Source organism: Pinibacter aurantiacus, assembly GCF_019130065.1.
Lineage (GTDB): Bacteria > Bacteroidota > Bacteroidia > Chitinophagales > Chitinophagaceae > Pinibacter > Pinibacter aurantiacus.
The window spans coordinates 1-115343 of sequence record NZ_JAHSPG010000003.1 but is presented as its reverse complement, the minus strand read 5'-3'; the positions used below and the strand labels follow the sequence as shown (position 1 = coordinate 115343).

The window sequence follows — 115343 nt, the reverse complement described above, 5'->3', positions numbered from 1 at the left end:
TTAAATCTAAAACTGTTTGAATAATATGCTTCTGGTTCTTCTACCAGAATGTCTTTTTGTGTTTTAGCTTCTTCATTAAAAAACTGTTGAACCACTTCATGTTTCTCACTCATCAATGCAATTGCTTTTTCCAAATCTAAAGTTGGTTCGCCTTTTCCACCTGCATCTGAATAGAAAGACAGTGCTTTTTTTAAATCGGTTGCTATACCCAGGTAGTCTACCACTAAGCCGCCTGGTTTGTCTTTGAAAACGCGGTTTACTCTTGCGATTGCCTGCATGAGGTTATGCCCTCTCATAGGTTTGTCAATATAGAGTGTATGCAAACAAGGCGCATCAAAACCAGTCAGCCACATATCGCGAACAATTACCAGTCGCAAAGGATCTGCAGGGTCTTTCATCCTTTCTGCTAACGCCTTGCGTTGTTTTTTTGTGGTGTTGTGACGTAGCATTTCGGGACCGTCCGCACTTGAAGAAGTCATTACCACTTTAATGGTTCCCTTACTTAAATCATCATCGTGCCATTCGGGCCTTAGAGCAACAATTTCTTTGTACAAATCAGCTGCAATTCTCCGGCTCATTGCCACAATCATTCCTTTACCGTCAAATACTTTTTGGCGCTGTTCGAAATGGTTTACAATGTCCTTTGCCAAATTTTTAATGCGTTCTTCGTTACCTACAATCGCCTCCAGTTTTGTGAATTTGGCTTTGGCTTTTTGTTGGTCTGTTATTTCTTCGTCTTGTTCCAGTTCTGCATCAAATTCTTCTATGAGGCGTTTTCCCTCTTCATCTAAATTCACTTTGGCCAAACGGCTTTCATAATAAATACGAACTGTTGCACCATCCGCAACTGCCTGTGATATATCATATACATCTACATACTGCCCAAAAACTTGTGGTGTGTTTACGTCAGTGCCTTCAATGGGAGTGCCTGTGAAGCCTATGTAAGTCGCATTTGGCAAGGCATCCCGTAGATACTTAGCGAATCCATACGCAATGCGATTGCCAATTTTTTCTTTAGTTTCCTTGTCTTTTATTTCTTTTATGGAGGCTTCAAAACCGTATTGTGTTCTGTGTGCCTCATCTGCTATTACAACAATGTTTCTACGCTCGGATAATTGGTCGTAAACAGATTTTTGGCCCTGCGGTAAAAATTTTTGAATGGTGGTAAATACAATTCCGCCGCTGGCTACTTGTAGCAATGTTTTTAAATGTTCTCTGTCGTTTGCCTGCACAGGCTCTTGTCTTAATAATTGTTTGGAGCTGGCGAAAGTATCAAACAACTGATCGTCGAGATCATTACGGTCGGTAATAACTAAAACGGTAGGGTTTTGCATTTCGGGTGCTGTAATCAGTTTACCCGAATAAAAAACCATACTCAAGCTTTTTCCCGACCCTTGCGTATGCCAAACAACACCGCCCTTTTTGTCTCCTTTGGAACCAGAAGCGATAATAGTAGATTGTACCGCCCGGTTTACTGCAAAGTACTGATGATAAGCTGCTAATTTTTTAACAGTTTCTATTTGAGTGATGCCTGTTTTAGGGTCTTCCTTTTTCGTCTTTTCAAAAACAATGAAATTGCGAACCAAATCTAAAAGGGTAGAAGGGTTCAGCATTCCTTTTAGTAATATTTCCAGCTGTGGGCTAAATCTTGAAGCCTGTCTTCTGCCATCTGTGGTTTTCCAGTTCATGAAACGGCTGAAGCCCGCAGAAACGCTTCCAGCTTTGCATTCCATTCCATCTGATATAACACAAATGGCATTGTAAGTAAACAGGCTTGGAATGGTTGCCTTGTATGTTTGCAGCTGCTCGTATGCTTTGCGCATAGTGGCGTTTTCATCTGCCGCATTTTTTAGTTCAATTACTACTAATGGTAACCCATTTACAAACAGCAATACATCGGGACGTTTGTTTTGATTTTTTTCTACAATAGTGTATTGATTAACACATAAAAATTCATTGTTCAGCGTGTTTTCAAAATCAATCAATGCCACTTCGTAACTCCGTTCAAAACCATCTTGCTGATAAGGTATTTTTACTTTCTCTACTAAAAGCTCATGAAATCTTTCGTTGTTATAATGCAAATCAGGCGAATAGATTCGTAAAACCTCTTGAATAGCTTGTTCCTGTGCATGGTGTGGAATACCTGGGTTTAAAACCGACACCGATTTGCGCAACCGTTCCACCAAAACGATTTGCTCAAAGCTTTCTCTTTCAGCTTGCTCTGCTCCCGGAGCAATAGCCAAGCCGGGAACATACTCCCAACCCATACCTTGGAGTACTTCAATTGCAAAGGCTTCTATTTTATCTTCGGTTATTGGTTTCATTGGGTTGAAACTGTATTTAATTCGGAAACTCTTATTTCGCCTGACATTAGTTTAGGAAGTAATGTGTCTCGGGTTTGATTTAATGTGCGGATTTGGGCTTGGTTGGAATTTATTTTGTTCCAAAAGCCAGATGCCAATTTATCAAATTCGAGCAATTTTTTTTCTGGTGGTTTTTGAAATTCGATTTTTTCAATATCTGATGGCTTTAGTGAAGGATAAGTAGATGTTGAACCTTCAGCGATTGCATGTAGATATTCTGTCATATCATTTCCGGTTAATAACAAATAGATGAAATATGGACTTATGTGCGCACAAGTGATAACGCAAAATCCAGTAGATACAACTAAATTTTCTTTTGGATTGTTTATGATTCCGTAATGGTGTTGATCCGGTCTTACTGTTGAAATTAGAATGTCATTGTTTAGTACAAGTCTCTTTGCTCTGCTTGGCGCGTCCTTTAAAAAAAGTTTTTGAGTTTCGTTGATTATTCCGTTAGTAATTGAGCTAGTATCAAGGTATTCGATAACCTCAAATTGATATTCTTTAGAAATGCTTCTTTGGTTTGTTTCCACAAATCGCCTAAGAGTAAACTTCTCCCAACTATCCTCTGCTTCCTCTACAAACCATTGCCTAAACAGCGTTTCTGCCAATTGTTCTAAGGTTTTGTTTTGGCGGTGCAACAGGTCTATTTTGTCATCGAGGCTGCTAAGTATAGAGGCAATGGCGGTTTGTTCTGGGAGAGGGGGTAAACGCAATTTTAGATTGTCGAAACAATTTTTAGGAACCCTTTGTCTTCCTGAAGTTCCTTCAAAATTATTTTCTGCAAAATCCCTTACTTCGTCCCATCTTGATAAATAGAAAACGAATTCATTATCAGAAACATTCTCTTTACCTCTGAAAACGAGAAATTCAGTTGAGCCAAAACCAATTCCATTTTCCAACCCCCTCACTTGACAAATTTTGCCATTTTCTAAACATGGAGTAATTCTGGCAAACAAAGTATCTCTTTCTTGAAATCTCGCCCCACTAGAAGTTCTTCGTTTAGCAGACGGGGAACAAATTTTATTTCCATCTTCTAAGTCCTTCATTTCAACAAATGAATATTCCGCATTGCCTTTCAAACTAACTGTTGGATTAATTAAGACAAAGTCAGAAAAGCGATGTTCCAGCCAGCTACTATACAATTCGAGCCCCACTCGGTCAATGTGGTCTTTAAGGTCTGGTTCTTGTATGGTGTGGTAATTAATCAAATCAATTTTATGGGTAATGCCTTTTTCCTCAAGAGCCACACTCATCGCAATAATATCATCGGTATGTAAATCTTGTCCTTTTAGGGCAATGTCGATATCGCTATCGGGCCGGTAATTACCTTTGGCTCTGCTGCCAAATATAAGTGCCTTGTCTACTTTTGAATGCTGTTCAAAAATGGTAATAAGATCATCAATGGTATGTTGTGTTAATCCAAATTTCATGCAGTGTCGTCTTGATTAGAAAGGTTCTTTTCTTCTTTTATTTTCTCTAATTGTAAACGGGTTTCTAGTTGAATGAACAAATCATAGTAACTATCCAAAATGTTTTCTGCAATATCGTCTGTGGTTTCGCTATCATAAGTGTGAGAAGTTAAGTCACGAGATTTTTTCATTTCTTTCCATGCTTCCTTGTTTTTAATGATTCCATCTTCCAATGCCTGTTTAATTATTACATTCGGGCCACCATTGTCGTTTGGTCGATTGTGGTGTCGTAAGTAATCTTGTAAAGTTTTCCAGGCCAGATCAAATGTAAATTCAAAACCTTGTATCAAGCCTTGCTGCTCCAAATCTGACAAGTCCCTTTTTTCTGTTATAGCTACCGCTTTTCCAAGTCTAGCCAGTGCTTTACGATAATTGTTAAACCGTTGTATCCAGCGTATATCCTCGTTAGCCATTTCCAGGTAGTTTTATCTTAGCCAAATTTTCAATAATCTTTTTATTCAGGTGGGCTTCTTCAGCAATTTGTTTTTCCAACTCTGATTTCAAGGCAGTAAAGCGTTCTACAAAATTAAAATCATCTTCTTCGTCAGCTAATCCAACATATCTTCCCGGTGTCAATACATAGTTGAGCTTTTCTACTTCTTCAATAGTTGCCGCTTTGCAAAAGCCTGCCACATCTTCATAATTTCCCTGAGGGTTTCGCCAGTTGTGATAGGTGCCTGCAATCAGGTTTATGTCGTCATCGCTTAAGTCTCTGTTTTTGCGGTTTATCAGGAAGCCCATGTTTCTTGCATCAATAAACAAGATCTCATTTTTACGGTTTCTAAAATCGCCATTGGTTCTGTTACGAGATAGAAACCACAAACAGGCTGGTATTTGAGTATTCAAGAATAATTTGGTGGGCAGGTTTACAACGCAGTCTACCAAACCTTGATCCACCAGCTCTTTTCTAATATCTCCTTCACCTCCTGTGTTGCTGGTAAGTGATCCTTTAGACAATACAAAACCCGCTTGTCCTGTCGGAGCCAAATGATATAAGAAATGTTGTATCCAGGCATAGTTTGCGTTCCCTGCCGGGGGAATTAGGGTTTTGCCTAATACTTTCCATCTTGCGTCATCTCGCAAAAGTTCGCCACTCCAGTCGCTGTCGTTAAACGGTGGGTTGGCAATAATGTAATCGGCTTTCAAGTCTTTGTGAGCATCATTTAAAAACGAACCTTCGTTGTTCCATTTTACGTTGCTGCTGTCAATGCCACGAATCGATAAATTCATTTTTGCCAAACGCCAGGTGGTTTGGTTGCTCTCTTGTCCGTAGATAGAAATACGATCGGCAGGGTTTAGTGCCAAACCGGCTTTCCCTTTCGTTTTGTAATGGTCCTGGTGTTGATTGATGAACTTTTCGCTTTGTACAAACATTCCGCCGCTTCCACAACAAGGGTCAAATACCCGTCCTTCGTAAGGTTCAAGCATTTCAACCAATAATTTAACAACACTTTGCGGCGTATAAAACTGGCCACCTTTTTTCCCTTCTGCCAATGCGAATTCACCCAGGAAGTATTCAAATACTTGTCCTAATAAATCTTTGCTTTGGGCCTCCTTTGTTCCCAATGTGGCAGAACCTACAAGATTCACGAGTCCGCCCAAACTGCTTTTGTCCAGCTTTTCCTGCGCAAATACTTTTGGTAAAACACCACGCAAAGATGGGTTGTCTTTTTCAATAGCATCCATTGCATCGTCAATGTCTTTGCCAATCGTTGGTTGAGTGGCTCTGCCTTGTATGTAATTCCAACGAGCCATTGCAGGAACAAAAAATATTTTCTCTGCCACATATTCGTTTTTGTCCTCGGGATCTGCACCTTCGCTTTTTTGTGCAACCAATTTTTGGTATTGTTCTTCAAAAGCATCAGATATGTATTTCAAGAAAATCAAACCCAAAGCAACATGTTTATATTCGGCAGCATCCATATTTTTACGGAGCTTGTCGGCAGCTTTCCAGAGTTTTTTCTCTAATGGTTCTTCCTGTTCTGTCTTTGCTGTTTTAGCCATTATAGTTTAATAAGTTTTCGATCTGGCAAGATACTTTTAAAAGTTTATTGTTTCCACGACATCCGTCTGAATACGGGCTTAATTTATTGATTTTGGTTATTTTGCAAATAAAGCGTCTATATATAGTCTAACCAATTTTACCGTTGTACTTTTAATTGAAGCTTTTGAAAAATTCTTGATCAATCTCAAAAACTGTCACTGGCTTAAGTCCTAAGTGATATTTCTCAAAGAGTTCAACTAATCTGGCGCCGTCAATTAGTTCGATTGGCGTAACGCCATCGCGATTAGCCTCATTTTTTGCTTCTTTAGTGAAACGTCCGGTTGTTATTATAAGGCCTTTTTCCCCGCGACCCTGCATAGCGCCACGAAAGTCACGTACATGATGTGGAGAAACTGTTTCTTTATATCGTTTGCATTGGAAAACAATATTCAAACTAACAACGTCGTTCAACTTTACAATTCCTTTTCCGTCTATCCCTTGGTCACCCGAGCCGCCAGTTATTATGATCTCATTTATGCCTATCTCGGTTAGAAGCCGTTTGCATAGTTTTTCAAAGCCAGAGGGCGAAAGATTTTGGATTATATTAATTAAACCAACAGAGTGTTCTTCATCTTCTGTTGCTATATTTTCAAATTTCGGTTCTGTTTTTTGAACTTTTGAAGTTGAGGTTTTCTTTACGCTATCGTGAACACTTTTAAAGAGGGTGTAAACATCATGGTCATTTAACTTTTTATCTAGCCCCTCATTTGTAAGACGCCAAATGCCGCGTTGAGTATTGTCAATCAGTCCTGCCTTGAACAAGTAAAATCTTGCCCATTGAATTTGATTTCTAATTCGGGACTGTCCATTGGCGGTTGTTTCCTCTAGTTCATCTTCTCCTATACCTAACTTGTCTATAACCTGATCAATAATATCGGATGAATCGCCTGCTCCACCATTTAGTTGTAGAGCTGTTAATACGGGATTTATATATTTTAAGAATTCCGGTCCTTTCATATTTAATTAATTTCATTCCTGCGCATTTCAGCGAGATTTAACCAAAGTGAACTTACTAATTCTTCAGGAAAATAAAAAAGCAAAGCAACTGGCATTAAGAACACATGGGAGATTTTTTTGACATGGTGTAACGGAGGATAAACAAAAAATCCCGTAGGCCAAAACCTACAGGATTTCAAATTTTGTGGAGCTGAGGGGAGTCGAACCCCTGTCCAAACATATTCTCCAAAAGCTTTCTACATGCTTATTTCTTTATTATTTGTCGGCGGCGTACAGGAAAAGAACCAACCAATACACTACTTAGCTGAATGGTCTTAAGTTGTAGTCACAGCCTTCTACAACAGCATTCTGTGTTTGTTTTTGAGTCGGCGGCGGCGCATGGTAACAGAACAACCGGCGCGGCGGCCCTAATGACTATCTAATCACTGATTAGGCAGCCATGGCATACTGAGTATTGCCATTTGAATTTTGTGCATTCCAGATTAAAGTGCAGATTACACAACGCACTGCATGCTTACACTCTCAAAGATCTACGCTGTCAAAACCAATACAGCCCCGGAAAGATGTACGGGGATTTACCTTGCGTACAGTTTTCGCGAACAGCAAATTTACGTAAATAATTAAGAATTAGGAATTAAGAATTAAGAATTGTGGCGTGGCATGTTTTGTATGATTTTTAGCGGATTACTGTGGCAGGAAATGAAAAGCGCCGGATGCGGTTCCTCATTTGAGGGGCTTCGACAAGCTCAGTCTGACACTCCGATTTCGCTGTCAGACTGAGCTTGTCGAAGCCTTCTGACATCACAAGGAAAACAGCCGTTCATCACGAAAGCCGAATTAAAACAATTCCTAATTCTTAATTTTTAATTCCTAATTGAATAAAACCCTAGTTTCACAAGATGGAGAATATCACGGCATACACCAAAAGAATCACCAGGCTGGAAGAAGATTTAGCACTTCTCAAAAGAAGAAAGAATGCCATAAGCTGGGTACGCTTTATCATCACCATTGTCGCGGCCGTGGTGACCTGGCGATTGAAAGACAATGGCTGGCTGTACATTGCTTTGCCACTTGTTATTTGGCTCGCTGTTTTTCTGCGCCTCGTTGTGCTGGCGGTGAAAAACAATGCGGCTATTGCGCATCATCAGCGGCTTGTGGCGATCAATCAACAGGAAATTGAAATAGCGAAAGGACATTATACCGATCTGCCGGATGGCAGTCAATTCAAGTTGCATGTGCACGACTATGCGAACGATCTCGACATCTTTGGGAGGGCTTCCATTTATCAGTATATCAATCGCACAACTTCCGAACAGGGAAATAAATTTTTCGCCGGTAAGCTGCTGCATCCGTCTGAGGTAAACGAAATTCTCCAGGTACAGGAAGCTGCAAAAGAATTGGCTCCCGCATATGAGTGGCGACAGGAGTTACAGGCACACGGTATGGAATCTCCGATTACAATTGCTACCCAGGAAAAAATTGCAACCTGGCTCCGCGAACCCTTTGCATTTTCAGGCAGCAAGGGGTGGCAACTAATGCGCATTATTTTTCCATTGATCAGTTTGTCCACGCTGCTATTGCATATCGTAGGCATTATTTCATCGCCTATTTTTTATGCGCTGGTTATTTTGTATTTGCTCATTTCGGGGGGCATCACAAAAACAGTTACGGCGCAATACCTTTCTCTTAATAAAATAGTAGGGCAGGTGACTACTCTTTCCAATAGTCTTGTAACCATTGAAAAACTTGCTCCTAAAACGTCTTTGCTGCAAGCCATTAAAGCGAATTTTGTCGGCGCAACATCTCAATCGTCCACAGAAGTAAAGCGTTTGAAAAGCATTCTCGACAGTTTTGATATCCGTCTTAATCCACTGGTTTTTCTTCCGCTCAATGCCTTTTTGCTGTGGGATCTGCAATTGATTTTTCAGTTGGAAAAGTGGAAGCAAAAAAATCAGTCAAACGTCAACAATTGGTTTGACAAACTAGGCGAAATTGAGTTTCTAAATACCGTTGCCAATCTGCATTTTAACCAGCCGCAATGGGCCTTTGCATCATTTGTTGAAAAGCATGGATACCTTGCAGCAACAGATATCGGCCATCCTTTGATTGAAAAAAAGAAAAGGGTTGACAGCAATTTTGAAATCCACGGAACCCCGCAACTGGCTCTGATTACGGGTTCCAACATGGCAGGCAAGAGTACGTTTTTGCGAAGCGTGGGAACAAACATCGTACTCGCCATGATGGGTGCGCCAGTGTGTGCGTCTTCGTTCGTGCTTTCACCCATGCGTGTGATAAGCACAATGCGCATCGCAGATAACCTGGAAGAAAGCACTTCCACTTTTTACGCAGAACTTAAAAAACTGCAATACATTATCGAGGCGGTGAACAAAAAAGAGAAAGTCTTTTTACTCTTCGATGAAATTCTCCGCGGCACTAACTCTGCCGATCGTCACCTTGGCTCGGCTGCTTTGATCAGGCAATTGATGCATCACGATGCTATTGGTATTTTAGCAACGCACGATCTCGAACTCACTAAACTCACCAGCGAGTTTCCGCAATCCATCCGCAATTATCATTTCGATATGCAACTCAAAAACGGCAGCGAATTGTTTTTCGATTACAAACTAAAAGATGGCATTTGCGAGAGCATGAATGCCGCGATATTGATGAAGATGATTGGTATTGAGTTTAATTGAAAATTGAAAGTTGAAAGTTGAAAATGGGAGAGAGTATGGCACACGGATGACACGGATTTGACGGATTTTCACGGATCAAGGATTGAGTAACTGAATGACCGGAGTGACATCGTCCAAAGAAGTTTTTTGAATATAAACATTCAGTTATTCAGTTACTAAATTATTCAGCTATTTGAACAATAATTCGTGTAAATCCGTCAAATCCGTGTCATCCGTGTGCTAAAAAAAGCCACCGCGCAATGCGATGGCTCTGTTTTTAGTTGTATCTGAAATCGTTTATTTGAATAGTCTGAAGATGTCTAACCCCAAAGCATAGGCCATAATTCCCAGCAACAACACCATGCCTGCCATTTGCGCATACTCCATGAATTTATCGCTTGGTTTGCGGCCGCTGATCATTTCATATAAAGTAAATAAAGCGTGACCGCCATCGAGTCCCGGAATTGGAAGAATATTCATCAATGCCAATACGAGAGAAAAGAAGGCTGTCAGACCCCAGAAACTCTGCCAATCCCAAACCGGTGCAAACATTTTACCAATTGAAACAACACTTCCCAAAGACTCATTCGCATTTACTTTGCCGCTAAAGATCAGTTTCAATTGCAGCCAGTACGATTGTAATGTTTCTTTGCTTTTTTTCACACCTGCAGGAATTGCTTGTGCGAAACTGTAGTGGATCTCTTTTGTTTCGAAAAATGGCTTGATATCTCCGTTGTAAACGCCTATGATGCCAGTTTCTGGAATGGTAAGCGCGATGTGGTTTGTGTCTTTGCCACGTAATATGGTTAGGTCAACTTGCTTCCCTTTGTTTTTCCAAACCTGCTTTCTGAAGTCCTGGAAAAATTCAGTGTTGGTGCCATTTATCGCAATGATCTTGTCGTTCTTTTTTATCCCGGCTTTTGCTGCCGCGCTGGTGTCGCTGGCAAGGCTATCTACTTTTGTGAAAGGCACACGCATCTCAATAAAGTTGACCGCTTTATATTTGATCAGTTTGCCTGCAAAATCATCCGGAATATTAACGGTTTGCTTTTGACCGTCTCTTTCAACTTCCACTGTTTTTGATCCGCTCAAAATGATCTTCATCGGTATTTTGTTGAAGCGATCGATGTATTCGCCATCAACACTCAATACTCTATCGCCATCCTTAAATCCGATACTCTGTGCCAATGAATCGGCAGCAATACCATAAGTGAATTTATTGGTTGGTACATATTCTTCACCCCAATGCCAAAGCATGCAAGCGTAGATAAGGAAGCCCAAAATAAGGTTTACCAAAACGCCGCCGACCATGATGATCAATCGTTGCCAGGCCGGTTTGCTGCGAAACTCCCATTCTTTTGGAGGAAGCTTCATCTGCTCCTTGTCCATGCTTTCGTCGATCATGCCGGCAATTTTTACATAGCCGCCAAATGGAACCCAGCCGAGACCGTATTCAGTTTCGCCAATTTTCTTTTTAAACAGGGAAAACCATGGATTGAAGAAGAGGTAGAATTTTTCAACGCGGCATTTGAACCATTTGGCCGGAAGGAAGTGGCCAAGCTCGTGCAATACAACGATGATGGAAAAGGATAAAATAAACTGTCCTGCTTTTACTGCAAATTCTGTCCAGTCGATTGCTAATAAGGTCGTCATACAGGTATTATAATCACCGTATCCCGGTACTTTTTGAATTTTGAATAGTGGCAAATATAGGGAAAAGTTTGCGGCGCAGGAATGAGGAAAAACGCTCAATGCTTAATGCCTAACGCTTAACGCCGGAAACACCCGAAAATGCCGCCAATATAGAGAATATATTTTTGTTAATCTTTCCCCGGAAGTGGTTAACGCAGAACGCTTAGCGATTAACGCACGGTAAAATAGTCCGAATATTTCGCCAATATCCTAGTGACGCACCTCCAACAGCGTCCAGCGTTAGGCGTTAAGCGTTCAGCCCATTACAGGCTCAACAACGACGCTGCAAATTCCCTCGCTTCCGCATCACTATTGAAATAATCTTCCAGCGTTGGTTTCTCAATGAAAGGCACTTTTTCCATGGTGCGTTCAATGAGGTCGGTCATGTCGAGAAAGCCCAGGCGATTGCGCAGGAACGCGTATACACCCATTTCGTTGGCCGCATTCATTACGCAAGGCAGGTTACCACCTTTGAACAACGCAGCTGTTGCAAGGCCAAGGTTGCGGAAAGTTTTAAGATCCGGTTCTTCAAAAGTCAGGGCGTTTGGTTTGCGGAAATCATATCGTGGAAAATTGTTCGGCAAGCGCTGAGGAAAACCAAGTGCATACTGAATCGGCAATTTCATGTCAGGAAGGCCCATTTGCGCCTTCAGGCTACCATCTTCAAATTGCACCAGGCTATGAATGATGCTTTGAGGGTGAATGACCACCTGCAATTGATCAGGCTTCAGGTTAAACAGCCATCTTGCCTCGATCATCTCGAGACCTTTATTCATTAAAGTCGCAGAGTCAACGCTTATTTTAGCACCCATACTCCAGTTGGGATGTTGCAAAGCGTGATCGCGTTTTACGTTTACGAGGTAGTTGGGTTTTTTGCCCAGAAATGGTCCGCCGGAAGCAGTAAGGATCACCTTTTCGATCTTGTTGCGCGTTTCGCCTACAAGGCATTGAAAAATGGCGGAATGCTCGCTATCCACCGGAATGATCGGCACACGGTATTGCACTGCTTTTTGCATTACGATATCGCCGGCAACCACCAGTGTTTCTTTGTTGGCCAGTGCTATCGGTTTTCCGTTTTCAATGGCTTTAAGGGTAGGTTTTAGCCCTGCAAAGCCAACAATTGCCGCCAGCATCATATCATAATTATCCATGGCTGCTACTTCTTCCAAAGCATCTTCCCCGGCAAAAACTTTTACGTCGGTGCCCGAAAGGTCTGCTTTCACTTTCGCGTACTGGGATTCGTCCCCTATAACAACAATATTCGGCTTGAATTGTCTTGCCTGTTCTACAAGCAAAGTCGCGTTAGAATGTGCGGTCAGAATTTCGGCTTCAAAAAGGTTCTCATTTGCTGCAATTACTTCCAGCGCCTGTTTGCCAATGGAACCAGTCGAACCAAATATAGCAATACGTTTTTTTGTAATGTCCGGCATTAGCAATGATATTTTGATGGCAGGTTATAAAACTGTGCCATTATTATTAAAATTTTAAAGAATCTGGCCGGTGGCAGTATCAATAATCGGTCTTTCAAATCTGAAGCACTTTGTCTTCAAAACACAATACCAGGATCAATGGAAAATTTTCAACTAAACCGGGGGGCTAAATTAAGGCAATAATCGGACTGAAATGGGTTTTCGCGATTAAAGTTGTGGCAAGCTGTGAACAAATTGTGTATTTAATGAATTGAGATGGAGCAATATAGCAGGGAATAACTGAATAACTGATTAACTGAATAACAGAAGGTTGGTATTCAATCATTCATTACAAAGGTGAAACACTCAGTTATTCAGTTAATCAGTTATTCAGTTACTAGAAAGACGGCAGCTTTTTTCACATATTTCGCAAATAAATATCCCCGGCTATTTTTTAATTGTCAATTTTACATTAATTTAGTTCTAACGACGATTGACTGCTATGCCATTTAATATTCCGGACGATACTGCATTACTGAGTCTGCTTGCTCAAGATGATGAAACGGCGTTTCAAATCTTGTTTGACAAGTACAGAGGAAAGATCTTCAGCGTTGCCTATGTCTACGTTAAAAGCTCCTCCGTGGCTGAAGAAATTGTACAGGATGTCTTTCTCAAAGTTTGGTTCCAGCGAAAAGATTTGCAAAACATAAAGAACTTCAAATCCTGGCTATACACGGTTAGCAAAAACTATATTATTAATTACCTGGAAAAACTTGCCAACGAACAAAAAGCAAGACGCCACTATAGCCAAATGCATGTGGTATCCGAGGATAATTGTGATTTCAAAATACGCGATAATCAATACACGCAATTGCTCACAGACGCCATTCAGCAGTTGCCTGCGCAGCAGCAGAAGATCTACACCATGGCGAAGCAGGGCGAATTATCTTACGACTCTATCGCCAGCAAACTCAATATTTCACGACTTACCGTTAAAACGCACATGGCCCGCGCTCTTGAATCCATACGCAGCTACATAAAGGCGCATGGAGGAGCGTTGATGGTGGCCTGCATTATGAGCAACTTTCTTTAATAACTGAATAACTGAGTAACTGAATAACTGAACTTGAAGGTCGACCTTTCATCAATTATTCAATTATTCAATAATTCAACCACTCAGTTATTCAGTTAATCAGTTATTCAGTTATTCGTCCTTCCAGCTGCCAAAAAAATATTTTTTCACTCTCTGTACTCCGCCGCTCCCCGCCACCTGTCTTATTTAAATGAACCTTGGGAAATAACCGTATATGGTCAATAAAGAGAGAATACAGTACTTACTGGATAAATATGTTGCAGATAAAATTTCTGCTGCGGAAGAAGAGGAATTATTCGATGCTATAGGCTCTGGCATGTATAATGATCTTTTGGCAAACCACATTATGGTAAGGTTCCACCATCCTCAGATGGAAGAAATGAACATTGATGAAAAAAGAGCTGAAGAGATTATCGCTAAAATCAAGCACGCCGAGAAAGAAACAGCGAGCGTTATACCTATTCAAAAGAAACACAATTACAGAAAAGTTTGGTTTGCCGCAGCATCCATTCTGGTGATTAGCTTAAGCACCGCAGTTTTCTTTTTATCAAAGAAAAAACCTGCTGCAGAACTGGTTTCTGTTAAAGAAGAAGTGAAAGGCGCGATGTTCATTAATAAAGAAAACGGTGGTACAAAGGCTGAACGTTTTCAATTGGAAGATGGCAGTTTTATAACACTTAAGCCCGGCTCTTCAGTAAAATATCCTGAACATTTTTCTGCTGACAAACGTGATGTGTATTTATCCGGTGAAGCTTTTTTTGAGATCACAAAAAATGCCGGCAAGCCATTTTTTGTCTACAACAGAAATCTTGTAACGCATGTGTTGGGGACATCTTTCAATATTAAAACAGACGAGAATAATAAGAGGATCGAAGTGTCTGTCGTAACCGGAAAAGTAGAAGTTTACGAACGTGAAGAGAATGCAGACGAGATCAAAAACAGAAAGAATAAAGGCCTTATAATCACACCAAATCAAAAAGTAATTTACGGGGAAGAAAGTAAAACTTTCGATGCAACACTTGTTGATGTTCCATTGCCTATAGTTGTTAATAAGGATAGTGTACAAGTCGCTCCTGTAAAGGAACGCGCAGCATTTATTTATGAATCAGAAAGGTTTGAAAGCATTCTGAAAGCTTTGCAGGTAACCTATGGAGTAAATATAGAAGTGGAGGATGAAACCCTTAACAACTGTCTCTTTACAGGTGATATTACAGATCAGAACCTTTACAAAAAACTAGATATTCTTTGCCAGTCGCTCAATAATACTTACGAAGTAAAAGGCACATCAATACTCATACGTGGCAGGGGATGTAAATAAATCTTCTCCCTCTCCAATGGAGAGGGTTGGGGTGAGGTAATTATTCAATCACTAAACCATAATTATTGCTTTATGAAAAACAACAACTGCGAAACCTAATACAAACAACCTCTCTTGATTATACTGCAAAAGAATGCCGGTATGTGGGGCATACCGGCAAGGAAACCTATGCGGTTTAATTATGTCCGAAACAGTTTACTTAACGAACAAAATCATATGAAATTATGAAAAAAAAGCAATTTATTGCTTCAATACTGCTTGCAATGAAGATTATTGTAGTACAATTTACTATCGCCGTCACTTTTGCGTTTTCGGTATACGCAAAGAAAACAGAAGCGCAGGGCATCCTGGATAAGCCTGTCACGCTTTCTGTAGACAAAATAACGGTGTTCAGGTTCATCACGTTAATGCAACAACAAACCGGCGTAAAATTCCTCTACAGCCCATCTGCAATAGATGGAAATAAAAAAATAAGCTACTCCGGCGATAATAAAAAAATTTCAGAAGCGCTTTGCGAAGTAATGAAGCCGCTCGAAATTCGCTATAAAGTCGTAGACGACCAGATCTTGCTTTATCCGGAAGAAACAAGCCTAAACCCTTTGCCAGACAATAAGACCGTAAACATTTTAGCAGACCACTACGTTGGCGGAACTGTTGTGAATGAAAAAGGTGAACCCCAGGCTGGTGTCAGCATTACGATAAAAGGCTCTAACCTTGGCGTTTCTACAAATGACAAAGGTTATTTCCGCATCAGTGTAAAAGATGAAAATGCTGTACTTGTGATAAGCTATGTCGGATACAAGTCGCAGGAATTTAAAGTAGGCAGTAAAACAGATTTTGTTTTAAAACTGGAGCCTTCTACAGATCAACTGAATGATGTGGTGGTAGTAGGATATGGTACGCAGAAAAGAAAAGATCTTACAGGCTCTGTAGCAACCGTGAATGTTACCGACGCGAAAAAGAACCCTACCTATGACGTTGCCAAAATGTTGCAGGGACAGGTTGCCGGCGTTTCAGTTCATGGTTCGGGAGAGCCCGGCGGTTATGTGCAGATCAAAATAAGAGGTATCAGTAACTTTGGTGATAACAGTCCTTTGTTCGTTATCGACGGAGTACCTATCGACGCTCCATTTGATTTTTCACCTGAGGATATTGAGTCCATCTCTGTTTTGAAAGATGCCTCTGCAGGTGCCATTTATGGTTCGCGTGCAGCAACAGGCGTGGTGATCATCACTACTAAAAAAGGAAGAGCAGGCTTACCAAAAATAACATTCAATGGTTATGCCGGTATACAGCAGGTGCCAAAGAAAATATCAGTATTAGATAGAGTTGGTTACCAAAAAGTAGTAAACGCTGCCACAACAAATGCAGGCCTTTCACTGGTTCCTGCAAATGATCCTTCCAACCCAAATTTTGTTTCCAATATCAATACAGACTGGCAGGATGCTGCCTTGAAAAGAGGTTCTATTCAAAATTACAACGTAGGTATTTCAGGAGGAAGTGATGCGCTTAATTACAATGTTTCTCTTGGTTACTTTGATCAAACGGGCTACCAGGTTGGGCCACAGGCCTACAAACGTTATTCCCTCAACACAAGTTTGCAGGGAAAGAAAGGTAAATTCAGCTATGGTGCCAAAGTAGCTTACATGTATTCCAAGAAAGGTAACTATGCCGGAACTGCTAACCACGCTGTATTCGGAGGAACCGTTACCAGCATGCTTACAGCGATACCTACAATGCCGGTGTATGATTCTACAAAAGAAGGTGGTTACGGCGGTACCGATCAAACTATTCACCGCGCCATCTCTGCAAACGTTGTTGGTTTGAACTCAATCGTGGACGACTGGAGCGAACGCAACAGGATATTGTTAAACGGTTGGGCAGAATTTGAAATCGTTAAAAATTTAAAATACAAGATCAACGCAAGCTTTGACAGAACAGACTATAAAAACTACCATTATGAGCCAAGCTTCAACATGGGTTTTTATTACATCAATACCCAGTACTATTATATGGAGGGCTTTGGTCAGCCAAATAAGCAACTCGTAGAAAACACCCTGACGTATAACTTCACTAAAGGAAAGCACCAGGCAGATTTCCTTGCAGGTTATACGTTTGAAAAAATGAACAATTCATCGCAAACCGGTACATCTCGTGATAACGGAAGCATGGAATTCCCTTCATTCAGCAACGCCGCTGCTTCTGCTAATACCATCACCGAGTGGAGAGGTACTTATGTTACCACTGGGCTTCTTGGCAGAATTAACTACAACTACGATAGCCGCTATCTCCTTACTGTAAACTTTAGGAGAGATGGGTCTTCCAAATTTGCCCCTGCAAAAAGATACGGTAACTATGTGGGTATTGCAGGCGCATGGAACATAACAAACGAAAAATTCATTAAGCTTCCTGCCGCAATCAGCAGCATGAAACTGCGTGGTGGATGGGGAACATTAGGTAACCAGCTTAATCTGAGTGAGTATCAATGGCAGCCATTTATCAACACCGCTTCTAACTACAACTTCAGCAATATCTATGCACATGGCGCCACTACCGTTTCCGTTGCAGATCCTAACCTGCATTGGGAGAGCTCTACCACAAGTGACGTAGCGTTGGATATGGGTTTCATGAAAGAGAAACTAAACCTGACTGTTGAGTATTTTGATAAAAAAGCTTCAGACATTCTTACAGATTTACCTTTACCGTACTCTGTTGGTTCAGTGCCAAATACAATCAGGACCAATGCCGCAACTGTTAAGAATACAGGCGTTGAGGTGACATTGGGTTATAGAAAAACGGAAGGCAGATTTACCTATAATGTAAGTGCAAACTTCTCTACTTTGAAAAATAAAGTGTTGAAACTGGGTGGTACCAATAATCCAATATATCGCTCGGGCAGTAAAACAGAAGTGGGCAGATCAGTGGGCGAACTGTACGGTTATCAAACGGAAGGCATTTTCCAAAGTACTGATCAGATTGCAGGTCACGCATTCCAGTCTGTATTAACGGCCCCTGGTGATGTGATCTTCAAAGCGCAGAACGGAAAAAATAACGATCATACAGATACACTTACAGATGCTAATGACAGAACATATCTAGGTAGTGCAATTCCTAAATACAACTATGGCTTTACCTTTAATGCTGCCTATGCTGATTTTGATCTTTCTCTGTTCATCCAGGGAAGTGGTGGTAACAAAGTGTTTAACGCTGTTTACCAGGCGCTCATGACAGGACAGTATGGCAACCAACACACAGATGAGTTGAACTTCTGGTCACCAACCAATACAAACACAAATGTTCCAAGACCCATCATCAACGATCCTAACGGCAACAACCGTTTCTCGGATCTGTTTGTTGAAAGCGGTTCTTATGTAAGATTGCAAAACGTACAAATAGGATACAATATTCCGGCTTCATCAGTTCTAATGAGAAAACACGTTGTCAGCAAGCTGCGTTTTTACATAGCTGGGGAGAACGTACTCACCCTGAGCAAATACAAAGGATATGATCCTGATTTCATCAGCGACGGTTTGTTTAACCGCGGATTTGATTACGGTTCTTTCCCTAATCCAAAAACGTTCATGTTCGGTATTCAGGCAGCGTTCTAATTTTTTATCGTTAAACTAACTAAGAATGAAAAAGACTTTTTTGAAATACGGAATAGCCATTTGTTCGATCATTACTTTAGCGAGTTGTGACAAGCAACTTAACCAAACCAATCCCAATTCTCAAACATCAGCATCCTTTTGGAAAACGCAAAACGATGCGCTGGCAGGAACAAATGCATGCTATCAAACTTTTATTGAAGATGGCGGCTACATGCGCTTTGCGCCCATTTTGCTCAACGTACAGGGCGACGATATAAAAAGCAACAGCCCATGGACAGCTATCTCCAACGTTGGAAGGTTCCAGTTGGGAACCGCCGATAATTCAGGCTACGGCTGGACATTTGATGAATTTTACCAGGGCATTTCACGATGCAACCAGGTAATTGCAAATGTGCCGGGAATATCTATGGACAATACATTGAAGAACCGGCTTGTAGGTGAAGCATATTTCTTACGCGGGCTCTATTATTTTCATTTGGTAGACATGTTTGGTAGTGTTCCATTACCAACTACAACGGCTAAAATATTGCCACAATCAACTGTTACCGAAGGATGGGCGCAGGTAAAAGCAGATTTTAAAGCAGCTATTCCTTTGTTGCCAATAACTTACGCAAACCCTGATAAAGGCCGCGCCACTAAAGGTGCCGCAATGGCTTATCTTGGAAAAGCATATCTATTTAATGGTAATTTTGATAGCGCTTCCGTACAATTTAAATCTGTGATCGACCTCAATGTTTATAGCCTGATGCCGAACTATGCTGACAACTTTGGCGAAAACAATGAGAACAATGCAGAGTCTGTTTTTGAAATTCAATTCTCCCTGACAGCGGGTGGTACAGACTTGCAGTGGCAAGGTGTGCCGTCCTCTACATGGGGCTTTTATTCTGCACGTGCCATCACATTTGGGGCGCCAAATTTTGGTTGGACAGACGTACAGCCAACAGCAACAGCATTGGCTGAGTATCGCCAGGAAAAAACAAAGGATGGCAAGATAGATCCTCGTTGCCTTGCAACTATTTTCTACAACGATACGGTAGATACACATTTGGCCAATACGCCAATGTACCAGACAACGTTCCAGGCTGCTTACGCTTCAAGCCCTGCATACATGGGCGATACTTACTGCAAAAAGTATGAAAACTGGCAGGGTTCAAAGCCAAATGAGTACGACTGGAAATCCGGCATCAACGAAAGACTCATGCGTTATTCTGATGTAATGTTGATGTATGCAGAATGCCAGAACGAACTGGGCAATGCAGCAGAGTGTGCAAAGTACATTCAACTGGTGCGCAACAGGGCAAACCTGCCTGATCGTCAAGCAGAATTTGCCGGCTACAGCAAAACACAAATACGTGACCAGATTGGTCACGAAAGGCTACTTGAATTCTGCCTGGAAGGCCACCGCTTTGACGATATCCGCAGATGGGGCTGGTTAAACGACGCCACCAAACTTGCGTGGTTGAAATCAAGAGATCCGGAGTTCGGCAGCTATCTCCCTGGCAGAGAATTGTTGCCAATTCCACAAACAGAGATTGACAACAATCCTGGTTACAAACAAAACGGGACTTATTAACCCTTAGATTAAATAAGCAAGCAAAAAGGAGCCGATTCTTCGGTTCCTTTCTTTTCCAAAGACGTAACAGCATAGAGCGCCAAGGTTACGCAAAGGAAACGAAGGTTTTTAAAAAAAGAGTTGAAGGGAAAGCGGGTTTAATGTCTTTTTAAATATTCTTCTTTCCCTTTGCGTTTTTGAGAGTTGCATAAAATTATTCAAAGTTTTTCCTTTACTTCCTTTGCGTTTAATTGTCAGCCCGCAGGTATATAAAAATTTTATAATTGTAAAAAATACACTTATTTTAGAGCTCTAATATTTACTCGAAAAAACAACGACATGAAATTCTTGCGATTGCTATTGGGAACTTGTTTCCTATTCACATCGGGATTGCTATTTGCCCAAACAAATATCTCCGTCAACACAAGTAATTCTTCTACTGTTATCAGCAAACACATTTATGGTCATTTTGCAGAGCACCTGGGTCATTGTATCTACGGTGGATTTTATGTAGGAGATACTAGTAAAACAATTCCCAACACGAATGGCGTTCGCAACGATATCATTGATGCACTTAGAAAATTAAAGATTCCCAACCTTCGCTGGCCGGGTGGTTGCTTCGCAGATACCTATCACTGGAAAGACGGCGTGGGGCCAAAAAACAAACGTCCCGAAATGGTGAACAAATGGTGGGGCGGCGTTACAGAAGACAATAGTTTTGGCACACACGACTTTTTAAATATGTGTGAACTGCTTGGCGCAGAACCATACCTTGCCGGTAATGTAGGAAGCGGAACCGTACAGGAACTGGCTGATTGGGTGCAGTATGTAAACTTCGACGGGAAAAGCCCCATGAGCGATTGGCGCAAACAAAACGGAAGAGAAAAACCATGGAACGTAAAGTTCTGGGGCGTGGGTAACGAAGCGTGGGGTTGTGGTGGAAATATGCGTCCGGAATATTATGCAGATATATACCGCAAATATGCAACTTTCATGGGCGGCGGTTTAATGCAAATTGCATCCGGTGCAAACAGTGCAGATTATCATTGGACAGAAACATTGATGAGCCAGATTCCTCTGCACATGCTGGGCGGCGTAGCACTTCACCACTATTCAGTTATTGATTGGAACCATAAAGGACCTGCCACTGATTTTTCTGAACAACAATATTTCGCCACAATGAAAAGCGCATGCTTCATGGACTCTTTAGTCATCAAGCATTCCGCTATCATGGATAAATACGATCCTAAAAAGAAAGTAGCGCTGGTGGTGGACGAGTGGGGCGGATGGTACGATGTTGAAGCTGGTACTAATCCCGGATTTTTGTATCAGCAAAACACTATGCGCGATGCGATGATTGCAGGTGTTACACTGAACATCTTCAACAATCACGCAGACCGTGTACGCGTTGCAAACCTTGCGCAATGCATCAACGTATTGCAGGCCGTGATTCTTACCGATAAAGAAAAAATGATCCTGACACCTACATATCATGTGTTGGAAATGTACAACGTGCACCAGAATGCAAAACTGTTGCCTGTCACCATCAAGACGAATGACTATGTTCTTGGTAATGATAAGCTGCAGGCAGTTTGGGCATCGGCTTCAAAAGATTCATTGGGTGCAACACATATTTCACTCGTAAATATCGACTCTAAAAAATCGCAGGATATCACCGTGAATTTTGACGGAGCGCAATTTAAAACTGTAAGCGGCAGAATTCTTACTTCTGCTAAACTGACTGATCACAACACCTTTGAACAACCAGACAAATTGAAACCTATTGCCTTCAATGGAGCCAATGTAAAAGGTTCTACGGTGAATGTAAAATTGCCTCCATTCTCAGTAGTGGTACTGGAATTAAAATAAGACTCTATGAACAAGCGAATACTTGGCGGCATTATTTGTGGCATCTGTTCATTGCAGATGAATGCACAGGAAAAAAAGGATTCGACGTTTATCGCGAATGGAAATCCTATCATTCAGCACGAATACACTGCTGATCCTGGGGCAATGGTGTATCACGATACGGTTTATTTGTACACCGGTCACGATGAAGCCAAGCCACCGCATGAAGGATATGTGATGCATGAATGGCTTTGCTTTTCAACAACTGACATGGTGCATTGGACAGAGCATCCATCGCCCATGAACACCAAAGATTTTGCCTGGGCAAAAGATGACGCATGGGCCTCACAGGTGATAGAACGAAACGGCAAGTTTTATTGGTACGTAGCAGTGGAGCATGGCACAATACATGGCAAGGCAATCGGCGTAGGAGTGAGTGATAAGCCAACAGGTCCTTTTAAAGATGCACGCGGCTCGGCGCTTATTACAAACGACATGACGAAAGCCACAAATATTTCCTGGGATGATATTGATCCGACAGTGATCATCGACGACGATGGACAGGCATATCTTATTTGGGGGAATACGAAATGCTACTACGCAAAGTTGAAGGAGAATATGACAGAGCTTGATGGGCCCATTCAAATCATTGATCTGCCAACGTACACCGAGGCACCATGGATACACAAACGCAACGGATGGTATTATTTATCTTATGCAACACAGTTCCCCGAAAAGATTGCCTACGCGATGAGCCGCAGCATAAACGGACCGTGGCAGTACAAAGGAATATTAAACGAGATAGCAGGCAATAGCAATACGAATCACCAGGCGATAATTGATTTCAAAGGAAAATCATACTTCATCTATCATAACGGAGGAATTAATACCAACGGCGGAAGTTTCAGAAGATCAGTTTGTATTGATTATCTCTTCTACAACAAAGACGGTACAATGAAACGTGTAGTAATGACAACGGAAGGCGTGCAACCAAAAAAGTAGAAAACAATGAGACTGTTTAGTAAATACAGTATTTGCGTAAAAGCTATGATGTTCGTTGCGGCATTGCTTCCCCTCGCTTGTTCGAAAAGCGGCGGTGGAACCAACAATAGTGGCACAGACACTGTGATTGTCACTCCTCCAAAAGCCTTTGACATCAACTCAATCAACGATACTTATGCGGATGTCTCACCATTTGCTAATTATTTGCAATGGGGAAGTTATAATGTACACGATCCGTCAATAAAGAAATTTGGCGATTACTACTATTGCTACAGCACAGATGCCGGATACGGCATAGATGTACGTTTGGGCCTGCAGATACGAAAATCAAAGGACCTTGTACAATGGCAGTTTGTAGGCTGGGTATTCAACACACTCCCTCCTAAAGGCTCCGATTACATAAAACAACAAGGCGGTACTCCTAATAACTCTTTGTGGGCGCCGTATGTAATGAAAGTGGGCAGTGAATACAGATTGTATTACTCATTGTCATCCGCAACAGCGAGACTAAGTGTAATAGGGTTAGCCACTGCAACAACTCCCGAAGGTCCATGGACAGAAAAAGGCACAGTCGTTGTTTCTACTAACAATGCTGTTCGCCAAACAAATGCCATCGACCCAACGGTTATTGTAACTCCTGCCGGCGAACATTGGATGTACTATGGTTCTGCATGGGATGGTATCTATGTTTTGAAACTGGACCCCACAACAGGACTTGCGGGTAATAATGGCGACATTGGCGTACGTGTTGCCAATCGCGGATTTACAGGTGGCAAATACAACGGCAATATCGAAGGCGCAGAGATCATTTACAATCCCGATCAGAAAAAATATTATCTCTTCATAGCCTACGATTGGCTGGAAACAAAATACAATGTGCGTGTTGGAAAAGGCGATAGTCCGCAAGGCCCGTTCTACGATTTCAATGGCGTAGATATCAACACCGATGTTGACCACACACCAATGATCGTGGCTCCATATCAATTCAGCGGCCACGGCGGGTGGCAGGGAACTTCGCACTGCACAGTGTTTGATGATGGTTCAGGAAATTATTACATTGGCCACCAGGGCAGACCAGGCATAGCCAAGTACTACATGGACCTGCATGTACGAAAACTTTTCTGGACAAAAGATGGCTGGCCAATTGCATCACCGGAAAGATATGCATGGGAAGATAACAGCATCGTTGCAAAAGATAGCCTTGCAGGAAATTGGGAACAGATCATTTTAGGATATCGTGTAGTGCCCGGTTATGCCGATGAACAAACATCACCTGATTTTCAGGTATCACAAAGCTTAACCATCGGAACAAACGGAACTTTAAATGGAGATGCAGCCAGCACCTGGACCTACACCGCCCCGTGGCTGGAAATGCATTGGAGCAATGGTTACACAGATAAAGTATTTGTACAAAAAGGGCGCGACTGGGAAAACAAAAAATCAACAATAATATTTTCCGGCCTCAACAATGCAGGCACGGCAATATGGGGAAAGAAAAAATAACGTGAATGATGAACATGAATCAGGAATCTTCGAACATCACAATTCTTAATTCCTAATTCGTAATTGACAACATATACTATGCGAAAAATAAGTTTATTAATGATTGCTCTCGCTGCACTTGGTATACCCAACGCACGGTCGCAGAAGCAATTGACGGTAAAAGTAAATCAGACGAAAGCCGACATCCAGCCAACGATGTGGGGCGTATTTTTTGAAGACATCAACCTTGGTGCAGATGGTGGAATCTATGCGGAAATGGTAAAGAACCGCTCGTTTGAATTTTTCAGACCATTGATGGGCTGGGATGTGAAACGCAAAACTGAAGGCGATGTGCTCGTTGTAAACAGAAAAGAAGTAAACACTGCAAACCCACGTTATTTAAGGGTTACAGCAAACAACGCTGCTAAGGGCGATGTTGTACTGGTGAATGAAGGCTTTCGTGGCATGGGCATTAAGAAGGACCTGCGTTATGATTTTTCTATCATGTATCATCAGCAACAACCAGCCGTAAGGCTGACTGTAGAATTGATCGATGCAAACGGAAAAAGCATTGGTGGCACAACCATCACTCCGCAAGAATCCGGAGATGCATGGCACAAAGCAATCGCAAGCTTCAATGCTACAGCAACAGAGCTGAAAGGAAAACTAAAAATAACAATAGAAGGAAATGGTGTTATAGACCTAGATATGATCTCGCTGTTCCCAGGCGACACATGGAAAAACAGGCCGGGCGGTATGCGTGCCGACATGGTGCAATTGCTTGCTGATATGAAGCCGGGCTTCATCCGTTTTCCCGGTGGTTGTATTGTAGAAGGCTTTGATTTGTCTCAACGTTACCAGTGGAAAAAAACACTTGGTCCGATTGAAGAAAGACAATTGCTGATCAACCGCTGGAACTTTGAGTTTGCACATCGCCCAACACCAGATTACTTTCAAACATTCGGTTTAGGATTCTTCGAATACTTTCAACTGGCAGAAGATATAGGCGCAGAACCCTTGCCAATATTGAATTGTGGCATGGCTTGTCAATTTAATTCTGCCGAAGTAGCCACGCTCGACGAACTCGATCCTTATGTACAAGATGCTCTCGATCTCATCGAATTTGCCAACGGTGATGCTTCTACGAAATGGGGCAAAGTGCGTGCAGACATGGGACATTCTACTCCGTTCAATTTAAAAATGATGGGCGTGGGAAATGAAAACTGGGGGCCGCAATACGTTGAGCGCTTGAAGATTTTTACCAAAGCGATCAAATCAAAATATCCCGATTTCAAACTGGTAAACAGCTCTGGTACTGATCCTAACGGCGAACGTTTTGATTATCTCAACAATGAGCTGCGCAAAATGAACGCAGACATCATCGACGAGCATTATTATCGCAAACCTGAATGGTTCTTTGAAAATGCGAGACGCTACGATAACTATCCACGCAATGGTTCCAAAATATTTGGTGGCGAATATGCAGCTCAAAGCGACAAAACAGTGAGCGTAGATAACAAGAATTGCTGGTTGACCGCATTGTCTGAAGCCGCCTTCATGACTGGCCTAGAGCGTAACGCAGATGTTGTAAACATGGCTTCTTATGCGCCCCTGTTTGCGCATGCAGATGGCTGGCAATGGACACCCGATCTTATTTGGGTGAATAACCTGAAATCTTATGGTACCCCTGATTACTATGTGCAGCAATTGTTCTCTTTAAACAAAGGAAACAAAGTGGTGCCGATTACCTTGAATAACGATGTAGTAGCAGGTCAGGATAGTTTGTTTGCCGCTGCTGCTATTGACACGAAGACAAATGAGTTGATCATCAAATTGGTAAATGCGTCAAACAGATCACAAGAGACATCTTTATCACTTGATGGTGTTAAGAAATTGGCATCACAAGGAACGCTAACTGTCTTGCAAAACGATGATTTGATGGCTGTGAATTCGTTCACCGAGCCAACTAAAGTTTCACCAAAGCAGTCAACGGTTAAATTAAGCGGAAAGAAAATAAATCTCTCTGCAGCACCTTATTCATTTAGTGTGCTACGAGTGAAAATATAAGTTCTCAGTTGTTGTTAAAACGGGTTTGAGGTGAGATGAGAATCTTATACCTTGAACCCTATTTTTTTGAGAGAAAGCACACAGATGACACAGATTGGACTGATTTACACTGATTTTTTGATCAAATAAAAATCATAAAATGAGATTTACCTCATTCATAAATTATCTGCTTCATCTTAACCTATCATCAGAATGTTAAAAATCTGCGTTCTTACTATGAAAAAGATTTTACTACTTAGTTTGCTCGCCATCTCAACGTTGGCACAGGCGCAAAAGTTAGAAACAAACATTTCTGTGCATGACCCTGTCATCATCAAACAGGATAGTGTCTATTATATTTTTTGCACCGGCATGGGCATTTCTGTTTGGTCGTCGACGAACATGAAAGAATGGAAAAAGGAAAAACCCGTTTTCGATAAAGCCCCACAATGGGCCGTGGATGCTGTTCCTGGATTTAAGGGACATGTTTGGGCGCCTGATATCAGCTTTCACAATGGCATGTATTATTTGTACTATGCAGCTTCTGCATTTGGAAAAAATACTTCTTGTATTGGCCTTGCCGTTAATAAAACATTAGATCCCCGCTCTACAAATTATAAATGGACAGATCTTGGAAAAGTGATTCAATCCGTGCCCAACAGAGACATGTGGAACGCCATTGATCCAAATTTGATCGTGGATGAAAATAAAACAGCGTGGCTGGATTTCGGTTCGTTTTGGGATGGTATAAAACTCGTAAAGCTCGACAGTAGTCTGCAAAAAGTGGCCCAACCGGAAGAGTGGCATTCACTTGCCTCTCGGCCAAGAAGTTCTGCTGCAGATTCATCTGCGGGTGATGGTGCCATTGAAGCTCCATTTATTTTCAAAAAAGGAAATTACTATTACCTCTTTGTTTCGTTTGACTATTGTTGTCGCGGTCCAAAGAGCACTTACAAAATGATGGTTGGCAGAAGCGAAAAAATAACCGGACCGTATCTCGACAAAGACAATAAAGACATGGCACTTGGCGGTGGCTCATTGCTTTTGCAAGGCGACAGCAATTGGTACGGCGTTGGTCATAATGCCGTTGCAACGTTTGATAACAAAGACTATCTCATCTTCCATGGCTATGATGCCCACGACAATGGAAAGCCGAAACTACGCATCGAAGAACTGCAATGGATAAGCGACTGGCCGGCGGTAAAATAGTTTTTTTACACTAAGGCACTAAGGACACAAAGCTCCACTAAGGAGTCGCGGAAATTAAAACCATTCTTAGTGAAACTCAGTGCCCTCAGTGCCTTAGTGGTAAATCTGTGTCTTACACAGAAACTAATTCCTGCATTATCGACAAAATCATTTCATCGCACAACTCCTGCATTCTATCTCTCATTTCCCCATATCTCGCGATTTATAGAAATTAAGGGTTTGCCGCAGAATAACTTTACACGACAAAGCAACACTGACCTTAATTTTTAAAAATGATTTGTTATGAAAAAGATGCTCCTCATCCTGGCGATCGTTATTACTGCCACTAGCTTCAAAGCCAAAGCTCAAGAAGAAAGCGCCGCGAAAACTCCCAAATGGATATCCGACAAAGGCTACTGGGTTCTTGAAGACAACAAAAAGGGAAATTCATTTTCCGTTATCAATTTTTATAACAATGACAATCAACTCGTTTACAGGGAAAAGTTGATTGGCAGCACTTTAAATATCAAAAAGAAGAAAACACTAATGAAGCTGAAAGATGCGCTTGAAACAGCAATAGTTGCCTGGGAAGGAAATCATACGCTGAGGGAAAACGAAGCCATCGTAGCCAAAGTAATGCAGTAGAGACAAGGCATTGCCTTGTCTCCGCATAAGCGGAATTTCAACAGAGACAAGGCAATGCCTTGTCTGTACGGATTCAATGTTTTTCCGTATACGAAAAACGAATGTTCGTCGCTAATCAGATTTTGCGAGTTTTTAAACGCTGAACAATTTTGTAACTTAGTAAACAAGGCTTAAATCCTTGTCGTCATGGAAAAATATCCGCTCATATTTTCTGACAAATACAAGTATACGCGGCATTTGTTGTGGTGGCTAAGTTGGTGGATCTTCAGTGGGGTTTTGTATTCATTTGGCTGCGCCCCGGCCACGATTCCATATACACAGAGATTATCCTGTGCAATGATTGAATCGCTTTTGTTTCTGCCCGCACACATTTTTATGGCTTATACTTTGATGTACTTTGTTGTACCGAAGTTTATCCTGAAAGCAAAGTATCCTTTGGCTGCAGCAATGGTGATTGTGGTAGTTGTTTTAACCGGAATCATTTCTGCGTTGATTTCAAACTACGTGGTAATGCCTTTCCGGAAAACGTTCTTTCCTGGTTTTTACACAATTGTCGCGAGTTCTGTTTATGCGGCATTCTTTTTATCATTTCTGGCGGGACTTCGCGGCGGTATAACCATAGGCGGAATGGCTGCTGCCATCAAGCTTATGAAATATTGGTATGTAAAAGAACAACGCAACCTACAATTGCAAAAGGAAAATGTGGAGACTCAACTTCAACTATTGAAGGCGCAAGTGCATCCGCATTTTTTATTCAATACGCTAAATAACGTATATGCACATACGCAAGATGCCTCGCCCGTAGCATCCGGTTTAGTACTGGGTCTCTCCGATATGTTGCGTTATATCTTGTATGAGTGCAACCAGCCATTGGTGCCGCTTAGCAAGGAAATAAAAATGATCAGGGACTACGTAAAACTTGAAACTGTGCGCTATGGCAACAAGCCAGACATCAATATTGATGTAGAAGGAGATGTAGATGAATATCAGATAGCACCATTGTTGCTTTTGCCGCTTGTGGAAAATAGTTTTAAACATGGTGCCAGTGAGATGCTTGAAAACCCATGGATCAATGTGCATATTTATTTTGAAAAGAATATTATGCATTTGAAGATCATGAACGGTAAAGCTCCTTCAAAAGCAATTTCAAAAGTAGGCGGCATTGGCTTGCAGAATTTGACAAAACGCCTTCAGCTTTTATATGAAGGAAAACACCAGTTTGCCGTCATTGAAGATGAAGATGTGTTTGTTGTAAACCTTGACATTGAATTGCAAAGACAAAAAGTAAACATGCCTGCAGTGGCCCTAAAATACGCATGATTATGAGTGAATCAAATGTGATCAAATGCCTGGTGATAGACGACGAACCGCCCGCCCGCAGCATACTTAAAAGCTACATTGAAGCTATGCCGGCATTGAAGTGGGTGGGAGAATGTGGCAATGCCATTCAGGCACTCTCATATCTGCAGCAACATGAAGTTCAATTGATCTTTCTCGACATAAGAATGCCGCAACTAAGTGGCATTGATTTTCTTAAGACGCTTAAAAACCCTCCCGCAGTAATTTTTACAACTGCTTATTCCGACTACGCCATTCAGAGTTATGATCTTGATGCACTTGATTATTTATTGAAGCCCATACAGTTTGAGAGATTCATAAAGGCGATCAATAAAGTGCTGTACGCAAAAGGAAACAAGCAATTGCCTGAAGCTCCTGCAAATACTGATACTCCTGCTGTTAAGGAAAGTTTTGTTTACTTCCGTGCCGATAGAAAGATGGTCAAGGTTATGCTACGGGATATCCATTATATCGAAAGCATGAAAGATTATGTAAAAGTCTTTACCGGCAGCGGCACTATTGTAACACGTCAATCCATCATCTCATTGGAAGCCATGTTGCCCGGCAATATGTTTCTACGCACGCACCGCTCATTCATTGTCTCCCTTGAAAAGATCCGCTCTTTCACTAACGAAGTAATCGAAATTGAAAAATCAGAAATACCGGTGGGGAAGTTGTATAGGAATAATGTGATGAAGACATTAGAAATTAGGAATTAGGAGTTAGGAATTAGAGTTATGGTCTTCATAAGGTTCTTGCAAGAATTCTAATTTCTAACTTCTAATTCCTAATTCCTCCCATAGCTCACTCTCCAAATCTTATTACTCGTATCATCCGTAATCAACATCGAGCCATCTTGAAGTACAACAATGCCAACAGGGCGGCCGCGCACTTTTCCATGATCAAGATCTTCAATAAAGCCGGTTAGGAATTCTTCAGGATCGCCGGAAGGTTTGCCATTTTTGAATGGAACAAACAGCACCCTGTAACCGGCAATAGGCTTGCGGTTCCAGGAGCCATGCTGTGTAATAAACGCCCCATTGTGATATTTTTCAGGAAACATCTTTTTGTCATAAAATGCAAGTCCGAGAGATGCCGTGTGCGAGCCAAGAGGCACATCTGGCACTATCGCCCGCTGAACAAGGTCTGGCTGTACCTGCTCCACACGAGGGTCAATATGCTGACCCCAATAACAATATGGCCAGCCATAAAAACCGTTTTCTTTAACACTCGTTACGTAATCAGGAACGAGATTGTCTCCCAATTCGTCGCGCTCATTTACAGATGTCCAAAGTGTCTCAGTGCCTGGCGCCCAGCCCATGCCGACAGGGTTGCGAAGGCCCGCCGCATACACACGCATCCCTGTTCCATCAGGATTGACCTCGAGAATATCGCCTCTTAATTTTTCATTTTCTAAACCCTTCTCCCCATGGTCCGTGCCGGAGCCAATGCCAATATAGATTTTTGAATTGTCTTTGTTAGTAATGATATTTCTTGTCCAGTGACGATTGATTTTTCCATCAGGTAGATCAAGCAATTTTTCTCCGTTCGAAGTAATTTTAGTTGCTCCGCTTTCATAGATATAACGCACAAGTGCATCTGTATTTCCTACATAAAAATGATTGCCAATCAATAGCATTCCGAAAGGTTGTTTAAGCCCACTTAAAAAAGTTTCTTTCACCTCTGGCTTGCCATCGTGATCGGCATCTCGCAACAGTGTGATTCTGTTGGCACTTTTCTTCATGCTGTTGGATTTGTTGGCGCCTACAAATGCTGCTCCTATCTTTTCGAAGAAGCCATGATGCGTGTTCGATTCCGCTACCAGTACATCTCCATTTGGTAAGACATAGAGCCAACGAGGATTTTGCAAGCCATCATAATAAAGGTCAACTGTAAATCCTTCGGGCGCGATTGGTTTTGTGCCGTCCTTCCAGCCTTTTACGTTGCTGAAGTTCATGTGCGATTTGGTAGCGTTTGGAGGCGGCAAAGTATCTTTTTGCTGCCCGAAAGACAGCAACGGAGCAATCGTCATAATCAATAAAATGTATCCTGTTTTCATGGTCATTTTATTTGAGGTTGAATAATAGTTGAGGAAGAAAATGATACAGATATAGAGGTATATTCAAAAGACATGCCCTTGCCGCTGAACTTTGATTTTGCTTTAAAAATGAGTAGTTTATGGGGTAAAACACTGTTTATGAAATATAAGCTTCTACGGTCATTGGTTTTGGTTATCGTTATCTCTGTTGTTTCATTTAATACAGATGCACAGCAAAAAAGCAATTCAAGTGAATATTTTACAATCGAAAATTATTACAAAGTAAAATGGGGATCTGCCGGAGAGTTCATCGATCTGTGGAAGAAAAATCACTATCCTCTATTAAAGAAAGCAATCGAAAAAGGTGATATCATCAGCGTGACGGCACAAGCGCCAATGCTGCATTCAGGTGAAGATACAAGATGGGATTTTCGTGTAACGATTGTGTTTAAAAATGCTGCGCTGGCTTTCGCAGCGGATCTTCTCGATCCGTACAAAAAGCAGTTATATCCAGACCAGGAGAAACTAAAGAAAGATGAGCAACACAGGTTTGAACTGCTTATTTCACATTGGGACGTGATGATTGAACAGTTAATAATTAATAATTAATAATTAAAAATTAATAGGGGCGACAGCCGCTATTAATTGCAACTTCAAAACTCGCAAATTACCATGAGGTCAACATTTTTAGCAGAATGCAACACCTATTAATTGTTAATTATTAATTATTAGTTGCTACGATTGAATAAGTCTCGCAATACCAAACGCACAGCCAGCAGCAATAGCGCCAATAACGGTTACACGCAATGCGCCGCCCCACGGATTTACTCCGGTGATTTTGCTTTTAAAGAAACCGAATGCAAACAAACAGATAAGCGTAATAACTGCGGAAATTTTTAGCGCCTGCAATGGCGTATCAATAAAGAAGTAAGGCAACAACGGAACAATGCCGCCTGCGACGTAAGACAAGCCAATATTGAAAGCGCTGTTCCTTGCCCTTTTAGGATCTGGCTTGTCGAGGCCAAGCTCGTATTTCATCATAAAGTCAACCCACTTTTCTTTGTCTTTCGTCATCTCTTCAACAGCTTGCTCTTGCACATCTTCACTAAGACCAAGATTGGCAAAGAATTCTTTTACTTCTGCCTTTTCTTTATGGGGAACCGTTTCCACTTCGTCATGCTCACGTTTCAACTCGGAGTTATAATGATCAATTTCTGTTTTGCCTGCAAGATAACCGCCAAGTCCCATCGCAATAGAACCCGCCGCAATCTCCGCCAAGCCGGCAATCACAATTAAATGTGTAGAAGATACCGCGCCACTCAAACCAGCTGCCAATGCGAAAGGAACAGTAAGCCCATCGCTCATGCCAATAACAATGTCTGTAAGTATATCCGAACTCTGAAGATGTAGTTCTTTGTGTTGCTGGTCGTGCTGCATTGGGTAAAAGTAAAATGAATAATTGAATAGCTGAATAGACTGAATGAACTGAATAACTGAGTAACTGAATAACTGAACTTGAAAATTGACCTTTCATCAATAATTCGATTATTCAATAATTCAACGCCTCAGTTATTCAGTTACTCAGTTATTCAATTAGTCCAGCACCTTCAAGCTCTCCGCAATAATGCCCACGCATTCATCAATCTGATCTTTCGTTATTACCAGCGGAGGAGCGAATCGTATTTTGTCGCCGTGAGTTGGTTTAGCAAGCAAACCGTTTTCTTTTAGTTGCAAACACAGATCCCATGCTGCTTCGCGGTTTGCATGATCCACAACAATGGCATTCAGCAAGCCTTTACCGCGAATCAATTTGATGTGAGGAGAGTTCAATGCTTCAATTTTTTCTCTGAAATACTGACCCAGTGTTTCTGCATTCTCGGCCATCTTTTCGTCTATCAAAACATTTAATGAAGCCATCGCTACCTTGCAAGCCAATGGGTTTCCACCGTAGGTAGAACCATGTTCGCCTGGTTTAATGGTGAGCATAATTTCATCGTTCGCCAGCACAGCACTCACCGGCAAGGTGCCACCACTCAATGCTTTACCGAGTATCAAAATATCTGGATGTACGTTTTCATGATCGCAGGCCAGCATCTTGCCTGTTCTTGCCAATCCTGTTTGAATTTCATCTGCAATGAAAAGCACATTGTGCGCTTCACACAATTGTTTTGCTTTATTCAAATAGCCTTCTTGTGGAACCACAACACCTGCTTCACCTTGAATTGGTTCTACTAAAAAGCCTGCAACATTTTTATCCTGCAATGCATTTGCCAACGCATCAATATTGTTATAAGGAATGATCTCAAAGCCCGGCGTGTAAGGGCCGAATTTGCTGTAAGAAGACGGATCGCTGCTGAAAGAGATCACCGTGCTGGTGCGGCCATGGAAGTTTTCAGAACACACGACGATCTTTGCTTTATTGTCTTCAATGCCTTTCACCATGTAACCCCAGCGACGACAAAGTTTGATAGCTGTTTCCACTGCCTCAACGCCTGTGTTCATTGGCAATACTTTATCGAAACCGAAAATGCCGGTAATCATTTTCTCAAACTCACCCAGCAAGTTATTATAGAATGCACGAGATGTAAGCGTGAGTTGTTGCGCCTGTTCAATGAGCGCAGCGATAATTTTGGGGTGGCAATGTCCCTGGTTTACAGCCGAATAACCGCTCAGAAAATCGTAATAACGTTTGCCGTCCACATCATATACAAAAACGCCTTCTCCCTTGTTCAAAACAACAGGAAGCGGATGGTAATTGTGTGCTCCATACTTTTCTTCCAGCGACAAATAATAGTTGGTCTGTTCACTTACAGAAAGGGTTTGTTCCATGATAACAGTCTTTAAAAGTTGAAATAATAGTGCAGCACGCAGTTAGTGTCAACACAGTATTGCTAAAAAAATAAACGATAGGTGAAATTGCCCGCTAGACATAGCGGGTAGCACATAACCTAACCTCGATGATTGAGGAAATCAAGATTGAAAGAAAGAAATTGCGGTATGTGAATTAGTGTTCTGATATGTGCAAGTTAACGAATTAGTTGATACAGAGGAAGTGTGCTTTAATTAATAATTAATAATGAATAATTAATAGGTGTAGCAGTGAACGCGATTGTTGCCTTTCTGAATGTGCATATCTTAAAGCGTAATCAGAGTGAAACGTACAGTGGGATGGGTATTGGACCTCGGTTGCCTCATCGGTATTCTGATAGGAAGGAAAATTGGAACTTGTACCGTAGTAATCCTAATCAACGCATTAAGCAATGATCAACAATTATCTCGGTGCGGCCCTATTAATTTTTAATTATTAATTATTAATTGATTTACTCGCCAGAGTAAATCACCCCTGTCGTCGGCGTTTCGTATAATTCGATTCTGCTGAGTTTTGGTAAAACAGGTTTTAATGTGTTCCAGATCCAGATGGTAATATTTTCTGCAGTAGGGTTTTGCAGACCAGGTACGTCGTTGATCAGTTTATGATCAAGCGTATCGATGATAGGAGAGATGGCGTCTTTCAATTCTTTGAAATCCATGATCCAGCCATAATGTTCATCCGGTTTGCCCTGGATAAAAACTTTCAGTTTGTACGTGTGGCCGTGCATATTTTTGCACTTGTGACCTTCCGGTACATTCGGTAAAAAATGCGCTGAATCAAATGAGAATTCCTTATAAATTTCCATACTACCCAAATTTCAGGCTGCAAAAGTACAAAATTTGAAAATGTGGTAATTTGAAAATTTGAAAATTGAGCGCTTGATGCTCGATTTCCCTCATAGAAATGCACAGAAAGAATTTTCAAATTAGCACATTTTCAAATTTTCAAATTATTGCGCCAGGCGCAATAAAGCCTGCCAGGCCTCGCTCACCTTGCCCTCGTTTAGCAGTTCTGCGGCATGTTGAGCAATTTGTCTTGTTTTTTCTTCGCCTTTTGACTGAAGGCATACCGTTAGCTTTTCGTTGAACGAGGCTTCTGCGGTCGGTAAAATGTCCACATTGGCCAATTGTCCCAAGTGATTGCCTGTCAGTGTTTTATGCTCTTTTATAAAAGTAGGAAGTTTATCTACACCAATCCCAAGCTTTGTGTTTGGCTTTTCCACCTCAAACAAATTATCCGGTGTAATTCGGGCATACCAGTTGCTTCCCAACCTTGCGACATGGTGTATTTTACGCTGATCGATCATGCCTTTGTTGTCCAAAATAGTTTCGTCGATATGCATGCAGAGGACCTCGCAGATAACAAGATTTCCGGCGCCGCCATTGGTTCCCAACGGTTTAACTTCAATAACCTTGCACTCCAGTTTTATTTTGGATTCCTTTACCATTGGCGGTTTTACCAGTGTCGCAGGTTCTTGCGTAAAGCCCGCCTTTAGAAATTCGTTTACACCTTTCTCATATTCGCAGGAGGCAAGACTGGTCTGTTGAACCATATCTTCATCCACAATATTGATCACCACTTCAGGCACTTCCTGCACATTCAGCAAGGAATGTTTTACGGTATTATCTCTCACCCTACGGCTCGGAGAAAAGATTACAATAGCCGGGTCCGACGAAAACAAATTGAAAAAACTGAACGGGCTCAAATTCACATTGCCTTCCGCGTCGATCGTGCTTGCAAACGCAATCGGTCTTGGTGCGATGGCGTGTTGCAAATATTGCTGCCTTTGTACCGTCGTTATTTTACTAAGATTAATGAGCATGTTTTTTCAATTGTAAAATGGAGTAATCAGTGTCTTCTTTTACAATAGTATTGGAGAGTTTGCCCAGGGCATCAATTTCCATGTCGACTACGTCGCCATCCTGTAACCATTGCTCTTTATAGTCCGGGTTTTCCAATTTGCCCGTACCGTTTAATTCAAGGAAACATCCTGTGCCAACAGTACCGCTGCCAATAACATCACCCGGATAAAGCGTTACGCCATAACTCGCACGTTCAATTATTTCAGCAAACGTCCAATCCATGTCTGCAAGGTTTCCCGTGCTCACCTGTTTGCCATTGACAAAACATTTCATGGCAAGATTCCAGCTTTTGCCTTCGTGGTTTGGTTTCGCAGGCACTTCGTAGTTTGTTAGCTCATCTTTTGTAACCAAATATGGCCCAAGCGTTGTAGAGAAATCTTTTCCTTTCGCAGGTCCGAGGTTTAGCAACATTTCTTCCATTTGCAAAGTGCGGGCACTCATGTCATTCATGATCATAAGGCCGCCAATATAGTCATCTGCGTCTTTCGCTTTGATGTTTCTGCCTTCCTTGCAAATAACGATCGCACATTCCAGTTCGAAATCAAGTTTGTGAAAATGATCTGGCATGCAAGAAATTTTTCCTGGTCCTTCCACTGCCTGGTGATTGGTAAAGTAAAAGATCGGATATTGGTCAAACTCAGGAATCATGGGCACTTTACGGTTACGACGCGCAGCAGCTACGTGCTGACGGAACGCATAGCCATCTCGCATAGATGTGGGACGCGGAACCGGAGAAAGCAACTGCAGCTGATCAAACGGTGTACTGGTTACAACCAATTTTCCACTAATAATTTGTTCCAATGCCTGTGATGCCAGTCGAATCTGCGTATCCCAATCACCAAGGAACAACGCCATTTTTGAAAGCAACTGCGGATGCAGCGTTTGCATATCATACACATTGCCTTCATGCAGCAAACCCAATTGCTCACTGCCTTTTTCGATATAAGAAAGAAGTTTCATTTATTTTAGGAATTAGGAATTAGAAATTAGGAACTAGAAAAGTGAACTAAGAATTAGGAATTAAGAATTAAGAATTCTTCAAAGTGTGATCACTCAAACAACTCTAATTCCTAATTTCTAACTCCTAATTGCTCGTTACTCCGCCCAACTCATAATATACCCCTCATTCTCTATCTCCAGTGCTTCCTGGGTAAGCATGAGCGGGTGGAACGTATCTACCATTACGGCGAGTTCCTTTGTTTCTTTTGCACCAATGCTTTTTTCCACCATTCCCGGATGTGGGCCGTGTGGAATGCCAGCAGGGTGCAATGTGATCATGCCGCGGGTTACATTTTTACGGCTCATAAAATCGCCGTCAACGTAGTAAAGCAATTCATCGCTGTCAATGTTGGAGTGATTGTATGGTGCAGGAATGGCTTGCGGATGATAATCAAACAATCTCGGTACGAAAGAGCAAACTACAAAGTTGTTGGCTTCAAAGGTTTGATGCACTGGTGGCGGCTGGTGCACACGACCTGTGATCGGTTCAAAATCGTGAATGCTGAATGCAAAAGGATAGCAGCATCCATCCCAACCTACAACATCAAACGGATGCGTTCCGTAATGCAGGTCGTACATGATGCCCTTCTTTTTTGCCTTGATAAAAAAGTCGCCTTTCTCGTCAATGGTTTGCAGGTCCTGAGGTGTGCGAATGTCTCGTTCGCAATATGGAGAATGCTCCAGCAATTGTCCATATTTGCTTTGATACCTTTTCGGAAAACGGATCGGACTGAATGATTCAACAATAAACAGCCTGTTATTTTCAGTAGCAAATTCTATTTGATAGATAGTGCCTCTTGGCAACACCAAATAGTCTCCGTAAGAAAAAGGCAACTGGCCGTAAACTGTTTTCAGCACACCACTTCCTTCATGCACAAAGATCATTTCATCAGCGTCGGTATTCTTGTAGAAATAGTCTTTCATGCTATGCTGAGGCGCGGCCAATACGATGTGGCAATCATTATTTACCAAAACAGCTTTGCGACTATCGAGGAAATCCTTCTCAGGTTTTACTTTAAAACCGTCGAAGCTATGATGTGCCAATGTATGCTGCTGTGCGATCTTCGGCGAAACGTCTTTGCCAGTCACAGCTTTTATAATCTGTGTTGGCGGATGTACGTGATACAACAAAGAATAATCATTGGAAAATCCTTCCGTTGAAAAAAGCTGCTCCGAGTAAAGCGTACCATCCTTCTTGCGGAACTGCGTATGTCGTTTATGAGGGATTTCCCCAAGTTTGAAATAGTGTGGCATGGCTAAGCAAGTTGTGTGTTATGAGTTTTAATTAAGTAAAAATTAAAAAATCAAAAGTAAAAATGATGCTAACATTATTTTGAGTCTTCATTTCTTTTAAAAAACACTCAGTGCGACTGCATTACAAGCTTTTGATTTTTTACTTTTTACTTTTGAATTATCACGAAACTTTCTTATAAATTTCCTCTTAATGCCTGTTCTCTTTCGATGGCTTCAAACAATGCTTTAAAGTTGCCTGCACCAAAGCTTTTAGCACCTTTACGCTGAATGATTTCAAAGAAAAGAGTAGGTCTATCTTCCACAGGCTTTGTAAAGATCTGCAATAAATAGCCTTCTTCATCACGATCAACTAAAATGCCCAATTCTCTTAGTGGAGCAATGTCTTCGTCGATTTTGCCTACACGAGCAGAAAGCTCATCGTAGTAAGCACCCGGAGGAGCCGGTAAAAATTCAACCCCACGGGCTTTCATTGCTCTTACAGTTGTCACGATATCTTTTGTTGCAACCGCAATGTGCTGAACGCCTTCGCCTTCGTAGAATTCAAGGTATTCTTCAACCTGAGATTTCTTTTTGCCTTCTGCCGGTTCGTTAATCGGAAATTTTACATATCCATTACCGTTACTCATTACTTTACTCATCAAAGCAGAGTATTCGGTATTGATTTGTTTGTCGTCAAATGACAAAATATTAGTGAAACCCATGATTTTTTCATACCACTCCACCACCGGTATCATGCGGTTCCAGTCAACGTTACCCACGCAATGGTCGATATATTGTAAACCTGTTGGCTCCGGATGATAATTTGTTTTGTACTCAACAAACCCTGGCATGAAAACGCCTTTGTAATCTTTTCTTTCTACAAACAGGTGAACGGTTTCGCCGTATGTGTAGATGCCACACATTTTCACTTCGCCATTGTCATCCATTAATGTAGTTGGTTCCATATAAACTTTGGCACCGCGTGAAGTAGTTTCTTCAAAGGCACCATAAGCATCATCCACAGACAGCGCAAGGACTTTTACGCCATCGCCGTGTTTTTTAACATGTTCTGCGACCGGGCCTTCAGAGCGCAATGCAGTAGTGAATATCAATCTGATTTTTCCTTGTTGTAAAACATAAGAAGCTCTGTCGCGAACACCTGTTTCTGGGCCAGCATATGCCAGATCCTGGAAGCCAAAAGCTGTTTTATAAAAGTGTGCGGCTTGTTTAGCATTACCTACGTAAAACTCAACGTGGTCAGTACCGTTAAGTTGTAAAAAGTCGTGTGCGGCAACCACCTCAGGTGCGCCTGAATTTGAAGCAATCATGTTTAATTTAGTATTAAGTGAAAAATAAATAGTATCGGTGTATAGCAACAAACGCAGCTGCATAAAGCATACTGGCATTGCATAAGAACTATGTAACGGAGATTAAATGGCCGAGTCGGTTGCGAGCGTCACCATGAGGAAAATGTAGTGTCCACGCTCGTCAGAAAATATTTTATGAGAATAATCTGGTCTCAAGCTGTTTCGTGTTAGTACAAAGTAAGTGTTTTTTACAGGTATCAGCAAAAGGAGTTTGTTAAAAGGTAAGGGGTATATTTGTGAGTATGGAGGAAAAAAATCTCTACATTATTGCTGGATGCAACGGTGCGGGTAACACTACTGCATCGTTTACAATATTACCGGAGATGTTGAATATTAAGGAGTTTGTGAATGCTGATGAAATTGCAAAGGGATTGTCTCCCTTTCAACCGGAAGGCGTTGCTCTTGAAGCGGGAAGAATAGTGCTGCATCGGATTAATGAATTATTGACCGAGAACAAAAGTTTTGCTTTCGAAACCACTTTGTCTACCAAAAGCTACAAGAACAAGATCAGGGAAGCAAAAGAAAAAGGCTATAACACGATCCTATTATTTTTCTTTTTGAAGGATACTGAAATAGCAAAAGATAGGGTAAAAATAAGGGTTTCAGAAGGTGGCCACAATATAGAGCCTGAGGTAATTGAAAGACGATACTTCGGCGGAGTAAGAAATTTGTTCGATATTTACCTTGAAATTGTGGATGAGGTTCTCGTTTTTGATAATTCGGACGTTGAGCCAGATTTGATAGCTTTAAAAATGCCTCCGCATGACATTCAAATCGTTGATCAGAAAATGTTTGATAATATAAAGTTGGTTTATGGACAACATAAATAAAGCGCTGGAACGCAAAGAAAAGATTCTACTGGGACTTAAAGAGTCCAGCAGAAGACTTATTGAATTTAAAAAAAGCAAGAAAACGGATTTAGTTGTTTATCGAGACGGCAAGATTGTAAGAATTAATCCAAACGATATTAAACTTTAATAAGTACTAAGTCTACAAATCAGACTTGTGTACAAAGTAATGTTCCGGGAAGTTCAATTCCGGGACATTTTTTTTATCAAAAATGCCATATACAGATGCGCCGCTTCCGCTCATAGAAGCATACAAAGCGCCTTGGGCATAAAGCTCGTCTTTGATATTTTTAATGGCAGGATGCGCGCCAAAAACGGCATCTTCAAAATCATTTTTTAGTGAGTCTTTCCAGGTTGATATTGGCTGCGCAATGATTTCTGACAAAGAATGACTAGCCGGCGTTGGTGTTATTTGAGAAAACGCCCAGCCTGTGTTTACGTGTATGCCTGGATTTACAATTATGATTTTGTGCCCCTTCAAAACAGGAATGTCAACCGGTTGCATTATTTCTCCTCTGCCTGTAGCAATGCAAGGTTTATTAATGATGAAAAAAGGGCAATCGCTTCCTAGTTGAAGTGCGAGATCTATTAACTCGCCAGGCGATAATTTCAGTTGAAATTTTTGATTGAGTAATAGAAGTGTTGCGGCGCCATCAGAAGAGCCTCCTCCCAAGCCAGCTCCAAGTGGAATGGCCTTGTGCAAATGCATGTATACAGGCGGTAGATCAAATTTTTGCTTTAGCAAATCATAAGCTTTCACGCAAAGATTTTTTGATGGGTCGCCATCAACCGCAATGCCTGTTGCTTTAAATGAGAATGTATCTGCCTGAATGATCTCCAATGCATCTTTCAATGCTATTGGATAGAAAATGGTTTCCAAATCATGGTAACCATCGTTACGTTTCCCAACAATATGAAGGCCAAGATTGATTTTGCAAATGGGAAATGAAATCATTAGAGCTGCTTGTAGAGACAAGGCACCGCCTTGTCTTGAAAAAAATGCAAATTTATCAATACAAGACAAGGCGGTGCCTTGTCTCTACGATTATCAGAATAGTTATCGTTTTCTGTTGTTTATTTCGTCGCGGATGGCAATGGCGCGAATGTAATCTTCCTGCTCTAACACCTCGTTGAGCAAGGTGTTCAATTCTTCCAGTGTTAGTGCTTTCAGATCTTCATTGTGCGACATTTCTTCTTTTTGGGAAACGGTGGCGGTAGAGGATGATTTCTTTTTTTTGCCGGTGTCTTCCATTAAAATGCCAGCGCTTTCCAGAATATGTTCGTAAGTATAGATCGGGCAACCGAAACGAACGGCCAAAGCCAATGCGTCTGAAGTGCGGGAATCAATTTCAACTGTATCGCGTTCGCTTACGCATAAAAGTTTGGAGTAGAAAATACCTTCCTGCAAATCGCTGATAACGATTTCTGTAAGGTCAACATTAAAAGCGCTCATGAAGTTTTTCATGAGGTCGTGTGTCAGAGGGCGGCTCGGATGCATTTTTTCCAGCGCTACAGCAATTGCCTGCGCTTCAAAGCCTCCGATGACAATCGGTAAACGGCGAAGTCCGTTCACCTCACCTAAAACCACTGCATAGGAATGTGTTTGCGTAATGCTGTGCGATAGGGCCACAATTTCTAATTCTATTTTCCTCATATAATTAAACACATCCGCTTTTTACAAACGGACTTTTATGGTTGAAAGGCAAATATAAGAATTTGATATCTGAAAAAAGGAGGAGAATTTGGGGGAATTGAAAATTGAAAATTGAAAGTTGAAAATGAGCTTGAGTGGGGAAAGTATCAATACTCAAGATCGAATTATTAATGAAAAAAGTGGAAAACAGGAATTTTTCAGTCCCATTTTCCACTTTCAATTTTCAATTTTCAATTATTTCAGTTTCTTAACTGCGTCAATGATTTTTGGAAGCACTTCAAATGCGTCTCCTACGATACCATAGTCCGCGGCTTTGAAGAAAGGAGCTTCCGGATCTTTATTGATCACAACAATTACTTTACTTCTGTTTACGCCAGCCAAATGCTGGATGGCACCGGAAATACCCACTGCGATATAAAGATTTGGTGCAATTGCCAGACCCGTTTGGCCCACGTGCTCGTGGTGAGGGCGCCAGTGTGCATCTGCTACCGGACGGCTACACGCAAGCGCAGCACCGAGCAAGTGTGCAAGCTCTTCCAGCATACCCCAGTTTTCGGGTCCTTTCATGCCACGGCCACCACTTACTACTACTTCAGCTTCACTCAATGGCACTTCGCCTGTTACTTTATTGGTAGCGGTAACTTTTACTTTTGGAGCATCAACTGCTGCATCAAAAGCCACCACTTCTGCTGTACCTGCTCCTTCGGTAACCTGGAACGCATTTGGGTTCAAAGCAATGATCTTAACATCGCTGTTGATTGCCACATTTGCGAAAGCTTTACCGGAGAAAACGGTTTTCTTAACGGAGAAGCCATTGCTTGTATCTGGGAGTGCCATTGCACCTGTAACGAGTCCTGCCTTCAATTTTGCTGAAAGGCGGGGAGCAATCGCTTTCCCGTCAACGTTATTGGAAAATACAATTACTTTGGCGCCGGTTTTTTCGGCCACCTGGGCAATTACTTTTGCATATACCTGGCCATCAAGATGAGCAAGGTTGTCGTTTGTAACCTGGTGGATCTTTTTTACACCATATTTACCAAGACCAGCTAAATCATCCTGCACTTTTCCCAATACCACACCTTCTGCTGTTGTACCTAGTTGTTCAGCAATTTTTGCACCATAAGAAAGCACTTCGTAAGAAGCCTTTTTAATGTGACCATCCGCCTGATCGATATATATTAAAACTGACATGAGGTTAATTTGAAAATTTGAAAATTTGATAATTTGAAAATGGGAGAGCCGATGAAAATTTGAAAATTTGAGAATTTGAAGATTTGAAAATTGTTTATGATCGATCGGTTTATTAGAACTTCGGAGACCCTCATTTTCAAATTTTCAAATTGCCACATTTTCAAATTAAATGGCTTTTGCTTCGTCGTGAAGCAGTCTTACCAATTCTTCTGCCTGATCGGCGGGAATTAGTTTAACACCTGATTTTGCAGGAGGTAGTTCAAAACCTACAACACTTGTAAGATTGTCCACCGCAACGGGTTCTACCACTTTCAAAGGTTTTGTACGTGCAGCCATGATACCGCGCATGTTTGGAATGCGGGCTTCAGCCATACCTTTTTGGCAACTAACTACCAAAGGCAATTGTACCTCGTTGATTTCTTCACCGCCTTCAATTTCGCGTGTGATGGTGGCAGTTGTACCGTTCAAATCAAATTTTGTAGCAAGGGCAACATATGGAAGATCGAGCAATTCTGCTACCAATCCTCCGATAGAAGACCCGTTATAATCGATTGTTTCTTTACCTGTAAACACAAGGTCGTAAGCGCCTTGTTTGGCAACTTCTGCAATTTGCGATGCGATGTAAAAACTGTCGTGATTATCGGCATTTACACGAATGGCCTCATCGCCACCCAATGCCAGTGCCTTGCGGATAATGGGTTCAGCATCTGCACCTCCTACTGTTACAAGGTGAAGCGTAATGGAACTGTCTTTTTCTTTTAGTTCAAGGGCGCGAACCAAAGCATACCATTCATCATAGGGATTGATGATCCATTGCACACCGTCCTGTGCAAATTTCGTGTTGTTATCGCTGAAGGCTATTTTTGCCGTAGTATCCGGCGTCTTACTAACGCAAACTAAAATCTTCATATCGCAAATTTAAGTTGACTAAAAAGGTTGTTTATGCAACCAAAACAAAGATAAGCGCTGTAAAGATAGGGCAAGAACATTTTTTGAATTAAATTTTGTCTACTGATTTTATGGACCGTATAGTCAAACTGAAGGAGTTTTTACTGCAAAATCCAAATGATAATTTCCTGGAACATGCGCTGGCATTGGAATACATTAAAGCCGGAGATGAGGAGAAAGCCCGCAATTTATTTGAAACAATTTTGCAACGTGATCCTTCTTACATCGGATCCTATTATCACCTGGCACAGCTGCTGGAAAGAAATGGCCTCACAAGTGAAGCCATTTCGTGGTATGAGAAAGGTATGGTGGCTGCTAAAAATGCGAATGATAATCACGCTTTTAACGAGTTAAGAATGGCTTGGGAAGAACTGACGCTGTAATGCCAGCTGCGTTCTTTTGTAAGAAATGTCTGAAAGAAAATCTGCCGCTGCCAGCAAAAGAATTACGCGTGTAAAAAAGTAGGCGCCGAGATTCAGCAAGCCTATTTGTGGTACCAGCATTTTTTGTTCTTCGAAAGGTTTTGCGAAAAAATAGTACGGCATCAAAGCTTCAATTATAAAATAGGTAAAATTGTAGATCATAAACCCGGCAACGATTAGAAAGCGGGTAAACACAAAACTTTGCTTTTCCGGTTTTTGGTACAACAGCGCCAAAGCCACGGCGGTAATGATGATTGACCACATGGAAGGCGGTATCAGTGCCGTTAAATGAATGTGATCAATAGGCTCGAACCACAATTCTCTTACCCACAGTGCCATAACCGGGATGATGGAAATAACGAGAAACTTTCTGAACAGAGGCTTGTCCCACAAAACATACAATATGAGTAAGGCTGTGATAATATCCACTGGGCGTGTAAGGTTAAAGCCTATTGCATAAGCCGGATTTTCGTGTCCCAGGAACAAACGAAGCAGGGTGATAACGAGATTATATCCTGCATTTATCGCCAGTAATTTTAAGAATGTAAATTGCATTCCCTTTTTCAGGAGGATAAACAATATGGTGCAAATGAGGATGAGTGCCGATAAAACGTCAGCTGTAGTGATAAGGCCATTAATTATCTCCATGTGTAGGGGTTGTTACTTATATAGGCTAATTTAGTGGACGTGCATAGTTTTTACAAGAGCAAAAACCCTTTAGTAAACTTGCGATTTTTTCGAGTATTTGCTACGGTGTCCCGGTTGCAAAAAATAACCATAGATCACGTTTTAATCAGATGAAATGAGCAGGCCAACGAATTTGCAACGCTAAGACGTGACCGTTTCATGCGAATTCCCTGCCCGACCAAAGGCCATGCAGGCGGGCATCTGGCCAAAAAAAATAAGATGAGCAGATGAAAAGACTGGAAGAATTATTTAAAGATTTTATAGAACAGGAAAAGCTTTTTTCTGCGAAAGACAAGCTGCTGGTGGCTGTGAGCGGGGGTGTGGATTCTGTTGTCGTGTGCGAATTGTTGCATCGCAGCGGATTTTCTTTTGCTATTGCCCATTGCAATTTTCAGTTGCGTGGCGAGGAAAGTGAGCGTGATGAACGCTTTGTGCGAAATCTTGCAGACAAATACAAGGTGCAATTGTATGTACAAAGATTTGATACCGAAAAAGAAGCAGAAGAAAATAAAACCTCGATACAAGTAACAGCTCGAAAGCTGCGTTACGACTGGTTTAAAGAGATTCTGGAAAGTGAAAAGTGGAATCAGGCAACGAGCGCAAAAAATTATTTGGTGACGGCTCATCACCGCGATGATAACGTAGAAACGGTTTTGATGAATTTTTTCAAAGGCACTGGTATAGCGGGTCTTCACGGTATTTTGCCAAAAAAAGAACATATTGTAAGGCCGCTGCTGTTTGCAGGTAAGGAGGATATAAGGCAGTTTGCACTAGTGGAAAACCTTGAGTGGGTGGAGGATAGCTCAAATAGTTCGGATAAATATTCCCGCAATTATTTCAGGCATCAGGTTATTCCGCTGGTGGAGAATATTTACTCAGAAGCTGCGCAAAATCTCGCTGATAATATTGAGCGGTTCCGTGATATCGAGATTTTGTACAGCAGCGCATTGGCCAAACAAAAGAAAAAACTGTTGGTGCAAAACGGAAAGGAGTGGCAAATTCCTGTGCTAAAATTGGCGCAAACGCCTGCCGGAAGAACCATTCTTTTTGAAATATTGCAGCCATTTAATTTTTCTCCTGCTCAAACGCCGGAAGTATGGAATTTGCTGCAAAGTGAAAGTGGTAAATACATTGATTCATCTACCCATAGGGTTCTAAAGAACAGAAACTGGCTGGTGATTTCGCCATTGGCAACTGAGCAGGCACAGATCATTGTTATAGAAACAAACGATGAAGAGATAACATTTGCCGAAGGCAAATTAGGTTTCAAAAAGACCGCGAATAAAGATATCAACACGTCTCCGGATATAGCCAAATTAGATGCATCACGGCTTACATTTCCTTTGTTGCTTCGCAAATGGAAGCAGGGCGATTATTTCTACCCGTTAGGCATGCAAAAAAAGAAAAAGGTCAGCCGTTTTTTGATCGATCAAAAAGTATCTCTCACCAGTAAAGAAAAAGTTTGGGTGCTCGAAATGAATAAAAAGATCGTGTGGGTGGTGGGAATGAGAATAGATGACAGGTTTAAGATGGGGGATAAGACGAAGGAAGTTTTGGAGATTTCTTTTCATCGTTAAACGCTCAATTTTACTAAGAGCTTTTTAACCACGGAGGCAACAGAGGTTTTTTCCACAGAGAAAAGGAGGTTTGTGAAACTCTCTTTTCTTTTCCATACTTTCTATAGTCTGCATATTTCAAAGAAACTTCTCCTTCACTCTGTGAAAAAAACTCCTTAACTCCGTGGTAAAAAAAAGACGCCTTAGGCGTCTTAAAAAATTGTGAGTGCTATTGTACAAACTAGAACTTAATCCCGAACGTCAGTACAGCATTTCCATTGCTGCCCATTACAGTAGCAAAAGTATTGTCGCCGGAGCTGATGCGGTAAGGGAAATTCACATCTTTTGTAAGCGTTTGAACATAGGCCAGATCAACGAATATTCCTTTGTTTCTATAGCCAAGACCGCCACTTACATTCATCAGATTAGCTTTCAAATTACTTTTGTCTTTATACGGATTGCCATAATAGGCAAAACCTGCACGAACCATATATTTTTCAAGTTTTATCTCTCCGCCTAATTTAAAATTGAACGCACCGCGATAATAGCCTTTCACCGTATTGTTTACTCCTTTAAAATATGCGTCATCATCGGCGTAACCTTCATTTGCTGACGAAAACCTTGACCAGCGGTGGTTCAGGTATTCGATGTCGGCAGTGATAAACCCTTTTTGATTCTTCACATTTTCCTGGCCGCCACCAAACATATATGTTCCGCTTAACATAAAGCGGGTGGGCGTTTGCAGGTCGTATTTATAAGAATTTGGAAGGTTGTTCATGTAGTTCAGATTGTCCGTCGTTTCCGTAAACTTTCCATACACAGTACCTATATCGCTGGTCATGGTTGCGTGATAAGTGTCTGTAAGCGCGAAAATGCTCGGCGTGTGGATTACCAATCCCATTCTGAAAGCCTCGGAAAACTTATAGATCGCACCGATTTTAAAGTTGAAACCTACGCCGGATGATTTGTAGTCTTCCGTATAGGTCATGCTGTTGAATACGCTGTCATTTGGCAATACGGTATTGCTTTCCGTGTAAACACGATGGCTGCGGAAGTTAACAATAGGCACTCCAATGCTGCCGCCAATAGAAAGTTTGTCTTGATTTGAGGAAGCAAACCCAATGGCAATCTCTGTAATGCCGCCCTTATTGGTTATGGTGTTTTCCTGGAACAGAGGATGGTTGTCGAGGAAAATGACATCTTCCGGACGTGAATAGACTTCATCGTTGCTTGGGTCCACGCTTACCAGGTTGGTGGAAAGACTCATTCTTGTATTATAAGATAGCGATGGGTCCTGAATTGCCTGATCTATGATTTGATCGATGGTGCCAGAATTTTTATTTTGCTGGTAATAGCCATAGAACTCATTTGCCGGCTCGGTTGTAAATGAGCTGTAATCATTTTGACCTTTATAATGAACAGTTGAGTTGAAATTTGCCGTGCGGTTTACGCCAATACTAAAGGCAGAATTGTTCCATTTTTTGTAAGGATTTGGCATTCCCCAAACAATGCCGCTTGTTCCAATTACAAAGCGGGTCATGTTATTGGCTTTGGTGCCATCCGTTCCTCTGTAATCGCTTTTGCCTCCATAAAAAGAAAGGCCAGGGCTAAAAGTAATTTCACTTGTTTTATATAAGCCAAGACCGGCAGGGTTGTAAAAGAGAGACGTGATATCTCCACCTAAGGAAACACTGGCGCCACCAATAGCCTGGTTACGGGCAGTGCCGGAAGGAGTAGCCCAGGAATGACGCAAAGCATCTTCGGGTACCTGGGAATAACCATAAACGTAAGTAACTAAAAAGCCAATCGCTGCGAGAGTTTTTTTCATGTCCAGATTAATTCTTAGTAATTAGGAATACTAGACCTGACAGGTTTAAAGCCTCATTCAACAGAATTAAAAACGTTGGGAAAACCTGTCAGGTCTTAATAAAAAAGGAAACACGTTTCTAAGCATGTTTCCTTCCAAGTATCGTGTCTTTGTGGGTATTACATTAATGACCTCTGCTTGGTCTGCTGTAGCCGCCGCCACCTCCGCCGCCGGAAGTACCACCGCCACCGCCGCCTCTATAGCTGCCACCAGATGATGATGGAGCAGGAGTGTAAGATGGAGGAGGAGAATAGGTTCTTTGCGGTCTACTGCTACTGTTGTCGTACGTATTGTTGTTATTATAAGTCCTGGTAGAAGTACTGTTAGTGCTTCTGTTGCTATTGTTATAGTTGTTAGGAGTATAATAACTGCTTCCACGGCTAGCACTTGGTCTTACCGCATTCGTGTTATTGTAACCATTGTTCAAATAAGAGCTGCTTGACCTTGGGTTCAAATACCTGTTAGTATTGCTATAGCTGCTACCCAGGTAGCTGCTTGTGCTAAATGCCGGACGAGTATAAGTAGTTCCGGTAACAGGATATTTTCCCGGATAATAACCGCCTACAGGGTAGTAGCTGCAGTAAGGGCTATAATATGGCATCGCATATGGATTGTAAAAACTATTCCAATAGTAATAACTGTTCCACGGATTGTAAATGCCTGCACCCATTCCGAAACCATAACTATAGCTCATGCTGTTCCAGTAGTAATCGCTATATGCGGAATAATACATTGGATTGCCGATGCTTAAACGAAGAAAACGATCATTGTAGTAATCGGAATTGTTGTAGCTGTTATAATTACTGTTGTTGCCGCTGTAATAATCGCGATAATTGTCGTTATTGCCATTATTACCGGCATGTGCCGTAGTATATGCTTCGCCGCCTTGTTGAGCTGGGGGTGCCGGAGAATAGTAGGTGTCGTCAGGAGTTTGTCCTTGCTTGTACACAGAACAACTGCTTAGAACCACCAATCCCAAAACAACGCTCAAAAATTTGTTATTCATTGCTGAGGGTTTATATTATTAAATATATTTTTGCGCTTTCGCAAGTATAAAGTTACAACAATTAGTCCATGGATAACTACAAAAGTTTCGGATGAAAACTAACTTTTATATGAACGGGAACGATCGTGAATGGTGAAACGTGAATCGTGAATTGGGATTCACCATTTGAAAACCATTCCGGCCTTTTAGGGACAATTTTATTCACGATTGATGATTCACGTTTCACGCTTAAAACACTACAAGACTTCAAAAAATGAGCAAAGAAATTACAAGCAGGCTGCAGGATTATTCGCAATGGTACAATGACCTGGTTCTAAAAGGAGAGTTGGCAGACTATTCCGCCGTTAGAGGATGTATGGTAATAAAACCATATGGATTCGCTCTTTGGGAAAACATGAGGGATGTGCTGGACAGAAAATTTAAAGATACCGGTCACGTAAATGCGTATTTCCCCTTGCTTGTGCCCAAAAGCCTTTTTGAAGCGGAGGAAAAAAATGCAGAAGGCTTTGCAAAAGAATGCGCGGTGGTTACACACTACCGACTGAAAACCGATCCGGAAAAGCATGGTAAGCTGATGGTAGATCCTGAAGCCAGGCTGGAAGAAGAGCTTATCATCCGCCCAACCAGTGAAGCAATCATTTGGAACACTTATAAAGGCTGGATACAATCTTACCGCGATTTGCCTTTGCTGATCAACCAGTGGGCAAACGTAATGCGCTGGGAAATGCGTACGCGCCTTTTCCTGAGAACCGCGGAATTTTTGTGGCAGGAAGGCCACACAGCACATGCTACTTCTGAAGAAGCGGTTGCTGAAACAGTTCAAATGCTGGATGTATATGCTGATTTCGTTGAAAAATACATGGCGTTGCCAGTGATCAAAGGAGTGAAAACGGAAAGCGAGCGTTTCGCCGGTGCCGTGGATACGTATTGTATCGAGGCGTTGATGCAGGATGGAAAGGCATTGCAGGCAGGAACTTCGCACTTTTTGGGACAAAATTTCGCGAAAGCATTCGATGTGAAATTCTCTGATAAAAATAACAAGCTGGATTATGTGTGGGCAACCAGCTGGGGTGTAAGTACAAGATTAATTGGCGCATTGGTAATGGCCCACAGTGATGATGACGGACTGATATTGCCTCCAAAAATCGCTCCTCTGCAGGTGGTAATTGTACCTATTTACAAAGGCGACGAGCAAAGAGGCATGATCAAAGAGGTAATGGCTCCTGTGGTAAAAATGTTGAAGGAGCTTGGCATTTCCGTGAAATACGATGACAGCGACAACTCAAGACCAGGATGGAAATTTGCAGAATACGAGAAAAAAGGTGTTCCTGTTCGTATTGCCGTTGGTGCAAGAGATCTTGAAAATAATGTGGTAGAGGTTGCAAGACGCGATACGAAGGAAAAAATGAGCGTAAGCATGGACGGTATTGCTTTCTACGTTAAAACTTTGCTGGATGAAATTCAGTTGCACATGTTTGAAAAAGCAAGAATCTATCGCGACGAGCATATCACCAAAGTGAATACGTGGGATGAGTTTGTAAATACTTTGGAAACAAAAGCGGGATTCGTTTCAGCGCACTGGGATGGTACTGCAGAAACAGAAGCGACGATCAAAGAAAAAACAAAAGCTACCATTCGCTGTATTCCTCTGAACAATGAACAGGAAAGCGGCAAATGTATTTTAACCGGCAAACCAAGCACGCAGAGAGTGTTGTTTGCGCAAGCTTATTAATAATTTGAAAATGTGGTGATTTGAAAATTTGAAAATTGGGTAGCCAATTGTGTGCTTTTTACTTGGAGAATTGCACAGAAAGAATTTTCAAATTACCACATTTTCAAATTTTCAAATTATTTCTATTTTTTAAAACCTCTAAATACTTAATCATGAAAAAAAATCAGATTGGGTTGATTAAAATTGTTTTTTCCATTCTATTAATTACGGTTTTTCAAATCAGTTGTACCAAAAGCAGTGAACCAACTCAAAGCAATAGTGAATTGCCAATTGATCAGGCGCTTGTGCAAAAAACATGGATGGTTGATCAATTGCACCATGTTATAGCGGGCAAATATTCAGCATATCAAAGAAATGGTGCTAATACGACAGGGACAAGTTACGATAACCTGAGATTTACCTTTAAGTCCGATGGCACAGGAGTTCACATCGATGAGAATAATAAAAGCGTCAATTTTACATGGAAATTTACATCAGAAGATATGCATAGCCTGGCGTTCACTGAATATACCCGCACCAACAATTGGTTGATGTTTGAAATTAAGGGCAACTATCTCTATGCTTCAACTAATTTGATCCTCAGCGGAGATCCTAATAATATTGAAACATTCAGATTGGTGAAAGTACCATAGGCTAATTTGAAAATGTGGTGATTTGAAAATTTTAAAATCGGGTAGCCGATTGTGTGCTTTTACTTGGAGAATTGCACAGAAAGAATTTTCAAATTACCACATTTTCAAATTTTCAAATTGATCCATCTTAGAAACTGCACAATGAAACTCCAACTCTGGTCAATAGGCAAAGCACACGAGGCTTACGTAAAAATGGGTATTGAGGATTTTACGAAGCGTATCAACAATTATTTTCCTTCCGACTGGACGATCATTCCTCCTCTAAAAAACGCAGCCACACTTTCTGAAACTGATTTGAAAAGGAAAGAAGGCGAAGTGATCTTGAATATGCTGCAAAAAGATGATTACCTCGTATTGCTTGACGAAAGAGGCAAATCATTTACTTCAGAAAAACTTGCTGAGTTTGTTCAACAACGGGCAAACGAAAGCACCAAAAATGTGATCTTTTTAATAGGCGGCGCATTTGGCGTAGACGAGGCTGTTTCCAAGCGAGCCAATTATAAATGGTCGCTTTCGCAACTTGTATTCCCCCACCAACTGGTAAGATTGATTTTAGCAGAGCAAGTCTACAGAGCATGCACCATTTTAAGAAATGAAAAGTATCACCATGTATAAAGTCAAAATTAGAAAGTAAAAAAGGCTGAACGCTGCTTGGGTTTGTTTTTCCTGCCCGTCCGGTCAGGCGGGGAATTTTTACTTTTTACTTCTTACTTTTTTAAATAGTTTTAGTGAAAATGTATCGTGGTGCATCTTTATTTGGAAAGCCATTTTTACATTTGAATTTTTACTTTTTACTTTCAACCCATGTTAACAACAACATTTAGCATAACAACCATCATTATTGTCGTTACCTGCATCGTGTCGTTCATAGCTTTTGGCAACGAACGATTAAAAAATGATCTGCTCTTCTGGCCCGCGGAAGTAGACGACAGACGACAATACTATCGTTTTCTCACATACGGATTTGTTCATGGAGATTTTATCCACCTGGGGTTCAACATGCTTTCGCTGTACTCATTTGGTACCTATGTAGAGAAATATCTTTTTACACAAAGTCATTTATTTGGACATTCCGCTGCTACCATGTACATATTGCTATATGTGCTGGGGCTTATCGTTTCTGCGATTCCCGATTATTTCTATTACAAAAATTATTCAAGCTATCGTGCATTGGGTGCTTCCGGAGCCGTGTGTGCGGTGATATTTGCAGGAATCATGCTGGAGCCCAAGCTGCCGATATCAATGCTCTTTATACCTGTTCGTATACCGGGTTATATATTTGGCGTTATTTTCATTGCCATCTCAATTTGGCTTGGTAAAAGGGGCGGAGATAATATTGGCCACCGCGCTCACATAAGCGGTGCCATTTTCGGCATCTTGTTTACCATCATAGCAGCCAGGGCATTTTCAAATTTCGACGTTGTGAAATCCTTTTTAGATGAGGTGCTGAATAGGTATTAAGAAGTTGTTAGTTGTTGGTTGATAGTTTTTAGAAAAGGTTCTTCAATTGGATACAGCTAACAGCTAACAACTAACAACTAACAACGCTACTGCGTAAGCAAATCCCTGAACCAATACCCCGAATCTTTTATTGTGCGCAACTGCGTTTTGAAATCTACGTGTATCAAGCCGAATCTTGGATTGTAGCCTTCGGACCATTCAAAATTGTCCATTAAGGTCCATGCCATATAGCCTTTAACATTGATGCCTTCTTTCTTTGCTTTCAGCACGGCTTGCAAATGGCTTTGGAAATAGTCAATACGTTGTTGATCGGCAATTGCACCGTCTTTAACAACATCGTTGAATGCGGCACCATTTTCCGAAATAATGATTTCCTTGATGGCACCATATTTCCAAAACTGTTTAATGATGTTATAAAAACCATTTGCATTTATTTCCCAACCCATTGCTGTGTGTGGAACTTTGCGTGTAACGGCTTTTACTTCAGAAGCATTTACAATTGGAATAAATGGATTATGTTTTACAACAACGGGAAAATAATTTTGCAGTCCAATGAAATCCATGTCAAATCTAAGCTTGTCGGTGTATTTCCATGCAGTATTGGCCAGTTCTAATTTTTCCAGCAATGCAAAATCATCTTTCGGATAACCTTTGCCGAGCAATGGTTCAATGAATAACCTGTTGAGTAAAATGTCTGTTTTAAGTGCAGCCGCTTTGTCTTCTTTTGAGTCACTTAACGGAATGACTTGCGAGCAGGAGAAGGTAGTGCCAATATATGCTTTGGAAACTTCGCTGCGCAGAATGCGGCCGCCATCTGCCTGCGCCATTGCAGCGTGGTGAACAGCTTTAAGAAAATTGTTAACGCCCGTTTTACCCGGCGCATGTTTGCCGATCATATAGCCCAGCATGGTAAAGCCAAACGGCTCATTCAGTACGATCCATTTTTTTACTTTATCGCCATATTCCGTTGCGCAAAAAGTAGCATAACGATTGAACCATTTGTTCATATGGTGACTTGTCCATCCGCCTTCCTTTTCCAAAGCAGCGGGAAGGTCCCAGTGGTACAACGTTACAAACGGATCCATGTCCAGCTTAAGACATTCATCAATTACTTTATGATAAAATGCAACGCCTTCTTTATTAGGTTTGCCTGTGCCTTCGGGAAATATTCTGGACCATGAAATGGAAAATCGAAAAGCTTTGAAGCCAAGCGCTTTTGCCAGCAATAGGTCGTCTTTATAACGGTGGTAAAAATCGCAGGCTACGTAAGGTTTTGCAGCGCCTTTGATCTTTCCCTGCCTGCGGGCAAAATTATCCCAGATAGAAGGGCCGCGGCCATCCTCATTATAAGCGCCTTCATTTTGAGTCGCAGCCATTGCCACACCCCAAATAAAGTTTTCTCCAAAATCTTTTAAGCGGAAAGGTATTTTGTTTGTAGTCACGTCTTCACTAAGGTTTTGATTTTACGTTAGCATAAAATCGTAAAGAACAATGTACGAAAGATGTATGAACATATTGTTATGTTTTCCGGAGGGAGAACGCTGATTTTCATGATTGTCATGATTTTCATGATTTGAAATTTGATATAAGTTTCAATACAGCGGCTCATCGATCTGAATTTCAAATCTCAAATTTCAAATCAATAATCATAACAAATCATGACAATCATGAAAATCTGCGTTCTTTCTCAATAATCTTTTTCGAACATCAATTTGCCTCGTCTATTGTAAATGCTAAGTCTCACCAGGCTTCCATTTGCATCATACCATTTCCATTCTCTTGTTTTAACGCCGTTATCATAATTGCCAACAGATGTCATTCTTCTTCCATTTTCTTCAATGGTTAGCAACCACACGCCATTGCGCATGCCGTTGGTGTAATAGCCCGAATCCTGCACGGTGCCATCTTCAAAATAGTTCATGTACAAGCCGTGTTGAAGGCATGAAAAGAATGGAGGTTTGTATGAAGGAGAGCTAATATTCTGCTGCACCAATGCCGGAAGAAAAATTCTTTCTGAAGGATTGCCGGATATATTGAATGAGTAGTAAGAAGTAAGTTGTCTGAATGCAGCCGGCATATCCTTCTTCGCAAGTGTAGTTAATGGATAGCTGATTTGTCTGCCATCCTTTCTTGCAAATTCGTTAAGGACCATGCTGTAACGAAAAGCGTTGTAAGTTCTTAGGTAGCGCATGTTTCCGTTGGGATACCACACTTTCCAGACGCCATCCGGAATATTGTTTTTAAAACTTCCCGAGTCGCAGATAATGCCTGAATCGTACCAGCTGTTCCAGGTGCCATTTAGTTTTCGATTTTTGAAATGACCGTGAAACCGGATGTTTGCTGAGCTTTCGGAACTGGCAATTTCATTAATAATATAGCGGTGATTATCTGCAATTTCATCCTGAAATACAGAGGTGCTTTTAACCTGCCTGATTAATTCCGGGTGAGGCTGAGTGGAAGTATCAGAGCTTGCAATCGTTGAATCGTTGGCAACACACGGTGTAATGCAAAGCAGCATTACACAAGTGTAAGTAATGTGTTTCATATATGGCCTGCTTTTGTTATCGCGGGATATTGGAAACGTAATCTTCTATGTTGCTGATGTTTGTGGGTGCAAACCATTGAATGGCTGCGTCTCTGGAAAACCAGGTAATTTGTCTTTTCGCGTAGCGTCTTGTGTTCTGCTTAATGAGTTCTGTTGCTTTTTCTAATGTTGTTTTCCCTTCCATGTATTCAAACAACTCAGAGTAGCCAACAGTTTGCAAAGCGTTCAAATTTCTTTGTGAAAATAATGATGAGGCTTCTTCAAGCAAGCCATCGTTCATCATTTCATCAACACGTGTATTGATTTGGCTGTAGAGAATTTCACGAGGTAGTTGTAAACCAATCTTAACAATGTTAAAAGGTCTTTCTTTTTTGATGTTTGATTGAAAACTTCTGATTGATCTTCCGGTAGATAGCACCACTTCCAGCGCACGCATAAGACGCTGAGGATTGTGTTGCTCGCCGGTTGCAAAGTATTCAGGGTCTTTTTCTTGTACTTCACTTTGCAACCATTCAAGTCCTTTCTGCTCAAATGATTGTATGATGGCTTCTCGTACTTCAGGAGAAATTTTTGGAATCTCATCCATGCCTTCGCAAAAGGCTTCTATATACAGACCCGTGCCGCCTACCATTATAGTAGTATTTTTTGTAATAAATATGTCCTTCGCTTTGGCGAGGGCATATTCTTCAAAAACAGCGGCATTTACTTCATCATGTATAGAGTGTGAGTTGATAAAATAATGTTTTACCTCCTCTAATTGTTGCAAAGTTGGTTTCGCCACACCGATATTCATTTCATTAAAACACTGGCGCGAGTCCGCAGAAATAATTGGCGTGTCACACTTTTTTGCCAGGTGAATAGCCAAAGAAGTTTTTCCAACAGCCGTTGGCCCAACGATTACGATGACGGTGTGAGGTAGAATAGAAATTAGGAATTAGAAGTTAGGAATTAGAAGTTAGAAATCTTTCGGATACCTAATTCTTTGGTTTAGGAGAGATATTGACACTAAGTTTCTTAAAGAGAATTCCTTAGTGAAACTTAGTGTCGTTAGTGCCTCAGTGGTAATTTTTGAGATGCAACGCATCTTCTCTAAAAATCATCGGTTTCTTCGGTGCTTTCTTCTTCTTCGTTGGAGTCTGAATCTGTATCATCATCTTCTCCTTCTTCTCCAAAACCTTCCGCGCCTTTCGTAAGGTCATATTTTTCTTCGATCTCTGTAAGTTTATCTCCGCCGATTCCTTTGGTGCCATATTGGGATGGTCCAATGCCTTCCGTTCTGATAACAACAGGGTAGGTGAGTTTAGCGTTTTCTTCTTTGGAAACATTGATCAACTCAACCAGGAATGTCCAGTTCTTCGCAAAATCGTATACGTAAATAAATTTTTGATTAGGGTCAAAAATCTCTGTACCAATTAGGGTAGCGTCCATTAATAATGGCTCAGCCTTGTAAGGCTTATTGTATTTTTCAAGAGAAATTTCTCTTCCTCTTTGCCAGTGATCATTGCTGCGATAAAAAGTAGCCTGGTGTTTACTGTCAAATTCATAGGCTTTTAATATCACCTGGTGAAGCTCCAAAAAAGTTTGTTTGTGCTTCACTACAACGTCTCTGTAAATGCTATCATCTTCTTCGAAATAGATCCTGAATTTTAAAACAGCCATGATTTCTAAAAATTAATTCAATATCAAAAAATCGTTCGTTTGCCCGCCCAAAATAAAACAAAATAGTGAAAAGCTAAATGCTAAATGTCAAACGTTAAACGCGTAACGCTTAATGCAGAATGCTTAACGCTGAACGCATGCTGGTGAATGCAGGAACTCTGCTCTTTGCGTTACGCGTTAGGCGTTCTGCGTTCCGCGTTCTGCATTTAGCGTTATGCCTATTTCATTTGCTTTTTTTATCATAAAAGAATGTGCCGCATCGTAAGTGTTTTCGATTTCTCCGTCTAAAATAGCATCTTTTATTGCATCTTTTATAATGCCTACTTCACGGCCTGGTCGTAAATTGAAAGTTTCCATAATCATTTCACCCGTGATAGGTGGTTGCCAGTTGCGGATTCTGTCGCTTTCTTCTACCTGTTGTAATCGGTTGCGTACCAATTCGAAATTATCGAGATAGCGTTTTACTTTTTGTTTGTTCTTAGATGTAATATCCGCTTCGCACAATATCATCAAAGACTCGATATCATCTCCCGCATCAAATAACAAACGGCGAATAGCGGAGTCCGTGATATTCTCTTTTGTTAAACTGATGGGCCTTAAATGAAGTTCTACCATTTTGCGTACAAAACGCATCTTTTCGTTTTGAGGCAATTTTAATTTGGTGAAAATTTTCGGCACCATTCTGCCTCCTACAACTTCGTGGCCATGAAAGGTCCAGCCGTGGCCCTGTTCAAATTTCTTAGTTGCAGGCTTCGCGATATCATGGAGCACTGCCGCCCATCGCAACCATAAGTCATTTGTGTTATGGGAGATATTGTCAACTACTTGTAAAGTGTGATAAAAATTGTCTTTGTGCCCTTTGCCGTCAATATATTCAGCACCTGCCAGATCTACCATTTGAGGGAAGATGATGTGCAGCAAGCCTGTTTGATAAAGCAGATCAAAACCAATGGATGGTTTGTTGCTCGCTAAAATTTTATTGAGTTCGTCGGTTATGCGCTCTTGCGTAATTATACGAATGCGCTCAACATTATTTTTAATGCCTTGTAGCGTTTCTTCCGCAATTTGAAAATTCAGCTGTGAAGCGAAACGAATCGCACGCATCATTCGCAATGGATCATCGCTGAATGTAGCATCAGGATTGAGCGGTGTTTTGATTATTTTGTTTTGAAGATCACGCAATCCATTGAACGGATCAATGATTTCACCGTAGTCCTCATCGTTCAAACTTACGGCCAGTGCATTAATGGTAAAATCTCTTCTGTCCTGATCATCTTTTAAAGTACCTGGCTGAACATCCGGATTGCGGCTGTGATATTTGTAGCTTTCCTTGCGGGCACCAACAAATTCTATTTCAAAATTATCAAGCTTGATCTGCGCAGTGCCATAGGTTTTGAAGAAAGCAACCTGTGGTTTAGGATTGAATCTTTCCGATACTTTATGTGCCAGATCAATGCCATCTCCTACGCAAACAATGTCAGCATCCTTTGTTTTTCTGCCAATAATTTTATCCCTTACAAAGCCGCCAATGATATAGCAAGGCGTTTGCAGGTCCTTAGCGGCGTGTGCAATTTTTTTAAAAACAAATAATTCTTTTTCCGAGCAATTGATATACATAGATGGGACAAAGATAAAGTTAATTGAGAATTGAGAGTTGAGAGTTGAGAGTTTTGGGTTCTGAGTTATGAGTAATGAGTTTTGAGTCGGTTGCATTAGAAAAGCTGAAGTGCAAATAAATCAGTCCTTCCAAGCAACTCTCCACTCTCAACTCTCCACTCTCAACTCCCTAAGTAATTGCTCATCCCTTATATCCATAGCACATTTAAAATGCTTTAAGGGGCAGGCTTTGAAGCCGTGTATACCACAAGGACGGCAGGTGAGTTTTTCCTCAACTTCTATGATGATTTTTTTGTCGGAGAGCGGCCCGAAACCAAAATATGGAACAGTGGAGCAATAGACCGCAGCAACAGGCGCATTTACAGAAGATGCAAAATGCATAGGTGCCGAGTCGTTTACATAGTTCATTATAGAACCTTTCATTAAGGCCGCTGATTGAAGAAAACTTAGTTTGCCACTTAAGTCGGTGATTTTTACAGACGGGCAGCCATTAATGATTTCTTCGCACAAGCCTTTATCAGAAGGAGCTCCCAAAAGGTAAACCTGAATGTGCTTTGGGATTTTTTGCAAAAAACTTATCCATTTTACTGCAGGAAATTGTTTGGTGAACCACACAGAAGCCGGCGCCACACAAATGTATTCGCCTTGTTTATGCTGAGCTACTGCATTTTCATCTTCTGCAGTTGGATAAAGTCTTGGCTTAAAAACTTTATCGTCCGTAAAATGTTTTATCAGATCATTGCAGCGATCAATCTCGTGAATGGGATGTTGTGCATCGCTGAAAATATGTTTAACCTTTGTAGTAAATAAAAAACTGAGAGGGTTTTTATCGTAGCCGATTTTTTCTTTGGCGCCTGAAAACGCAGTGAGAATGCCGGTTGCAGCATAGCGCTGAACGTTTATCACCTTGTCGTATTTTTTTGACTGGATGATGTGCAACATTTTTTTCAGGTTGCGAAGCTTTCCTTCTTTCTTGTTCCAAACCAATGTTTCTCTGATGAAGGGATGACCTTTCAGTAAACCTTCATTTCCCTTTCTTACCAAAAAATCAATAGAGGCGTCAGGGAAATAAGCATGTAGTTTTTCAATGATTCCGGTAGCCAAAACTACGTCTCCAATAAATGCGGTTTGTATAACTAAGAATTGTTGCGGCAATGTTCGTCTTTTTATTTTCTTATAATAGTAATATCATTCACACCGTTCCATTTTACAATCGCAGAGGCAGCAGCTTCGGCAGTTTCATGTTGTCTATATTTTACTACATAGTCGACATTGTTTTTTATGCGCTCATCAATATCTGCAAACTTCGCTGGTGTCGGCTGTCCGGAAATATTCGCAGACGTTGAAACGATCGGTTTGCGAAAGCGTTTGATCAGGTGTTTACAAAATTCATCTTTCACCAATCGTATTCCAATACTGCCATCTTTGTTGATAACATTATCTGCAAGGCCAATGGCGCCGGGGTAAATTACGGTGGTAGGTTTTGTTACACTTGCTAAATAATCGAATACCTGCAAGTCAATGCCGGCAACATATTTCAGGATGTCCCGCTCATCTGCCAGCAGAATGATCATGCTTGAAGATGCAGGACGCTGTTTCACTTCGAATATTTTATCTACAGCAACAGGATCAGTTGCATCGCAGCCGAGCCCCCAAACCGTATCTGTAGGGTACAAAATAGTTCCGCCCGATCTTAGTACATCGAGGCATTTTTCTATATCGTCATCGAAATTTTCCATTGGGGGCAAAGATAGAGAAGGAACGCTGATTTTCATGATTGTCATGATCAGAGGGATTTTTTGATTTGAAATTTGTGACATGAAACCAACAAGTACAATGGTTTCAAATCTTAAATCATAACAAATCATGACAATCATGAAAATCTGCGTTCCGTCCCTCCCCAAAAAAAGAGCAGCTAATCTCTCGATCAGCTGCTCAGACTTTAAATGGAAAAGCTAATGTATACTGGAATTCGGCTAGGATACTATGGTTGTGGTGCTGTAGCTGAACTGTTGTTTACAATTGGCCATATGCCGGGTGCAGGGAAACTTATTCCTTTGTTTACACCTCTGCTGCCCGCTCCGTCATTACCGAAATAATATAACGGCCATCCTTTAAATGTGAGTTGTTTCTTGCCAAACACATCAATGGAACCGAAATCTGCTTTTGATAATAATGATGGCAGACTTTGTACGGATGAAACCTGGAAGATTGGCCAAAGAGGGTCGTTGCTAAAATCAGATTTGGTGTAATTGTTTTTGTTGAACTTGTCCGGAGTGAAAGCATATATAGTACGACCCAGGCTGTCTACAATGTACACGGTTGCTTCTGTTCCTTCTGTATAGTCGTGTTTGTAGTTTTTGCCATCGTCACCCACGAGTTGTGCCTTCGCAACCATAAGCGAGTAGTCTGGTTTAGCCACGAACCAAAGGCCATTCAAGCCATCTCCTTTAACATCGCCTTGCTTTGTGTCGCTTACATAATAGTACAGGGGCCAGCCTTTGTAGGTAAGTTGGTCTTCACCGTCTGTACGGTCAATGTCCTCAATATCATTATTGCCAATGCCCTGTGAAACAGATGGATTTTTCACATTAAATAGGGGCCACGTAACAAGGCAAGCACCGGTACAGGCAGATTGACCACTAACGTCTGGTGCAAAAACGTACAAAGTTCTACCATTACTATCGGCCAGGATTTTTCCAAATTGAGGGTTATCAATAATTTGGACAGAAGGTTTTTTGGTGTTGTTGTTATTGTTATTGTCGTTACTGTCTTTTGAACATGCTGCAAACAACATTGCAATGCACAAAACTGCGGACATGCCGGTAGCATGATGAAATACTCGTTTCATTGAAAGATAATTTTAATGGTAAAATTTGATTGGAAGCTTTCGCGGGTAACTAACAATGAATACGGCGAATGAAGGATACGGGTTGCCTGTGTGAAGAAGTTTTTTATGTGAAATGTCCTTACTGCCTCAGTTTCAGGGAATTTTGTATTTTCAGTGAGTAAAGAACAAATACTTAGAATAGTTTCAATAGCATAAAGTGCAACAGAATAATCTTACGAAAATAAAATTAATAGAGTGCCCTCGAGATGCCATGCAGGGCTGGAAAAATTTTATTCCTACCTCAATAAAAGTTGAATACATCAATAGTCTTTTGAAAGTAGGGTTCGATACGCTTGACTTTACAAGCTTTGTTTCTGCCAAAGCCATTCCGCAAATGGCAGATGCGAAAGAGGTGGTTAGGCAAATTGATACGAGCAATTCAAAAACAAAGTTATTGGCAATCGTTGCAAATGTGCGTGGGGCGCAAGAAGCAGCAGTATATGATTCTATCAGTTATTTGGGATTCCCGTTTTCTATTTCCCCTACATTTCAAATGCGTAATACCAATAGCTCCATCGAAGACTCTTTCGAGACAGTGAAGCAATTGCAGGAGATTTGTACGAAAGCAGGCAAAGAGCTGGTAGTCTACATTTCAATGGCCTTTGGTAATCCATATGGCGATGAGTATAACAAAAACATTGTTGTAGAATGGATAAACAAATTGACACCATTGGGTATTAAAATTATTTCTCTCGCTGACACTGTAGGCGTTGCAACTGCACAACAGGTAAGCGATTTAACCTCTTATGTCATAAAGATGTTGCCTAAATATGAGGTAGGCATTCATTTGCATTCCACGTCCCTTAACAGAAAAGAAAAACTGGAAGCAGCGCTGAATGCAGGTTGTTATCGCGTTGATGGCGCACTAAAAGGTATTGGTGGCTGCCCAATGGCAAATGATGATCTGGTAGGAAACATGGACATGGAATGGATCATTAACTATCTGGAAAGCAAAAACATTACAACGGGAATTAACAAAAAAGCGCTGCAACAGAGCCTGGCATTGGCCGACAGCGTGTTTTCGAATTAATTATTAATAATGAATAATTAAAGGGTAGCCTTCTTGCGAGATCGTAGCTCTGTCAAGGTTAGTGGTTTTGATGTAAGAAGAGATGATCGGCCAATGTCTTAGAGAGGCGAAATATTAATTATTAATTGTTAATTATTAATTCGTTTTACTTTTGCCTTTTAAATTTTAATTTTTCAGGCGGATGGATTTCATGCTCGACATAAACATCAAGTCTCCGGATGTTCCCGTACAATATGGAGAAAATATAATGCTCATGGGTTCATGCTTTACTGAGCATATTGGCAACAGACTTGAAGAGTTGAAATTTAACACTTTACAAAATCCCAACGGCATATTGTTCGATCCTGTAAGTGTATGCAAAAGCCTGGTAAGTTATATCGAGAACAGGCAATACACGGCAGATGATCTTTTCTATTTAAACGAGTTGTGGCAAAGCTGGCAACATCATTCGCGCTTTTCCGGAATGGATCAGCAAAATGTGTTAGCGCAAATAAACGCTTCGCAGCAAAAGGCACATGATTTCCTGAAGAATGCAGATTGGCTGATTGTTACGCTGGGTTCTTCCTTTTCGTACAGGCTCGCCGAAAACAATGAATCCGTGGCAAACTGTCACCGAGCGCCAGCGCAAACTTTCCGCAAGCATTTACTTTCGATAGAAGAAACAGTTACTTCGCTGGATACTACGATGCATAGGTTGTTTCATTTCAATAAAAAACTAAAGATCATTTTTACCATTAGCCCGGTTAGGCATATCCGTGATGGAGTGGTGGAAAACAACCGAAGCAAAGCGAGACTGCTTGAGGCGGTGCATCACATGGTAAATAAATTTGACCGCTTGCATTATTTCCCTGCCTACGAATTGGTAATTGATGTGTTGCGTGATTATCGCTTCTACGATGTAGACATGGTGCATCCGAACTATCCTGCCACTGAGTTTGTGTTTGAAAAATTTGTGCAATATTATTTTTCCGATGCTTCAAAAGACTTGATGAAAGAGATTCGCCAAATAGCCATTGCCCGCAAGCATCGTTCAATGCAGCCTGAGACAAATGCGCATCAGCAATTTTTGAAATCGCACTTTGAAAAGGCGGAAAGACTGAGTATTCAGCATCCGTTTTTGGATTTACGTGAGGAAATGAAATATTTTCAGGGAAATGCATAGCTGTTCCCACAAATGACATTCCCATGATTATTGCCGATATATAGATATTCTTCGATAAATAGAATGATGTGTATCTTTGCAAACATTTTAAAAATTAATTATGAGCCGTAAAGGAAAAGTCCTGGTTGCAATGAGTGGCGGTATTGATAGTACCGTTACGGCTCTGATGCTCAACCAGGAAGGATATGAAGTGGTAGGCATTACCATGAAAACATGGGATTATGCCACCAGCGGTGCCTCGAAAAAAGAAACGGGCTGTTGCAATCTTGATAGCTTCAATGATGCCCGTATGGCTGCCGTACAGCATGGTTTTCCACATTTTATACTGGATATACGTGAGGAGTTCGGCGATTTTGTGATAGATAATTTTGTGGAAGAATACATGGCGGGCCGTACGCCAAACCCATGTGTGATGTGCAATACACATATTAAGTGGCGTGCATTGCTAAAAAGAGCCGATGCGCTTGATTGTGAGTTTATTGCAACAGGTCACTATGGTAATATTCACCAGCACACCAACGGCAGATACTACGTGAGCAAAGGTTTGGATGAACTGAAAGATCAGAGCTACGTGCTTTGGGGACTGCAGCAGGACCTTTTGAGCCGCACATTGTTGCCCCTAGGAAAGTATCGGAAAACAGAAATTCGCCAGATGGCGGCAGATTTCGGTTATCCTGAACTGGCAAAAAAGGCTGAGAGCTACGAAATATGTTTTGTACCTGATAATGATTATCGCAACTTCCTGAAAAAGAAGGTAGATGGATTAGAGGAGAAAGTTAGCGGAGGCTTTTTTGTCGACAAATCAGGCAAAATACTTGGAAAACATAAAGGCTACCCTTTTTATACGATCGGTCAGCGCAAGGGACTTGACATTGCGCTCGGTAAACCGGTTTTTGTAACAGAAATACGTCCTGAAACCAATACGGTGGTGTTGGGTGATGAAATTGACCTGGAAAGACCGGAAATGAACGTCGCTAAGATCAATTGGATGAAATACGATGCTGTTACCGACGGAATGGAAGCGATCACTAAGATCCGTTATAAGGATAAAGGAAGCCTTAGCAATCTTTACAATAATGATAATAATGGCGTAACAGTTCGCTTTTACGAAAACGCCAAAGGTATCGCACCCGGCCAGAGCGCTGTATTTTACGACGGCGACGATGTTATCGGGGGAGGTATTATTCAAAGGAGCGCTATTCTTTAACAATATTTCTATATTTAAAACGTTCAAAAACCGGTTATACAACCGGTTTTTATTTTCTTGCATCTATAGAGGTAGTACTTAAATAATTAATAGTGATCAATCAATCGTTTCAGGAAACAAACAAGTTCAGCATAAGCAGCAGAGTTCAATGGCTGATTGTAATTGCCTGTATAACAATGGTTTTTGTGGCTTGCTCAAAAACGGACAATTACAGGAGCGACCCGCTGAGCGACTACATGCCTCTCCAAAAGGGCAAATACTGGATTTATTTGTTGGATTCTACCAATTATTACAACTCGCAAAAAGTTCAGACACAATATCAGTTGAAAGATGTGGTGGATGATACCCTGACGGATAACCTCAGCAGAGTAGCTTATCGATTGATCCGTTACATTCGTCCTTCGTCAAGCACAAGCGATACTGATTGGAAGCTCATGGGCGAATATTATATGGTTCCAACAAAACAGACGCTTGAGACCATCGATTTTTACAATTTTAAATATCAGTCGCTTAAACTACCTGTCGCGTTGAACTTGACGTGGAAGGGAAATAGTTATCTTCCTGCTTTTCCTTATTCAGAGGCCCTTCCGGTGCAATCGTCATTTAATTTTACCGTAGATGGTGGAATGGGCGATTGGGATTACACATATACAGGAGTAGGAGAGAGCGAAACAATAAACGGCAAGAATTACGATAATGTGGTTACTGTAAGCCAGGAAGACGCTTCCACAAACTTACTCGAGGATAATCAGACACCCACAAACGTGAATGACTTTGCAACAAGAGCCTTTTCAGCAGAAAAATATGCGAAAAATGTAGGCTTGATCTATAAGAAACTGGAACTATGGGAACATCAGCCCGCTAGCCCAACAAATCCCGATGGTTACTATGTAGGTTTTGGAATTCAATTGCAATTAATTGATCATAATTAAAAAGTTATACTAAAGTTTCCAATCTTTGGTAAATAGTACCTATACAACCCTTAGTGAAACTTAGTGGCCTCAGTGCCTTTGTGGTAAAGTCTGGGTCTTATTTCCTCAGCAAAGCCGCAAACATTGTATCCGCTTTCTTATCATACCCCTCAAGTACTTGCCTTTTTATCAATGTTAACCCCTTTTCCTCCAAACGTTTTACGGCAGCCTCATTTTCTTTTTCGAAAACAGAGCAGGTGATATAAAGAAAATAACCGCCATCAGCCAGCGCCCCAACAACATTTGCGGTAATATTAGTTTGCAGCTTTACATAATGATCAATTTTTTCCGTCGTAAAAAATGACAGTTGCTCCGGCGTTCTTCCCCAGGTGCCACTGCCAGAGCAAGGCACATCTGCAATAATTAGGTCGAAGTTTTTGGCAGGTGGTTTTGTATTAAGATTGGAAAGATCAAGAACGAATGATCGATACTTTGCAATACCGGCATCTTTAAAGCGTTCGTGCAAATTGGCCAGAATGCTATTTCGAATATCTGATACCGTTAGGTTGATATTTTTGTTGTAGTCGTAAAACATAATCGACTTGCCACCACTTGCAGCACAGCAATCCCACACATTGATGATCTTCTTTTCGAAGTTGATTTCCTTAAAAAAAGAAGCTACATTTTGCGAATTAAGATCCTGTATTACCGCTTCTTTGTTCAGCTGAATAGCCTCATCAATTTTTACAGCGCTTGAAACGGATAACGTATTTGGAGCGATTGAGTTAAATGGAATTTCTGCTGCATTGAGTTTACTGGTAACCTTATTTTCGTTTCCCGGCCTTAATCGTAAAAAAACATCAGGTTGAATTAAATGAGATTTGCTGAATGCGGCAGCAGCAATGCCTTCGCTTAATTCATTCTGCCATGAAAATATCTCAGCGATAATATTTTTTTCTGAAACGTGAAATTCATTTGCAACGAAATGTAACTTTTTTTCTAGTGGAAGTGTTATCTGTTCGCTCCAACTTGGCTTAAAGTAATTGAGAAAATCATTTGAACCACTGCTTGTAAGAAACAAACCTGCAAGGATTTTTTCATCTACCGCAAGATTTGTCAAAGCCTTGCCCAATCTGAAGTAGCAATAGCATAAATGGGAAATTTGCTTTCTGTCTTTAGAGCCAAACTTCTTATGCTCCTTAAAATAATTTTTGATCCATGCACTAAAGGGAATAGTTCCCTTGTACTGGTTGATTAACTCTGAAGCGTTGCGTAAATGATGTTCGAAGATTTTCAAGCGTAAGTGTTCGAAATTTATTCAGATGGTCGTAAAGAAGTCAATAGCCTGGCCGAATGTTGTACTATGAGGATATCTATTCTTTTTTCATTTAGAATAGCATAAATAATTCTATAGCTGCCACAGATAAGCTCCCTTATGTACTCTTTAGAAAACTCTGGGACAACTCTGCCCAAATTAGGTTGATGTTCTAAAACATCTGTTGCCCCAAATAATTTGTTGACAACTATCTCTGCATATTTTGGACTGTCGTGTTCTATATAATCGCCGATATCATTCAAATTTTCAAGGGCAAAATTCGTCCATTTTACTTCAACCATTTAGACAGTTTTTCCTTTGCTTGTTCTTTTGTATTCACCTCGCCGTTTTGAGATTGTTGTAAACCCTTCTCCACTTTTTCAATAAACAACAATTTGTCTATAAGTTGATCGATAGAAAACTCTTCAGGAAGTTGCTCCACTGTACTAAACACTTGTGCTTTTGTTAACATAACTTTCCTTGTTGATTAATACAAATGTAACGATATCAGCTAATATTTACAATAAAGGCAGAATAGAAGAACTATTCTGCCTTTTATATCGATAACAATGTTATTGCTAACAACTATCAACCAAAAACTTTTCTTAAAGTTCCAAAAGGGCTTTCACCGGATCTTTACCAAATAAAAGCAATTCTGGTTTTTCAAGCAATTCTTTTACTCTTACCAGGAAGCTCACAGACTCGCGACCGTCAATAATACGGTGATCGTAGCTCAATGCGAGATACATCATTGGTCTGATCTCTACTTTGCCATTGATCGCCATTGGTCTGTCCTGAATTTTGTGCATACCCAGAATCGCAGACTGTGGAATATTAATGATTGGAGTACTCATCAGCGATCCGAATACACCACCATTTGTAATGGTAAATGTACCACCCTGCATTTCTTCCATGCTCAATTTGTTATCACGAGCTTTTGTAGCAAGTTCCACTACTTTCTTCTCAATGCCAGCCATATCAAGGCTTTCAGCGTTGCGGATAACCGGAACTACAAGGCCTTTAGGCGCAGACACTGCTATGGAAACGTCGCAATAGTCGTGGTAAATAATAGAATCCCCATCGATGTAAGCATTTACAGCCGGCCACTCTTGCAATGCATAGCAAACAGCTTTTGTAAAGAAGCTCATGAAACCAAGGTTAACACCATGTTTTTCTTTGAACTTGTCTTTGTTCTGAGCGCGGATCGCCATGATGTTTGTCATGTCCACTTCATTGAAAGTGGTTAGCATCGCGGTTGTATTCTTTGCTTCAACCAGACGGCGGGAAACTGTTTTGCGCAGGTTGCTCATTTTTTCACGTTTCTCTTCACGTGTAAATGCAGTAGCACCTGGGCGACGTCCCGGATTATTCAACGCATCCAATACATCATTTTTCAGGATCTTTCCACCTGTACCTGATGCGTGAATGGAAGATGGGTCAACTTTTTTATCGGCGATAATTGCTGAGGCAACAGGAGTTGCTTTAATATCATTTGAAATAGCTGTAACAGGCGCTTGTTGAGCGGCAGGCGCAGCTTTTGTTTCTTCTTTTTTAGGAGCTTGTACTGCTGCTGCAGGAGCGGCTTTTCCTTCTGGTTTTGGAGCAGATTCATCAATTTGGCAAAGTACATCACCAATTTTTAGCGTGTCGCCTTCTGTTGCTTTTGTTTTCAGGGCTCCGGCTTGTTCTGCATTCACTTCAAAAGTTGCTTTTTCACTTTCAAGCTCTGCAATTACTTCATCTCTGTCTACATATTCTCCGTCCTTCTTTAGCCATTTTACCAGCGTTACTTCACTGATAGATTCACCTACTGTTGGTACTTTAATATCAATCATTCGATGCGTTTTTTATTGATGGGGATTTATCCCGTTATGTTGCGTGAATGGTGAAACGTGAATCGTGAATAATGACAACCGAATTGACGATTGACAATTCACAATTGCCGACCACTAAATAGAAAATGCTGTTTCGATTATTTCTGCTTGTTCCTGAGCATGTACTTTAGCATAACCCGTAGCAGTAGCCGCACTTGGCTGTCTGCTGATTACACCGTAGTTAATAGACTTCAGGTTCATTTGCAGGAATGAAGCCGCACCCATGTTCAACGGCTCTTCCTGAACCCAGAACCATGTTGCTTTTGCGTATTTTTTATAAAGAGCTTCCAGTTGAGCAGCAGGCAAAGGATACAATTGTTCCAAACGAATGATTGCAACATCTTTCCTGTTTTCTTTTTGCTGACGCTCTGCAAGATCGTAATATACTTTTCCAGAACAGAACAATACTTTTTTCACATCGCTCGCTTCACCTACAAAAGCATCGTCGATCACTTCTTTAAATGTTGTGCCCGTAGCAAATTCCTTTTTATCAGAATAAGCGGCTGGTAAACGCAGATTCGCTTTTGGTGAGAAGTTGATCATTGGCTTTCTTATAGGCCATGTTTGCTGGCGACGCAATGCGTGGAATAAGTTAGCTGCAGTGGTAATGTTGGTAACAATCATGTTCAGTTCAGCACACTGTTGCAGGTAACGCTCCAGTCTCGCACTACTGTGCTCTGGTCCCTGGCCTTCATAACCGTGTGGCAATAACATTACCAGGCCGCTCATCTGTTGCCATTTCGTTTCGGCAGCGCTGATGAACTGGTCGATCATTGTTTGAGCTCCGTTACTGAAGTCGCCAAACTGCGCTTCCCACAGCACCAAAGCTTTAGGATTCGCAACAGAGTAACCATATTCAAAACCTAACACACCATATTCGCTCAGCAATGAATTGTATATTCTGAACAGACCTTTTGCATCAGGAATTTGACTAAGTCTGTTGTAAGCCTGGTCGTTTTCTTCGTCTCTCAAAACCGCATGACGGTGAGAGAATGTACCGCGGCGAACGTCTTGTCCGCTCATACGCACATCATTTCCTTCCAAGAGCAAACTACCATAAGCCATCAGCTCAGCAGAGGCCCAGTCTAGTTTTCCTTCGTCAGTAAACAATTTCACTTTATCCTGTAGCAATTTCTCCACTTTACGAAGTGGTTTGAAATTGGAAGGCAAAGTCATTATAGCATCGAAAACTTTTTTGAAATCAGCTTCGTTGATACCTGTTGCCGGAGATTTTTCAAAGTCTGCAGCAGTTGCTTTGCGCAGGTCTTTCCACCAGAGCTCCGGTTTCTGATATGAGTAAGGCAAAGGATTTTGCTTGATGTCATCCAGGCGCTCCTGCAGGTCGGCCCAGAATTTTTTCTCCATTTCCTTTGCAAGGTCCTGGGCATCGGATTCGCCGTTTTGTATCAGGAACTGAGTGTACACTTCACGAGGGTTAGCATGCTTTTCAATCAAAGCATACAATTTCGGTTGTGTGTATTTTGGATCGTCGCCTTCGTTGTGACCGTGTCTGCGATAGCAAACCATGTCAATGAAAACGTCGCAATTAAACTCCTGGCGGTAACGTGTTGCAATTTCTGCACATTTTACAACAGCCTCGGCATCGTCGCCATTTACGTGGAAAACCGGTGCGTGAACCGTTGCTGCAAGGCTCGTACAATAGTCAGAGCTTCTTGCATCGTTGAAATCAGTTGTGAAACCGATCTGGTTGTTGATTACGTAGTGAATAGTTCCACCAACATAATAACCATCCAGTTCGCTCATTTGCAATACTTCGTAAACAATACCCTGACCCGCTACTGAAGCGTCACCATGAATAAGGATTGGAAGTATTTTATCGTAGTCGCTATTGTATATTACGTCTGCCTTACTTCTCGAAAAACCGATAACCACAGGGTCAACGGCTTCAAGGTGAGAAGGGTTAGGGCAAAGCTGAAGGTTCACTTTTTTGCCATCCGGAGTTGAATGTTCTGCGCGGAAGCCAAGGTGATATTTTACGTCACCGCTTCCCATTGTTTGATCAGGAACAGATTTTCCTTCAAACTCGCTGAAAATTTGCTCGTAAGTTTTTCCCAATGTATTTGCCAGCACGTTCAAACGACCGCGGTGAGCCATGCCGATCACAACTTCCTGTACACCATAGTCTGCTCCGGTATTAATGATAGCATCCAGCGCTGGAATAGTTGTTTCACCACCTTCCAGCGAGAAACGTTTTTGGCCAACATATTTTGTGTGAAGGAATTTTTCGAAGATTACACCCTGGTTCAGTTTCTCAAGGATGCGTTTTCTTTTTTCGATTGGAAGGGGCTGGTTGAATTTCTTTTCCATTTCATTGTACAGGAAATCAACTTTTGCCTGATCGCTAATGTATTTAAACTCAATACCTACATTGCCGGCATAGGCCTTTTGCACGTAATTGCGGATATCCCTAAGTGTAGCCTGACCCAATCCGATAAAGTTACCGGCGTAAAATTTGGAATCCAGATCTGCCTCTGTGAATCCGTAAAATTCAAGTGTAAGATTTGCGCCGCGGTCAATGCGTGGGCGAATCGGATTTGTCGTAGCAATCAGGTGACCTTTATTGCGGTAACCTAAAATCATGCGATAAGCGCCGATTTCCTTTTTCCAGTCGATACCGCTAACTGCGGTTCCGTTTTCTGTCGGAGCGACTGCTGCTGAGCCGTTGCCGTTGGTTGCGTTGTTAGAAACTGCGAAATCAAAACCTTCAAAAAACATCTTAAATTCCGGATCTACATCATTTGGGTTCTTTACAAAATCCTGATATAAACTTTCAATGTAGGCCGGAGAGGAGCTGGTTATGTACTGAAAATCCTTCATGGGAATAGTAACTTTATATGGAAGCCAAAAAATTGGTACGCAAATATCGGGAAATACTCCCACGATATAACTAAATTTTTGAAGTATAGAGAAAATGACCGCGAAAAATGCTGATTTTTGTCAATTGAAAGCGCAGATATATTTTTTTCAATAAAATTTGGCAGACAAAGAATAGCGTCTTACCTTTGCCGTCCTAAAATTTTCGAATAATGGCTAATCATAAAGCTACCAAAAAAGATGTGCGTCAGGCAGCAAAACGCAGAGACAGAAACCGTTATCATGGTAAAACTACCCGTAACGCTATCCGTGATTTGAAAGAGAACAAGGAGAAAAAAGCTTTTGATGAAAGCCTTCCAACCGTTGCAGCTATGATCGACAAATTAGCTAAACGTGGCGTTATCCATAAAAACAAAGCAGCTAACCTGAAAAGCAAATTGGCTAAAAAGTCAAATGCTTTAGCTACTGCTTAATTGGATTAGAAGGTTTTTCTCAATAAATCGAACTTCTTTTTAATCAATATATTAGAAGCCTGTTGTTTATGCAGCAGGCTTTTTGTCGTTTTTGTTGATGATGGATATAACAAGCTAAATTGGGGTATATTATTGCCTGTAGCCAAATAATGATAACGCATTATTTGGTCTTTCTGGTAAGTTCATAATTTGGAAGGCTGTGATTATTTGTCCCCGGCTCTTTCGTTCAATTCTTTAAATGCAAGGATTATTTCAGTCAGTTGTTTATTTTGTTTATGCAAAAGCATAGCATTATAAATTTCTGTTCCTTCAACAATAGCAAGCCCATCTTCTTTTATCAATGAGCCATCGTTGTAAGAATAAAACCAGAGGTCAAATTTTCTTTTTCTTGCATATTGTCTTTCATCTATGCTGTCGCAAACGTATACAGTCACATTGTCAATCTTTTTGAAAAATAGATTCATGACAAAAGAAACTGTTGCACCAACTCTTGCATCACCCTGAGCTTCCTCGGGGCTACCTTCAATTGCATCTATGTTAAAAGAATATACAGGGCAGGTAATATGGGGATAATCAGCAAACATGTAACTATAGTCAAGGAAATAAATCTTATATTTTATTCCAGACACAGTTACAAACTCGAACGCGTATTCATCATTTTCCTGTAATTGATAGGGGCTTAACAAAGCTGAACTTTTCTTTAATGTCTGCAATTTTGCCCCCCTTTTGAATATGCTCACGAATAGCCTTTTTATCTTCAATCATTTTTTTGAAGATAAAAGCCCCTTTGGAACTTGTGGAAGTAGTTATTGAATCTTTATTTTTCATGAACATCACAAATTTAATCAAATTTTTGTTTGCCGTTAGCTAAATAAAAGATTTAGATCGTTTTAATATGCTTTCAATAAAACATAAATTGCTGATAACTAGTAGGAAGCAAACGATTTGTCAGCTATAACCTACAAATGCCTTTGCTTCCAGTCAGCATACGACATTTCAAACTTAATTTCCCCCGTTTTTAGCAAGCCGGCATCTCTCCAGCCAGATTTTCTGTAAAAATTTTCGGCTCGTGTTCCGGGCATGGTGCTCAGCCAAATGGTTCGGTGCGATTGCTCAAACCCCCAATGTAGCATTAGGTCATGCAATCTTTTTCCGATTCCTTTGCCTTCGTAGGATGGGTCAACAAATAAAGCCCAGACATTGGGATCACTTTTGGAGATTATCGAAAAACCGATTATTTCGTTTTCCAACTCACAAACCCAGCCTTTTCCACCCACAGTTATAAATCTGACATAATCTTCGTGTGTAACCAGGTTTGGGTTGTCCAGTACATTTTCCTTAACTGCCATTCTTACCCTATGCATGCCTGCGATATCGTTTATATTAGCTTCCCGGATGTTCATAATAGTAATAGAAATTGATGTTTACGGATACTGTGAAGATATGGTTTTTCAAAAACCGGACCTTGGATGGGGTTTACTAGTAGGAGATATTGAATGGAAAGATCTGAAACAAAGTATAATGTTAGGCTTCTCATGACAAATTTCAAAGCTTATTTTTAAAAAATTAACGTTAAAAGGGAAGTACGGCCCTCCAATTTTGTTTGCAACCATTATATTTACCCTTTATTAATTAAAATACCTAAACTATTTGAGCAGGAAGCCTCATTTTTAGAACATTATAGTGATTGTGTGTTCAAAATTCTTGTAGGTTTGCCCGGTTTAAAAAAAGAACGATTTATGACTTTTAACAAAGTGAACAACATTGTTGGATGGATTGTGTGCGTGGTTGCCTGCGCTGTCTATCTGATGACAATGGAAGCTACTGCCAGCTTATGGGATTGCGGTGAATTTATTTCCAGTGTATTTAAAATGCAAATCCCTCACCCGCCCGGGGCGCCTCTTTTTGTTATGCTGGGCAGATTATTTGTAGTTGTTTTTGGCGGTAGCAATCCCGCGAAAGCCGTAAACATTATGAGTGCTCTCAGCAGTGGTTTTACCATTCTTTTCTTATTCTGGAGTATAACCCACTTTGCTAGAAAAATATTTTTAAAAGGTGCTGCTGAACTAAACGCTCAGCAATTGTTCATAACAATGAGTGCAGGTGTTGTAGGCGCCTTGGCATATACTTTCAGTGATTCATTTTGGTTCAGTGCTGTAGAAGGTGAGGTGTACGCGATGTCGTCTTTATTTACAGCGTTGGTTTTTTGGGCCATGCTTAAATGGGAGCATAGCGCAGATGAACCGAATTCTGACAAGTGGATTCTTTTCATATTCTTTATGATGGGGCTTTCGATAGGTGTTCACTTGCTGGGATTGTTGACAATTCCTGCTATTGTCATGATCTATTACTTCAAACGTTATAATGCAACTCCATGGGGCACTTTCTGGGCCTTTATTATTGGTTGTGCTGTAACGGGCTTTGTTCAATTGGTGGTAATTCAATACTCCGTTAAATGGGCGGGTATGTTCGACATCTGGTTCGTAAATGGATTCCATTTGCCATTCTTCTCAGGTTTCGTTTTCTTCTTTATTTTACTGGCGGTTGTATTCTTTGTTTTACTCCGTTATGCAAACAAGAACAATTATACATTCCTTCGTTTAGGTATCTGGTGCTTCATTTTCATGTTGCTGGGTTACTCAAGTTATCTGACAACGATGATTCGTTCGAACGCTAATCCGGCGGTTGATATGTACAACGTAGATAACCCTAACTCATTGGTAGGATATCTTGGCCGTGATCAGTATGGTGATTTTCCTTTGCTTTATGGACAGGTGTTTACCGCCACTCCAACTGATTACAAGGAAACATCAATGAAGTACACAAAAGGTAAGGACAAATATGAAGAGATAGGTAAAGATGTAAAACCTGTGTACAGCTCCGATGACATGATGCTTTTCCCTCGTGTTTGGGATGCCAGCAACGATCAGGGACATGCTCAGTTCTATAAAGACTGGTTGGGATTGGAGCAGGGTGAAAAACCAACGATGGCTAACAACATCAATTTCTTTGTTGGTTACCAGGTTAACTGGATGTACCTGCGTTACTTTATGTGGAACTTTGCAGGAAGACAAAACGATATCGAAGGTTTTGCGCCAGGCAATGTTCGTGACGGTAACTGGATCTCCGGTATTTCTTTTCTTGATAACATGCGTCTTGGCGACCAATCTACATTGCCGGACAGCATCAAGAATAATAAAGCAAACAACAAGCTTTTCTTCCTTCCATTAATTCTTGGGTTGATTGGTGCTTATTTCCAATATAGAAAAGACAAAAAAGACTTCCTTGTAGTAGGATTGTTATTCTTCTTCACAGGTTTTGCAATTGTTCTTTATTTGAACCAGGCGGGAAATCAGCCACGTGAGCGTGACTACGCTTATGCCGGGTCATTCTACGCATATGCATTCTGGATCGGTTTAGGTGTAGTGCAGGTGGCAGAATGGCTGAACAGGAAAATGGCGCTGTCAACTTCTAATTATGTTGCTGCAGGTTTGTGCTTCCTGGCAGTGCCTGTAATTATGGGCAACCAGGAGTGGGATGACCACGATCGTAGCAAAAAGGTGTTGGCGAGAGATTTGGCTAAAGATTACCTCGAAAGCTGTCCTCCAAACGCAATTCTGTTTACTTACGGCGATAATGATACTTATCCATTATGGTACGCTCAGGAAGTTGAGCATATCCGTCCTGACATTCGTGTAATTAATAACAGCTTGTTGGGTATCGACTGGTATATCAACCAATTGCGCTACAAAGTGAACGAAAGCGCACCGATCGATGTGATCCTAACTCCGGAGCAAATCCAGGGCCGTAACCGTGATTACATTGTTTACAATCCTCAAAAGAATGTAAACCCAAATAACTACTACGATCTGTATGATGTAATGAAAAACGTAGTGGGTAGCGATGATCCTAACATGCAGGTTCAAATGCAGGGTGGAGACAGATTGAACGTAATGCCAACCAAGAAATTCCGCGTTCCGGCGGATGAGGCAGTTGTACGTGCAAACGGAACGGTAAATCCTACAGATACTGTAACTGATTTGATGATAGATATACCTGAGGCTAAGAATTATATCATGAAAAATGATATCGCTATTCTTAACATTATTGCGGCAAACAAATGGAAACGTCCGATCTGCTTTACAGCTGCGTACTCTGCACAGGAGTTGGGCTTCGGTAATTTCGTTCGCAAGGATGGTTTGACATATCGTTTGGTGCCTGTAAAAAATAACACAGGTGTGAATGTTGACTGGATGATCGACAAACTGATGAACAAATTTGGATTTGGCAGTGCCGATATCAAAGGTGTTTATTTCGACGAAACAAACCGTCTGCATTTGAATACTATCCGTATGGCATACGCAGAAGCTGCTGCGGCGGCTGCTGACCAGGGAAATAAAGACATTGCTAAAAAAGTGCTGGACAAAGCTGACAAAGGCATTCTTGAAGAAAACATGCCTTACGCAATGGTAAGCTCCAACAACAGACACAATTACTTTACTTTCAAATTCTTAGAAGCTTGCTACAAAGCGGGTTACAAAGAATTGGCGGATCATGTTTCTAAAGCACTTCACAAAGATTTCGATCAGCAGATGAGCTACTACAGAAACCTTTCTGACAGCAGACAGGAATCAATGAGACAGGAAATTGCAGGCGCACAACAGTTATCGCAAATGCTGCAAATGCTGGATGCACAGTACAATAACGGCAATGCTCCGAAGATCAATCCGGAAACGCCAGGTGTTATTTTAAATGATACCAACGTACAAACTAAAGATTCTAATAAATAATGGCACAATAATGTGATACAGAACAAGAATCGGTTCTGTTAATGAAAACGCTTCGCACTTGTGCGAAGCGTTTTTGTTTTTCAACCAAACTGATTGTAAATTGTTATGTAATAAATTAAAAAGTCAAAATTAAAAATTCAAAATGATCGTCTCCGGAACACGAACACGTGGCATTATTTTTACTTTTTACTTTTGATTTTTTACTTAGATTTTTAACCCACCGTAGTCAATGTTATCGAATTGTAAATTGGAGAAAAACAGTAGACTAATTGCTATCAAAGAATTTACCGTCATTCCTGAAAAGATAACACACAGGAAATCCACTTTACTTTTTGAATTTTTACTTTTAATTTAATCCCAAGGTTCTTTAATTATAAATCGTAAATTGTAGTCAAGGGAGGAAAGTTTATGAAGGGATATTTTTTTAGCGGCTTCGATCCGAACGAACAAGGCAAATCTGCTTTTGAAAAACTTCTTGAAATTTTTATGCAGCTTCTTACTTATACCAACGGCGACGTAGGTGAGGCACTGCAATGGCTCAATCAGCTTGATAGAGAATACCAGATCACTGACGATGACTATGGTATGGGCGATTTTGTGGATGAGCTGAAAGACAAAGGTTATATTGATGAAAACAAGCAAACGGGTGAAATAAAGATCACACCTAAAACAGAACGCGGCATTCGTAAAAGATCGTTGGAAGAGATCTTCGGCAAGCTTAAAAAAACCAAACAGGGAAATCACAACACATTTAAACCGGGTCTGGGAGATGAGCTCAATCCGGAAACAAGACCGTTTCGCTTTGGCGACATGCTTGAGCAAATTGATTTTACAGAGTCAATCAGAAACGCACAGATCAACCACGGCGTGGAAAGTTTTTCAATGAAGGAAGATGACCTGCAAATCCGCGAAACTGATTTCAAAGCGCAAACATCTACGGTGCTGATGATTGATATTTCGCATTCCATGGTTTTGTATGGTGAAGATCGCATTACACCTGCAAAGAAAGTGGCAATGGCATTGAGCGAGTTGATCACAACGAAATATCCCAAAGACACTTTAGACATTGTTGTTTTTGGGAACGACGCATGGCCGGTGGAGATTAAGGATCTTCCTTATCTGCAGGTTGGTCCATATCATACGAACACAGTGGCGGGACTGGAACTTGCAATGGATCTGCTGCGCAGAAGAAGAAATCCGAATAAGCAAATTTTTATGATAACAGATGGGAAACCTACTTGTCTTAAAATTGGCAAACGTTATTATAAAAACAGTTTTGGGTTGGACAGGCGGATTACAAACCGTTGCCTCAACCTTGCAGCGCAATGCAAGAAACTGAAAATTCCTATTACAACATTTATGATCGCGAGTGATCCTTACCTGCAGCGATTTGTAAACGAGTTTACAGAAACCAACAACGGTAAGGCTTTCTTTGCATCGCTCGATCATTTAGGCGCATTTATTTTTAAGGATTTTGAAAGTGGTAAAAGGAAAACCGTTTACTGAGGAATGACTGAATAACTGAATAATTGAATAACTGAATTTAAAAGTCAATCAGCCATTCAATAGTTCAGTCCTTCAGTTATTCAATCATTCAATTATTCAATTATTAAACTTAACATGGACATAAAAAATATAACAACATTAGGTCAGCTTAAAAAGGCGGGATATAAAAGCAAAACGGTGAAGGAGGAGATTCGTCGCAATCTGATAGTTAAGCTAAAACAAAAAGAAACTTCGTTCAACGGCATTATAGGTTATGAAGATTCTGTAATACCGGATACTGAAAGAGCATTGCTTAGCAAACACAATATACTTTTTCTGGGATTGCGCGGACAAGCGAAAACCCGCATGGCTCGCATGATGACGGGATTGATGGATGAATACATTCCCGTTGTGTTGGGCAGTGAATTGAATGATGATCCGCTGAATCCTATTTCCAAGTATGCTAAATTATTGATCGCGGAAAAAGGTGACAGCACGCCAATTGAATGGCTGCACAGAAGTGAACGCTATGGTGAGAAGTTGGCAACACCTGATGTAAGTGTGGCAGATTTGATTGGGGATATTGATCCCATTAAAGCAGCAAATTTGAAACTTAGTTTTGCTGACGAAGGTGTGATCCACTATGGCATTATACCGCGCAGCAATCGCGGCATTTTTGTGATAAACGAGATTCCGGATCTGCAGGCCCGCATACAGGTTTCGCTGTTTAATATTCTTGAAGAAGGAGATATTCAAATACGTGGTTTTAAACTACGCATGCCTTTGGATATTCTTTTTGTATTCACCGCCAATCCTGAAGATTATACAAATCGTGGCTCCATCGTAACGCCTTTAAAAGATAGAATTGAAAGCCAGATATTGACGCACTATCCAAAAACATTGGAGACATCGCTCGCCATCACAGAGCAGGAAGCCGCTATACACGAAGAGCAAAAGGACATTGTGAATGTAAGCGATCTTGTAAAGCGATTGATAGAGCAAGTTGCATTTGAAGCAAGAAGCAACGAGTATGTAGATAAGAAAAGTGGAGTGTCTGCAAGGCTTACCATTAGTGCGTTTGAGAACGCAGTGAGCGCTGCGGAAAGACGTGCTATTGTAAATGGCGATGCAAAAACGCAGGTTTGGATAAGTGATCTTACCGGCATAATTCCTTCTATTACGGGGAAAATAGAATTGGTGTATGAAGGTGAGCAGGAAGGTCCTTACCAGGTGGCGATGAATTTGCTTGACAAGGCATTACGTTCGCAGTTTGTACAATTTTTCCCTAATCCTGAATCTTTTAAAAAGCGTCGCAGCACTGGCAAAGAAAGCATGAAGGAGAAGGAAGAAGATCCTTACAAACCAATTACACGCTGGTTTGACGCGGGCAACACGCTTGATATTTTCTTCAATGTAACCGACAAGGAAAAGATCATGCGCTTGTATAAAGTGGATGGACTGCAACCTTTAGTGAAAAAGTATTTTCCCAAAGCAAACGAATTACAAGCTGCATTGCTAATGGAGTTTGTATTGCATGGCCTGGCTGCCTACTCATTGATCAGTAAAAAAATCATCGACAATAAGGTTGAGTTCAAAGATCTTATCGGCTCTATGATGAACATGGGCCCGACCACTTTTGGACAAGAGGAAGATTTTGATTTTGATTCGTAGAGAGTTGTTAGTTGGTGGTTGTTAGTTGTTAGGCTTTGTGTTTCGCAGAGTGCAACGATTAGCAACCATTAATTTTTTGTGCGCTTGCATTTTTTAACTACAACAGGGCAAATGCAATTTGCCCCTACCATTTTCAATTTTCAATTTTCAACTTTCAATTACCCTCGCATTATCTTCTTCCTATGCTTTACTCCCCAATCGCGCATGGCATTCATTACGTCGTTTAAAGTTTTGCCATAGTCTGTTAGTGCATATTCTACTGTCACAGGCTTTGACTCATACACAGTTCGGCTGATGAGCTTGTTCATCTCCATGTCTTGTAACTCCTTCGACAGCATCCGCGGTGAAATGCCCAACTCTCTTGTTAGCTCCTTAAACCTGTAAGGCTTACGCGTTAAAGATGCGATAATCAACAACTTCCATTTGCCATTGATCACTTCAATAGTGTCCTGGATAGCGAGACGCATTTTATTACATTCCTGTATTGATTCCATGATATACTTTTTGTAACCGGTATACAATAGGTAACTACTTACAAAAGTATATCGTTTGAATTTAAGTTTGCTGTTCAAACAATAAAAACACAGCAAAATGAAAAGAGATAAAATTTTGTATTGGATAACAACCTCCATCATTGCAGGATTGTTCGTTTTCAGTAGTTACCTGTATTTATCAAAGGCCCCGTTCCTGGTTAGCACATTTAAATTTCTGGGATTTCCGGAGTTCTTTGTCACCATCCTGGGAGTAGCGAAGTTATTGGGCGGAATTGCGCTGCTGGTTCCTATTTCCAATAAAGTGAAAGAATGGGCCTACGCAGGATTTACATTTGTGTTAATCGGCGCCGCGTGGACGCACATCGCAACCCATACGCCATTCATAATGCCGTTGATCTTCCTGGTTGTTTTGGCATTGTCTTATTATTTCAAGAAGAGGATTTCAACAGGTGTCGCTGCAAAAGCAGATTTTAAACCATCTTTCTCGTGATCAGTTGTTAGTTGATAGTTGTTTGTTGCTAGGCTTTGGCAGTCGGCGTCTACTAACAACCAACAACTATTAACTAACAACTATCATAGCTTTTTGCTAAATTTATTTCACTAACCTACCGAAAATGATTTTAGTAAAAAGATTATCAGGTTTGATTCTGTTAAGTTTTGTAGTATTATTTCTCGGATGTAGCGACGACTCTACAACAACACAAAACAGAGTTGAAAGTATAAACTACCTTACACCCATAGATACAGGCGTGTTAACGGGCGGCGTGAAAGTCATTCCTATCAAAACACCGAAAGGAACATTTAAAATCTGGACAAAGCAAATTGGCAACAGCCCAAGAATGAAGGTGCTCCTGCTCAATGGCGGTCCCGGTTGCACGCATGAATACTTTGAATGCCTGGAAAGTTTTTTCCCGAAGGAAAGGATTGAGTTTATTTATTACGATCAATTGGGTTGCGGTAATTCAGACAATCCAAAAGATACCTCCATGTGGGATCTGCCAAGGTTCGTAGATGAAGTTGAGCAGGTGAGAACGGCGCTGCATCTTGACAGTACGAATTTCTATTTACTTGGACATTCATGGGGCGGCATTCTGGCAATGGAGTATGCACTCAAATACCAACGCAACTTAAAAGGGTTGATCATTTCCAATATGATGTCAAGCTGTCCTGATTATGGCAAATACTCAAGAGATGTGTTGGCAAAACAAATTGATCCGGGAGTGCTTTCTTCCATCAGGGCGCTTGAGGCTAAAGGCGATTTCGAAAATCCGCAATACATGGATTTGCTGATGAACAACTTCTATACAAAACATATTTGTCGCATTCCTTTGGACCACTGGCCGGAGCCTGTAACCCGTTCTTTCGGCAAGTTGAATCATTCTTTGTATGTTGCTATGCAGGGTCCGAGTGAATTTGGCATCAGTGGCAAGCTTGCCAAATGGGATCGCAAAGCAGATTTGAAAACAATAAAAATTCCTGTACTTGTGATAGGTGCTCAATATGATACCATGGACCCGGATCACATGAAATGGATGTCAACACAATTCACCAACGGCAGTTTTCTATACTGCGTGAACGGCAGCCACATGGCAATGTACGATGATCAGCAAACCTACATGAAGGGATTGGTGAGGTTTGTGAAGGGAGTGAATGAGTGGAAGAATAAGTAGAGGAGTTAGAAATTAGGAATTAGAAATTAGAAAGATCGAAGCTTTCGTATTTTTACAAAGATTATTATTGAGGCTTCTCAAGAGTTAAGAATGTAATTTATACCTCCAACTAACTCCTAATTCCTAATTTCTAACTACTAATTAATGTTCACTTCTCTCTCCAGCTCTACACCAAACTTCACTTCTACACTTTTCAAAATGTCGGTGCTGAGATCGAAAATTTCTTTGCCGTTGGCGTTGCCGTAGTTGACCAAAACAAGCGCCTGCTTTGCATGACAGCCTGCATCTCCTTTACGAAATCCTTTCCATCCACACTGCTCGATGAGCCAGCCAGCCGCGAGCTTAAAGTAATTGCCTTCAAGCGGGTAGCCCACAATGTGCGGGAATTCATTTTTAAGTGATTCAAATTTTTCACCTGTAACTGAAGGATTTTTAAAGAAACTACCGGCGTTGCCGATTTCTTTTGGATCTGGAAGTTTGGATGACCTGATATTAATAACGGCCTGGGAAATAGCTTGTATGCTTAGGTCTTTCACATTCATTTTTTCGAGCTCGTGTTCAATTGCGCCGTAAGTTGTATTGAATCGAGGTTGCTTGCGCAATTTGTAAGTAACATTTGCAATAGCAAACAGGTTTTTATAGATATTCTTGAAAACACTCTCACGATAGCCAAAATGGCAATCCTTTAAAGTGAATTTTACTGATTTCCTATCGTGCAAATGAAATGCCTCCAACTCGTGAAAAACGTCTTTGATCTCGACACCGTATGCTCCGATATTCTGCATCGGGCTTGCGCCAACATTGCCGGGAATCAGGGAAAGATTTTCTACCCCTGCATAGTTATGTTGAATGCAGTGCAATACAAACTGGTGCCAGCTTTCGCCAGAGCCGGCCTTAACGTACACATACTCATCGTCCTCTGCTATTTTTTCAATGCCTTTGATCTCGTTTTTCAAAACGATGCCATCAAAGTTCTTGGTAAAAAGAATATTACTGCCGCCACCGAGGATCATGTGGTTATTTTTCTCTGCCGGGTTTGCGGTCAACAATTCATTCAGTTCTTCTATTGTAGAAAATTTGGTAAATTGTCTGGCAACAACATCAATACCAAATGTGTTGTAGCTTTTTAGCGAAACGTTTTCGAGAATTTGCATACGCAATAATACTTTAAAAAAATGAGTAGAACAGCAGCATTGATTGGCGCAACAGGATTAATTGGCGGACATATACTGGATCTGTTGATGAAGGACAATAGCTACGGCAAAATTAAAGCCATTGTACGTCGTCCCCTGGAAATACCTGTAAACAGTAAGGTTGAGCAAATTATTGTTGACTTCGGAAATCAAAAAGCGTTAGAAAATGCGATTGCGGGAAGCGACGTTGTTTTCAGCGCGATCGGCACCACCAATAAACAAGTAAAGGGCGATAAAAACGCTTATCGGAAAATTGATTATGATATTCCTGTAAATGCTGCCAAAGCTGCTGCCAAATACGGCGTATATTGTTTTGCTCTGGTGTCTGCGATTGGTGCCAATGCTGCAAATAACAATAACTTCTACATCAAGTTAAAAGGCGTTGTGGAAGAAGCGGTTTCCAAAGAGCAAATTCCGCAGATCATCATCACACGTCCATCGCTGTTAATGGGCAAGCGAAAAGAATATCGGTTGATGGAGAAAGTGTTTCAGGCCATCATGCCCATTTTTGCTATTTTCTTTTTTGGAGGTTTGAGAAAATATAAACCCATCCAGGGAGAAGATGTTGCAAGGGCAATGATTAAAGCTGTGGATGAAGGAAAAAAAGGAATATTCATTTATGAGTATGATGATATGAAGCGGCTGGCACGGTAGAGACAAGGCATTGCCTTGTCTGTACGGAGATGCATCCCAGAATGCGGGCACAAAATTAGTAGATTCATTTACCTATGGCGCTCATCCAATTTACCGATAAAGGGCTCTACTGTGCCGAAGGAAATTTTTACATCGATCCCTGGCAGCCGGTCGATAAAGCCGTTATCACCCACGCCCATAGCGACCATGCCAGATGGGGCAGCAAATCATATTTGTGCCACACTTTCACAAAGCCATTATTACAACAACGGTTAGGCGATGGCAATTACGAAACACTCGAATGGGGCCAGCCTGTTTTTATAAACGGTGTAAAAGTGTCATTGCATCCTGCAGGGCACATCATTGGATCATCGCAAATCAGGGTCGAGCGTAACGGAGATGTTTGGGTAGTAAGTGGAGACTATAAAACGGAAAATGACGGCATCAGCGGCGAATTTGAACCAGTGAAATGCAATACATTCATTACCGAGTCAACTTTTGGCCTACCTATTTACAACTGGAAGAAGCAAGCAGATATTTTTATTGACATTCAAAACTGGATAAAAGATTGTTTTGAAAAAAATGCAAATGCTGTCATCATCGCTTATAGCTTAGGCAAGGCACAACGCATTATTGCACCGATTGCAGAAGTTACCTCCAACATCCACGCACATGGAGCTGTTTGGAATATTTTTCAAACGCTAAAAAGCAGCGGCTTTAAGTTTCCCGACATCAATAGGATTGACATCGATGCTCCCAAAGAGAAATACAAAAATGCGGTGATCATTGCACCGCCAAGTGCAGAAGCATCTTTATGGATGCGCAGATTCACACCTTTCGAAGTGGGCGTATGCAGCGGATGGATGCAGGTGCGCGGCAATGTACGAAGACGCAATATTGATGCAGGTTTTGCGCTGAGCGACCATGCGGATTGGAACGGGTTGCTGCAGGCGATTGAGGCAACAGAGGCTTCAAAAGTTTTTGTAACCCATGGCTTTCAATCAGCGTTCAGTCGCTACTTAAATGAAAAGGGAATTGAGTCGGCGGAAGTGAAGACGGAGTATGGGAATGATGAAGATGCAGTGGAGGGAAATTGAAAGTTGAAAATTGAAAATGATTAGGTGTATATGGATGAAATGCTAACATATGGAGAAGATGTAAACGAAGTGCCAATGCAGGTTGGTGGCATGTCGTTGTTTGCTGAGTTGATTATGTCTTTGGGAACTTCTACTAAAACCAATGATAAGCTTGAAGCATTGTCAAACTATTTTTCTGTTGCGGGTGATAAGGACAAAGTCTGGATGATCGCAATTTTTAGTGGTAGAAGACCACGCAGATCGGTGAGCGCCGCATTGCTTCAGTTATGGTGCCTTGAATTGGTGAATCTTCCGCAATGGTTGTTTGCAGAGTGTTACCTCACTGTAGGTGATCTGGCAGAAACCATTTCTCTGCTCATACCCCCTGAAATAATGGTGCCGAAAGAAGAACAGCCTTTACACTATTATATCGAACAGCTTATTGGCATTGAGAAGCAAAGTGAAGAAGTGAAGAAACAATTCGTCATCGATTCATGGCGGCAAATGAATCAGCAGGAGCGCTTTGTTTTTAATAAACTGATCACAGGAAATTTTAGAATCGGCGTTTCGCAACAATTGATGGTAAACGCATTGTCGAAAGTTACTGAACTACCTGCGGCCACAGTAGCACACCGCATCAGTGGCAACTGGGATCCTGTGATGACAACGTTTTCAGCGCTCTTGCATGAAAGCAATTCGGATGATTCCAAACCTTATCCATTTTATCTTGCCTACGCCATCGAAGGTGAACCTGCAGAACTTGGCTTGCCACACGAATGGCAGGCAGAATGGAAATGGGACGGCATTCGCGGACAAATCATCAAGCGCAATAACGAGTTATTTGTTTGGAGCAGAGGTGAAGAGTTGATTACCGAAAAATTTCCAGAATATCATTTTCTTAAAGACAAACTGCCGGATGGAATTGTAATGGATGGTGAAATTATTTCCGGAAGGCAAAGCGATGAAGGCTTTGTGGTATTGCCCTTTGCAAATTTGCAAACGCGCATCGGTCGAAAAAATATTTCGAAAAAGCAATTGCAGGAAGCACCTGTTATTTTCATTGCTTATGATTTACTGGAATACAATCATGAAGACTGGCGCGAAAAAACAATGCAGGAAAGACGGACACAACTGGAACAAATAGTTGCCGATTTGCAGAGCAGCGAGGTGTTTCTTTCACCTATCATAGCATTCGACATGTGGGCCGAACTGGCCGCCACCCGCGTAACAGCGAGATTGATCAATTCTGAAGGAGTGATGCTAAAGAGAAAATCTTCCGCTTACCAGGTCGGAAGAAAAAGAGGTGACTGGTGGAAATGGAAAATAGATCCATTAACCATAGATGCGGTGATGATCTATGCACAAAAAGGAAGCGGCAGAAGAAGTAATCTTTACACCGACTATACATTTGCCGTAAAAGATGGAGATAAATTGGTGCCATTTACGAAAGCCTATTCCGGCCTTACGGATAAAGAGTTTGGCGAAGTAGATTACTTTGTTAAAAGAAATTCTCTGGAGAAATTTGGTCCGGTGCGAACAGTAAAGCCTGAACTCATTTTTGAAATTGCGTTCGAAGGAATCGCCGCATCTAATCGTCACAAATCTGGTGTGGCCCTTCGTTTTCCACGAATCAACCGCTGGCGGAAAGACAAGAAGCCAGATGAGATCAATACGCTGGACGATTTGAAACAAATGCTGGAGCAGTATGGGAAGTAATTGGAAATTTTGAAAGTTGAAAGTTGAAAATGGAGAGTTTCAATTCAATGTCGTTTTCTTGTTTGGGCAAGGCTTCGACAAGCTCAGCCTGACACTCCGCTCGCACTGTCAGGCTGAGCTTGTCGAAGCCCTCTCGCTAAGGAAACCGCATCGGATTACAATTACCAATCTTATGAAAACTCAGGAAAGAAAATCCGTGTAAATCAGTCTAATCTGCGTCATCTGCGTGCTTTCTTCCAGCCACCGATTTTTCCTTAAATTTATACCTCTTAAAAATAAGTATGCCTTTAATGAAATCAATGATAGTGGGGTTGGGGATTGTGGCATTCGCGGCTGTCATTTTGGGTAATTCCACAAAAACATCGGGCCCCGGGAAAGATGAAAAACCTGAGCCCATTCCTCCAAGTGCACAACGCACCGGAAATGCAGAGAAGGGTTATGCTTACTTAACAACCGGCGATTATGTGAAAGGCGGCATCCCGTACAGCTTCTTCAAAATGGCGATGGGCAAAGAGAAAAAGAATTATCTCCAGCGCGATGGCCTCAATGCAAATGTGAGTTATGATTACACGGTGGTGAAAGCGACGAACGGTGAAAACCTGGTTGCTCCAAATTGCATGCAATGCCATGCACAAGTGTTTAATGATTCTGTGTACATAGGCATGGGTAATACTTTCATTGATTTTAGCAATGGTCAAAAGCTCGATATAAGACAACTCAATACACTCGAAAAAGTACTAAAAACAACTGCTCCTAAAAAATATCGTGCGGCACTTCCATTTATAACAGTTGCCAAAGCAATTGGCCCTAAGCTCATCACAGAAGTTCGTGGAGTGAACGCAGCAGACAGGCTGGCGGCGGTTCTTGCGGCGCACCGGAATCCTGAAACTTTTGAGTGGAGCGATGAACCATTGCTTGATGTTCCCGATGAAGTGTATCCAACAGACGTTCCCGCGTGGTGGTTGCTGAAAAAGAAAAACGCCATGTTTTACACTGGTTTTGGTCGTGGCGATTTTGGAAGGTTTTTAATGGCGTCAAACCTGCTCACGGTAAATGATACATCCGAGTCAAGAGAAGTAGATGGCAAGATCAACGATGTGCTGGCTTATATTTATTCCATCCAGCCGCCAAAATATCCAGGGAATGTTGATGCAAATTTGGCTGCCAAAGGAAAGAGCCTTTTTATTGATAACTGTTCCAAATGCCACGGCACATATGGCGATGATGATGCCTATCCCAACTTGTTGATTCCGGAATCTATTATTAAAACGGATTCCATGTTGTTCAAAAGCAATTATCAAAATCCACAGTTTGTGACCTGGTTCAATAACAGTTGGTTTTCCAAAGGTGATCATCCTGCCAAGTTGCAACCGTACAACGGGTACATCGCTCCGCCGCTGGATGGCGTTTGGGCAACCGCACCTTATCTGCACAATGGTTCAGTGCCAACAATCGATGGTGTTTTAAATAGCAAGGCAAGACCCAAGTACTGGTCACGCAATTTCGATGATCCGCAATACGATTATCAAAATCTGGGTTGGCCATACAAAACGGAAACCAAAGCAGATAACACAGTAACCTACAACACAACGTTGAAAGGCTACGGCAACTACGGGCATTATTTTGGTGACAAGCTTACGGCGCAGGAAAGGAAAGCAGTGGTGGAATATTTAAAAACGCTGTAGAGAGGAATTAAGAATTAGGAATTAAGAATTAAGAATGCTTTTATGCGATGAGGTGTTATTGAATGTGGCTTGCGAAATATTTTTAAGGTGGAATTTTAAACCTTAGCGCCCTTAGTGTCTTAGTGGTAAAGATTTTGAATTTATTAATTATTAATTGTTTTTGAAAAAAACTCCCGGATACAAAATAATCAAGGCCTGGCTGGCCGAAAAAGACCGTACTCCTTTTCGTTTCCAGGAGGAAGCATGGGCGTATATTGTCGATGGTAAACATGGTTTAGTAAATGCGCCGACAGGTTTTGGTAAAACTTACTCGGTATTTCTCGGCGCATTGATTCAGTTTATCAACGATCATCCGAAAGATTACAAAACAAGAAGCAAGAATGGATTGCAGTTGATTTGGGTAACGCCACTGCGAGCCCTGGCAAAGGATATCGGCCGAGCAATGGAAGAAGTAATTGCAGAGCTCGGCATGGAATGGAAGGTGGGCGTACGAAATGGCGACACCGAAATAAGCGAACGGCAAAAGCAAAAGCGGCAAATGCCTGAAGTGCTTATCATTACGCCAGAAAGTTTGCATTTGTTGCTGGCACAAAAAGGGTACTACGATATTTTTAAATACCTGCGCATTATTGCAGTTGATGAATGGCATGAGTTGCTTGGCAGCAAACGTGGCGTGCAGGTAGAACTTGCTATTTCACGCATTGTGAATATTGGCAAATCATGGATGAAAGAAACAGCTACCTCTGTAAATGGTTATGACAAGCCAATCCAAGTGTGGGGCATCAGCGCGACGATTGGTAATCTCGATCAGGCGAGAGATGTTTTGCTATCACCCGTAAAAGAACACGGTGTTATTGTTAAGGCAGATCTGAAAAAGAAAATTGAGATCATCCCCATCATCCCGGATGAAATAGAAAAATATCCGTGGGCCGGACACCTTGGTCTAAAGCTTGTGCACAAGGTAGTACCGATTGTAAGAGAAAGTAAAACCACACTGGTATTCATCAACACAAGAGGCATGAGTGAAAGATGGTACCAGGCTTTGCTTGATGAAGCGCCGGACCTTGCAGGAGCCATCGCCTTGCATCACGGAAGCATTGAGCAGGCACTTCGACTGTGGGTGGAAGACAGCTTGCACACCGGTAGATTAAAAGTGGTGGTAAGCACAGCCAGTCTTGATTTGGGCGTTGACTTCAGGCCGGTAGATACAGTAATACAAGTAGGTTCGCCAAAAGGTGTCGCACGATTTTTACAACGTGCGGGACGGAGTGGTCACCAACCGGATGCAGTGAGTAAAATTTATTTCCTGCCAACACATTCGCTGGAACTCGTGGAAGCTGCTGCACTGAAAAGTGCTGTGAAAGAAAACCTGATTGAAAGCCGCGAACCCATGTTGTTGTGCTTTGATGTATTGATACAATACCTCTGCACATTGGCCGTGTCAGATGGTTTTTATCCTGAAGAAATTTTCAATGAAGTAAGAACAACGTTTTGCTATAGCGACATTACATACGAAGAGTGGCAGGAATTGCTATACTTTGTTACTAATGGAGGCAACGCTTTGCAGCAATATGATGAATACAAAAAGGTAGAGATCATTAATGGCTTGTACAAAATAACCAGCCGGAGAATCGCTATGCGGCACCGCCTGCACATTGGTACCATCGTAAGTGAATCCATGTTGAAAGTGCGGTTTATAAGTGGCGGCTATATTGGCGTAATAGAAGAGTGGTTCGTGTCCCGCCTGGAGCCCGGCGAAGTTTTTACACTTGCAGGAAGAAACGTGGAACTGGTGATGATCAAAGACATGACGGTGCTCGTGCGCAGATCAACTTCGAAAAAAACGATTGTCCCGAGCTGGCAGGGTGGACGTATGCCGCTCTCCGCAAACCTTGGCCGCAAGCTGCGGGAAAAGTTCGACGAGGCATTGGTTGCAAAACCCGATCGCGATATAGAGCTTGAAGTATTGCAGCCATTGTTTGAATTGCAGGAACATCTTTCACGCGTGCCACGGGCAAATGAATTGTTGATTGAGCAAATTGAGACAAAGGAAGGCTTCCATCTCTTTGTACATACTTTTGAAGGCAGGCTGGTGAATGAAGCCATGGCGGCTATTTTGGCATATAGGATCAGTAAGATTGTTCCCATCACATTTTCATTTGCCATGAACGATTACAGTTTTGAATTGCTCAGCGACCAGCCGATTCCAGTAGATGATACAAACGTTTACGAGTTGTTCACCACCGAATCTTTGCTCGATGATATCCAGCGAAGTGCTAATGCCACGGAGATGGCTAAACGAAAATTCAGAGATATTGCGGTAATTGGTGGATTGATTTTTCAGGGTTACCCGGGTGAGTATAAAAAAGCCAGGCACTTGCAGTCGTCTGCATCCTTGTTGTTCAAAGTGTTCCGCGAATACGATAAAGACAATTTGCTATTAAGGCAGGCATTCCAGGAAGTGCTGTTCCAGCAAATGGAAGAAGTGCGTTTGCGTAACATGCTGGAGCGAATTCAGTCTTCCAAAATTATATTAAGCTTTCCCGAACGTCTTACACCATTCAGCTTCCCTGTAAAAGTAGACAGCATGCGAGAAGCCTTATCATCTGAAAGTTTGGAAGACAGGGTGAAGAAGATGCAGCAACAGTTAGGTAGTTGAAAATTGAAAATTGAAAGTTGAAAGTTAAAAATGGTAGGGGCGAATCGTATTCGCCCTGAGGTTAAAATATTAAACCGCATTTTCAACTATTAATGCATATGCTTCAACTGCGTGCCATACAGAAAGATGAACAACACAGGGAATATTAAGAAGAAAAGGAAAAATGGAGAAAAGGCTCCGGCGCCTATGAATATAAACGTGGTAATAATTGGCAGTATTTCTCCGATCAGCCAAACATAATAACCTTGCTTTAGTAGCTTTCTCATTTGCATGGCTCCATAGATACAAAGGCCGGTTGCGATGAGCGCCACCAATAAAATAGGAACCCTGTTTTCCATGGATTTTCTTGATACTTCAAGCATCTCGGGGCCAGTCATTTTTTTTACAAATTCAGGTGCATTTTCAAGCTCAGGTGATCCCTGCATTTTTTCCAGCTTTTCATAACCTGATTTTGCTGTTGCAAAACTGTAAAAAGATGAAATAATGGTAATGCCACACCAGATAAAAGTAAGAATAGTCAATACGTTTAAGGTGCTGGGTAATTTTTTAGGTTCTTCGATACCGGAAAGGTGATCGTTCGTAGAGGCGAAATCGTTCATAAAAGTGGCTTTGATGATTGTTTAATAGAGTTTAAATGTAGCAAAAGCAGTTGAATACTTCATAATTGAGAACACTTTTTTGATCTGCTGATTTCAAGCCCGTGCTTTATTTGAAAATATGAGGATTTGAAAATTTGAAAATTCTTCTGTGCAACTTTTCATTTTTCAAAAGAACTCTCCAAATATTCGGGGACAAATAACAAATTCGAAAGGGCGCGCCTAAAGCATTTGAAAATTTTCAAATCCTCAAATTTTCAAATTCAATAAATTTGTTGTTATGCAGGCGCCGATTAAATACACATTGAGGGAGCAAACACTTTGGTTATCATCACAAAGAGTCATTTATTGGGAGGAAGCAAAAGCACTTTTACTTTCGGATCTTCATTTCGGTAAGACCGGTCACTTCAGAAAAGAAGGGATTGCAGTTCCCCAAAACATGTATAAAGAAGATTTACAGCGATTATTTCAACTCATTCAATTTTTTAAACCTGAGCAACTCATCATTGTGGGCGACATGTTTCACAGCAGCGCCAATAAAGAGATGGATTTCTTTCGTCGCTGGCGAAGCGATTTCGATAGCCTGCACATACAATTGGTAAAGGGTAACCATGACATTCTAAAAGATGATTTGTACCGTCAAATGGGCATTTCCGTTTGCGATTCAGATATTACCACCTGCACTGCCGATGATGATGGCGCTTTCTTATTCACACATGACATAGCCGCTGTTGATTTTGAAGCTGTTGACAAATACGTGTTCAGTGGTCACATTCATCCTGGTGTACGCATTAATGGATTGGGCAAGCAGTCGCTGGCATTTCCCTGTTTTTATTTTGGCGAACAATTCGCTGTGCTGCCCGCATTCAGCAAGTTCACCGGTTTCGCAAGAATTGATATTTACAAGGAAGATGATGTTTTTGCGCTGGTAAATGATTCAGTGATTCGGGTAAATTAGGAATTAAGAATTAGGAATTAGGAATTAGGAATTAGGAATTAGGAATTAAGAATTAAGAATTAGGAATTAGGAATTAAGAATTCTTTCTGTGTGTTATTGTTTAATGAATCTTCCATTTAAAATGTTGAGCATTAAAACGCCTTTACCTGTCAAATTGAATGTGTCAGCAGGGCAATTCTTAATTCCTAATTCCTAATTCTTAATTGTTCCTCGATAAATCTCTGCTACTCACCGATTTTTTTCTCTCAATTACGTTACAATTCGTAAGTTTAGCCACAATCCAAAACAACCATGTTTAAAAGATTACTTGCAATTATGGCAATCAGTGCATTTACCCTGACTAACGTATCTGCTCAAACGAAAGACGAGAAAGCAGTTGCAGACGCCGTGGAGACTTTGCGCAAAGCAATGGTCAGCGCAGACAAAGCAACACTCGAAAGCATCACGCTCGATCAGTTGACATATGGACATTCAAGTGGTAAACTCGAAGACAAGAAGACATTCGTGGAAAACATAACAAATGGGAATTCGCATTTCCTCGATATCACTTTAACTGATCAAACGATTACCGTTGTAAAAGAAACGGCTATTGTAAGGCACAAGCTGTCAGCCAACACAGATGACAAAGGAAAAGGACCAAGAAAGGTTGAACTATATATTTTATTGGTGTGGCAAAAAAATGGTGGAAAATGGAAATTGCTCGCGAGACAGGCAGTTAAAGTAAATTCATAAATGATTTGAAAATTTGAAAATATGGGAATTTGAAAATGCTTAGGTGTAGTATTTGGGATTAATTATTTGCTCTCTTTTTTTTGGAGAGTTCATTTAAAAAATGAGGAGTTGCACCAAATGAATTTTCAAATTTTCAAATCCTCAAATTTTCAAATAAAGCACAATCTTGAAGTTCAAGATCAGGAAAACATTGTGCACTATAATTGACTAATTATCGGGAATGACAGCTTCAGAAGACCGGGAAATATTGGAGCTCTTAAAACAAGGAGAAGCAGCTGGATTCAAGGCTTTGTTTGATAAGTATTACAAACAGCTTTGTATGCAGGCATGTCTTCTTTTGCCCGATGAAGCCGATGCCGAAGATCTTGTGCAGGATATATTTGTAAAATTCTGGCATGAACGCAAGTTCGACGCAATCAACGAATCCCTCGGTTCCTACCTCGGCGTTTCCATTCGTAACGCAGCACTCAACATTTTAAAGTTCAAAAGCAGGTATAACGAAAAAGAAAAAGGGTATGTCGACCTGCTGAGCTCGTCTTTTCAGGTAAATCATATGGAATTGGCGGAAGTAACCGATGCCGTTAACAATGCTTTGAAAGAGTTGCCCGAGCAGTGCCGCCAGATTTTTGAAGTGGTGTATGTCGATGGGAAAAAATACCAGGAGGCTGCCGATATTTTTGACGTATCCATCAACACGGTAAAAACGCAATTAAAGAGGGCTTTTACTAAACTTAGAACAAGTCTGAAAAATTATAACTCGTTTGTTGGGATGTTGTCACCCATTTTTATTTATTTGTTGTCTAACAAATAAGTGAGAATGTTTGAAATTTATTAAACACAACAGATAATTGTTTGTTATTATAGATAAATAATTGAAAAATAGTTTCATATTGACAGAATCTGCTGCCATACCGCCCATTGAACAGTTAATTATTGACAAATTAACTAACCAGATCTCGGAAGAAGATAACCAGAGATTGGATGAGTTATTGGTAACAGATAGCCATGTCCAGGAGTTATGGCAACAAATGCTGCAGGTGCACAGTCTAAAGAAACTGGTTTCATTTAACAGAACTTACAATGCAGAAAGCAGCTGGCAGGCTCTGCAGGATAAACTTGCAGCTTCGGATGCCACGGGTACAATGCTACAGGCAGTTGCACCGGCTCCGGTAGTAAAAATGTCTGGCCGCAAGTGGCTGAGATACGCGGCGGCGGCAGTAGTGGGCGGCATTGTGGTAACCGCAGGTGTTATGTTTTTTCAAAACCGCCATAATGCGGCCGGCGATTTGAAACTTCAGCTGGCAAACGGAAAATCTATTTCCGTAGAGCAAAATGAGAACCTGAAAGACGTATTTGCGACCGCAGGAAATGTTGACGCCAATGGCATCAACACCTTATCTGTTCCCAAAACAAGATCCTATAAACTGCAATTGACAGACGGAACGCAGGTATGGATGAATGCTGCAACCGATCTGAATTTCCCATATCAATTCAACGGCTCTTCGCGAGAAGTGACTGTAAAAGGAGAGGCCTATTTTAAAGTGGCGCAAAATGCAGGCGCTCCGTTTGTTGTGAAGGTAAATGGCGTAAAAATCAGTGTGCTCGGAACAGAGTTCAACGTTAAAGCATACCCGGGCGAGCCAATGCAAATATCGCTTGTGAATGGAAAAGTGAGCGTAGAAAGCGACAACGACAAACAACTCCTGCAGCCAGGTGAAGCCGTAGATCTTCAATCTGATAAAAAACTGTCAAAGGCTAATTTTGACGAAACCATGGTGCTGGGCTGGATGCACGGCATTTACTATTTCAAAAATGAAGAGCTGGGAAACATCGTTCCGGCTATAGAAAGATGGTTCGACGTTCAGGTAAAACTTGATAATCCTTCACTCGCAAAGATTCATATCACCGGTGCATTGGAGAAACAAAAATCCATCACCGACTTCCTCGACATGCTTTCAAAAACCACCAGTATTAGTTATGTGATGACTGGTGGAGAAATTTCACTACGCAAATAGATCGGAACGCCCGCCTGAATGGCTTTAGTCGGGCAGGCAGATTTTCAATTAAGAATTAAGAATTAGGAATTAAGAATTCGTTCAATCGATCTTTCCACAATATTTTTCAACCGGTTTGAACGTTGAGATATTTGGCTAGGTGGGAAGATAGATGATTGTTTGGCCGCTTCACATAAAGCATTCTTAATTCCTAATTCTTAATTGTCTTTTTTATAACGCTAACGTATATTCGAAAACTAATTTTTCACTATATTAGAATGTCTTTTCCGCCTTATCCTCCAGTTTTTTTTGTTTTTCGCTTATCATGTAGGGTTATTGTGGTTTTTGGGTAAAATGAAACAAAGCATTTTATAGATTAAGATATTTTGTATGTGATAAAATGAGTGTTAACACCTACGTATTTTTTCGCATAACTCACAAATATTTGCAAAGGTTTGTCACCCATTTTTTTTGAATGGGTGTCTTACTCTTATAATTTAATAAAAACTTAATTGCTTATGAGATTTTTCGGAGCTGGCCGTTCCGTGTGGCGCAACGTCATGTGGCTATGGCTTTTGGTTACGGTAGCAGCGGTACTTCAAACTATTCCGCTTGCCTCTCTTGCTTCTGCACACAAGAGATCAAATCAAGAAATTAAAGTTACACTTCACGTAAAACAGGGAAGTTTTAGTGATGTGTTTTCTGAGATCAGAAAACAAACAGGTTTAGTATTCTTCTACAGCAATGAAGTTTTTAACGACAAAGAAAAAGTTGATGCAAACTTCAACAACACTGCCCTTGACAAAGTGTTGGAAACCCTTTTAAATGGAAAATCTCTCTCTTACAAGATCGCTAACAATTACATAGTGATTTCGAAAGCTATCAGCAAAAAAGCAGAAAGTCTTTTAAAGTCCGCGGCCAGCTATAACGCCCCTGATAGTGTGCCGGCAGTTAAACTAAGGGGTAAAGTAACGGGCCAGGAAGATGGAGCGATCCTCAACCAGGTATCTGTTGAAAACCTTGATACGAAAAGAGGTGTATTCACCAACGCACAAGGTGAATACGCTATTGACGTGCACAACGGCGATAGCATCCGCTTTTCCTATGTAGGTAAAGCTGCGAAAACAATCGTGTTTAAAGGACAGTCCTTTTTAGCGATTACATTATCAAACGAAGGAGATAAGGCATTGTCTGAAGTAATCGTAACAGGTTTCCAGAATATCGATAAAAAGAAATTCAGTGGAGCTTCTGTAAGATTGAAAGCTGATGAAATTAAAACAGATGGTGTAACAGACGTGAGCCGTATGCTGGAAGGCCGTGCTGCAGGGGTTTCTGTACAAAACGTATCAGGAACATTTGGTAGTGCGCCTAAAGTGCGTGTACGTGGTGCTACTTCTATCATGGGTGATAACAAACCTTTGTGGGTAGTTGACGGTGTCGTACTGGAAGATCTTGTAAACATTTCAAACGATCAGTTGTCAAGTGGTGACCCTGCAACATTGTTGGGTTCTGCAGTAGCTGGTTTGAACGCGAACGATATCGAAAGCTTCGACATTCTTAAAGATGCGGCTGCGACTGCGTTGTACGGTGCAAGAGCGATGAACGGTGTTATCGTTATTACCACTAAAAAAGGTAAGGTTGGTAAACCTGTTGTGAGTTACACAGGTAACTTCACTACGCAGTTGAAACCTAGTTACAACAACTACAACATCATGAACTCTGCGGAGCAAATGTCTGTCTATGGTGAGTTGGAAAGAAAGGGATATATGAATTCGTCTATCCTTGATGGCTCTGACTACGGCGTTTATGGAAAAATGTATCAGTTGATGGACAGTATGGATGTTAGCGGTAACTTCCTTTTGAAAAATACACCGCAAGCAAAAAACGCATACCTGAAAAGATATGCAACTGCAAACACAGATTGGTTTGATCTGATGTTCCGTAATAACCTGATGCAGGAGCACTCATTGAGTATTTCTTCAGGTACTGATAAATCGCAGACTTATTTCTCTACGAGTTTTTATAGCGACAATGGTTGGACAATTGCTGATAACGTAAAACGTTACACATTGAACTTCCGTAACAACTACAAATTGTCTGACAAAATTTCAACCGGTTTCTCTACACTTGCTTCTGTAAGACAACAGAGAGCTCCGGGGTCTTTGAGCAGACAATCAAATGCAGTTGAAGGTAAGTATGATCGTGATTTCGACATCAACCCATTTAGCTATGCTTTGAACACAAGCCGTGCGATGACTGCTTATGATAGCACAGGCAACCTGGAATATTTCACAAGAAACTTTGCACCGTTCAATATCCTGGATGAGGTGAAGAATAACTATATCGACATTAACGTGTTGGATATCCGTTTGCAGGGAGATCTTACTTATAAGATCAACAGAAACTTTAAGTACGAGTTTGTAGGTGCATTGCGTTATGTGAAATCTACACAAGAGCACAACATCACTGAAAACTCAAACATGGCAAATGCTTACCGTGCTGCAAACACAGCGACTATCCGCCAGGCGAACAAATTCCTTTACAGGGACCCGGATAATCCTGAAGCAGAGCCAATTGTAGTATTGCCTTATGGTGGTTTCTACAACCGTGCGGAGAACGATTTGATCAACTACGACATCAGAAACAGTTTGACTTTCAATAAAACATTTGCAGAAAAGCACAATGTGAACCTTTTGGTGGGTAACCAGATCAAATCTGCGGACAGACAAGACTTTTCTAACACAGGTTATGGTTATCAGTACAACAATGGTGGAATTCCTTTCATCGACTACAAGATTCTGAAACAAAACATTGAAAGCAATTTCCCTTATTATGGAATGAGCAAAAGCTATGACCGTTTCGTAGCGTTCTACGCAAATGCTCAGTATACTTATAATAACAAGTACAACATCTTTGGTACTGCACGTTATGATGGTTCAAACAGACTGGGCGAAACAAGTGCAGCCCGCTGGTTGCCAACATGGAGTGCCGGTGGTTCATGGAATATCGAAAGCGAAGATTTCATGCAGGATTTTGATTGGTTAGATTACCTGAAACTAAGAGGTAGCTACGGTCTTACTGCGAGTATGGGACCTGCAACAAGTGCAAGCGTTATTTACAAAAACCAGATCACAAACAGGCCATATTCAGACGAAACTGAAAACTCGATTTCGTTACAAAGCTTGAAAAACATGGATCTTACCTGGGAGAAGAACTATACTGGTAACATCGGCTTGGATGGAGGCTTTTTGAAAAACAGAGCTGTCTTCAGCTTAGATGTTTATCAAAGAAAAAGTTTTGACCTGATCAGTATAATGAAAACTTCCGGTATTGGTGGTGAGGCTTACAAGTACGCTAACTACGGAGATTTGGAATCTCATGGTGTTGAGGCAATGGTAGGTGGTGACATCATCAGAGCTAAGGACTGGAAATGGAGAGCGAATTTCACTTTCGGTTACAACACAACAAAGATCACCAATGCTAAAAACGAACCTACCATCTTTGACCTTGTAAAAGCTGAAGGTGGAAACAAAGAAGGTTATGCAGTAAGCAGCTTGTTCTCTATTGACTTCAAAAAATTGGTACACGATAACGGCGTGCCTTTGTTCACCAACGAAACAGGCCAGGAAAGCCCTGCGGTTTGGCTACAGGATCAAAACACACAGTATCTGGTTTACCAGGGTCCGGTTGATCCTAAATACACTGGTGGTTTGAACAACACATTCACTTACAAATCCTTTGCATTGAACGTGTTCCTTACTTACCAGTTTGGCAACAAGATCAGGTTGTATCCTGCGTTCCAGTCTTCTTACTCAGACTTGTCTGCAACTCCTAAAGAGTTGAACGACCGTTGGGTATTGCCTGGTGACGAAGCAAAAACAAATGTTATGTCTATCATGGATATGTGGACAAATTACATCTTGTCAGGTGCTTATCCTGCAAACAACTATAATTATTCAACTGAGCGTGTTGCAAAAGGAGATTTGATCCGTTTGAAATCAGTATCGCTGATTTACAATCTTGCTCCGCAAACACTTAAAAAGATTGGTTTAGGTAGCGCATCGTTTTCTTTAACAGGTAACAACCTTTGGTTGATCTACTCTGATAAAAAACTGAAAGGCCAGGACCCTGAGTTCTTCAACGCCGGTGGTGTTGCACAGCCGATTCAAAAACAAGTTACTCTTTCATTAAAAGTTGGTATTTAAAAAAACGGACAATGAGAAAATTATCAATATATGCGATAGCCGGTGTGCTGATGGTGGCTGCAGGATGTAGCAAATTCCTGGGCAAAGCTCCCGACAACCGTACTACGCTTGATACACCTGAAAAGGTTTCACAATTGTTGGCTACTGCATATCCGCAGGCTAACTACATGGCATTTACAGAATCCATTTCTGATAACGTTACAGATAAAGGCGCAGGTGGTACAGATCACACTACCATGGATCCTTACTTCTTTAAAGATGTTCAGGACAACCAGCAGGATTCTCCTGAGTATTACTGGAATGCTTGTTACTCTGCCATCGCTGCTGCTAACCACGCATACGCAGCTTGTGTAGAAGCAACAGAACCTCAAAAATATATTCACCAAAAAGGTGAAGCATTGGTTGCACGTGCTTACGCGCATTTCATGTTAACAACAATATTTGCGAAAAGATATGATGCGAAAGGAACCAATACCTCACCAGGAGTTCCTTACGTTACCGAACCAGAGGAAGTGGTGGTAAAACAATATGACAGAAAAACAGTGGCATATGATTATGAAATGATTGAGAAAGATTTGCAGGAAGGGATGCCATTGCTGGATGACAACGCTTACGCTATTCCAAAATATCACTTTACAAAAGCTGCTGCGCATGCGTTTGCTGCAAGATTTTACCTGTACAAACAGCAGTATGATAGTGTGATCAAACACGCTACCGCAGTATTTGGTACAGCTGGTTTTGCAAACAATCTGCGTCCATGGAACACTGACTATTTGCAACTTAACTACAATGAGCTTTTCGCGAGATATGCAAAATCGACAGAGAATGCAAACATTCTGCTTGTGGAAACCGCTTCATGGTGGGCAAGAAGTTTTGTAAGCTCACGCTACGGATTCAGTGCGGCAGCTAAGGATGATGTTTTCCGTACGCCTGTAACGAGTGGTACCTGGTCATTTACAAACCAATTGTATTCATCAGGCGAGGAGAACTTTATGGTTCCAAAGATTAACGAGTACTTCGTACGTACTTCAGTGAATGCGAATACTGGTTACGGTTATGTAATGGTTCCGATATTTACGGCGGAAGAAGCATTGTTCAACAGAGCTGAAGCTTATATTCTGAAAAATGATATCACATCTGCCGACAATGATCTTAATCTGTACATGAGCAAAAGGATCAATAACTATTCTCCTGCTTCGCATTCAATTACAGCTAACAAAATAAGAAACTACTATGGCACTACTAATTTGCAGGCTGGTTACCTGGCTGCATTGATGGATTTCAAACGTGCCGAGTTTGTGCAGGAAGGTATGAGATGGTTTGACCTTGCGAGATACAACGTACCTGTCGTACATGCAGGCTTTGATAATACAAGCAATACTAATAAAGTCGATACCTTAAAAGCTGACGACAACAGAAGAATGTTCCAAATTCCACAAGCAACATCTATTTCAGGATTGGAACCTAATCCTCGTTAAACCTAAACTTAAGAAAACTTAATAAGCATATTATTATGAAACTATTAAAATATAGCCTGTTCTTTTTGCTGGCGGCGGTTTCAATAACTTCCTGCACAAGAAAAGAGACTTTGCCAGATCCGGATACAATTACTGGTTTGGGCGGTGATACATGGGTTAACGGCCCGATTGACAACTGGATACTTCAAAACTATGTTGATCCTTTCAACATATCTGTGAAGTATAAATGGGACCAATCTGAATTGGCATTGAACAAACAACTGGTTCCACCAAAAGAGGAAAAAGTAATTCCTCTGATGCAATCAATCAAATCAGTTTGGATCGATAACTACGTAGCAGAAGCGGGTACGATGTTTTTCAAAAAATACAGCCCTAAATTTTTTGTACTTGTAGGTAGTGCGCAATACAACACAAATGGTACGATCACACTTGGCCAGGCAGAAGGCGGCCGCCGTATCGAATTGTTTGTAGTGAACGATTTCAATATTAAAGGAATGCCGGGTTACAAAAAAGCAGACACTGCAACCGTTAAAATGCAGATCCACACCATTGAGCACGAGTTTGGTCACATTTTGCACCAAACGATCATGTATCCTCTGGAGTTTAAAAAGATCACTGTAGGATTGTATACTGCAAACTGGAACAACCTTTCGGATGAGTATGCACACTCAGAAGGATTTGTAACATCTTATGCAATGTCAGGTACCGACGATGACTGGGTAGAAACAATTTCCATATTGCTGATTGAGGGTAAAGACGGTTTCGACAGATTGGTAAACAGCATCCAGGGTACAAACAGTAACGGAACTACCGCTGCTACAGCTCAGGCTAGATTGAGACAAAAAGAAGCAATGGTTGTAAACTATTACAAAGACGTTTGGGGAATTGATTTCTATAGCTTACAAAAGAGAACAAGAGCGTCTCTGGAAGCACTTCTTTACTAAAAGCATTTAAATAATTGAATCAATCAATAACAATGAAAAGATTTTTTTTATACCTCTTTGTGGCAATGGCAGCGCTTTCTTCCTGCCAGAAAGAAGAGAAATCTGTATTCGATCAAACCCCGGATGAAAGGATCAATGCGGCTTTGGCGAAATACCAGGCTGATGTCCTTAGCTCTCCAAACGGTTGGAAAGCGTTGTACCGCACCGGTACCGGTCAGGCCTTTAATTTCTATTTTACTTTCAACAATCAAAACCGTGTGGTGATGTATTCAGATTTTGATACCGCTACTACACATCCACGTGAAAGCAGCTATCGCATTAAAGCGTTGCAGCAACCATGCTTGATCTTCGATACTTACTCTTATTTGCACATGCTGGCAGATCCTAATCCGTACGTAAACGGAGGTGATGCAGGAGCAGGTTTGGTAGCGGATTTTGAATTTGCAATTGATACCGTTAAGGGAGATACGATCAAACTGAAAGGAAGACAAAACGGAACAGAGCTTGATCTTGTTAAAGCCACACAGCATGAAGCTGATCTATGGACAAAAGGTGATTGGACAAGAGCGTTGGGTTTACAACACATCACTGATTTTCTTACTTACTTTAAGAGAACAACAATAGGTGGTGTAGATGTGGATGTTGAGTTTTACCACTATAGCAGACAAATCGTGTTCTTCACTTACAATTCCTCTGGTATAAGAACTCCGGTTACAGCTTCGTTTGTTTACCGACCTGAAAATCCTAATGGTGCAGTGTTTACAAATCCGGTAAAAATTGGTACTGCTACTATTTCTTCATTAACCGACATGACCTGGGCCAACGGTAAAGTGAATACAAAAGTTAATGGCACTACAAATATTGCCATTGGTGAAGCGATCGCTCCGGTAGTCGTTAATAAAAACGGTGCGACCAGCTGGTGGTTGTACAAAATACAGCAAGGCTATTGGGTGAATCTTGGCTTCCATCAAAATGGTGTAGATGATGCGTTCGGCGTACAATCTATTCCAGGGTTCTACTACATGGCTTATTTACCTGCATATGATACTGCTACTAAAACAACATACTGGGATTGGATGGCATATGCTGCAGTAAAAGACAATATCCTGACTATTCCTAACAGCAGCAGTTTCGTGCCAACATTCATCACTGATGGCAGAGCTATTTTCAATACTTACAAACCTGATTCGGCTAATGCCCCGTTGTATGTTACACTAACAACAGCAGCTTTTACAGACCCTCAGGGTTACTACTTTTTACAAGTAGGCCCAACCACTATCGATATGGTAGGCGTGAGAGATGCGAAGACGTGGTTGCGGTGGTATTGGGTTGAGTGATGAAATAACTGAATAACTGAATAACTGAGTAACTGAATAACTGAGTAACTGAATAACTGAGTAACTGAATAACTGAGTAACTGAATCGTCGAATAGTTGAATAGCTTAATAATAGAGACATCTCGAACATGAGACACTCAGTTATTCAGTTATTCAGTTACTCAGTTATTAATGAAAGACCGCTAACTTATCCACGTAAGTATTTGAGAACCCCACAACGACCCGACAAATGCTTACTTCCTATCTGATTATCTACGTACCACGAACAACACCATTTGAACTTTACCCGATGAGAAAACATAAGCAGCAGTTTGCTGCATAAACGATTGGCTTGTGTTGTATCTGCAAATTGCCAATTCAGGCCTCGCTTTGATCTTTGACTAATAGAATTCCGACCTTAAAAATATCCGCAACTTGCTTTGATAAAGGCTTGCCGGATATAAAAATATTTTCCAGTAAACATTGAACAAAAAAATAGTTCATGAGGCCGCGGGGGAGGGGCTTAGATGCATATGCCTGTTACCGTCCAATAGCAGGTGCAGAAAAGATTTTGCAAACCATTTGAAGTCCTCCCCAAACCCGCGGCTAGAGTGGAGAATTGAGAGTTGAGAGTTGTTATGCCTATAGGTTAGTTCATGACTGAAGCCTAACAACTCTCCACTCTCAATTCTCAACTCTCAATTAAAATCGTTTTCTCATGGTGACTAATTCAAGGGATTGTTTCTACAATGGCCTTGCCTTGTTTTTGAAGAAAAATGTTTCAGGTTGTCACCCAAAATGATAAAAAAAGTGTCTGCAGAAAGGAAGGAAAAGGTTTATACACAATTAAACCTCGTTTAACCGTTATGACACGAACAAAATATACAGCTGACTGTTTATCGCTATAAGCGATCAAAGCAAATAGCCAGCTAATAAGAATGTTTCATTCATGTGTTTTTTAGAAGCTGTTGTCAATAAACTGGCTTAAACGTTTTCTTAAGCATTAAGTTTAGACCCAAGGGATTGTTTCTACAATGTCCTTGTTTAATAAAATATACAGTGCAAGTAATTGGGGTAAGGGATGTTGATTTTAGTCAAACGGAGATGCCAGTTATGATTGCAAAATGGTTTTGGCGCTCGCCGTTTTTTGGACTGCGAATCGACGGGAAAGATTTTTAAACGCTGAAGTTTTCTTTTATTAATTTAAAGGAATGCTGCTCGTTTCATATGGTAATTAAGCACATGTTTTTTCTAGTGGTTAATACCTGTTTTTAGGCCAAATGTTGGCTACACAAAAAATGTTTGTTTAAATTTAAATTCTAATACAAAATCAACTTTTATTAACATTTCAAAATTATCATTATGAGAAAGATTATGTTTTTGGCCCTGGTTGTGGCTGCCTCTGTTTTTGCTGTGTCATGTCAGAAAGGTGACGCTGGTCCTGCTGGTGCAACAGGTGCTGCTGGTCCTGCCGGCCCTGCTGGTCCTGCCGGTCCTGCTGGTGCTGCCGGTACAGCTAATGTGTATTATTCAAAATGGTTTAATGCAACTGGCGTTACAAAAATAGACTCAGCTAAAAATTCCGACGGTGTTACTTATACCTATTTGTATGGTTTTAGTATAACCGAAAGTTTAATAACTGACGATATTCTTAACAAAGGAATGGTTAAGGTGTACCTGAATGTAGGTACTACGGCTACGCCAACTGTAATAGAAGCTGAGAGCTATGGCTTCACAGTAGGAGTTAGAAAAGGCGCTATCGTTTTAAATTATATTGATACGTCTTTCCCTGCATATCAATTCCGTTATGTAATTATTCCTGGCGGTACCGCTGCAAGCAACAGTGTTGACTGGAAAAACTATGCAAAAGTGCAAGAGTTCCTGAACATTCAGAACTAAGAATAGACTGTAGTCTCAATAATATCAAAAGGGGAAGCTTTCACAGCTTCCCTTTTTTGTTTTATGCTAGTAAGCTTTGCAGCCGGGGCCGACATACTACGATACTTGATAGTAAAAACTGAAAACGCCATTGGTGTTAATACCCCTTTTTTGCTCGTGCTATTACTTCGATTTGATGAAAATATAGTGATCGTTGAAAAGAAGCTTCCCGCTTTAGCATTGAAAACCATCGCTGTTATTGCTTTCTGTTAGTTTGGGTAATGCGAAACTGCCAGCAGATCCTTTTTTACAGGCATTGCCAGCAGGTAGATATTTAGCTAATTTGGCCGAAGATTGAAAATCAACCTGGTTAAAATCCAAATCGTACCACTATGAAAAGTTATTCATTTTTCGGGCTTTTATTAGCCTTCTCATTATTTGTTTACTCTTGCCAGAAAGGCGATGCCGGTCCGGCCGGGCCTGCTGGTCCCACTGGCGCAACCGGTGGAACAGGTGCTAATGGCAAAGACGGTAAAGATGGTTCCACAGGCGCCAAAGGTGATACCGGCGCTGCCAATGTTATTTATTCCGCATGGCTCGACGTAGGCTTCCAGCCAACCACCGTGGAAGATCCTAACGACCCCTCGCTACTCGATACTACCGGGTATTTCGCGCAAATTTCAGCACCCAAACTCAGTTCAGATATTTTAAACATGGGTGAGATAAAAGTTTACATGAACGAGTACAACCCTGACACAGAAATCACCACTGTATATCCACTTCCTTTTTATGATGATTCAGTAAAGGCCAGTCTGTCATTTTATGAACAAACCATTACTGTAAAGGCAAACAAAGACTTTAGCACTATTAGTTTTTCGCCCGATCCGAACAAGTCCTACCAGTTCAGGTATGTACTGATTCCCGGAGGCGTTAAGGACCAAAGCGCGAGCAAAATAGACTGGAACGATTATGCGCAGGTGAAAAGTTATCTGGGAATTAAGAATTAAAAATTAAGAATTTGAAGATTTGAAAATTTGAAAATGCTTCCGGTTAGCCATTCGTCAGTCATAGGTTTTAGTCTTTTGTCGCAGCCAATAATTATAACGACTAACGCACTAAATGCATTTTCAAATTTTCAAATCTTCAAATTTTTAATAGTGCTCTACTCCACCTTCTTCAAGCTGCCGCTTCCATGCATATTGCTGCTTACTTGCGGAGCATTGCCTTTGTAGCTTACATCGCCGCTGCCGTTTACAGTAACATCCAGTTTCACACTTGCAAACAAATTAGCGTTACCGCTGCCGGAAATTTCCACTTTCGCTTCTTCAGCTTTCAGGTCAAATGCGTTGATGTTACCGCTGCCCCTCACATTACCGTTGAATGTTTTCGTTTGTCCGTTCAGGTCAGCATTGCCGCTTCCGGTAACTTCGGAATGTACTTCAGGAGCATCAACAGTCGCTTTAATATCTGCGCTGCCGCTAACAGACAATTCTATTTTAGAAGAATCATAGATTGTATTTTGACTCGTAATATTGCCGCTTCCATAAGAACGGATGGCTGAAAAAGTAGGTGCAGTTACATATACTTTCAGGCTTTTTGTTGGGCGGAGCCAAAAGCCTTTCTTGGTGTCAATTTCCAGTTTGCCATTGTTGACATTCGTTTCAATGTATGGAAGCAAGTTATCTTCTGCCTCAATTTTCACCGAATAAGTACTTCCGGTAGACACATACACATCAAAAGAGCCTTTTTGCTCAACCTGTGTAAAAGAAGAAACTGTTTTTTCAGAAGTGGTTACATTGCCGTTTCCGGGTACTCGCTTGCCTCCCATGAAATTGCAGGAAGAAGCTACAATAAGAACAGCTAAGAACAGGAATGCTAAGTGTTTCATTATGTTGTGTTTATTATAAAAATTGAATCGAAGATATGACGACGTTCGGACTTTTAAGGTTACAAGAGAAATTTGGGAATTTGAAAATTTGAAGATTTGAAAATGACCGAGCTACGTTTGCGAGGTATATTACATTCACGTTTCACCATTCCCGGTTCACGTTCTAAATTTCTAATCTCGTTTTTCAAATCTTTTTTACCTTCGCGTCACAATGACGGAAAAAATATTAATTCTCGATTTTGGCTCCCAATATACACAATTAATAGCCAGGGCCGTACGTGAGGCCAATGTTTACTGCGAAATTATTCCCTACCACAAAAAGTTTGAAGTTGATGCCTCTCTTAAGGGCATAATCCTTTCAGGATCACCTTTTTCTGTAAATGAAGAAAAGGCTCCCGTGGTAGACATCGCAGACTTTATAACAAAAGTACCTGTACTAGGCGTTTGCTATGGTGCACAGTTAACTGCCAAGGTTTTTGGCGGTCGTGTTGAAAAAAGCAACAAGCGCGAATACGGTCGCGCCATGATGCAAAAACACATCAATGATGTGCTGCTGCACAACGTAAGCGACATGAGCCAGGTATGGATGAGCCACAGTGATTCCATTAAAGAATTACCGGAAGGTTTTGAAGTATTGGCAACTACAGCCAGCATTCCTGTGGCGGCTTTCCGCAGAATAAACAATAACAACGATACACATTCACTATACGGTTTGCAATTTCACCCTGAGGTGTACCACTCTGCCGAAGGCAAAAAGATACTGCAAAACTTCCTCGTAAATGTTTGCGGTTGCTCACAAGACTGGACGCCGGCACACTTTGTAACCGATACTGTTGAGCAATTGAAAAAACAGATTGGTAGCAGAAAAGTGATCATGGCGCTAAGCGGTGGGGTAGATTCTACTGTAGCAGCAACGCTTATTCACAAGGCAATTGGCAGCAACCTTTTCGGAATTTTTGTTGACAACGGCGTGCTTCGCAAAAATGAATTTCAACAAGTACTTGATACTTATAATAAAATAGGCTTGAACGTAAAAGGCGTTGATGCAAAACAACGTTTTTACGATGAGTTCAAAGGCAAAACGGATCCTGAAGCAAAACGCAAAGTGATCGGTAAATTGTTCATCGACGTTTTCCAGGAAGAAGCGCACAAACTGGAAGGCATTGAAATGCTTGGTCAAGGCACCATTTATCCGGATGTTATTGAAAGTATTTCTGTACATGGGCCTTCAGTTACCATCAAATCTCACCACAATGTAGGCGGCCTTCCGGAAAAAATGCACATGCAGCTGGTAGAGCCATTGCGTTTCTTGTTCAAAGATGAAGTAAGACGTGTGGGTAAAGAATTGGGTATTCCAGACGAAATGTTGGGACGCCATCCTTTCCCTGGCCCGGGTTTAGCCATCCGTATTTTGGGAGAAGTGACCGAAGAAAAAGTTCAACTTTTGCAAGATGCAGATCACGTTTATATAAATGGTTTGAGAGAACATAATTTGTATAACAGCATTTGGCAGGCAGGCGCTATTTTGCTTCCGGTAAAAAGCGTAGGTGTAATGGGCGACGAAAGAACTTACGAATACACTTTGGCACTAAGAGCCGTAACGTCAGTAGACGGTATGACTGCAGACTGGGCGCACCTGCCTTATGATTTTCTGGCACACATTTCGAATGAAATTATCAATAACGTAAGGGGTATAAACAGGGTAGTATACGATATCAGTAGTAAACCACCGGCAACTATTGAGTGGGAATAAGACTATTTCTCGCCCCTCTCCCTCGGGAGAGGGGTTGGGGGTGAGGTAAAATTTTCGTTTATTCGCGTGAGTTGTTAATAGAAAGAGTACTGGTAACAATGTGCCATACGACCGTTATTAACAACTCACGTTTTTATTTATAATTATTTCCAATGAAAAAACTTCTTATTGTTTTTGTTCTCTTATGTTCGTTTGGAAAAAATGCATTTTGTTTTACACCATCCGATACCACGAAACGAAGCACCGTCGCTATCTTTTTGCCCCTCTATTTGGACTCGGCATTTGATGCTACTAACAATTACCGCTACGGAAAACAGTTTCCCAAATTCCTCAATCCCGGTTTGGAATTTTACGAAGGCGTTCAACTGGCCATCGATTCCATGAGGAAGCTAAACCTTGCTCTGGACGTGCAGGTATATGACACCCGCTCCAATAAATCAATTTTTGAAATAACACAACTTCCGGAGTTTGATAATGTGGATCTCATTATTGGCCACACATCAAGCACAGAAATGAAAATGCTGGCGGAAATAGCGCTGCGCAAAAAGATCCCTTTTGTCAATCCTAACTTCCCCAACGACGGTAACATTACCAATAATCCATATTTTGTTTTATTGAACTCAACATTGCGTACGCACTGCTTCGGTATTTATAAATTTTTGCAGAAAAATTACGGCACATCTCCTGTAATCGTTTTTCGCCAAAAAGGAGAACAGGAAGATCGCTTAAAAGGATATTTCGATGAAATAGCAGCCAACACCGCTTCGGTAAAATTGAAATTGAAATATGTAAACCTTGAAGCGGGCTTTACAGCAGATGACTTAGTCCCTTTCCTTGACAGCACAAGACAATCGGTTTGTGTTGCCGGTAGCCTGGATGAAGACTTTGCCGCAAATCTTTGTACGCAATTGTCTGCACTTTCAAAAACATATCCGCTGCAGGTAATGGGCATGCCCACCTGGGATGGAATGAAGGATCTGGAAAAATACAGCCTTGATATTTTTTATTCCACTCCGTTCTACAATGCCAAAGTAGATGCCGTTAGCACAAGCATCAACAACTATTTTAAAACTAATTTTTACTCGAGGCCAAGTGACATGGTTTTCCGCGGTTATGAAACGTTCATGCATTTCGGTCTCTTGTTAAATACTTACGGAAAGAATATCGACTCTAATATCGGCGACAAAAAGTTCAAAGTATTCACCGACTTCGACATTCAACCGACCATTCTCAACATGCAAACACAGCAGCTCGAGTACTTCGAAAACCACAAGCTGTATTTTGTGAAAAAGACGGCCGGCGTAGTGAAAGCTGTGTACTAATTTGAAAATTTGAGGATTTGAAAATTTGAAAATGGAAGGTGTAACATCTTCCATTTTTTTGTTACATAATGTATTGAAAAGTGGGATAATGCTATGTGAATCAAGCTGCGGCTTCAAAAATCTTGAAATGGTAATATAATGGGGAAAAATAAGCCGTCAGCAACGCAATTTTCAAATTTTCAAATCCTCAAATTTTCAAATTTTCTCTCTAAATTGCTCGCTTAAACTAATTTAATTACGAAGCTAAATTTTTGAGTTATGATTAAGCTACAAGTTATCGGAAACCTCGGTAAGGATTGTGTTACCAACACTGTAAACGGAAAAAGTGTAATGAACTTCAATGTTGCACACACTGAAAAATTCCGTGATGCACAAGGTAATCAGCAAGAAAAAACCATTTGGGTAGATTGCGCTTACTGGAGCGATAGAACAGCCGTAGCACCTTATCTGAAAAAAGGCACACAGGTTTATGTAGAAGGTACTCCTGAAGTGCGTACTTATCCAAAAAACGATGGTAGCACCGGCGCGTCACTTACATTACGCGTACAAAGTGTACAACTATTGGGTCAAAAAGCTGCGGGTCCTGGCGACTATAGTTCTCCGGCAGCTGGCAACACCTATAGTGGTAACAGCGGCGGTGGTTATAGCCAACCACAAAGCGGACCAGCGGTTTCAGAACCTGTTGACGACTTGCCATTCTAAGAAAATCTTTTTTCTTTTCTCAGCGCAGATATGCAGCTTAGCCAATTAGAGCCGCGTGTCTGCGTTTTTTTTGACGGTTATCCCAGCCGGCATTGCGCGTGGCGTATCTGCGTCAACGCTTTTCCCCGCCTTTTCCCCACCTCCATTTTTCAATTGTGCCATTTTCCAATTAAGAGGTAATTTGCAGGCATGCAACAATACCTTCAGCTTCTTCAGCATATAATGGACAATGGTGCTTCTAAAACCGACAGAACCGGTACGGGTACCGCCAGTTGTTTTGGATACCAGATGCGCTTCGATTTGTCGGAGGGCTTTCCTTTGGTAACCACTAAGAAATTGCATTTAAAAAGCATCATTTATGAGCTGCTTTGGTTCCTGAGAGGAGAAACCAACATCGCATATCTAAAAGAACATGGCGTAAGCATTTGGAACGAATGGGCCGATGCAAATGGAGAGCTTGGTCCGGTGTACGGCAAACAATGGCGCAGCTGGGAAGGCGCCGATGGCAAAACGATCGACCAGATCAGCGATGTTGTAAAACAGATAAAAAACAATCCCGATAGCCGCCGCATGATAGTGAGCGCTTGGAACGTAGCAGAACTTCCCGAAATGGCACTAATGCCATGCCACTCGTTGTTCCAGTTTTACGTAGCCAACGGCAAATTAAGCTGCCAGTTGTATCAACGTAGCGCAGACGTATTTTTAGGTGTGCCTTTTAACATTGCCTCGTATGCATTGCTAACAATGATGATGGCGCAGGTTTGCGGACTGGAGGCAGGCGATTTCGTACACACTTTTGGCGATGTTCATTTATACAGTAATCACATTGAGCAAGCCAAACTGCAACTAACAAGAACACCGTTTCCATTGCCAACAATGAAACTCAATCCGGAAGTAAAAGACATCTTCGATTTTAAGTTTGAAGATTTTACATTGGAAAATTATCAGAGCCATCCGGCGATTAAGGCGCCTGTTGCGGTTTAGAGAGCAATTAATAATTAATAATTAAGAATTAATAGGGGTATCGCGAAGGCGTTTAAATTAAGAATTAGGAATTAAGAATTAAGAATGCATTTTGTGTGACGTTGGAACACATGATTGACATACTTTGAGTGCATCAAATCTCAAAATCGTAAATCATAACAAATCATGACAATCATGAAAATCAGCCTGCCCGACTAAAGTCATTCAGGTGGGCGTTCCATTCTCTCCATTATCAAATTTTCAAATTCCCAAATTTTCAAATTAATTACATGATCATTTCTTTTGTCGTAGCAGCTTCAGAGAACAATGCAATAGGTAAGAACAATGAATTGCTTTGGCGATTGCCAAATGATACAAAGTTTTTTAAGAACATAACATGGGCGATGCCGTGCATAATGGGTCGTAAAACTTTTGAATCCCTTGGCAAAGCGCTTAACGGAAGGAAAAACATTGTGATCACGCGCCAGGACGACTGGAAAGCAGATGACGCCATTGTTGTCAGGAATATACAGGATGCGTTGAAAGCTGCTGAAGGAACCGATTCAAAAGAAGTATTTGTAATTGGCGGCGCACAGATATACAAAGAAATGTTGCCGATGGCAAACAAGATTTATATCACCCGCGTTCACGCATCTTTCAACGATGCTGATGCGTTCTTTCCAGAGATCAATACCAGCGAATGGAAATTGACGTCGAACCAGGATTTTCCCATTGATGATAAACATGCGTATGAGTATAGTTTTCAGGTGTGGGAGAGACGATAATTAATAATTAATAATTAAGAATTAATCGGTGTAGCATTAGTTATATAATGTGGTGTAGTTGAAGGGGTAAGACATATAACTCTCAACTTTCAACTTTCAACTTTCAACTCTCAACTCTCAACTTTCTCATGTATAGTAAATTCAAACTGGCTCAAAAATATCTCGGGTATTACGTTACAGCGCTTAATGGAAAGGGGCATGGCATTCATTCTCCTTTTGTTTTTGATTTTGTGATAAACGTGCTCAATGACAAACGGCAGTATTATTCTTTTGAAAAGATCGAGGCTTTAAGAACAAAATTGTTAAACGATCATAATGTAATCGAAGTAGAAGATTTTGGAGCAGGATCAGTAAAGGATAACAAGAAACAACGCAGCATTGGTAATATTGCAAAGCTTGCCGCTAAGTCTGCAAAGCTGGGGCAATTGTTGTTTCGCATAGTTAATTATTATCAGCCGCAAAACATAGTAGAGTTGGGCACTTCGCTGGGTATGTCAACATCTTATCTTGCCAGCGGCAATGCAAAATCTTCTGTTCTTACCATGGAAGGCGCGGCGGCAGTAGCGCAGAAAGCAAAGGAGAATTTTCGCTTGCTGGGTTTTCAAAATGTGCAGGTTGTAACGGGCAACTTCGATGAAACCCTTTCATCTACTTTAGCAACACTACAAAAAGTTGATCTTGCATTTATCGACGGCAATCATCGCAAAAAACCAACACTCGATTACTTTAATGCATTTTTGCAAAAAGTAAACGATCACTCCATTTTAATCTTCGACGACATCCACTGGAGCCAGGAAATGGAAGAAGCCTGGGAAGAAATCAAAAAACACGAAGCAGTTCAATACACCATCGATCTATTCTTCATCGGATTGGTATTCTTCAGAAAAGACTTTAAGAAGAAGCAAGATTTTGTAATTCGATTTTAGAGAAGGCACACAGATGACGCAGATTGAGCAGATTTGCACTGATTTTTTTAGCTACGCAAGCATACTTTTTAACCGCAAAGAGCGCGAAGTATGCGCAAAGAAAACAAAGATTGCATAAGCCGTAACCCTTCGTTTTCTTTGCGCCACCTTTGTGTATTCTAAGACTCATAAACTGCCAAAAAATGTTTTTAGGCGGCTTGTAAATA

At 41.1% G+C, this 115343-nt stretch carries 95 protein-coding genes and 1 other RNA gene (1 of these 96 running past the window's edge); 53 read left to right on the top strand and 43 right to left on the bottom strand.

Annotation, left to right across the window (positions count from 1 at the left end):
- From KTO63_RS06325 to ssrA, 6 genes are all read right to left on the bottom strand, one after another.
- A protein-coding gene (locus KTO63_RS06325; RefSeq protein ID WP_217790400.1) for a type I restriction endonuclease subunit R crosses the window boundary here: on the bottom strand, positions 1-2324 show its 5' portion. It extends 913 nt beyond the left edge of the window; the window shows 2324 of its 3237 coding nt (coding positions 1-2324); its start codon is at positions 2322-2324; the stop codon falls past the left edge of the window.
- A complete protein-coding gene (locus KTO63_RS06320; RefSeq protein ID WP_217790399.1) occupies positions 2321-3796 on the bottom strand; it encodes a restriction endonuclease subunit S in 1476 nt (491 codons plus the stop codon). The genes KTO63_RS06325 and KTO63_RS06320 overlap by 4 nt, the downstream gene beginning before the upstream one ends.
- The gene (locus tag KTO63_RS06315; RefSeq protein ID WP_217790398.1) at positions 3793-4248 is read right to left on the bottom strand and encodes a nucleotidyltransferase substrate binding protein; all 456 of its coding nucleotides are present in this window, start codon (positions 4246-4248) and stop codon (positions 3793-3795) included. Before KTO63_RS06315 ends, KTO63_RS06320 begins: the two co-directional genes overlap by 4 nt.
- Complete coding sequence (locus KTO63_RS06310) at positions 4241-5839, bottom strand: type I restriction-modification system subunit M (RefSeq protein ID WP_217790397.1); 1599 nt, start codon at positions 5837-5839, stop codon at positions 4241-4243. The genes KTO63_RS06315 and KTO63_RS06310 overlap by 8 nt, the downstream gene beginning before the upstream one ends.
- Before the next feature lie 151 nt (positions 5840-5990).
- Entirely contained in the window at positions 5991-6836 is an 846-nt protein-coding gene (locus KTO63_RS06305) for a restriction endonuclease (RefSeq protein WP_217790396.1), read from the bottom strand.
- A 182-nt stretch (positions 6837-7018) separates the two neighbouring features.
- Positions 7019-7393, bottom strand: a transfer-messenger RNA (tmRNA) gene (gene ssrA, locus KTO63_RS06300).
- 342 nt (positions 7394-7735) lie between these two features.
- On the opposite strand from ssrA, the gene KTO63_RS06295 reads away from it, so the two are divergent.
- Positions 7736-9532 carry a MutS-related protein gene (locus tag KTO63_RS06295; RefSeq protein ID WP_217790395.1) on the top strand — a complete coding sequence of 599 codons (1797 nt, stop codon included), beginning with the start codon at positions 7736-7738 and terminating at the stop codon, positions 9530-9532.
- A 276-nt stretch (positions 9533-9808) separates the two neighbouring features.
- Here KTO63_RS06295 and rseP read toward each other — a convergent pair whose 3' ends face one another.
- Complete coding sequence (gene rseP, locus KTO63_RS06290; protein WP_262901956.1) at positions 9809-11218, bottom strand: RIP metalloprotease RseP; 1410 nt, start codon at positions 11216-11218, stop codon at positions 9809-9811.
- A gap of 248 nt (positions 11219-11466) precedes the next feature.
- Entirely contained in the window at positions 11467-12633 is a 1167-nt protein-coding gene (locus KTO63_RS06285; protein WP_217790394.1) for a 1-deoxy-D-xylulose-5-phosphate reductoisomerase, read from the bottom strand.
- 481 nt (positions 12634-13114) lie between these two features.
- On the opposite strand from KTO63_RS06285, the gene KTO63_RS06280 reads away from it, so the two are divergent.
- The 12 genes from KTO63_RS06280 (at position 13115) to KTO63_RS06225 (ending at position 30451) form a co-directional block, all read left to right on the top strand.
- Positions 13115-13705, top strand: coding sequence for an RNA polymerase sigma factor (locus KTO63_RS06280; protein ID WP_217790393.1), 591 nt, complete (start codon positions 13115-13117; stop codon positions 13703-13705).
- 214 nt (positions 13706-13919) lie between these two features.
- Entirely contained in the window at positions 13920-15023 is a 1104-nt protein-coding gene (locus KTO63_RS06275) for a FecR family protein (RefSeq protein WP_217790392.1), read from the top strand.
- A 224-nt stretch (positions 15024-15247) separates the two neighbouring features.
- Positions 15248-18631 (top strand): TonB-dependent receptor, encoded by a 3384-nt coding sequence (locus tag KTO63_RS06270; protein ID WP_217790391.1) that lies wholly within the window; start codon positions 15248-15250, stop codon positions 18629-18631.
- Between the two features lie 25 nt (positions 18632-18656).
- Positions 18657-20204: a RagB/SusD family nutrient uptake outer membrane protein gene (locus tag KTO63_RS06265; protein ID WP_217790390.1), complete on the top strand. Its 1548-nt coding sequence runs from the start codon at positions 18657-18659 to the stop codon at positions 20202-20204.
- A 318-nt stretch (positions 20205-20522) separates the two neighbouring features.
- Complete coding sequence (locus KTO63_RS06260) at positions 20523-22052, top strand: alpha-N-arabinofuranosidase (RefSeq protein ID WP_217790389.1); 1530 nt, start codon at positions 20523-20525, stop codon at positions 22050-22052.
- Positions 22053-22058: 6 nt separating this feature from the next.
- Positions 22059-23033, top strand: coding sequence for a glycoside hydrolase family 43 protein (locus KTO63_RS06255; protein WP_217790388.1), 975 nt, complete (start codon positions 22059-22061; stop codon positions 23031-23033).
- Positions 23034-23039: 6 nt separating this feature from the next.
- Positions 23040-24536 (top strand): arabinan endo-1,5-alpha-L-arabinosidase, encoded by a 1497-nt coding sequence (locus KTO63_RS06250; RefSeq protein WP_217790387.1) that lies wholly within the window; start codon positions 23040-23042, stop codon positions 24534-24536.
- 99 nt (positions 24537-24635) lie between these two features.
- Positions 24636-26582 carry an alpha-L-arabinofuranosidase C-terminal domain-containing protein gene (locus KTO63_RS06245; protein ID WP_232373058.1) on the top strand — a complete coding sequence of 649 codons (1947 nt, stop codon included), beginning with the start codon at positions 24636-24638 and terminating at the stop codon, positions 26580-26582.
- Positions 26583-26798: 216 nt separating this feature from the next.
- On the top strand, positions 26799-27770 hold the full coding sequence (locus KTO63_RS06240; protein WP_217790385.1) for an arabinan endo-1,5-alpha-L-arabinosidase: 972 nt from the start codon (positions 26799-26801) through the stop codon (positions 27768-27770).
- Between the two features lie 282 nt (positions 27771-28052).
- Entirely contained in the window at positions 28053-28394 is a 342-nt protein-coding gene (locus KTO63_RS06235; RefSeq protein ID WP_217790384.1) for a hypothetical protein, read from the top strand.
- A gap of 186 nt (positions 28395-28580) precedes the next feature.
- Positions 28581-29714, top strand: coding sequence for a sensor histidine kinase (locus KTO63_RS06230; RefSeq protein ID WP_217790383.1), 1134 nt, complete (start codon positions 28581-28583; stop codon positions 29712-29714).
- 2 nt (positions 29715-29716) lie between these two features.
- Complete coding sequence (locus tag KTO63_RS06225) at positions 29717-30451, top strand: LytR/AlgR family response regulator transcription factor (RefSeq protein ID WP_217790382.1); 735 nt, start codon at positions 29717-29719, stop codon at positions 30449-30451.
- 68 nt (positions 30452-30519) lie between these two features.
- Here the strand turns inward: KTO63_RS06225 and KTO63_RS06220 are convergent, their stop codons facing one another.
- Complete coding sequence (locus KTO63_RS06220; RefSeq protein ID WP_217790381.1) at positions 30520-31791, bottom strand: PQQ-dependent sugar dehydrogenase; 1272 nt, start codon at positions 31789-31791, stop codon at positions 30520-30522.
- 138 nt (positions 31792-31929) lie between these two features.
- Here KTO63_RS06220 and KTO63_RS06215 point away from each other — a divergent pair, with 138 nt between their 5' ends.
- Positions 31930-32379: an EthD domain-containing protein gene (locus KTO63_RS06215; protein ID WP_217790380.1), complete on the top strand. Its 450-nt coding sequence runs from the start codon at positions 31930-31932 to the stop codon at positions 32377-32379.
- A gap of 126 nt (positions 32380-32505) precedes the next feature.
- Here KTO63_RS06215 and KTO63_RS06210 read toward each other — a convergent pair whose 3' ends face one another.
- The 7 genes from KTO63_RS06210 to hppD form a co-directional block, all read right to left on the bottom strand.
- A complete protein-coding gene (locus KTO63_RS06210; protein ID WP_217790379.1) occupies positions 32506-33207 on the bottom strand; it encodes a VIT1/CCC1 transporter family protein in 702 nt (233 codons plus the stop codon).
- A 156-nt stretch (positions 33208-33363) separates the two neighbouring features.
- The gene (rocD, locus tag KTO63_RS06205; RefSeq protein WP_217790378.1) at positions 33364-34599 is read right to left on the bottom strand and encodes an ornithine--oxo-acid transaminase; all 1236 of its coding nucleotides are present in this window, start codon (positions 34597-34599) and stop codon (positions 33364-33366) included.
- A gap of 491 nt (positions 34600-35090) precedes the next feature.
- Positions 35091-35447, bottom strand: coding sequence for a 6-carboxytetrahydropterin synthase QueD (queD, locus tag KTO63_RS06200; protein ID WP_217790377.1), 357 nt, complete (start codon positions 35445-35447; stop codon positions 35091-35093).
- A gap of 144 nt (positions 35448-35591) precedes the next feature.
- Positions 35592-36464 (bottom strand): flavin reductase family protein, encoded by an 873-nt coding sequence (locus KTO63_RS06195; RefSeq protein ID WP_217790376.1) that lies wholly within the window; start codon positions 36462-36464, stop codon positions 35592-35594.
- Entirely contained in the window at positions 36454-37464 is a 1011-nt protein-coding gene (locus KTO63_RS06190; RefSeq protein WP_217790375.1) for a fumarylacetoacetate hydrolase family protein, read from the bottom strand. Before KTO63_RS06190 ends, KTO63_RS06195 begins: the two co-directional genes overlap by 11 nt.
- Before the next feature lie 135 nt (positions 37465-37599).
- Positions 37600-38757 carry a homogentisate 1,2-dioxygenase gene (locus KTO63_RS06185; protein WP_217790374.1) on the bottom strand — a complete coding sequence of 386 codons (1158 nt, stop codon included), beginning with the start codon at positions 38755-38757 and terminating at the stop codon, positions 37600-37602.
- Positions 38758-38930: 173 nt separating this feature from the next.
- On the bottom strand, positions 38931-40064 hold the full coding sequence (hppD, locus tag KTO63_RS06180) for a 4-hydroxyphenylpyruvate dioxygenase (protein WP_217790373.1): 1134 nt from the start codon (positions 40062-40064) through the stop codon (positions 38931-38933).
- A 281-nt stretch (positions 40065-40345) separates the two neighbouring features.
- Here hppD and KTO63_RS06175 point away from each other — a divergent pair, with 281 nt between their 5' ends.
- Complete coding sequence (locus KTO63_RS06175; RefSeq protein WP_217790372.1) at positions 40346-40933, top strand: zeta toxin family protein; 588 nt, start codon at positions 40346-40348, stop codon at positions 40931-40933.
- Complete coding sequence (locus KTO63_RS06170) at positions 40917-41081, top strand: hypothetical protein (RefSeq protein ID WP_217790371.1); 165 nt, start codon at positions 40917-40919, stop codon at positions 41079-41081. The genes KTO63_RS06175 and KTO63_RS06170 overlap by 17 nt, the downstream gene beginning before the upstream one ends.
- A gap of 12 nt (positions 41082-41093) precedes the next feature.
- Here KTO63_RS06170 and ispE read toward each other — a convergent pair whose 3' ends face one another.
- The 4 genes from ispE to KTO63_RS06150 form a co-directional block, all read right to left on the bottom strand.
- Positions 41094-41906, bottom strand: coding sequence for a 4-(cytidine 5'-diphospho)-2-C-methyl-D-erythritol kinase (gene ispE / locus KTO63_RS06165; protein WP_217790370.1), 813 nt, complete (start codon positions 41904-41906; stop codon positions 41094-41096).
- Positions 41907-42008: 102 nt separating this feature from the next.
- Entirely contained in the window at positions 42009-42605 is a 597-nt protein-coding gene (locus KTO63_RS06160; protein ID WP_217790369.1) for a bifunctional nuclease family protein, read from the bottom strand.
- 234 nt (positions 42606-42839) lie between these two features.
- Complete coding sequence (locus KTO63_RS06155; protein ID WP_217790368.1) at positions 42840-43796, bottom strand: electron transfer flavoprotein subunit alpha/FixB family protein; 957 nt, start codon at positions 43794-43796, stop codon at positions 42840-42842.
- A gap of 165 nt (positions 43797-43961) precedes the next feature.
- Positions 43962-44705 carry an electron transfer flavoprotein subunit beta/FixA family protein gene (locus KTO63_RS06150; protein WP_217790367.1) on the bottom strand — a complete coding sequence of 248 codons (744 nt, stop codon included), beginning with the start codon at positions 44703-44705 and terminating at the stop codon, positions 43962-43964.
- A gap of 110 nt (positions 44706-44815) precedes the next feature.
- Here KTO63_RS06150 and KTO63_RS06145 point away from each other — a divergent pair, with 110 nt between their 5' ends.
- The gene (locus tag KTO63_RS06145; RefSeq protein ID WP_217790366.1) at positions 44816-45127 is read left to right on the top strand and encodes a tetratricopeptide repeat protein; all 312 of its coding nucleotides are present in this window, start codon (positions 44816-44818) and stop codon (positions 45125-45127) included.
- Here KTO63_RS06145 and KTO63_RS06140 read toward each other — a convergent pair.
- The gene (locus tag KTO63_RS06140) at positions 45095-45814 is read right to left on the bottom strand and encodes a hypothetical protein (protein ID WP_217790365.1); all 720 of its coding nucleotides are present in this window, start codon (positions 45812-45814) and stop codon (positions 45095-45097) included. The two genes, KTO63_RS06145 and KTO63_RS06140, sit on opposite strands and share 33 nt — an antisense overlap.
- Before the next feature lie 266 nt (positions 45815-46080).
- Here KTO63_RS06140 and tilS point away from each other — a divergent pair, with 266 nt between their 5' ends.
- On the top strand, positions 46081-47430 hold the full coding sequence (gene tilS / locus KTO63_RS06135) for a tRNA lysidine(34) synthetase TilS (RefSeq protein ID WP_217790364.1): 1350 nt from the start codon (positions 46081-46083) through the stop codon (positions 47428-47430).
- A 220-nt stretch (positions 47431-47650) separates the two neighbouring features.
- Here tilS and KTO63_RS06130 read toward each other — a convergent pair whose 3' ends face one another.
- Both KTO63_RS06130 and KTO63_RS06125 read right to left on the bottom strand, forming a co-directional pair.
- Positions 47651-49237: an OmpP1/FadL family transporter gene (locus tag KTO63_RS06130; protein WP_217790363.1), complete on the bottom strand. Its 1587-nt coding sequence runs from the start codon at positions 49235-49237 to the stop codon at positions 47651-47653.
- Positions 49238-49400: 163 nt separating this feature from the next.
- Positions 49401-50282 (bottom strand): hypothetical protein, encoded by an 882-nt coding sequence (locus KTO63_RS06125; RefSeq protein ID WP_217790362.1) that lies wholly within the window; start codon positions 50280-50282, stop codon positions 49401-49403.
- 253 nt (positions 50283-50535) lie between these two features.
- On the opposite strand from KTO63_RS06125, the gene proS reads away from it, so the two are divergent.
- From proS to KTO63_RS06105, 4 genes are all read left to right on the top strand, one after another.
- Positions 50536-52014, top strand: a complete 1479-nt coding sequence (gene proS / locus KTO63_RS06120; RefSeq protein ID WP_217790361.1) for a proline--tRNA ligase — start codon at positions 50536-50538, stop codon at positions 52012-52014.
- 152 nt (positions 52015-52166) lie between these two features.
- Complete coding sequence (locus KTO63_RS06115; RefSeq protein ID WP_217790360.1) at positions 52167-52646, top strand: hypothetical protein; 480 nt, start codon at positions 52167-52169, stop codon at positions 52644-52646.
- A gap of 141 nt (positions 52647-52787) precedes the next feature.
- On the top strand, positions 52788-53261 hold the full coding sequence (locus tag KTO63_RS06110) for a 23S rRNA (pseudouridine(1915)-N(3))-methyltransferase RlmH (RefSeq protein ID WP_217790359.1): 474 nt from the start codon (positions 52788-52790) through the stop codon (positions 53259-53261).
- Positions 53262-53450: 189 nt separating this feature from the next.
- Complete coding sequence (locus tag KTO63_RS06105) at positions 53451-54107, top strand: rhomboid family intramembrane serine protease (RefSeq protein ID WP_217790358.1); 657 nt, start codon at positions 53451-53453, stop codon at positions 54105-54107.
- A gap of 86 nt (positions 54108-54193) precedes the next feature.
- Here the strand turns inward: KTO63_RS06105 and KTO63_RS06100 are convergent, their stop codons facing one another.
- The 8 genes from KTO63_RS06100 to KTO63_RS06065 all read right to left on the bottom strand — a co-directional run bounded on the left by KTO63_RS06100 (position 54194) and on the right by KTO63_RS06065 (position 62779).
- Positions 54194-55549, bottom strand: a complete 1356-nt coding sequence (locus tag KTO63_RS06100) for a GH1 family beta-glucosidase (RefSeq protein ID WP_317195745.1) — start codon at positions 55547-55549, stop codon at positions 54194-54196.
- 245 nt (positions 55550-55794) lie between these two features.
- Positions 55795-56652, bottom strand: coding sequence for a toxin-antitoxin system YwqK family antitoxin (locus KTO63_RS06095; protein WP_217790357.1), 858 nt, complete (start codon positions 56650-56652; stop codon positions 55795-55797).
- Between the two features lie 16 nt (positions 56653-56668).
- A complete protein-coding gene (miaA, locus tag KTO63_RS06090) occupies positions 56669-57550 on the bottom strand; it encodes a tRNA (adenosine(37)-N6)-dimethylallyltransferase MiaA (protein WP_317195748.1) in 882 nt (293 codons plus the stop codon).
- Between the two features lie 191 nt (positions 57551-57741).
- Positions 57742-58311, bottom strand: a complete 570-nt coding sequence (locus KTO63_RS06085) for a plasmid pRiA4b ORF-3 family protein (RefSeq protein ID WP_217790356.1) — start codon at positions 58309-58311, stop codon at positions 57742-57744.
- Between the two features lie 177 nt (positions 58312-58488).
- Positions 58489-59928: a CCA tRNA nucleotidyltransferase gene (locus tag KTO63_RS06080; RefSeq protein WP_217790355.1), complete on the bottom strand. Its 1440-nt coding sequence runs from the start codon at positions 59926-59928 to the stop codon at positions 58489-58491.
- Positions 59929-60075: 147 nt separating this feature from the next.
- Complete coding sequence (locus KTO63_RS06075) at positions 60076-61083, bottom strand: glycosyltransferase family 9 protein (protein ID WP_217790354.1); 1008 nt, start codon at positions 61081-61083, stop codon at positions 60076-60078.
- Positions 61084-61094: 11 nt separating this feature from the next.
- Positions 61095-61712, bottom strand: coding sequence for an L-threonylcarbamoyladenylate synthase (locus tag KTO63_RS06070; RefSeq protein ID WP_232373055.1), 618 nt, complete (start codon positions 61710-61712; stop codon positions 61095-61097).
- A 200-nt stretch (positions 61713-61912) separates the two neighbouring features.
- Positions 61913-62779, bottom strand: a complete 867-nt coding sequence (locus KTO63_RS06065; RefSeq protein ID WP_217790353.1) for a hypothetical protein — start codon at positions 62777-62779, stop codon at positions 61913-61915.
- A gap of 196 nt (positions 62780-62975) precedes the next feature.
- On the opposite strand from KTO63_RS06065, the gene KTO63_RS06060 reads away from it, so the two are divergent.
- The 4 genes from KTO63_RS06060 to KTO63_RS06045 all read left to right on the top strand — a co-directional run bounded on the left by KTO63_RS06060 (position 62976) and on the right by KTO63_RS06045 (position 67149).
- Positions 62976-63848 (top strand): hydroxymethylglutaryl-CoA lyase, encoded by an 873-nt coding sequence (locus tag KTO63_RS06060; protein WP_317195744.1) that lies wholly within the window; start codon positions 62976-62978, stop codon positions 63846-63848.
- A gap of 181 nt (positions 63849-64029) precedes the next feature.
- Positions 64030-65010, top strand: coding sequence for a GSCFA domain-containing protein (locus KTO63_RS06055; RefSeq protein ID WP_217790352.1), 981 nt, complete (start codon positions 64030-64032; stop codon positions 65008-65010).
- Between the two features lie 100 nt (positions 65011-65110).
- Complete coding sequence (mnmA, locus tag KTO63_RS06050; RefSeq protein ID WP_217790351.1) at positions 65111-66217, top strand: tRNA 2-thiouridine(34) synthase MnmA; 1107 nt, start codon at positions 65111-65113, stop codon at positions 66215-66217.
- A 92-nt stretch (positions 66218-66309) separates the two neighbouring features.
- Positions 66310-67149 (top strand): hypothetical protein, encoded by an 840-nt coding sequence (locus tag KTO63_RS06045; protein WP_217790350.1) that lies wholly within the window; start codon positions 66310-66312, stop codon positions 67147-67149.
- Positions 67150-67246: 97 nt separating this feature from the next.
- Here the strand turns inward: KTO63_RS06045 and KTO63_RS06040 are convergent, their stop codons facing one another.
- The 5 genes from KTO63_RS06040 to KTO63_RS06020 form a co-directional block, all read right to left on the bottom strand.
- On the bottom strand, positions 67247-68425 hold the full coding sequence (locus KTO63_RS06040) for an RsmB/NOP family class I SAM-dependent RNA methyltransferase (protein ID WP_232373054.1): 1179 nt from the start codon (positions 68423-68425) through the stop codon (positions 67247-67249).
- 17 nt (positions 68426-68442) lie between these two features.
- Positions 68443-68745, bottom strand: a complete 303-nt coding sequence (locus KTO63_RS06035) for a type II toxin-antitoxin system RelE/ParE family toxin (RefSeq protein ID WP_217790349.1) — start codon at positions 68743-68745, stop codon at positions 68443-68445.
- Complete coding sequence (locus tag KTO63_RS06030; protein ID WP_217790348.1) at positions 68733-68915, bottom strand: hypothetical protein; 183 nt, start codon at positions 68913-68915, stop codon at positions 68733-68735. The genes KTO63_RS06035 and KTO63_RS06030 overlap by 13 nt, the downstream gene beginning before the upstream one ends.
- A gap of 133 nt (positions 68916-69048) precedes the next feature.
- Positions 69049-70278 (bottom strand): 2-oxoglutarate dehydrogenase complex dihydrolipoyllysine-residue succinyltransferase, encoded by a 1230-nt coding sequence (gene odhB / locus KTO63_RS06025; RefSeq protein ID WP_217790347.1) that lies wholly within the window; start codon positions 70276-70278, stop codon positions 69049-69051.
- 114 nt (positions 70279-70392) lie between these two features.
- Complete coding sequence (locus KTO63_RS06020) at positions 70393-73155, bottom strand: 2-oxoglutarate dehydrogenase E1 component (RefSeq protein WP_217790346.1); 2763 nt, start codon at positions 73153-73155, stop codon at positions 70393-70395.
- Positions 73156-73364: 209 nt separating this feature from the next.
- On the opposite strand from KTO63_RS06020, the gene rpsT reads away from it, so the two are divergent.
- Positions 73365-73625: a 30S ribosomal protein S20 gene (gene rpsT / locus KTO63_RS06015; protein WP_217790345.1), complete on the top strand. Its 261-nt coding sequence runs from the start codon at positions 73365-73367 to the stop codon at positions 73623-73625.
- 203 nt (positions 73626-73828) lie between these two features.
- On the opposite strand, the gene KTO63_RS06010 is transcribed toward rpsT, so the two are convergent.
- The 3 genes from KTO63_RS06010 to KTO63_RS06000 form a co-directional block, all read right to left on the bottom strand.
- On the bottom strand, positions 73829-74209 hold the full coding sequence (locus KTO63_RS06010; RefSeq protein WP_217790344.1) for a DUF6169 family protein: 381 nt from the start codon (positions 74207-74209) through the stop codon (positions 73829-73831).
- 70 nt (positions 74210-74279) lie between these two features.
- Positions 74280-74453 (bottom strand): hypothetical protein, encoded by a 174-nt coding sequence (locus tag KTO63_RS06005; protein WP_217790343.1) that lies wholly within the window; start codon positions 74451-74453, stop codon positions 74280-74282.
- Positions 74454-74584: 131 nt separating this feature from the next.
- Positions 74585-75028 (bottom strand): GNAT family N-acetyltransferase, encoded by a 444-nt coding sequence (locus tag KTO63_RS06000; RefSeq protein ID WP_217790342.1) that lies wholly within the window; start codon positions 75026-75028, stop codon positions 74585-74587.
- A 336-nt stretch (positions 75029-75364) separates the two neighbouring features.
- Between KTO63_RS06000 and KTO63_RS05995 the strand changes: the two genes are divergently transcribed.
- The 3 genes from KTO63_RS05995 (at position 75365) to KTO63_RS05985 (ending at position 81571) form a co-directional block, all read left to right on the top strand.
- Positions 75365-78415: a glycosyltransferase family 117 protein gene (locus tag KTO63_RS05995; RefSeq protein ID WP_217790341.1), complete on the top strand. Its 3051-nt coding sequence runs from the start codon at positions 75365-75367 to the stop codon at positions 78413-78415.
- 408 nt (positions 78416-78823) lie between these two features.
- The gene (locus KTO63_RS05990; RefSeq protein ID WP_217790340.1) at positions 78824-79921 is read left to right on the top strand and encodes a vWA domain-containing protein; all 1098 of its coding nucleotides are present in this window, start codon (positions 78824-78826) and stop codon (positions 79919-79921) included.
- A gap of 114 nt (positions 79922-80035) precedes the next feature.
- Positions 80036-81571, top strand: coding sequence for a sigma 54-interacting transcriptional regulator (locus tag KTO63_RS05985; protein ID WP_217790339.1), 1536 nt, complete (start codon positions 80036-80038; stop codon positions 81569-81571).
- Positions 81572-81729: 158 nt separating this feature from the next.
- Here KTO63_RS05985 and KTO63_RS05980 read toward each other — a convergent pair whose 3' ends face one another.
- Positions 81730-82065: a winged helix-turn-helix transcriptional regulator gene (locus tag KTO63_RS05980; protein ID WP_217790338.1), complete on the bottom strand. Its 336-nt coding sequence runs from the start codon at positions 82063-82065 to the stop codon at positions 81730-81732.
- 97 nt (positions 82066-82162) lie between these two features.
- Between KTO63_RS05980 and KTO63_RS05975 the strand changes: the two genes are divergently transcribed.
- Both KTO63_RS05975 and KTO63_RS05970 read left to right on the top strand, forming a co-directional pair.
- A complete protein-coding gene (locus tag KTO63_RS05975) occupies positions 82163-82555 on the top strand; it encodes a DoxX family protein (RefSeq protein ID WP_217790337.1) in 393 nt (130 codons plus the stop codon).
- Between the two features lie 124 nt (positions 82556-82679).
- Positions 82680-83735, top strand: coding sequence for a proline iminopeptidase-family hydrolase (locus tag KTO63_RS05970; RefSeq protein WP_217790336.1), 1056 nt, complete (start codon positions 82680-82682; stop codon positions 83733-83735).
- Positions 83736-83872: 137 nt separating this feature from the next.
- Here KTO63_RS05970 and murB read toward each other — a convergent pair whose 3' ends face one another.
- On the bottom strand, positions 83873-84889 hold the full coding sequence (murB, locus tag KTO63_RS05965) for a UDP-N-acetylmuramate dehydrogenase (protein WP_217790335.1): 1017 nt from the start codon (positions 84887-84889) through the stop codon (positions 83873-83875).
- Between the two features lie 21 nt (positions 84890-84910).
- Here murB and KTO63_RS05960 point away from each other — a divergent pair, with 21 nt between their 5' ends.
- The 5 genes from KTO63_RS05960 (at position 84911) to KTO63_RS05940 (ending at position 92697) form a co-directional block, all read left to right on the top strand.
- Positions 84911-85582, top strand: a complete 672-nt coding sequence (locus tag KTO63_RS05960; protein WP_217790334.1) for an NAD(P)H-binding protein — start codon at positions 84911-84913, stop codon at positions 85580-85582.
- A 74-nt stretch (positions 85583-85656) separates the two neighbouring features.
- Positions 85657-86658, top strand: coding sequence for a ligase-associated DNA damage response exonuclease (locus tag KTO63_RS05955; protein ID WP_217790333.1), 1002 nt, complete (start codon positions 85657-85659; stop codon positions 86656-86658).
- Positions 86659-86688: 30 nt separating this feature from the next.
- Complete coding sequence (locus tag KTO63_RS05950; protein ID WP_232373053.1) at positions 86689-88353, top strand: ATP-dependent DNA ligase; 1665 nt, start codon at positions 86689-86691, stop codon at positions 88351-88353.
- A 290-nt stretch (positions 88354-88643) separates the two neighbouring features.
- Complete coding sequence (locus KTO63_RS05945) at positions 88644-90038, top strand: c-type cytochrome (RefSeq protein WP_217790332.1); 1395 nt, start codon at positions 88644-88646, stop codon at positions 90036-90038.
- Positions 90039-90198: 160 nt separating this feature from the next.
- Entirely contained in the window at positions 90199-92697 is a 2499-nt protein-coding gene (locus tag KTO63_RS05940; protein WP_232373052.1) for a ligase-associated DNA damage response DEXH box helicase, read from the top strand.
- A gap of 89 nt (positions 92698-92786) precedes the next feature.
- Here KTO63_RS05940 and KTO63_RS05935 read toward each other — a convergent pair whose 3' ends face one another.
- Positions 92787-93296, bottom strand: coding sequence for a hypothetical protein (locus KTO63_RS05935; RefSeq protein WP_217790330.1), 510 nt, complete (start codon positions 93294-93296; stop codon positions 92787-92789).
- 277 nt (positions 93297-93573) lie between these two features.
- Between KTO63_RS05935 and pdeM the strand changes: the two genes are divergently transcribed.
- The 10 genes from pdeM (at position 93574) to KTO63_RS05885 (ending at position 107805) form a co-directional block, all read left to right on the top strand.
- The gene (gene pdeM / locus KTO63_RS05930) at positions 93574-94251 is read left to right on the top strand and encodes a ligase-associated DNA damage response endonuclease PdeM (protein WP_217790329.1); all 678 of its coding nucleotides are present in this window, start codon (positions 93574-93576) and stop codon (positions 94249-94251) included.
- Positions 94252-94542: 291 nt separating this feature from the next.
- The gene (locus KTO63_RS05925; protein ID WP_217790328.1) at positions 94543-94983 is read left to right on the top strand and encodes a nuclear transport factor 2 family protein; all 441 of its coding nucleotides are present in this window, start codon (positions 94543-94545) and stop codon (positions 94981-94983) included.
- 220 nt (positions 94984-95203) lie between these two features.
- Entirely contained in the window at positions 95204-95794 is a 591-nt protein-coding gene (locus KTO63_RS05920) for an RNA polymerase sigma factor (protein WP_217790327.1), read from the top strand.
- A 79-nt stretch (positions 95795-95873) separates the two neighbouring features.
- Entirely contained in the window at positions 95874-96998 is a 1125-nt protein-coding gene (locus KTO63_RS05915) for a FecR domain-containing protein (RefSeq protein ID WP_217790326.1), read from the top strand.
- A gap of 497 nt (positions 96999-97495) precedes the next feature.
- On the top strand, positions 97496-101182 hold the full coding sequence (locus KTO63_RS05910) for a SusC/RagA family TonB-linked outer membrane protein (RefSeq protein WP_232373051.1): 3687 nt from the start codon (positions 97496-97498) through the stop codon (positions 101180-101182).
- Positions 101183-101193: 11 nt separating this feature from the next.
- On the top strand, positions 101194-102660 hold the full coding sequence (locus tag KTO63_RS05905; RefSeq protein ID WP_217790325.1) for a RagB/SusD family nutrient uptake outer membrane protein: 1467 nt from the start codon (positions 101194-101196) through the stop codon (positions 102658-102660).
- Between the two features lie 35 nt (positions 102661-102695).
- Positions 102696-103604, top strand: coding sequence for a zinc-binding metallopeptidase (locus KTO63_RS05900; protein ID WP_217790324.1), 909 nt, complete (start codon positions 102696-102698; stop codon positions 103602-103604).
- 32 nt (positions 103605-103636) lie between these two features.
- Positions 103637-104941 (top strand): DUF4302 domain-containing protein, encoded by a 1305-nt coding sequence (locus KTO63_RS05895; RefSeq protein ID WP_217790323.1) that lies wholly within the window; start codon positions 103637-103639, stop codon positions 104939-104941.
- A gap of 1341 nt (positions 104942-106282) precedes the next feature.
- Positions 106283-106819 (top strand): hypothetical protein, encoded by a 537-nt coding sequence (locus KTO63_RS05890; protein WP_217790322.1) that lies wholly within the window; start codon positions 106283-106285, stop codon positions 106817-106819.
- A 371-nt stretch (positions 106820-107190) separates the two neighbouring features.
- Positions 107191-107805 carry a hypothetical protein gene (locus KTO63_RS05885; protein ID WP_217790321.1) on the top strand — a complete coding sequence of 205 codons (615 nt, stop codon included), beginning with the start codon at positions 107191-107193 and terminating at the stop codon, positions 107803-107805.
- A gap of 155 nt (positions 107806-107960) precedes the next feature.
- Here the strand turns inward: KTO63_RS05885 and KTO63_RS05880 are convergent, their stop codons facing one another.
- A complete protein-coding gene (locus KTO63_RS05880; RefSeq protein WP_217790320.1) occupies positions 107961-108686 on the bottom strand; it encodes a head GIN domain-containing protein in 726 nt (241 codons plus the stop codon).
- 211 nt (positions 108687-108897) lie between these two features.
- Between KTO63_RS05880 and guaA the strand changes: the two genes are divergently transcribed.
- The 6 genes from guaA to KTO63_RS05850 all read left to right on the top strand — a co-directional run bounded on the left by guaA (position 108898) and on the right by KTO63_RS05850 (position 115137).
- Complete coding sequence (gene guaA, locus KTO63_RS05875; RefSeq protein ID WP_217790319.1) at positions 108898-110439, top strand: glutamine-hydrolyzing GMP synthase; 1542 nt, start codon at positions 108898-108900, stop codon at positions 110437-110439.
- A gap of 152 nt (positions 110440-110591) precedes the next feature.
- A complete protein-coding gene (locus KTO63_RS05870; RefSeq protein WP_217790318.1) occupies positions 110592-111761 on the top strand; it encodes an ABC transporter substrate-binding protein in 1170 nt (389 codons plus the stop codon).
- Positions 111762-112019: 258 nt separating this feature from the next.
- Entirely contained in the window at positions 112020-112463 is a 444-nt protein-coding gene (locus KTO63_RS05865; RefSeq protein WP_217790317.1) for a single-stranded DNA-binding protein, read from the top strand.
- A 189-nt stretch (positions 112464-112652) separates the two neighbouring features.
- A complete protein-coding gene (locus KTO63_RS05860; RefSeq protein ID WP_217790316.1) occupies positions 112653-113447 on the top strand; it encodes a thymidylate synthase in 795 nt (264 codons plus the stop codon).
- Positions 113448-113716: 269 nt separating this feature from the next.
- Positions 113717-114211 (top strand): dihydrofolate reductase, encoded by a 495-nt coding sequence (locus KTO63_RS05855; RefSeq protein ID WP_217790315.1) that lies wholly within the window; start codon positions 113717-113719, stop codon positions 114209-114211.
- Between the two features lie 128 nt (positions 114212-114339).
- On the top strand, positions 114340-115137 hold the full coding sequence (locus KTO63_RS05850) for an O-methyltransferase (protein ID WP_217790314.1): 798 nt from the start codon (positions 114340-114342) through the stop codon (positions 115135-115137).
- Positions 115138-115343: the final 206 nt, after the last annotated feature.

Excerpts from the sequence above, each read along its gene's own strand:
- KTO63_RS05920 (WP_217790327.1), top strand. The coding sequence starts at position 95,204 with ATGACAGCTTCAGAAGACCGGGAAATATTGGAGCTCTTAAAACAAGGA.
- pdeM (WP_217790329.1), top strand. The coding sequence starts at position 93,574 with ATGCAGGCGCCGATTAAATACACATTGAGGGAGCAAACACTTTGGTTA.
- KTO63_RS06105 (WP_217790358.1), top strand. The coding sequence starts at position 53,451 with ATGTTAACAACAACATTTAGCATAACAACCATCATTATTGTCGTTACC.
- KTO63_RS06295 (WP_217790395.1), top strand. The coding sequence starts at position 7,736 with ATGGAGAATATCACGGCATACACCAAAAGAATCACCAGGCTGGAAGAA.
- KTO63_RS05910 (WP_232373051.1), top strand. The coding sequence starts at position 97,496 with ATGAGATTTTTCGGAGCTGGCCGTTCCGTGTGGCGCAACGTCATGTGG.
- KTO63_RS06240 (WP_217790385.1), top strand. The coding sequence starts at position 26,799 with ATGAAAAAGATTTTACTACTTAGTTTGCTCGCCATCTCAACGTTGGCA.
- KTO63_RS06215 (WP_217790380.1), top strand. The coding sequence starts at position 31,930 with ATGAAATATAAGCTTCTACGGTCATTGGTTTTGGTTATCGTTATCTCT.
- KTO63_RS06235 (WP_217790384.1), top strand. The coding sequence starts at position 28,053 with ATGAAAAAGATGCTCCTCATCCTGGCGATCGTTATTACTGCCACTAGC.
- KTO63_RS06110 (WP_217790359.1), top strand. The coding sequence starts at position 52,788 with ATGAAACTCCAACTCTGGTCAATAGGCAAAGCACACGAGGCTTACGTA.
- KTO63_RS06260 (WP_217790389.1), top strand. The coding sequence starts at position 20,523 with ATGAAATTCTTGCGATTGCTATTGGGAACTTGTTTCCTATTCACATCG.
- murB (WP_217790335.1), bottom strand. The coding sequence starts at position 84,889 with ATGCAAATTCTCGAAAACGTTTCGCTAAAAAGCTACAACACATTTGGT.
- KTO63_RS06055 (WP_217790352.1), top strand. The coding sequence starts at position 64,030 with ATGGATTTCATGCTCGACATAAACATCAAGTCTCCGGATGTTCCCGTA.
- KTO63_RS06190 (WP_217790375.1), bottom strand. The coding sequence starts at position 37,464 with ATGAAACTTCTTTCTTATATCGAAAAAGGCAGTGAGCAATTGGGTTTG.
- KTO63_RS06315 (WP_217790398.1), bottom strand. The coding sequence starts at position 4,248 with ATGGCTAACGAGGATATACGCTGGATACAACGGTTTAACAATTATCGT.
- rpsT (WP_217790345.1), top strand. The coding sequence starts at position 73,365 with ATGGCTAATCATAAAGCTACCAAAAAAGATGTGCGTCAGGCAGCAAAA.
- KTO63_RS06095 (WP_217790357.1), bottom strand. The coding sequence starts at position 56,652 with ATGAAACACATTACTTACACTTGTGTAATGCTGCTTTGCATTACACCG.
- proS (WP_217790361.1), top strand. The coding sequence starts at position 50,536 with ATGAGCAAAGAAATTACAAGCAGGCTGCAGGATTATTCGCAATGGTAC.
- KTO63_RS06085 (WP_217790356.1), bottom strand. The coding sequence starts at position 58,311 with ATGGCTGTTTTAAAATTCAGGATCTATTTCGAAGAAGATGATAGCATT.
- rocD (WP_217790378.1), bottom strand. The coding sequence starts at position 34,599 with ATGGAACAAACCCTTTCTGTAAGTGAACAGACCAACTATTATTTGTCG.
- guaA (WP_217790319.1), top strand. The coding sequence starts at position 108,898 with ATGACGGAAAAAATATTAATTCTCGATTTTGGCTCCCAATATACACAA.
- ispE (WP_217790370.1), bottom strand. The coding sequence starts at position 41,906 with ATGATTTCATTTCCCATTTGCAAAATCAATCTTGGCCTTCATATTGTT.
- KTO63_RS05990 (WP_217790340.1), top strand. The coding sequence starts at position 78,824 with ATGAAGGGATATTTTTTTAGCGGCTTCGATCCGAACGAACAAGGCAAA.
- queD (WP_217790377.1), bottom strand. The coding sequence starts at position 35,447 with ATGGAAATTTATAAGGAATTCTCATTTGATTCAGCGCATTTTTTACCG.
- odhB (WP_217790347.1), bottom strand. The coding sequence starts at position 70,278 with ATGATTGATATTAAAGTACCAACAGTAGGTGAATCTATCAGTGAAGTA.
- KTO63_RS05935 (WP_217790330.1), bottom strand. The coding sequence starts at position 93,296 with ATGAACGATTTCGCCTCTACGAACGATCACCTTTCCGGTATCGAAGAA.
- KTO63_RS06320 (WP_217790399.1), bottom strand. The coding sequence starts at position 3,796 with ATGAAATTTGGATTAACACAACATACCATTGATGATCTTATTACCATT.
- KTO63_RS05880 (WP_217790320.1), bottom strand. The coding sequence starts at position 108,686 with ATGAAACACTTAGCATTCCTGTTCTTAGCTGTTCTTATTGTAGCTTCT.
- KTO63_RS06275 (WP_217790392.1), top strand. The coding sequence starts at position 13,920 with ATGGTCAATAAAGAGAGAATACAGTACTTACTGGATAAATATGTTGCA.
- KTO63_RS05885 (WP_217790321.1), top strand. The coding sequence starts at position 107,191 with ATGAAAAGTTATTCATTTTTCGGGCTTTTATTAGCCTTCTCATTATTT.
- KTO63_RS06005 (WP_217790343.1), bottom strand. The coding sequence starts at position 74,453 with ATGAAAAATAAAGATTCAATAACTACTTCCACAAGTTCCAAAGGGGCT.
- KTO63_RS05945 (WP_217790332.1), top strand. The coding sequence starts at position 88,644 with ATGAAATCAATGATAGTGGGGTTGGGGATTGTGGCATTCGCGGCTGTC.
- KTO63_RS05890 (WP_217790322.1), top strand. The coding sequence starts at position 106,283 with ATGAGAAAGATTATGTTTTTGGCCCTGGTTGTGGCTGCCTCTGTTTTT.
- KTO63_RS05955 (WP_217790333.1), top strand. The coding sequence starts at position 85,657 with ATGGCGCTCATCCAATTTACCGATAAAGGGCTCTACTGTGCCGAAGGA.
- KTO63_RS06225 (WP_217790382.1), top strand. The coding sequence starts at position 29,717 with ATGAGTGAATCAAATGTGATCAAATGCCTGGTGATAGACGACGAACCG.
- tilS (WP_217790364.1), top strand. The coding sequence starts at position 46,081 with ATGAAAAGACTGGAAGAATTATTTAAAGATTTTATAGAACAGGAAAAG.
- KTO63_RS05975 (WP_217790337.1), top strand. The coding sequence starts at position 82,163 with ATGAAAAGAGATAAAATTTTGTATTGGATAACAACCTCCATCATTGCA.
- KTO63_RS05950 (WP_232373053.1), top strand. The coding sequence starts at position 86,689 with ATGGATGAAATGCTAACATATGGAGAAGATGTAAACGAAGTGCCAATG.
- KTO63_RS06170 (WP_217790371.1), top strand. The coding sequence starts at position 40,917 with ATGGACAACATAAATAAAGCGCTGGAACGCAAAGAAAAGATTCTACTG.
- KTO63_RS05985 (WP_217790339.1), top strand. The coding sequence starts at position 80,036 with ATGGACATAAAAAATATAACAACATTAGGTCAGCTTAAAAAGGCGGGA.
- KTO63_RS06130 (WP_217790363.1), bottom strand. The coding sequence starts at position 49,237 with ATGAAAAAAACTCTCGCAGCGATTGGCTTTTTAGTTACTTACGTTTAT.
- KTO63_RS06125 (WP_217790362.1), bottom strand. The coding sequence starts at position 50,282 with ATGAATAACAAATTTTTGAGCGTTGTTTTGGGATTGGTGGTTCTAAGC.
- KTO63_RS06010 (WP_217790344.1), bottom strand. The coding sequence starts at position 74,209 with ATGTTTGCTGATTATCCCCATATTACCTGCCCTGTATATTCTTTTAAC.
- KTO63_RS06280 (WP_217790393.1), top strand. The coding sequence starts at position 13,115 with ATGCCATTTAATATTCCGGACGATACTGCATTACTGAGTCTGCTTGCT.
- KTO63_RS05895 (WP_217790323.1), top strand. The coding sequence starts at position 103,637 with ATGAAAAGATTTTTTTTATACCTCTTTGTGGCAATGGCAGCGCTTTCT.
- KTO63_RS06210 (WP_217790379.1), bottom strand. The coding sequence starts at position 33,207 with ATGCAGCACGACCAGCAACACAAAGAACTACATCTTCAGAGTTCGGAT.
- KTO63_RS06035 (WP_217790349.1), bottom strand. The coding sequence starts at position 68,745 with ATGGTTGAAGTAAAATGGACGAATTTTGCCCTTGAAAATTTGAATGAT.
- KTO63_RS06155 (WP_217790368.1), bottom strand. The coding sequence starts at position 43,796 with ATGTCAGTTTTAATATATATCGATCAGGCGGATGGTCACATTAAAAAG.
- KTO63_RS06285 (WP_217790394.1), bottom strand. The coding sequence starts at position 12,633 with ATGCCGGACATTACAAAAAAACGTATTGCTATATTTGGTTCGACTGGT.
- hppD (WP_217790373.1), bottom strand. The coding sequence starts at position 40,064 with ATGATTGCTTCAAATTCAGGCGCACCTGAGGTGGTTGCCGCACACGAC.
- KTO63_RS06270 (WP_217790391.1), top strand. The coding sequence starts at position 15,248 with ATGAAAAAAAAGCAATTTATTGCTTCAATACTGCTTGCAATGAAGATT.
- KTO63_RS06310 (WP_217790397.1), bottom strand. The coding sequence starts at position 5,839 with ATGGCTAAAACAGCAAAGACAGAACAGGAAGAACCATTAGAGAAAAAA.
- KTO63_RS05980 (WP_217790338.1), bottom strand. The coding sequence starts at position 82,065 with ATGGAATCAATACAGGAATGTAATAAAATGCGTCTCGCTATCCAGGAC.
- KTO63_RS06255 (WP_217790388.1), top strand. The coding sequence starts at position 22,059 with ATGAACAAGCGAATACTTGGCGGCATTATTTGTGGCATCTGTTCATTG.
- KTO63_RS06245 (WP_232373058.1), top strand. The coding sequence starts at position 24,636 with ATGATTGCTCTCGCTGCACTTGGTATACCCAACGCACGGTCGCAGAAG.
- KTO63_RS06020 (WP_217790346.1), bottom strand. The coding sequence starts at position 73,155 with ATGAAGGATTTTCAGTACATAACCAGCTCCTCTCCGGCCTACATTGAA.
- KTO63_RS05900 (WP_217790324.1), top strand. The coding sequence starts at position 102,696 with ATGAAACTATTAAAATATAGCCTGTTCTTTTTGCTGGCGGCGGTTTCA.
- KTO63_RS06175 (WP_217790372.1), top strand. The coding sequence starts at position 40,346 with ATGGAGGAAAAAAATCTCTACATTATTGCTGGATGCAACGGTGCGGGT.
- KTO63_RS05995 (WP_217790341.1), top strand. The coding sequence starts at position 75,365 with ATGACTTTTAACAAAGTGAACAACATTGTTGGATGGATTGTGTGCGTG.
- KTO63_RS06065 (WP_217790353.1), bottom strand. The coding sequence starts at position 62,779 with ATGAAACGAGTATTTCATCATGCTACCGGCATGTCCGCAGTTTTGTGC.
- KTO63_RS06115 (WP_217790360.1), top strand. The coding sequence starts at position 52,167 with ATGAAAAAAAATCAGATTGGGTTGATTAAAATTGTTTTTTCCATTCTA.
- KTO63_RS06080 (WP_217790355.1), bottom strand. The coding sequence starts at position 59,928 with ATGTATATCAATTGCTCGGAAAAAGAATTATTTGTTTTTAAAAAAATT.
- KTO63_RS06265 (WP_217790390.1), top strand. The coding sequence starts at position 18,657 with ATGAAAAAGACTTTTTTGAAATACGGAATAGCCATTTGTTCGATCATT.
- KTO63_RS06030 (WP_217790348.1), bottom strand. The coding sequence starts at position 68,915 with ATGTTAACAAAAGCACAAGTGTTTAGTACAGTGGAGCAACTTCCTGAA.
- KTO63_RS06145 (WP_217790366.1), top strand. The coding sequence starts at position 44,816 with ATGGACCGTATAGTCAAACTGAAGGAGTTTTTACTGCAAAATCCAAAT.
- KTO63_RS05870 (WP_217790318.1), top strand. The coding sequence starts at position 110,592 with ATGAAAAAACTTCTTATTGTTTTTGTTCTCTTATGTTCGTTTGGAAAA.
- KTO63_RS05855 (WP_217790315.1), top strand. The coding sequence starts at position 113,717 with ATGATCATTTCTTTTGTCGTAGCAGCTTCAGAGAACAATGCAATAGGT.
- KTO63_RS05905 (WP_217790325.1), top strand. The coding sequence starts at position 101,194 with ATGAGAAAATTATCAATATATGCGATAGCCGGTGTGCTGATGGTGGCT.
- KTO63_RS06230 (WP_217790383.1), top strand. The coding sequence starts at position 28,581 with ATGGAAAAATATCCGCTCATATTTTCTGACAAATACAAGTATACGCGG.
- KTO63_RS06185 (WP_217790374.1), bottom strand. The coding sequence starts at position 38,757 with ATGCCACACTATTTCAAACTTGGGGAAATCCCTCATAAACGACATACG.
- KTO63_RS06160 (WP_217790369.1), bottom strand. The coding sequence starts at position 42,605 with ATGAGGAAAATAGAATTAGAAATTGTGGCCCTATCGCACAGCATTACG.
- KTO63_RS06305 (WP_217790396.1), bottom strand. The coding sequence starts at position 6,836 with ATGAAAGGACCGGAATTCTTAAAATATATAAATCCCGTATTAACAGCT.
- KTO63_RS06000 (WP_217790342.1), bottom strand. The coding sequence starts at position 75,028 with ATGAACATCCGGGAAGCTAATATAAACGATATCGCAGGCATGCATAGG.
- mnmA (WP_217790351.1), top strand. The coding sequence starts at position 65,111 with ATGAGCCGTAAAGGAAAAGTCCTGGTTGCAATGAGTGGCGGTATTGAT.
- KTO63_RS06140 (WP_217790365.1), bottom strand. The coding sequence starts at position 45,814 with ATGGAGATAATTAATGGCCTTATCACTACAGCTGACGTTTTATCGGCA.
- KTO63_RS06195 (WP_217790376.1), bottom strand. The coding sequence starts at position 36,464 with ATGCTCATTAATCTTAGTAAAATAACGACGGTACAAAGGCAGCAATAT.
- KTO63_RS06070 (WP_232373055.1), bottom strand. The coding sequence starts at position 61,712 with ATGACAATCATGAAAATCAGCGTTCCTTCTCTATCTTTGCCCCCAATG.
- KTO63_RS05970 (WP_217790336.1), top strand. The coding sequence starts at position 82,680 with ATGATTTTAGTAAAAAGATTATCAGGTTTGATTCTGTTAAGTTTTGTA.
- KTO63_RS06250 (WP_217790387.1), top strand. The coding sequence starts at position 23,040 with ATGAGACTGTTTAGTAAATACAGTATTTGCGTAAAAGCTATGATGTTC.
- KTO63_RS06150 (WP_217790367.1), bottom strand. The coding sequence starts at position 44,705 with ATGAAGATTTTAGTTTGCGTTAGTAAGACGCCGGATACTACGGCAAAA.
- KTO63_RS05865 (WP_217790317.1), top strand. The coding sequence starts at position 112,020 with ATGATTAAGCTACAAGTTATCGGAAACCTCGGTAAGGATTGTGTTACC.
- KTO63_RS05860 (WP_217790316.1), top strand. The coding sequence starts at position 112,653 with ATGCAACAATACCTTCAGCTTCTTCAGCATATAATGGACAATGGTGCT.
- KTO63_RS06220 (WP_217790381.1), bottom strand. The coding sequence starts at position 31,791 with ATGAAAACAGGATACATTTTATTGATTATGACGATTGCTCCGTTGCTG.
- KTO63_RS05925 (WP_217790328.1), top strand. The coding sequence starts at position 94,543 with ATGTTTAAAAGATTACTTGCAATTATGGCAATCAGTGCATTTACCCTG.
- KTO63_RS05850 (WP_217790314.1), top strand. The coding sequence starts at position 114,340 with ATGTATAGTAAATTCAAACTGGCTCAAAAATATCTCGGGTATTACGTT.
- KTO63_RS05960 (WP_217790334.1), top strand. The coding sequence starts at position 84,911 with ATGAGTAGAACAGCAGCATTGATTGGCGCAACAGGATTAATTGGCGGA.